The organism is Geodermatophilus sp. SYSU D01186 (genome assembly GCF_054050215.1).
On sequence record NZ_JBJGYW010000005.1, the window covers coordinates 113290 to 209305 of the forward strand.

Here is a 96016-nt window from a genome sequence, read left to right on the forward strand (position 1 = left end):
CGGCGTGCCGTAGATGAGGTCGAGGTTGACGTGCTCGAAGCCGGCGGCCCGGGCCTCGCGCGCCGCCTCCACGGCCCGGCCGGGGGTGTGCCGGCGATCGAGGACGGCGAGCACGTGCTCGGCCGCGGACTGCATGCCGAGGCTCACGCGCGTGAAGCCGGCCTCCCGCAGGCGGACCAGGCTCTCCGGCGACACGGTCTCCGGGTTGGCCTCGGTGGTCACCTCGACGTCGTCGGCCACCGGGAAGAGCTCCCGGACGGCGGCCAGGACGGCGGCGAGGTCGTCGGCGGCCAGCAGCGTGGGCGTGCCCCCACCGACGAAGACCGTGGAGACCGTCGGCAGGTCGGGGCCCAGGGTGGCGGCGGCCAGCCGCAGCTCGGCGATCGCGGTGCCGGCGTACTCGGCGCGGCTGGCGCCGGGGCCCAGCTCGTCGGCGGTGTAGGTGTTGAAGTCGCAGTAGCCGCACCGGGTCGCGCAGAACGGCACGTGCACGTAGAGCCCGAACGGCGTGGTGGCCAGGCCCTCGCGGGCGCTGTCGGGCAGGTGCCAGGAGCGCGGGGGCGACGCCGGCAGGGGCAGGACGGTGTTCATCTGCTCCCAGTGTGCCGCGCGGCCGCCACCGCCCGGCAGGATGCGGCACGTGACGTCGGACCGGGTGCTGCAGGTGTCGGTGTCGCGCGGGGTCGCCACCCTCGTGCTGGACTCCCCCGCCAACCGCAACGCGCTGTCGCGGGCGGTGCGGGCCCAGCTGCGGTCGGCGCTGGCCGGGGCACTCGCCGACGACGCGGTGCGGGTGGTGGTGCTCGACCACACCGGCCGCGTCTTCTGCTCGGGCATGGACCTCTCCGAGGCCGCCGGCGGAGCGTCGGAGGACCAGGGCGTGCGGGAGTTCCCGGAGATCCTCACCACGCTCTGGCACTCCCCCAAGCCGGTCGTCGCGGTGGTGCGCGGACCGGCGCGGGCCGGCGGCGTCGGTCTGCTCGCCGCCTGCGACGTGGTCGTCGCGGGGTCCTCGGCCACGTTCGCCTTCTCCGAGGTGCGCCTCGGCATCGTGCCGGCGGTCATCTCCGCCGTCGTCCTGCCGCGGGTGCTGCCGCACGTGGCGCACCGGCTGATGCTCACCGGGGAGGTCTTCGACGCCGCGACCGCGGCCGCCGGCGGGCTGGTCGACCTCGCGGTGCCCGACGACGAGGTGGACGCCGCGGTGGCCGCCCAGGTCACCGCGCTGGCCGCCGGGGCGCCGGCCGCCCTGGCCGAGACCAAGCGGCTGCTGCGCAGCGGCGGACTGCGCGGCTCCTTCGACGACCTGCTCGAGCTCTCCGCCCGGTTCTTCGCGAGCGAGGAGGGCCAGGAGGGGATCGCCGCCTTCCGCGAGAAGCGGCCCGCCCGCTGGGTGCCCGCCGCCGACTGAGCGGGGGCGAGCTCCCCGTTGCCGGGAGCTCGTGCTCTGCCCACGACGGTGGGCAGAGCACGAGCTGCCCCGAGGTGAGGGTCGACCCGGGGCTCGGAGCACGTCATCGCGCCCCCTTGCCCGGCGGCACCGGGCGCGGGCACCCTGCCCGCATGACCGACCCCGACGAGCGGGAGCGCTACCGGCGGCTGCCGGAGCCGGTGCGGCTCGAGGACACCGTCGAGACCGTCGACTCCTCACCGGACCCCGCGCCCGACGCGAGCGACGAGCGCGAGCGCTTCCTCCGCGAGGCCGGCGGCTGACCTACCGGAGCCGGCGGGTGTCGTCCGGCAGCCGCTCGGTGATCCCGCGGGCGTCGAGCCACTCCATGAGCGGGACGGCGACCCGGCGGGTGGTGCCCCACGCCGAGCGGGCCTGGCTGAGGGTGAACGGCGCCGGCACCCCCACCAGCCGCTCCCGCGCCACCCGCTCCACGCCGGGCGCGAGGTAGACGCCGTCGGCGATCCGGACCAGCTGGCCGTCCCGGACGGCCGCGGCCAGCTCCCGCGGTCCCAGCCCTGCGGCGGCGAGGTCGGGGGCCTCAGGCGCGGCGAAGGGATCGGCGGCCAGCCGGGTCCGGACGGCGTCGACGGCCTGCTGCACCCGCGGGGGCAGCCCGGCGGTGGCGACGGCGACCCGGCCCTCGCGCAGGGTCAGCGGCGGGCGCACGAGCGCGGGCACGAGCTCGTCGTCCGGCAGCTCCAGGGCCCGGCGGACGACGGCGACCGGGGGTCCGGCCTCCAGCGGACGCAGCTGCCGGTAGCGGCCGACCACCCCGGGCAGCGCGGCGGCGAGCTCGTCGACCAGGCCCGGCGCGAGCAGCCACGGGCCGACCGCGGTGGCGCCCTCGGGCACCGGCCAGCCCATCGCCGTGAAGTCGGCCGCGCGCACGATGCGGCGGCGGGCGAGGTCCGCGGCCGCACCGGCCGCGCCCGACGGCTGGGCGGCCAGCTCGGCGGCGCGCTGCCGGGCCGCACCCCGGCGGCGCAGCTCCGGCGGGTCGACGTCGCGGACGACGGCGCCGAGCACCCGGCGGGCCCCGGGGTCGCGCAGGAGCAGCCGGTCGCCGATCCGCAGGGGCAGCGGGGTGGCCAGCCGCAGCCGCACCGCCGTCCCCTCCAGCGGGCGCACGCGGGCGCCGACGGCCGCGGAGCCCACGTGCACGACCCCCTCCGCCGGCAGCCGGTCGTCCGGAACGGCGTCGAGGGTGACGTCCACGTCGACGGTGGAGCGGAACGCGCCCGGGGTGAGCAGTGCGTCCCCCCGCGCCAGCTCCTCCACCGCGACGCCGCGCAGGTTCAGCGCGACCCGCGCGGTGGCCTCGGCCCGCTCCACGGGCTGCCCGAGGGACTGCACGCCCCGGATGCCGACCTCCCGGTCGCCCAGCTGCAGGCGGTCCCCCGGCGCGATCGTCCCGGCGGCCAGGGTGCCGGTGACCACGGTGCCCGCGCCCTTGATCGGGAACGCGCGGTCGATCCACAGCCGCACGGGCGCGCTGCGGTCCGGCGCGGGCAGGCCCGCGAGGAGGGCCTCCAGCGCGGCGGCGACCTCGGGCACGCCGGCGCCGGTGGCGGCGCTGACCGCCACCCCGGGCACCCGGCCCATCGACGTCCCGGCCAGCCGCTCCCGGACGTCGGCCAGCACCGGCGCGGGGTCGGCGAGGTCGGCCTTGGTGACGGCGAGCAGCCCGTGCCGGACGCCGAGCGCGTCCAGGACGGCGACGTGCTCGGCGGTCTGCGCCGACCAGCCGTCGTCGGCGGCCACCACGACGAGGGCCGCGGGCACCGACCCGACGCCGGCCAGCATGTTCCCGATGAACCGCTCGTGACCGGGGACGTCGACGACCGCGAGGCGGCGGCCCGAGGGCAGCGTCGTCCAGGCGAAGCCGAGGTCGATGGTCAGCCCGCGGCGGCGCTCCTCCTCCCACCGGTCGGGCTCCATGCCGGTGAGCGCGCGGACCAGTGTCGACTTGCCGTGGTCGACGTGGCCGGCGGTGGCGATGACGTCCATGCCGGTCACCGGCCGCACCGCGCGGCCGCCAGCACCGCGCCGGCCACGGTCTCGTCCGCCGCGGGCGGCAGGCTGCGCAGGTCCAGCAGGGTGCGCTCGCCGGCCACGTGGCCGACCACCGGCGGCGTCCCGGCGCGCAGCGGCTCGGCCAGGTCGGCGGGCAGGGAGACCGCGGCGCTCGGCAGCGGGTGCTCCGGCGCCCCGCCCCCGCCGACGCGGGCCTCGGAGTCCACGGCCCGCGCGTCCAGCCCGGCGGCGGCCAGCCGGCCGGCGAGGGTCTCGGCCCGGCGGCGCAGCGTGGCGACGTCCGCGGCGAGCATCTCCTGCACCGGCGGCAGCGGGCCGCGCAGCGTCGCCTCCAGCCCGGCCAGGGTCGTCTTGTCGACCCGCAGGGCGCGGTAGAGCGGGTGCCGGCGCAGCCGCTCGACGAGGGCCGCCCGGCCGAGGACCAGCCCGGCCTGCGGCCCGCCCAGCAGCTTGTCGCCACTGGCCAGCACGAGGTCGGCGCCGTCGGCGAGGGTGGTCTGCAGGTCCGGCTCGTCGGGCAGCGCCGGGTGCGGACGCAGCAGCCCCGAGCCGACGTCGGCGACCAGCGGGACGCCGCTGCCCGACAGCGCGGCGGCGAGCTCGGCGACCGGCACCGCCCGGGTGAACCCGCGGACGACGAAGTTCGACGGGTGCACCTTGAGCACCGCGCCGGTCTCCTCGTGCAGGGCGTCGCGGTAGTCGTCGAGGGTCACCCGGTTCGTCGTCCCCACCTCGCGCAGCCGGGCGCCGGTGGCCACCAGCAGCTCGGGGATGCGGAACCCGTCGCCGATCTCCACCAGCTCGCCCCGCGCGATGACCAGCTCCCCGCCGAGCGCGGTGGCGACCAGTGCGAGGGCGGCGGCGCAGTTGTTGACCACGATCGCCGCCTCCGCCGCGGGGACCGCGGCCAGCAGCGCGGCGATCGCCGCCTCGCCGCGGGGGCCGCGGCGCCCGGTGCCGAGGTCGAGCTCGACGTCGGTGGTGCCGGCGGCCGCGGCGATCGCCGCGACGGCGGCCGGCGACAGCGGGGACCGGCCGAGGTTGGTGTGCACCAGCACCCCGGTGGCGTTGAGCACCGGCTGCAGGCTGCTCGCCGTCGCGGGGAGGCCGGCCAGGACGGCGGCCACGGCGTTCCCGGGTGCGACCGCGCCGTCCCGGATCCGCTGCTGCACCTGCTGGACGACGGACTTCACCAGCTCACGGCCGAGGCGGTCGACGGCGGGAGCCAGGTCGGGGTCGGCGAGCAGCGTGTCGGTGCGGGGCACCTGCCGCCGCGGGTCGGCGCTCATCGACTGCGGAGCGTAGGCGCCGACCCGCGCACGGGTGGATGGCGGAGGCGGACGGGAATCGAACCCGCCTGACCGAGCTGCTCGGCCACGTCGGCTTTAGAGGCCGCGGGGGCCACCAGGCGCCCTGACGCCTCCGCCGGGCAGCCTACGTGCCGGGACCCGGAACCGTCGGAGGTCCCTGCCAGCATCCGTCGCGTGACGCGCACCGAGCCCCGCTCACCCACGCTGCCGCCGCTCGCCCTCACCCCGGAGGAGGCGGCGGCGGTCGTCACCGCGCTCGCCGCCCGGCCCGACGGCCCGTACGCCGCCGCGGGCGCGACGGCGCTGCAGAAGGTCCTCGACGTCCTGGAGCCCGACCCGCGCCGGCGGGCCGGGCTGGCCGCCTCGGCGCGGTGGGTCAGCGCCGACTCGCGCCGCGCCGCAGGCGTCCGGTCGGCCGTCGAGGAGGCGGTGACCCGCCGCCGGGTCGTCGTGCTCCGCTACCGCGACCGGGAGGGTGTCGTCTCGCGGCGGGCGGTGGAGCCCCAGCTGCTCGCCCGGAGCGGCCGGCACTGGTTCCTCGTGGGCTGGTGCCGGGAGCGGGAGGCGCTGCGCTGGTTCCGGGAGGACCGCATCGAAGCGGTCCGGGCCACCGAGGAGGCCGCCCCGCGGCGCGACCTGACCGACCTCGGCTGGCCTCCGGCCGAGGGGCACCCGGCGGGCCGGCGGCTCGGCGGGTCGCCCGCGCCGGCGGCAGCGCCCCGGCTGCGGGTGCTGCCCGGCGGCCGGGCCTAGATTCGGGGCGTGACCACGACCTCGACCCGCGTCCGGCTCACCCAGTACGCGCACGGCGGCGGCTGCGCCTGCAAGATCCCGCCCGGCGAGCTCGAGCAGGTCGTCGCCGGGCTGACCGCCGCCGGCCCCCGCGACCCGGCCGCCGAGCTCGTCGTCGGTCTGGACGACGGCGACGACGCCGCCGTGGTGCGCATCGCCGGCGGCCAGGGGCTCGTGCTCACCACGGACTTCTTCACCCCCGTCGTCGACGACGCGTACACCTTCGGCCGGATCGCGGCGGCCAACGCGCTCTCCGACGTCTACGCGATGGGCGGCACCCCCGTCGTCGCGGTCAACCTGCTGGGCTGGCCGCGGGACGTGCTGCCGGCCGAGCTCGCCGCCGAGGTGCTGCGCGGCGGGCTGGAGGTCGCCCAGGAGGCCGGGTGCCACGTCGGTGGCGGGCACTCCATCGACGACCCCGAGCCCAAGTACGGGATGGCGGTGACCGGCGTGGTCGACGTCGACCGGCTCATCACCAACTCCGCAGCCGTCGCCGGCACCCCGCTGTCGCTGACCAAGCCGCTGGGCGTGGGCGTGCTCAACAGCCGGATGAAGGCGACCGGGGAGGTGTCGGAGGAGGCGGTCGCCTCGATGACGGCGCTCAACCGGGACGCCGGCCGCGCCGCGGTCGCCGCCGGCATCCGGGCCGGCACCGACGTCACCGGCTTCGGCCTGCTCGGCCACCTCTACAAGATGGCGCGGGCCAGCGGGGCGACCGCGGTGGTCGACGCCGCCGCGGTCCCCTACCTGGCCGGCGCCCGTCAGGCGCTGGCCGACGGGCACGTCTCCGGCGGCACCCGCCGCAACCTGGACTGGGTGCGCCCGCACGCCGACCTGTCCGCGGTCCCCGAGGACGAGGCGCTGCTGCTGGCCGACGCGCAGACCTCCGGCGGGCTGCTGCTGGGTGGTGAGGTCCCGGGCGCACCGGTGATCGGCGAGTTCGTGCCGCGCGGGGAGCACGTCGTCATCGTCCGCTGACAGCCTCGGGAGCATCGCAGCGAGCGCCAGCGAGCGAGGAGCGGATCGAGGCGCGGAAGCGGACCGGTGTGATCATCCGGTGAACCGGCGGTCGGGCGACCGCGTCGCAGCCGGTCGGTGACCTCCGTTACGGTCCGGGCATGCTCGCTGCCTTCGTCTCCAAGCCCGCCCCGAAGGACCCGCTCTCCGTGCTGGAGATCGATGAGCGCCCCGAACCCGAGGCGCCCGACGGCTGGACGACGGTGCAGGTGAAGGCGGCGTCGCTGAACCACCACGACCTGTTCAGCCTGCGCGGGGTCGGCCTGCCCGAGGAGCGGATGCCGATGATCCTGGGCACCGACGCAGCCGGCCTCGACGAGGACGGCAACGAGGTCATCGTGCACGGCGTCGTCGCGAGCCCGGGCTGGACCGGCGACGAGACGCTGGATCCCAAGCGCTCGCTGTTCTCCGAGCTGCACCAGGGCACGATGGCCGAGCGGGTGGCCGTCCCGCGGCGCAACCTGGTGCCCAAGCCGACCGAGCTGTCCTTCGCCGAGGCCGCGTGCCTGCCCACCGCCTGGCTGACGGCCTACCGGATGCTGTTCGTGAAGTCCGGGCTGCGGCCGGGGTCGACGGTGCTCGTGCAGGGCGCCAGCGGCGGCGTGGCCACGGCCCTGGTCGCGCTGGGGCGCGCGGCCGGCTACCGCATGTGGGTCACCGCCCGCAGCGAGGACAAGCGCCAGGCGGCGCTCGCCCTGGGCGCGGAGCAGGCGTTCGAGACCGGCGCGCGGCTGCCCGAGCGCGTGGACGGCGTCATGGAGAGCGTCGGCGAGGCGACCTGGAGCCACAGCGTCAAGTCGCTGCGCCCCGGTGGCGTCATCGTCACCTGCGGCGCGACGACCGGCTTCAACCCCGGCGCCGAGCTGAACCGGGTCTTCTTCACCCAGCTGTCGGTGATCGGCTCCACGATGGGCACCCGTGACGAGCTGGAGTCGCTGGTGCGGATGTGCGCGGTGACCGGCGTCCGCCCGGTCATCGACGTCGAGCTGCCGCTGGGTGAGGCGCGCGAGGGCTTCGAGCGGATGGAGCAGGGCCGGACCGCCGGGAAGATCGTCTTCACCCTGTGAGCTCGCCCGTCGACCGCGTGGTCGCCGCACTGCAGGCCGCGGGGGTCGAGGCGGAGGTGCGCCGCCTCGACGTCCCGGTGCCGACGGCGGCCGCTGCGGCGGAGGCGCTCGGCTGTGCGGTGGGGGCCATCGCCAACAGCCTGGTCTTCGACGCCGACGGCTCCCCGCTGCTGGTGCTGGCCAGCGGCGCGCACCGCGTGGACACCGGCAAGCTGGCGGCGCTGGTGGGCGCGGCGCGGGTGCGCCGGGCGAGCGGCGGGTTCGTCACCGCGGCCACCGGGCAGGAGGTCGGCGGGGTGGCCCCGACCGGTCACCCGGCGCCGCTGCGCACCGTGGTGGACGTCGACCTCGCGGCGTACCCGTTGCTCTGGGCCGGCGGCGGCAACCACCACACGATGTTCTCCGTGACCTACGCCGGCCTGCTGCGGCTGACCGGCGGCCAGGAGGCAGCCGTCGCGTGACGGAGGGAGCGCCGTGATCGCCCGCATCTGGCGGGGCTGGGTCCGCACCGAGGACCGCGCCGCCTACGCCGACTACATCGAGGCCACCGGCATCGCCCACTACCGCCGGACGCCGGGCAACCAGGGCGCGCACATGCTGCTGCGCGACCTGGACGACGGCCGGACCGAGGTCGTCACGCTCAGCTTCTGGACCTCCTACGACGCCGTCCGCGCGTTCGCCGGCGAGGACGTCTCGGTCGCCGTCTTCTACCCCGAGGACGACCGGTACCTGGTCGACCGCGAGGTCACCGTCACCCACTTCGACGTACACGGCGGCGCCTGACCCCGCACCGTTTCGTCAAAGTGGGTTGACACGCGGACGGAGCGTCAACCACAGTTGACGGCATGACGGACACGACGCAGGTGGCCTCCGCCGCCAGCAGCCGGGACCCCGCCGTCGGGCTGAAGGCGGTGCGGGCGCTGCGGGTGCTGGTGGAGCGCCTGGAGGCCCTCCAGGTGGACAACGCCCGCGACCAGGGGTGGACGTGGGAGCAGATCGCCGTGCTCCTCGGCGTCACCCGGCAGGCGGTGCACAAGAAGTACGCGCGCGGCCGCGGGCCGCTCCGGCGGAAGGACTGACGATGTTCGAACGGTTCACCTCCACCGCCCGGGAGGTCGTGGTCCGCGCCCAGTCGGAGGCGCGCGAGCTGGGGCACGGCACGATCGGCACCGAGCACCTGCTGCTCGCCCTGGTCGCCCGCCCCGGGACGCCGACCGCGCAGGTCTTGGCCCGCCACGGGATCACGCACGCGACCGTCGCCGGCGCCGTGACCGCCCTGGTCGGGGGCGACGACCTCGACGCCGAGGCGCTCACCGCGCTGGGTATCGACCTCGACGCCGTCCGCAGCAAGGTCGAGGCCACCTTCGGGCCGGGTGCACTCAGCCGCCGGCGGGGCCGCGGGGTGCCCTCCGGGCACATCCCGTTCAGCCCGCGGGCCAAGAAGGTGCTCGAGCTGTCGCTGCGCGAGGCCCTGGCCCTGCAGTCCAGGAGCATCACCGAGACCCACATCGCGCTGGGCCTGCTCCGCGAGGGCGAGGGGCTGGCGGTGCAGGTGCTGCACCACCGTGGGGTCGACCTCGCCGGCCTGCGCCGCGAGCTCACCGCGGAACGGGCCGCCTGACCGGCGTCCGCGGCATCGCCGATCAGACGGGAGCGCCGGTCCTTCTGGCGATCTTCGCGGCGACCTTGGCGCGGGTGCGCAGCGGCAGGTACGGCACGGCGGGGGCGATCTCGGGCAGCCGGTGCTTCTGGGTGGTGTAGGCCCGGAACACCGTCCCGACGGTGACGCCGTGGTCGGGGCGGTGGACGACGTCGATGTGGTCCCCGGCGCCGACGTCCCCGGTCTCCAGGACCCGCAGGTAGGCCCCGCTGGCGCCGTACGCGGTGAACCGCTCGACCAGCCGCGGCACGCCCCAGAACCGCTCGAAGTTGGCGCACGGGATGCGGCAGTCGGTCACCTCGAGCAGCGCCGTCCCGACCCGCCAGTGTTCGCCGAGGACGGCGCCGGTGAGGTCGAGGCCCGTCGTCCGCAGGTTCTCGCCGAACCGGCCCGCCGGGAGCTCGCGGTCCAGCTCGGCGGACCACCAGTCGGCGTCCTCCTGGGCGTAGGCGTAGACCGCCTGCCCCTCGCCGCCGTGGTACCGGCGGTTGACCTGGACGTCGCCGTCCAGGCCCAGCTCACCGACGGCGACCCGGCCGGCGACCGGCCGCTTGTCGATCCCGCTGCGGTTCGGCCGCCGGTCGGGCAGCGGGAGCAGGTCACTGCCGGACACGCAGACGGCGTCGAGCCGCCCGCTCACTTCTTGGATGCGGTGGACTCGTTGGTGGACAGCGCGGCGACGAACGCCTCCTGGGGGACCTCGACGCGGCCCACCATCTTCATCCGCTTCTTGCCCTCCTTCTGCTTCTCCAGCAGCTTCCGCTTGCGGGTGATGTCACCGCCGTAGCACTTGGCGAGGACGTCCTTGCGGATGGCGCGCACGGTCTCCCGGGCGATCACCCGGGAGCCGACGGCGGCCTGGATGGGCACCTCGAACTGCTGGCGCGGGATGAGCTCGCGCAGCTTGCCGGCCATCATCACGCCGTAGCTGTAGGCCTTGTCCTTGTGCACGATCGCGCTGAACGCGTCGACCGCCTCCCCCTGCAGCAGGATGTCCACCTTGACCAGCGAGGACTCCTGCTCGCCGGCCTCGGCGTAGTCCAGCGACGCGTAGCCGCGGGTGCGCGACTTCAGCGCGTCGAAGAAGTCGAAGATGATCTCACCGAGCGGCAGCGTGTAGCGCAGCTCGACCCGGGACTCGCTCAGGTAGTCCATGCCGCCCAGCTGACCCCGCCGGCTCTGGCAGAGCTCCATGATCGCGCCCGTGTAGTCGCTGGGCGCGATGATCGTGGCGCTGACGACCGGCTCGAAGACCGTGTCGATCTTGCCCTCGGGCCAGTCGCTGGGGTTGGTCACGGTGATCTCGGACCGGTCCTCCATGACCACCCGGTAGACGACGTTCGGCGCGGTGGAGATGAGGCTGATGCCGGCCTCGCGCTCCAGCCGCTCCCGGACGATCTCCAGGTGCAGCAGGCCGAGGAAGCCGACGCGGAAGCCGAAGCCGAGGGCCGCGGAGGTCTCCGGCTCGTAGGTGAGCGCGGCGTCGTTGAGAAGCAGCTTGTCCAGCGCCTCACGCAGCAGCGGGTACTCGCTGCCGTCGATCGGGTAGAGGCCGGAGTAGACCATCGGCTTCGGGTCGCTGTAGCCGCCGATCGGCTCCGCGGCGGGCTTGTGCTGGAGCGTGACGGTGTCGCCCACGCGGGACTGGCGGACGTCCTTCACCCCGGTGATGAAGTAGCCGACCTCGCCGACGCCGAGGCTGTCGACCGGCTTGGGCTCCGGCGAGATCACGCCGATCTCGAGCAGCTCGTGGGTCGCGCCGGTCGACATCATCTTGATCCGGTCGCGGGCGGAGATCCGGCCGTCGACGACCCGGACGTAGGTGATGACGCCGCGGTAGATGTCGTAGACCGAGTCGAAGATCATCGCGCGGGCGGGGGCGTCCGCCTCCCCCTCGGGCGCGGGGATCTGCGCGACGATCGCGTCGAGCAGCTCGGGCACGCCCTCACCGGTCTTGCCGCTGACCCGCAGGACGTCCTCAGGCTCGCAGCCGATGATGTGCGCGATCTCGGCGGCGTACTTCTCCGGCTGGGCGGCCGGCAGGTCGATCTTGTTGAGCACCGGGATGATCGTGAGGTCGTTCTCCATGGCCAGGTAGAGGTTGGCCAGGGTCTGCGCCTCGATGCCCTGCGCGGCGTCGACGAGGAGGACGGCGCCCTCGCACGCGGCCAGCGACCGCGAGACCTCGTAGGTGAAGTCGACGTGGCCGGGCGTGTCGATCATGTCGAGCACGAAGTCGGTGCCGGCGTGCTCGCCGGTCTTCGGCGTCCACGGCAGGCGCACGTTCTGCGCCTTGATGGTGATGCCGCGCTCGCGCTCGATGTCCATGCGGTCGAGGTACTGAGCACGCATCTGCCGCGCCTCGATGATCCCGGTGACCTCGAGCATCCGGTCGGCCAGCGTCGACTTGCCGTGGTCGATGTGGGCGATGATGCAGAAGTTCCGGATGCGGGCCGGGTCGGTGTAGGCGGGAGTCGTCACAGTGCTCCCATCGTCCCACGGGTGGGCGGCTCGTCCAGCCATTGCCCAGACCTGGGCCGGTGTACCCGCGAGTTGGGGTCGGGCGGGCGACGCTGGTATCTTTACAGGCCGGTCCGCTGGCGCCTGCCGTCCGGACGCACTGTCAGAAGTACTCCCTCCCGAGAGACACCCGAGGCTCACGCGTGGCGAACATCAAGTCCCAGATGAAGCGGATCAAGACCAACGAGAAGGCGCGTCAGCGCAACGTTGCCGTCAAGTCCGCCCTGAAGACGGCCGTCCGGCGTTTCCGTACCGCCGCTGACGCCGGGGACGCCGCGGCTGCGACCGCCGCTCTCCAGGTGGCCAGCAAGGCGCTGGACAAGGCCGCCAGCAAGGGCGTCATCCACAAGAACCAGGCCGCCAACCGCAAGTCGGGCATGGCCAAGCAGGCCGCCAAGATCGGCGCCTGACGCTCGTTCTTCTCCGCAGAGAGCCCCCTCCCGCACGGGACGGGGGCTCTTCGCGTTGTGGGACGCGCTGTGCGGCGGGGCGCCGTCGAGCCGTGTGGGGCGCCGCCAGGCGCCGCCGTGCGGCGGCGCCGTCGAGCGGTGTGGGGCGCCGTCGAGCCGTGTGGGGCGCGGTCGGGCGTGCTGCCGCCCCGTGTCAGGAGCGCCCGGTCAGCCGCGGACGCCGCGACCGGTGGCGGCGCGGATGGCGACGATGCGGCGCACCGCCCGCTCCAGCGCGTAGTCGGCGCTGGCCGCGGCGCCCTTGACGTCGGCGTTGAGCTCCGCGGCCACACCGACCGCCTGCTGCAGCCCCTCGATGCTCCAGCCGCGCGCCTGGCTCTGCGCCTTCTTCACCTTCCACGGCGGCAGCTTCAGCGTGCGGGCCAGCTCGCCGGGGTTGGTGCTGCGCAGTGACGTGACCCGCGCCGCGGTGCGCACCCCGTCGGCGATGGCGTCGGCGATGAGGACGTGCGCGACGCCGCGCTGCAGCGCCCAGCGGAGCATCTCCAGCGAACCCTGCCGGTCCCCGACCAGGACTCGCTCCGCGACGGTGAACCCGGTGACCTCGGCCTGCCCGCGGTGGAACCGGGCCACGGCGTCGGCGTCGATGGTGCCGCCGAAGTCCGACACCAGCTGCCCGGCCGCGGACGACAGCTGGCGCAGGTCGGCCCCGATCGCCTCGACCAGGGCGCTGGCCGCATCGGGGGCGATCCGCCCGCCGGCCGACCGGACCTCGTTGCGCACGAAGGCGATCCGGTCCCCCACCGAGCTGACCTTCGGGCAGTCGTCGACGGCCGCACCGGCCGCGGTGAACGCCTTGACCAGGGCCTCGTTGCGCTTGCCCCCGTGGTGCACCACCACCAGCGTGAGGTCGGGATCCGGGTCCTTCGCGTAGCTGGTGAGGGCGTCGACGAGCGCGCTCGCCGCCTCGTGCACGCCGGTGACCACGACCAGCCGGTGCCCGCCGAACAGCGAGGGCGCCAGGACGTCGGCGAGCTGGCCGACCGGCAGGCCCAGGGCTGCCATCTCGTGCAGCTCGGCATCGGGGTGGCGCTCGAGGACGGCTGCGCGGACGGCGGAGACGGCGCGGGCCCGCAGGAGCTCCTCCTCGCCGACCACGGCGCGCAGACGTGAGGTCGGTGCGGGAGGTGCTGCAGCCACACCGGCATGGTGCCACGCGCCGGAGACGGGACCGCCGGCCCGCGCCGGTGGCTCCGGCTCCTCGGAACAGCGAAGCGAGCACGAGGGCCGCCTCCGGCCGGTCGCCACCTCGAGGGGCTGCCGCGGCGTGGCTGGGATCGGCGCCCCGGCCGGCCACGCCCCACCCCTCCGCGTCCCCGGCCACGGCGAGGTCGCCCTCGCGGTCGGTGCGGTGCACCCGCATCCCCTCCCGCACCAACCAGGCGAGGACCCGCGCCGTCGGGTGGCCGTACGGGTTGCCCGCGCCCACCGACACCAGGGCCACCCGGGCACCGGTGGCGGCCAGGAACCCGCGGTCGGCGTCGGCGCTGCCGTGGTGCGGCACCTTGAGCACGTCGGCGCGCAGGTCGACGCCGCGGGCGACGATCCGCGCCTGCGCCTCGCCGCCGAGGTCGCCGGTCAGCAGGACCCGGACGCCGTTGCGGGTGACCCGGACGACGAGCGAGAGGTCGTTGGCCTCGGCGGCCCTCGTGGCCGCTCGCGGGGGCGGTGCGAGGACGTCCACGGTGGCGTCCCCGACCGCCCGGTGGTCGCCGGGGACCAGGACCGTCCGTTCCGCACCGGCTCTGCGCGTGAGCGTGTCCAGCCGGCCGGACCGGTCGTCGGCGGGTGAGAGGGTGCCGGTGGCGACGGTCCCGACGTCCCGCCCGGACAGCGCTCCCGCGAGCCCTCCGGCGTGGTCGGCGTCCAGGTGCGTGACGAGGACCAGCGGCAGCCGGTCGATGCCCAGGCGGTCCAGGCAGCGGTCGACCGCGCCGACGTCCGGGCCGGCGTCCACGAGGACCCCCTCCCCCGGCCCGGTCGGCACGACGAGCGCGTCGCCCTGTCCGACGTCGCAGGCGACCACCACCGTGTCGGCCGGCGGCCACCCACGGGTCACCTGGCGGATCGGCCAGCCCAGGACGACCACGCCGACGAGGGCGGCCAGCGCGAGGGCCCGTGACCGCGGGTACCGCCACAGCACCCAGCCGAGGGCGAGCAGGAGGACGGTCAGCAGCACCGCGCCCCGCGTGCCGGCCGGCCAGGCGGCCGCGCCGTCCGGGAGCGCCGCCGCCCGCTCGGCGACGACGACCAGCCAGCGGACCGGCCAGCCGGCCAGCCACACGCCGGCGTCGCCGAGTGGCGGCAGGACCGTCCCGACCAGCGCGGCGGCCAGCCCGAGCACGGTGGCGGCGGGTACGACGGGCGCGGCCAGCAGGTTCGCCGGCAGCGAGACGGGACTGACCAGGCCCGAGAGTCCGGCCACCAGCGGCGCGGTGGCGACACCGGCGGCCGCGGCGACCGCCACGGCGTCGGCGAGGATCTGCGGCCAGCCGTGTATCCGCAGGCGCCGCGACCAGCCGGGCGCGAGCAGCACGATGGCGGCGGTGGCCGCCACGGACAGCGCGAAGCCGGCATCCTGCGCCAGCCGGGGGTCGACCAGCAGCAGCACGACGACGGATGCCCCCAGCGCGGGCACGGCCACCCTCGACCGGCCGCCGGCCAGCGCCAGCAGGGTGACCGCCCCCATCGCCGCGGCCCGCACGACGCTGGCACTGGGCCGGGCGAGCAGGACGAACCCGACCAGGGCGACCGCGGCGACCAGCGCCTGCACGCGCCGGTCGACCGCCCGCCGCCGCAGCGGGACGAGCACGCCGGTGAGGACGATCGCGACGTTGGCCCCGCTGACGGCGGTGAGGTGCGCGAGCCCGGCCCGCCGGAAGTCCTCCTCGAGCACGGGGTCCATCGCCCGCGTGTCCCCGACCACGAGGCCGGGCAGCAGGCCGCCCGCCCGCGGCCCCAGCACGCGCACGGCCGCCTCGGAGAACCCGTCCCGGATCGCGCCGGCCACCCGCTGGCTCCACGGCGGATCGCCGAGGAGGACCGGCGGCGCACGCGCCGACACCCGGGCCACCAGCCCGTCCCCCGGATCGGCCGGGGTGACGGTGCCCCGGACGCGCAGCGGCTGACCCGGCAGGAGCCCCGTCCACTCCTCGGCGGGTGCGAAGACGACGACGTCATCGGCCAGCCGGGTCCGCACCGTGCCGTCGTCCAGGCCGGTGACCGTGGCCTCCACGACGACCCGGGCCGGGCCCACGCCGCCCACGGGCCGCGGGTCGCCGTCCACCTCGAGGTCCAGCAGCACCGTCCGGCGCGCCTCGGCGACCGTGGCCAGCGGGGAGGACTCCCGGGCCGCGGCCCGCACCGCCGCGGTGCCCGCCGTGACCGCCACCGCGGCCAGCACGCCGAGCAGCACCACGGCCGCCGCCGAGCGCCGATGGCGAGCGACCGGCACCGCCACGGCCGTCGCGACCAGGGCGGAGGCGGCCAGTGCGCCCGGCGACAGCAGCGAGGACACGAGGGTCGTGGTCCACACGGCCGCCGCCGCGGGTGCCAGGCGGAGGTCCACCCAGGCCCAGCGCCCGCGCGGTGCGCTCACACGGTCACCAGCTCGGCGACCTCGGCGTACGTGGCCGGCCCGATCCCGGGCACGTCGTCGAGCTGCTCGACGCTGGTGAACCGGCCCTGCTGCGCCCGGTGGTCGACGATCCGCTGGGCCAGCACGGGGCCGATGCCCGGCAGGGCGTCCAGATCGGCGGCGGTGGCCGTGTTCAGGTCGACCTGACCGGCAGCCGGCGCGACCCCGGGTGCAGCGGCTCCGCCCGAGACCGCGCCCGGCACACCGACCGCGATCTGCTGGCCGTCGGCGACCACCGCCGCGAGGTTGATCGAGGCCGGGTCGGCCTCCGGCAGCAGGCCACCGGCGGCCGCCACGGCGTCGGCGACGCGGGCGCCCTCCGGGACGACGACGAGGCCCGGCCGGGCCACGAGGCCGACCACGGCGACGACGGCGGTGGCGGAGCTGTCCGCCGCGACACCGACGGAGGGCGTCGCGGGTGCGGCCGGCGGCGTGCCCGGGGCCTCGGGTGCCGACGCGGCGGGGGTCTCCCCGGCCGGTTCCTCCGTGCCGGCCGGCTCGGCAGGGGCCGGCTGAACCTCGGGCCGGTCGAACCAGGTGCCCACCGCGACCAGCGCCGCCGCGAGCAGCCCGGCCACCCACAGCGCCCACACCCCGCGCCGTCCCGGGTCGAGCCGGACCGCACTGCCCGGTGCGCGGTGCCGGCCGATGCCGCCGGGGAGCTCGGCGTCCCTCCCCCACCCGCCCGGCTCGTCCGCCACCTCCGGCTCGTCGAGGCCGTCGAGGTCGGGCCCGGGACCGGAGCCGGCGGGCTCGACGTCGGGCACCCAGCCGCGCGGGTGCACGCGGTCGTCGAGCAAGGCACGCAACCGTGCGCGGATCAGGTCGGCGTCATCGCTGCGACGGGGTGAGAGGCGCACCGGGCGGACGCTAGGCAGCCCCGGCCCCTCGTGCGGCGGCTCGGGCCCGGCTGTGGATGGGGCCCCTGCCTGTGGACGACGGAGGGCGGGCGCGGGCGGCGGTGCGCGAGGCTGCGCCGGTGCCCGTGCTCCGCCGCTGCTCAGTCCGGCTGTCCGCCCTCGTCCCGCTGCGCCGCCGGGTCCAGCGGTGGCAGGGAGGACGCCGGCGCGACGACCAGCCCCACCGCGCCCGGTCCCACGTGCGCGCCGATCGCCGCGCCCAGCTCGCTCACGAGCAGCTCCCGCAGCAGCGGCACCTGCTCCCGGAGCTCGGCCGCCAGGCGCTCGGCCCGGTCGGGAGCGGCCAGGTGGTGCACGGCCACCGACACCGGCACCCCGTCGGCCGCCTCGACGCCCCGTTGCACCAGGCGGGCCAGCGCACGCGCCGAGGTGCGCACCTTCTCCAGCGGCACGACCCGCCCCTCGGAGACGTGCAGGACCGGCTTGACGGCGAGGGCGGTGCCGATCAGGGAGGCGGCCGAGCCGATCCGGCCACCTCGGCGCAGGTGCTCCAGGGTGTCGACGACGAACAGCGTCCGCGTGGCCGCGGCGGTCTCGCGCGCCGCAGCCGCGACGGCCTCGGCACCCCCGCCGGCGGCGGCCACGCGCGCGGCGGCGAGGACCGCGAAGCCGCTGCCCATGGCCGCGGACCGGGAGTCGACGACGGTCACCACGTGCTCGCCGACCTGCGCGGCGGCCAGGCGGGCGGCGTCGACGGTGCCGGACAGCTCGGCGGACAGGTGCACCGACACGATGCGGTCGGCACCCGCGGCCAGCCGCCGCCGGTAGGCGCTGACGAAGTCCCCCGGCGTGGGACGGGAGGTGGAGACCCGCTGGCCCCGGCCGGCCAGCGCGCGGGCGACGTCGGCGGGGCTGATCTCCTCCCCCTCGCGGCCGGAGTGCCCGGCCATCACCACGTAGAGCGGGACCACCTCGACCGCGTACTGCTCGACCAGCTCAGGAGGCAGGTATGCCGTGGAGTCGGTGACCACGGCGACGGACACCCGGCGAGGCTAGCTCCCGGCGGCGGACCGCAAGACACGGTGCGTCGCGATGCACCGCGGTCGGGTGACCTCAGAGGACGGCGTTGGCGTCCTGCACCGGTGCCGGTGCCTCCTCGGGCGTCGCCCCGGCCTCCAGCGGCGCGGACGCCCTCGCCGGCCCCGCGGACCCGGCCGGCGGCTGCGGAGCCGAGCTGTTGTGCCGCAGCAGCCGCCACCGGTCACCGTGCACCGCCAGCTCGCTCCAGGCGCAGTTGCCGAGGGGGCCGACGACCCGCCGGTGCTCAGGGCCGAGGCCCAGCAGCGCCTCGATCAGGCGCCCGCCGGTGCCACCGTGGGTCACCACGACGGCGGCCGGCGCCTCGGGCAGGTCCTGGAGTGCGGCGAGGGCACGGTCCGGCACGGTGGCGGGGTCCTCCCCGCCGCGGCCCCGCACCGGGCGGCCGGCCAGCCAGTCGGCGTACTGGTCGGGGTGCCGCTCGGCCACCTCGTCGCGGGTCAGGCCCTCCCAGCACCCCAGGCCGACCTCGCGCAGGCGCGGGTCCAGGCGCAGGGGCACCCCGAGCAGTCCGGTCAGGGTGGCCGCGGTCTCCGCGGCCCGGGTGAGGTCGCTGGACACCACCACGGTGCCCTGCGGCAGCGGACCGGTCGCGGCCAGCTGGGGTGCGGTGCGGGCGGCCTGGCCGCGACCCTCGGCGTCCAGCGGGGGGTCGAGCTGGCCCTGGAAACGCCCGGTGGCGTTCCACTCGGTCCGTCCGTGCCGCCAGATCAGCAGGCGGGTCACCGGCAGCGGCGGCACGGCGGCACTCACCGGCCGGCCGCCTCCGGGCCCTCGTCCCGGGGGCGCCCGCCGGGCGTCACGTCGTCGTCCTCGGCCGGCTCGGGAGCCAGCGGGGTGGGGTCGGCGCTGGCTGGGTCGACGTCGTCGGCCGACAGCGTCTGCCGGGTCGACGGGGCGGCGCCGTCACCGGCGGCGTTCCCGACCGACGCGGCGTCGTCCCCGGAGGCCGCGGCGCCGGGCGGCGCGGCCGGGTCGACGAAGGGGATGGTCGGGCAGTCCTTCCACAGCCGCTCGAGGGCGTAGTAGGCCCGCTCCTCGGCGTGCTGCACGTGGACGACGACGTCGATGAAGTCCAGCAGCACCCAGCGGGCCTCCGCGACGCCCTCGCGGCGCACCGGCTTGACCCCGTGCTGCCGCAGCCGCTCCTCCACCTCGTCGACGATCGCCTGCACCTGGCGCTCGTTGGGAGCCGAGGCCAGCACGAACGCGTCGGTGATGGCCAGCCGCTCGCTCACGTCGACGATCGACACGTTGGTGGCGAGCTTGTCCGCGGCGGCCTGGGCGGCGAGCAGTGCGGTCTCCCGCGCCTCGGTCGAGGCGGTCATCGGGGTACCTCCTGGAGATGGGGGGACGGTGGCTCGGTCGCGGGTCCACCGGGGTCTCCGGTGGCCGGCGGCCGGTCGTAGGTGGGGCGGTCGCCCGCCGGCGGGGTGGGACGGCCGCCGCGCGCGATCCCCTCCCGCGCGACGGGACGGGTCCCGCCGGGCACGCGGTAGAGGCCGCGCTTCTCGATGTACTGCACGACGCCGTCCGGGACGAGGTACCAGACCGGCATGCCCCGCCCCACCCGTTCCCGGCAGTCGCTGGAGCTGATGGCCAGGGCGGGCACCTCGACCAGGCTCACCGCGCCCTCGGGCAGGTGGGCGGCCCCCAGGTCGAAGCCGGGGCGGGTCACGCCGATGAAGTGCGCCAGGTCGAAGCACCGGTCGCTGTCGCGCCAGCTCAGGATCTGGGAGAGCGCGTCGGCGCCGGTGATGAAGAACAGCTCGTCGTCGGGGCGCTGGCGCTGCAGGTCGCTGAGCGTGTCGATGGTGAAGGTCTGACCGCCCCGGTCGATGTCCACCCGGCTCACCGAGAAGCGCGGGTTGGAGGCGGTGGCGATGACCGTCATGAGGTACCTGTCCTCGGCCGGGCTGACCTCGCGGTGGCTCTTCTGCCACGGCTGCCCGGTCGGCACGAAGACGACCTCGTCGAGCCCGAAGAGCACCGCCACCTCGCTGGCCGCCACCAGGTGCCCGTGGTGGATGGGGTCGAACGTCCCGCCCATCACACCGACTCGCCGTCCTGCCACCGATCGAGCCTATCCGGGCGGGCCGACACCGGCCCGCGAGGACCGATCGGCGCCCGGAGCGCGCAGGCCACCAGACCGCGCAGGGCCGCAGAGCGCTCAGCGCCTCAGAGCGTGGTCACGAAGTCGGCGAGCTGGGCGGCGGTGCGGCACTCGACCATGTCGACCACCTCGGCGTACCGGAGGGCCGCGGAGTCGCCGCTGCCCCACAGCCGCCGCGGCTCCGGGTTCAGCCAGTGCGCCGAGCGCGACCGTCGGACCAGGTCGGCGAGCACGGGCAGCCCGGGCTGGCGGTGGTTGGTCCGGCCGTCCCCGAGCACGAGCAGCGAGGTCTTCGGGCCCACGGCGCCCGGCCATCGCTCGGCGAAGACCTCCAGGGCGGTGCCGTAGTCGCTGTGCCCGTCGAAGCCCACGACGTCGGCCTCGCGGCCGATCCGCGCGACCGCGTCGCTGACGTCGGCGCCGGGCCGGAAGAACCGGGTCACCTCGTCGGTGGAGTCGACGAACGCGAACGCCCGCACGCCGGAGAAGTGCTCCCGCAGCGCCTGGGTCAGCATCAGCGTGAAGTGGCTGAACCCGGCCACCGAGCCGCTGACGTCGCACAGCACGACCAGCTCCGGCTTGTGCACCCTGCGCGGCCGGTGGTGGGTCACCACCGGGACCCCGCCCGTGCCCAGCGACGCGCGGACGGTCCTGCGGAAGTCCAGCCGTCCCTCCCGGCCCAGCCGCCGGCGCGCCGACAGCCGGACCGCCAGCCGCCGGGCCAGCGGCGCCACGGTCCGGCGCAGCTCGGCCAGGTCGGCCTGGTTGGCGCGGAGGAACTCCACCTGGTCGGCCAGCGGCCGGATGGCGTTCCTGGCCACCTTGTCCCGGCCCCGCTCGGCCGCCGCCCGCCGCCGCACCTCGGCCTCCACCGCCGCCTTGAACGCCGCCAGGCGCTCGCGCACCGTCTGCCGGGCCACCTGCTCGGCCAGCCCGCCGCGCTCGCCGTCGCCGAGCAGCCCGGCCAGCAGCTGCGCCACGAGGGTGTCCGGCGACAGCGCCCGCAGCACCCGGTAGCTGAAGAACGACTGACCGGACGGCGACGGGGTGGCCCGGCCCAGCCGGTCGACGGCCTCGCGGGCGAACCGGCGCAGTGCCTCCGGATCGCCGTCCAGCAGCAGCTGGGCCAGCCGGTCACGCAGCAGGCCGGCCAGGTCTGCGCCGTCCGGCACGTCGAGGGTGGACTCCGGGGCCTCGCCCGCCACGCCCGGGTCGTCGTCACTGCCGTCGACGTCCACCACCGGCCGGTCCGACAGCGGCCACCACAGGTCGAACAGCACGTCGTAGGCCGGGCGCTGCGCCGCGCGCTGCAGCAGCACCGCGGCCAGCCCGTGCCGCAGCTGCTCGCGGTCCAGCAGGTCGACGACGGTGAGGATCTCGGCGGCGTCCACGGCCTGGCTGATCCCGACCGGGATGCCGGCCTCCCGCACCGCCCGCACGAAGCCGTCGAGGTGGCCGGCGAGCCCGCCGGGCCCGGCGGCAGGCGCGGTCATCAGTTCAGCCGCAGCTCGGCCGCGGCCCGCTCCTGGTCGCTGGCGTGCTTGAGCACCACGCCGAGCGTCGAGCGCACCGCGGTCTCGTCGAGGGTGTCCATCCCGAGCTCCAGCAGGGTCTGCGCCCAGTCCAGCGTCTCGGAGATCGACGGCGACTTCTTCAGCTCCAGCGCCCGCAGCGCGCGGATGGTGCGCACCAGCTGCTCGGCCAGCCCCGGCGCGAGGTCGGGCACCCGGGAGAGCACGATCTCCCGCTCGCGCTCGGCCGACGGGTAGTCCAGCGCGAGGTAGAGGCAGCGCCGCTTGAGCGCCTCGGACAGCTCCCGGGTGGCGTTCGAGGTCAGCACCACCATCGGCCGACGGGTGGCCGTCACCGTGCCGAGCTCGGGGATGGTGACCTGGAAGTCGCTGAGCACCTCCAGCAGCAGGCCCTCCACCTCGACGTCGGCCTTGTCGGTCTCGTCGACGAGCAGCACGGTGGGGGTGGCGCGCCGGATGGCGGTGAGCAGCGGCCGGGAGAGCAGGAACTCCTCACCGAAGATGTCGTCGTGCACGGTGTCCCAGTCGGCGCCGCCGGTGCCCTGCGCCGCCTGGATGCGCAGCAGCTGCTTCTTGTAGTTCCACTCGTACAGCGCCCGCGCCTCGTCCAGGCCCTCGTAGCACTGCAGCCGGATCAGCTCCGAGCCGGTGGCCACCGCCAGGGCCTTGGCCAGCTCGGTCTTGCCGGTGCCGGCCGGCCCCTCGACCAGCAGCGGCTTGCCCAGCCGGTCGGCGAGGAACACCGTCGTGGCGATCTGCGCGTCGGGCAGGTAGCCAGCGGTCGCCAGCCGCTTGCTGACGTCCGCGACCGAGGAGAACTGCGGGGACTGCGACGGCGGGCGGGGCATGCGGCTCCAGTCAGCTCGAGCCGGTCAGCGGGTGTGGCCGCTGCCGGTGACGACGTACGTGGTGGAGGTCAGCTCCGGCAGGCCGAGCGGGCCGCGGGCGTGCAGCTTCTGCGTGGAGATGCCGATCTCGGCGCCGAAGCCGAACTCCCCGCCGTCGGTGAAGCGGGTGGAGGCGTTGACCAGCACCGCGGCGGCGTCCACCCCGGCGGTGAACGCCGCGATCGCCGAGGCGGAGTCGGCGACGATCGCCTCGGTGTGCCCGGTGCTCCACCGCTCGATGTGGTCCAGCGCCTGCGGGAGGTCGTCGACGACCCGCACCGCCATGTCCATCGACAGGTACTCGGTGGCCCAGTCCTCGTCGGTCGCGGGGACGACGGCGTCGTGGGCGGCCTGGGCCGCGGCGTCCCCGTGCAGGGTCACGCCGGCGTCGGCCAGCGCGGACAGCAGCCGCGGCAGGAACGGGACGTCGCGGTGCACCAGCAGCGTCTCGGCGGAGTTGCAGACGCTGACCCGGTGGGTCTTGGCGTTGAGCACGATCGCCTCGGCCATGGCCGGGTCGGCGGAGGCGTCGACGTAGACGTGGCAGTTGCCCTCGCCGGTCTCGATGACCGGCACGGTCGACTCGCGCACCACGCGCTGGATGAGCGACGCGCCGCCCCGCGGGATGACGACGTCGACCACGCCGCGGGCGTTCAGCAGCTCGCCCACCGAGGCGCGGTCGGCCGGCAGCAGCTCGATCGACCCGGCCGGCAGCCCGGCCTTCTCCGCGGCCTCGGTGAGGACGGCGACGAGCGCGGTGTTGGTGCCGAACGCCGACGCCGACCCCCGCAGCAGCGCCGCGTTGCCGCTCTTGAGGCACAGGCCCGCGGCATCGACGGTCACGTTAGGGCGGGCCTCGTAGACGATCCCGACCACGCCGAGGGGCACCCGGACCTGCCGCAGCTGCAGCCCGTTGGGCAGCGTCGACCCGCGGACGACGTCGCCCACCGGGTCCGGCAGGGCCACCAGCTGGCGCAGCGCGTCGGCGACCCCGGCCACCCGCCCCGCGTCCAGCCGCAGCCGGTCGAGGATCGCGGCGGGGGTGCCCGCGGCCGCGGCGGCCTCGACGTCGGCGGCGTTGGCGGCGAGCACCTCGTCGGTGCGCTCGACCAGCGCGTCGGCCATCGCCCGCAGCGCGGCGTCCTTGGTGTCGGTGGGCAGGGTGCGCAGCACCCGGGCGGCGCCGCGGGCCCGCTGGGCCGCGGCGCCGATCAGCGGCAGGCCGGAGACGTCGGACACGCCCGCGAGGGTACGCGGGCGGACGCCGCACCTCGCCGTCCCGACCACCGCAGCCCATGCGAGAATGATTCTCATGCACATCACGACGACGCGCACGACGGCGACCGCCGCGGCCTGCGCCGCTGCCCTCCTGCTGACCGCGTGCGGAGGCGACGACGCCACCAGCACCGGCACCGGGGAGGGGCTCACCGTCGTCGCCGGCTTCTACCCGCTGCAGTGGGCCGCCGAGCGCGTCGGCGGCGACCGCGTCGACGTCTCCTCGCTCACCCCGCCCGGCGCCGAGGCCCACGACCTGGAGCTGACCCCCCAGGACGTCGCCGCTGTCGGCGAGGCCGACGTGCTGGTCTACCTGGCGGGCTTCCAGCCGGCCCTGGACGAGGCCGCGGAGTCCGAGGCCGGCGACGCCGCCTGGGACGCCGGGCAGGCGGCCGACCTCTCACTCACCTCGGAGGAGCACTCGCACGACGGCGAGGAGGAGCACGCCGAGGAGGGGCACGCCGACGAGGGCGAGGAACCGGTCGACCCGCACTTCTGGCTGGACCCGACCCGGCTGGCCGCCGTCGGCGACGCCCTGGCCGCGGAGCTCGGCGAGCAGGACCCGGACGGCGCCGCCACCTACGAGGAGAACGCCGCCGCCCTGCGGGCCGACCTCGAGGCGCTCGACGCGGAGATGCAGGCCGGGCTCGCGAACTGCGCCGTCCCCACGCTGGTCACCAGCCACGACGCCTTCGGCTACCTCGCCGCCCGCTACGGCCTCGAGGTGGTCGGCATCAGCGGCCTCTCCCCCTCGCAGGAGCCGAGCCCGGCCCAGCTCGCCGAGATCTCCACACTGGTGCGCGAGCGCGGGGTGACGACCGTCTACACCGAGACCCTCGTCGACCCCGCCGTCGCCGAGACCGTCGCCGAGGAGGCCGGGGTGCGCACCGCCGTCCTGGACCCGCTGGAGGGCCTGACCGACGAGTCCGCCGGTGCGGACTACCTGTCGGTCATGCGCGAGGACCTGGCCACGCTACAGGAGGGGCAGGGCTGCTCATGACCGCCGCCATCCGGCTCCGGGACGCCAGCATCGGCTACGGCGACGTGCCGGTGGTCTGCGGCGTCGACCTCACCGTGCAGGCCGGCGAGGCGGTCGCCGTCCTCGGCTCCAACGGGTCGGGGAAGACGACGCTGTCGCGGGGGCTGCTCGGCCTGGCCGCCGTCCTCGGGGGCGAGGTCGAGGTGCTCGGGGCGCCGGTCGGGCGGCTGCGCGAGCGGGGGCGGATCGGCTACGTGCCGCAGCGGCACACGGTGAGCGGCGCCGTGCCGGCCACGGTCCGCGAGGTGGTCGGCGTCGGCCGGCTGGCCCGGCTCGGGCTGTTCCGGCGGCTGCGCCCCGCCGACCGCGCCGCGGTCGCCGACGCGGTGGCCGCCGTCGGGCTCAGCGACCGGATGAGCGACCCCGTGGCCTCGCTCTCCGGCGGCCAGCAGCGCCGGGTGCTGGTGGCCCGCGCGCTGGCCGCCCAGCCGGAGCTGCTGATCATGGACGAGCCGACCGCCGGCGTGGACGCCGCCAGCCAGGACGCGCTCGCCGCCGTCCTGGCCGGCGTGTCGGCGACCGGCACCACCCTGCTGGTCGTCACCCACGAGACCGGGCCGCTGCGCGGCGTCCTGACCCGCGCGGTCGTGGTCGACCACGGGCGGATCGGCTACGACGGCCCGCTGGCCGGCGCAGAGCCGCACGCCGACGGCGGCCACCACCACCCCGAGGACGCCGGCCGGCCCCCGGCCAGGGGCTACCGCATCGACCAGCCCCGGGTGACCAGCGACGGAGGCCGCTGACGTGGAGATCCTCGAGTACGGCTTCATGCAGCGGGCGCTGCTGGCCTCGCTGATGGTCGGCCTGGTCGCCCCGGCGGTCGGCGTCTTCCTGGTCCAGCGCCGGCTGTCCCTGCTGGGCGACGGCCTCGGCCACGTCGCCCTCACCGGCGTCGCGATCGGCGTCCTCACCTCGACCGCCCCCGTCGGGACGGCGCTGGTGGCAGCGGTCATCGGTGCGGTCGTCATCGAGCTGGTGCGGGCCCGCGGGCGCACCAGCGGCGACGTCGCCCTCGCCGTCCTGTTCTACGGCGGCATCGCCGGCGGTGTCGTGCTGCTGAGCCTGGCCCCGCGCGGTCAGGCGACCAACCTGGAGTCCTACCTGTTCGGTGCGATCACGACGACCAGCGCCTCGGACGTCGCCGTCTTCGCCGTCATCACGCTCGTCGTGCTCGCCGCGGTGTGGCTGCTGGGCCAGCGGCTGTACGCGGTCAGCGACGACGAGGAGTACGCGCGGGCGGTCGGCCTGCCCGTGCTCGCGCTCAACATCGTGCTCGCGGCGCTGGTCGCCTCGACCGTCGTGCTGTCGATGCGCGTGGTCGGGCTGCTGCTCATCAGCGCCCTGATGATCGTGCCGAGCGCGGTCGCCCAGCTGGTGGCCCGCAGCTTCCGGCAGGCCCTCTACCTGGCCTGCGCCATCGGCCTGGTGGTCAGCGTCTCGGGCACGACCGCGTCCTACTACGCGGGCACCCCGTCCGGCGGGACGATCGTGCTTCTGGCGATCGCCCTGTTCCTCGTCGTCACCAGCACGGTGGCCCTGCGCGAGGTCACCGCGCGGCGCCGGCACCGGCGGCGGGCGGAGGTGCACGCGGCGCACCCGCACGAGCACGGCGAGGGCTGCGGGCACCAGCCGGTGCCGCACGGCGACCACGTCGACTACGACCACGACGGCCACCTGCACGCCCCGCACCGCACCGGCGCCGGCACCCACTACGACGAGCACGGCCGGCACGCGACGCCGGCCCCTGGCCAGGGAGGCCGCCCGTGACCGCCCCGAACCCGGCCGAGGTGCCCGGCCGCCGGCAGACCCGGCAGCGCAGCGCCGTCCAGGGCCTGCTCGAGGAGCTCGACGGCTTCCGCACCGCCCAGGACCTGCACGCCCTGCTCCGCGAGCGCGGCGACGCGGTGGGGCTGGCGACGGTCTACCGGGCGCTGCAGGCCCTGGTGGACGACGGCCTGGTCGACGTGCTCCGCGGCAGCGACGGCGAGGCCGCCTACCGCCGGTGCTCGCCGGTGCACCACCACCACCTGGTGTGCCGATCGTGCGGCCGCACGGTGGAGGTGGCCGACCCGCCGGTCGAGCGCTGGGCCGCCCGGGTCGCCGCCGAGCACGGGTTCGCCGACGTCCAGCACCAGCTGGAGGTGTTCGGCACCTGCGCCACCTGCACCGCGGCCGGCTGAGGCTCACCGGTACGGGTCGGTGACCTCCCGGAGCCGGGTGAGCGCCGCCCGCAGGGCGGCGGCGGTCTCCTCGCCGAGGTACGCGGTCCACTCGGCCTCGACCTCGGCCTCGACCCGCCGGGCCAGCGCCACGACGCGCTCGCCGCGGTCGGCCATCTGCACCAGCCGGGCCCGGCCGTCGGTCGGGTCGGCCACCCGGCGGACGTAGCCGGCGGCCTCCAGCTGGTCGACGAGGTGCCCGGCGGTCTGCTTGGTGACCAGCGCCTGCTCGGCGAGGTCGGTCAGCCGCGTGCCGGTGCGGCCGATCCTCGCGGCGATGCGGCCCTGGGCGGCGGTGATGTCGTCGAAGCCGGCCGCGGCCAGCGCCGCCAGGATCCGCGCCTCCATGGCCCGGTGCGGGTAGAAGCACAGCAGCCCCAGGTTCTGCCGCTCCTCCGGTCCCTCGGTCACGGTGCCCCTTGACGACGGTCAGATCCTCTGACGAAACTTGTCAGAGGATCGTACCAACCGGGTGGAGGCGTCATGGACCTCGACGACGTGTGGCGGACCATCGACGCCGAGCGGCTGAGCCTCGCTGACCTGCTGGAGGACCTCTCCCCCACCGAGTGGGAGACCCCGTCGCTGTGCTCCGACTGGCGGGTCGGGGACGTCGCCGTGCACCTGACCCAGGCGCACATGGGGCTCGGCGCGGCGCTCGTCGCGGCGGTCCGTGCGCGCGGCAGCTTCGAACGGATGATCCGGGACTCGGCTCTGCGCGCGGCGCCGCTGCCGCCCGCGGAGTGCGCCCGGCGGTTGCGTGCGATGGCCGGCTCGCGGCGTACGGCACCGTTCCTCAGCCCGCTGGAGCCGCTCATGGACGTCCTCGTCCACGGGCAGGACATCGCACTCCCCCTGGGTCGCTGCCGGCCGATGCCCCCGGCCGCCGCGGCAGCGGCCGCACAGCGCGCGTGGGACATGGGGTTTCCCTTCCGGGCACAGCGGCGGCTGGCCGGCCTCCGGCTCTCGGCGACCGACACCGGCTGGACCGTCGGCGACGGCGCTCCCGTGGAGGGTCCCGTCGCGGCGCTCCTGCTGCTGGTCACCGGCCGCGGGGCCGCGCTCGGCCAGCTCGACGGGGAGGGTGCCCGGCTGCTCGCCGGCCGCCGGGACGGCGACGTCGCGGGCTCGGGGGCCGATCGAGCCTGACAGCCGGCGACGCCGGCGGGGCCGGACGTGGAGGCCCGCTCAGCTCGGGCGCTCCCCGACGAGCAGGAGGACGCCATGACATGGGCAGTGACCATGGACGTGCCCGCACCGGTGGAGGTGTACGACGCCGTCCACGCCGAGGTCCTGCGCAGGGCCGGCGACACGACCGAGGGGCTCCTGGTGCACCTCGCCCGGGCCACACCGACCGGGTTCCAGGTCATCGAGGTCTGGGAGTCCAGGGAGGCCGCCGAGCGCTTCGACCGTGAGCTGGTCCAGCCGATCGTCGCCGAGCTCTCTCCCGACGGCCCCCCGCCCGGCGATCCCGTGGTCACCGAGTTCGAGGTCCGCGGCCTGGTCGTGCCCGGGACCGCCGTCGTCGTCTGACCGCTGCCCGGCCGGCCGCGCGGGACCCTCGCCGTCCCGTCAGCCCCGCTCGCGCAGCGCGCGCAGGGCGGTCTTCCGGGCCTCGCCGGTCAGCCGGTCGAGGAAGACCTTCCCGTCGAGGTGGTCGACCTCGTGCTGCAGTGCGCGGGCCATCAGGCCGCTGCCCTCCAGGCGCAGCGGCTTGCCGGTGACGTCGAAGCCCTCGACGACGGCGTGCATGGCCCGCACCGTGGGCGCCCAGATGCCGGGGATGGACAGGCACCCCTCGTCGCCGTCCTGCGTCTCCTCGGACAGCTCGACGATGCGCGGGTTCACCATGTGCCCGATCACGCCGTCGACGTTGTAGGAGAACGCCCGCAGCCCCACCCCGATCTGCGGCGCGGCCACGCCGGCCCGTCCCGGGTCGGCCACGGTGTCCTCGAGGTCGCGGACCAGCGCGGCCAGTTCCCTGTCGAAGGCGCGCACCGCGTCGGCGGGGGTGCGGAGGACGGGGTCACCGAGCACGCGGATGGGGCGGATCGTCACGGCCGGCAGTCTCTCAGCCCAGGGACGGGCGCCGGACCAGCACCATCTCGTCGCGGTGCACCAGCTCCCGCTGGTACTCCGGGTCGAGCTCGCCGGTCTTGCGGCCGAGCAGCGGCGGCAGCTCGCGGGCGTCGAACGCGACGAGGCCGCGCGCGACCACGACGCCGTCCGGGCCGACCAGCTCCACGGGGTCGTCGGCGAGGAAGTCGCCGACCACGCCGGTGACGCCCGCCGCCAGCAGGGAGGCGTTGCGCTCGCGCACCGCCCGCACCGCGCCCTCGTCGAGGACCAGCCGCCCCCGGGGACGGGTGGCGAAGCGCAGCCAGAACTGCCGGGCGCGCGGGCGGGGGCCCATGACGGCGAACCGGGTGCCCACCGGCTCCCCGGCCAGCGCCGCGGCGGCCTGCACGGTGGAGGTGACGACGACCGGGACGCCGGCGTGCGCCGCGATCAGGGCGGCCTCCACCTTGGTCGCCATGCCGCCGGTGCCCACGCCGTTGCGCCGGGCCGTGCCCAGGGTGACGACGTCGAGGTCGGCGGGGTCGCGCACGGTGTCCAGCAGCCGGGCCGGCCCCTGCCGCGGGTCGCCGTCGTAGACGCCGTCGACGTCGGAGAGCAGCAGCAGCGCGTCGGCGTGCGCCACGTGGGCGACCAGGGCGGCGAGCCGGTCGTTGTCGCCGAAGCGGATCTCCTCGGTGGCCACCGTGTCGTTCTCGTTGACGATCGGCAGCACCCCGAGGGTGAGCAGCTTCTCCACCGTGCGCTGCGCGTTCCGGTAGTGGCTGCGCCGGGTGAGGTCGTCGGCGGTGAGCAGCACCTGGCCCACGGTGACGTCGTGGCGGGCGAACGCGTCGGCGTAGGTCTGCACCAGCCGCAGCTGCCCGACGCTGGCCGCGGCCTGCGCGGTCGCGAGGTCCCGCGGCCGGCCCTCGACGCCCAGGGGCGCCAGGCCGGCGGCGATCGCCCCGGAGGAGACGAGCACGACCTCCCGGCCGGCGGTGCGCGCGGCCCCGAGGACGTCGACCAGCGCCGCCAGCCGGCCCTCGTCGAGCCCGCCGGGCAGGGTGGTCAGCGACGACGAGCCGACCTTGACCACGACCCGCCGCGCGCCGGCGATCTCCGGCCGGGCGGTCACTCGTCGTCTCCGGTGGGGAGGTCCTCCTCGTCCCAGGTGTCGCTGAGCTCGAAGGGCACCCGGCGGGCCCGCTTGGCCGCCAGCCGCTCCTCGGCCCGCACCCGGTGCGGGGCGTCGATGCGCGCGTCGGTGCCGCGCCCGCCGAGCCCGGCGCTCTCCTCGACGGTGAGCGTGCCGGCCGGCAGGGTGGGCGCCCAGTCGAACGTGACCCCGCCGATGGTGACCGCGTCGCCCTCGCGGGCACCGGCCTTGGCCAGCTCCTCCTCGACACCGAGCCGGTTGAGCCGGTCGGCGAGGAAGCCCACGGCCTCGTCGTTGGTGAAGTCGGTCTGGCGCACCCAGCGCTCCGGCTTGACCCCGTGGACCACGAACGCCTCGTCGTCCTCCGGGTCGCGCTCGACGGTGAACCCGCTGTCGTCGACCGCGCGCGGGGTGAGGGTGATCCGGACCGCCTCGGGCTCCGGCAGGGCGGCCCGGTGCTCGTCGACGGCGGTGGCCAGGGCGAAGCCGAGCTCGCGCAGCCCCTCCCCCGTCGCCGCGCTGACCGGGAAGACCTGCAGCCCGCGCTCCTCGAGGCCGGCGCGGACCAGGTCGACCAGCTCGCGGGCGTCCGGGACGTCGATCTTGTTGAGGACGGCGATCCGCAGCCGGCTCACCAGGTCGATCTCCTCGCCGCTGTACTCGGCGAGCTCGTGCTCCAGCGCCTCGATGTCGCTCTCGGGGTCACGGCCGGGCTCCATCGTCGCCATGTCGACCACGTGCACCAGCACGGCGCACCGCTCGATGTGGCGGAGGAACTCCAGACCCAGGCCCCTGCCCTCGGACGCCCCCGGGATCAGCCCCGGGACGTCGGCCATCGTGAAGGCGACGTCGCCGGCACGGACCACGCCGAGGTTGGGCACGAGCGTGGTGAAGGGGTAGTCGGCGATCTTGGGCCGGGCCGCCGACATCGCCGCGATCAGCGAGGACTTGCCCGCCGAGGGGAACCCGACCAGGCCGACGTCGGCGATGCTCTTGAGCTCGATGACGGCGTCGAACGCCTCGCCCGGCTCGCCGAGCAGCGCGAAGCCGGGGGCCTTGCGCCGGGAGTTGGCCAGCGCGGCGTTGCCGAGGCCGCCCTTGCCGCCGTGCGCGAGCACGACGCGGGTGCCGGCACCGACGAGGTCGGCGACGACCCGGCCGTCGGGGGTGCTCACCACGGTGCCGGCGGGGACCCGCAGGACGCGGTCCTCACCCCGGGCGCCGTGGCGGTTGCTGCCCTCGCCCGGGCGGCCGTTGCCGGCCTTCTGGTGCGGGCGGTGGTGGAAGTCCAGCAGGGTGTGCACGCTGGGGTCGACCTCGAGGACGACGTTGCCGCCGTCCCCGCCGTTGCCCCCGTCGGGCCCGCCCAGCGGCTTGAACTTCTCGCGGTGGATGGACGCCACCCCGTGGCCGCCGTTGCCGGCCGCCACGTGGACGACCACGCGGTCGACGAAAGCGGCCATGTCCGCGCCGCCTCTCAGTTCTCGGGTGTCAAGCGCCACGAGCGCACGGGCCGCCGGCCCGTGCGCTCGTGTGCGGGGTGAGTGTGCCGTCGGCCCTTCGGCCCCGTCCCGGGGCCCGGCCTGAGCCTGCGGAGGCCGGGGAGGACGTGGTCCTCTCTCAGGCCTCGACGGCGGCGATGGAGACGGTCCGGCGACCGCGCCGCGTGCCGAAGGTCACCGAGCCCGCCTCCAGGGCGAACAGCGTGTCGTCGCTGCCGCGACCGACACCCAGGCCCGGGTGGAAGTGGGTGCCGCGCTGGCGCACGATGATCTCGCCGGCCTTCACGACCTGACCACCGAAGCGCTTGACGCCGAGGCGCTGCGCGTTCGAGTCGCGGCCGTTGCGGGAGGACGAGGCGCCCTTCTTGTGTGCCATGTCGTCGTCAGCCCTTCGTGATGTCGCGGACCACGACGTCGGTGAGGGGCTGACGGTGCCCCTGACGCTTGTGGTAGCCGGTCTTGTTCTTGAACTTGTGGATGCGGATCTTCGGGCCCTTGCCATGGCCGACGATCTCGCCGGTCACGGTCACGCCGGCCAGCGCCTGCGCGTCGCTGGTGACGGTGTCACCGTCGACCAGGAGCAGGGCCGGGAGGGTGACGGTGTCGCCCGCCTCGCCCGCGAGACGGTTGACCGTGAACCGGTCGCCCACGGCCACCTTGTGCTGCCGGCCACCGGCCTTCACGACTGCGTACACCACTGACTCCTCGATCGCTTCTACGTGTCCTGTGTGCACCCCGACGACGGGCGCCGGGTGCTGGACGGGCCGCACGCCTGCCAGGCGACACCCTGCGGTGCCCGGCCCGTGGCGGTGCAACCCGACCAGCGTACCCGAGGGATCGGGACCGGGTCGAACCGGTGCCCGATCCCCCGGGCGGGGTCAGGAGGCCGGCGGGCCGGCCGGCCGGCTGGCCGCGCGGCGGCGGCGCGGGCGGGTGGCCACCGCGGTGGCGGTCCCGTCGTCGGCCACCGGGGCCTCGGCCGCGGGCGCCTCGGTGGCGGGCTCGTCGACCGGCCCGGGGTCGTCGGGGCCGGCGCCCGCGGGCACCGCCTCCTCGTCGGCCGCGGCCGGCTCCCCGGTCAGCGAGGCCTCGGTCACCGGTGCCTCGGCCGCCGCCGGGACGCTGCCGGTGTCCTCGACTGCCGCCTCGGCCGGAGCCGGGGCCTCAGCCGGGACCGTCCCGGCCCGGGCGACCTCGGGAACGTCGGCCGGGGTGTCGGCGCCGTCCGGGGTCCCGGCCTCGCCGGGGGTGTCGGCCTCGCCGGGGGTGTCGGCCTCGTCCGGGGTGTCGGCCTCGTCCGGGGTGTCGGCCTCGCCGGCGACGTCGTCGGTCGGCGCGGTCAGCACCGCGGCGTCCTCGGCGGCCCGCTCCTCGCCGGCCTGGCTGCGACCGCGGCGACCGCGGCTGCGGCGTCCCCCGGAGCGCGGGCTCTCGCCCTCGCCGTCCGGGGTGCCGGCGGCCCGCGCCGCCACCTCGACGGCGACGGTCTCGACGACGGCGACGGTCTCGACGACCTCGGCCGGGACGGCGTCCTTGGTCTGCTGGCCGTTGTCCCTGCCGCGGTCGGACCGGCCCTGGTCACGGCGGCCGTTGCCGCCGCCCGAGCCGCCGGGGCCGTTGCCGCCGCTGCGGCGCCGCTCGTCCACCGGATCGGTGGTCACCAGGACGCCGCGGCCCCGGCAGTGCTCGCACGGCTCGGAGAAGACCTCGAGCAGCCCCTGGCCGACCCGCTTGCGGGTCATCTGGACCAGGCCCAGCGAGGTGACCTCGGCGACCTGGTGCTTGGTGCGGTCGCGGCCCAGGCACTCGGTCAGCCGCCGCAGCACCAGGTCCCGGTTGCTCTCGAGCACCATGTCGATGAAGTCGATGACGATGATGCCGCCGATGTCGCGCAGCCGGAGCTGGCGGACGATCTCCTCGGCGGCCTCCATGTTGTTGCGCGTGACGGTCTGCTCGAGGTTGCCGCCGGAGCCGGTGAACTTGCCGGTGTTGACGTCGACGACGGTCATCGCCTCGGTGCGGTCGATGACCAGGGAGCCGCCCGAGGGCAGCCACACCTTGCGGTCCAGCGCCTTGGCCAGCTGCTCGTCGATGCGCAGGTCGCGGAAGACGTCGCCCTCGCCGGTGAACCGGGACAGCCGGCCGGTCAGCTCCGGGGAGACGTGCGCGACGTAGGCCTCGACGGTGTCCCAGGCGTCGTCGCCCTGGACGACGAGCTCCTTGAAGTCCTCGTTGAACACGTCGCGGATGACGCGGATCGCGAGGTCCGGCTCGCCGTACAGCAGCGTCGGCGCGCTGGAGGTGGAGTCCGCCTTCTTCGAGATGACCTCCCACTGCGCCTGCAGCCGGGCGACGTCGCGGGTCAGCTCCTCCTCCGAGGCGCCCTCCGCGGCGGTGCGGATGATGACGCCGGCGTCCTCGGGGACGATCTTCTTGAGGACGTCCTTGAGCCGCTGCCGCTCGGTGTCGGGCAGCTTGCGGCTGATGCCGGTCATCGAGCCGCCGGGCACGTAGACCAGGAACCGGCCGGGCAGGTTGATCTGCTGGGTCAGCCGGGCGCCCTTGTGGCCGATCGGGTCCTTGGTGACCTGCACCAGCACCTTGTCGCCGGACTTCATCGCCTGCTCGATCGAGCGCTGCTTGCCCGACAGGCCGGCGGCGTCCCAGTTGACCTCACCGGCGTACAGGACGGCGTTGCGCCCCTTGCCGATGTCGATGAAGGCCGCCTCCATGCTGGGCAGCACGTTCTGCACCCGGCCGAGGTAGACGTTGCCGGCGAAGGACGTCGCCTGCGCCTGGGTCACGTAGTGCTCCACCAGCACGTCGTCCTCGAGGACGGCGATCTGGGTGCGCTCGCCCCGCTGGCGGATGACCATCTTGCGGTCGACGGCCTCACGGCGGGCGAGGAACTCGGCCTCGGTGAGGATCGGCGCGCGGCGGCGGCCACTGTCGCGGCCGTCGCGGCGGCGCTGGCGCTTGGCCTCGAGCCGGGTCGACCCGGTGACGCCCTTGACGTCGTCGTCGCTGGTGGTGCGGCCGTTGCGGCCGGCCCGCTCCGGGCGGTCGTCGTCGGCCTCGGCGGCGGCCTCGCCTTCGCCGCTGCTCCCCCGGCGGCGGCGCCGGCGCCGGCGGCGGGTGCTGGAGCCGCCCTCGGCCTCCTCGCCCTCGGCGGCGTCCTCGCCGCCGTCGGTGTCGCCCTCGGTGTCGTCCTCGTCGGGCTCCTCGGCGCCCTGCTCGTCGCCGGAGTCCTCGTCCTGGTCCACCTCGGAGTCCTCGGCGTCGCCGGCCTCGTCGCCGCTGCGACCCCGGCCGCGGCCGCGGCGCCCGCGACGGCGGCGACGGCTGCCGGCCGAACCGGTGTCGTCGCGGTCCTCCGCCTCGGCGTCGGCGTCGGTGTCCGCGTCGGCCTCGGTGTCGGCGGCCTCGTCCACCTCGGTCTCGACCGCCTCGACGGTGGCCGGCTCGTCATCGGTGGCCCGGCGGCGGGAGCGCCCGCGGCGGGACCGGGGGGCCGGCGTCTCCTCCTCGTCGCGGTCCTCCGCCGGCTGGGCGCCGGCCTCCTCGACCACCGGGGACTCGGCGGGACGGCGGCTGCGCCGGCGCGGTGCGGGCGGCGCCTCGGGCTCGGCCGGGGCGACGAAGCTGACGAAGGCCGGCATCGGGGGCGCGGCTGCCGCCGGGGCGGCGTAGGCCCCGGGGTCGGCGGCACCGGCCGGCCGGGTGGCGCGGCGGCGCGGCCGCGCGATGACCGCGGTGGGCTCCGGGGAGCTGAACTGGGCGCCGAACCGGGAGGCGGGGTGCTCCTCGGGCTCCGGCTCGGCCTCGGCCCCGGCCGGGGGCACTGCCTCGGTCCGGGGCCCTGCCTGGTCCTGGGGCGCCGCCTCGGTCTCCGCGGCTGCCGGCTCGGCCTGGGGCGCCGGCTCGTCCTGGGGCGCCGCCTCGGCCTCCGCGGCTGCCGGCTCCGGCGCGTCCACGGGTGCGGTCTCGGGCGCCGGCTCGGTGGTGGCCTCCGCTGCCGGGGTCGGCTCCGGGGCCTCCCCGGTGTCCGCGATGTCGGTCTCCTCGGCCTCCTCGGGCAGGACTGCGGGGTCCAGTCCCTCGTCGGCCGGCTGGGCGGTGGCGGGGGTGGTGTCGTCGTTCTGGTCGGCCACGAGGGCTCGCCTCCTGTGTGGTGCTCCCGGGCGCCGATCACGAGGACTGGCGGCCGCGCAGGAGCACGGGTTGGGCGGGTCGGGCCGCCGCGCGGGTACGGCGGCGAGCTCGACTCGCGAAGTCTGTGGGCCGGCGCCCGCGCGGTGGTGCCGCGGCCGGTGCCGGGTGGAGCTGGTCTTCGGTCCTGCGAGATCTCGGGGTCGCGTCACGCCTGGCAGCCGTGCCGCTCGACGTCGCGAGGCTCCGGCCCCACCGGTCAGACCGCCGCGTGCTCCCCCTGGCAGCGGGTGCGCGCCGCGCGGTCCGGACCGAGCGGGTCGGCCACGATCCCGTTGTCGTCGAGCCGGCCCTGCGCCTCACGCACGGCCCGAGGGGGCGACGGCGGGCGCAGGTCGGCGACGGCAGCGAGAGCGGCCAACACGTCGTCGGGTCGAACGGCGGGCGTCACCTGCCGGACGACCATGGTCAGTATGGCACAACCTGCTGTGCCGGCCGCCGCAGCGGAGGCCACCGGCTCGCGCGCGTCGACGTCCCGCAGGCCGTTCTTGGTGCGCTTGGCGACGGTCACCACGTCGCTGGCCAGGAAGGTCGCGACGGCGGCCGCGAGCTCCTCCGGCTCCACGCCCGGCAGCTCCACGCGCCAGCGCGCGGCGTCGATCCGGTCGGCGAGCGAGCCGCCGCCCTCGGCGGCCTCGACGCACTCGAGGACGTCGACCCCCGGGGGCAGCGACGCGTCCAGCGCGGCCCGCACCGCCTCGGGGTCGCGGGCCTCGGCGAGGCCGATCTCGACGTACTCGGCCTCGCTGGCCGCACCGGTCGGGGCCGCGCCGACGTAGGAGATCTTCGGGTGCGGGCTGAACCCGGCCGAGAACGCCATGGGGACGCCGGCCCGGCGCAGCGCGCGCTCCAGCGCCCGCGCGAGGTCGCGGTGCGAGGCGAAGCGCAGGGGGCCGCGCTTGGCGTAGCGCAGCCGCAGCTTCTGGACCGTCGGCGGCGGGGGCGGGCCCTCCGGCTGGCGTGCCACTACCGGCCGACGACCGTGAGCGGGAGCAGGCTGCGCCCGGTCGGCCCGATCTGGATCTCGGTGCCGTTGGTCGGGCAGACGCCGCAGTCGTAGCAGGGGGTCCACCGGCAGTCGGCGACCTCCTCCTCGCTCAGGGCCTCCTGCCAGTCGTCCCAGAGCCACTCCTTGTCGAGCCCGGAGTCCAGGTGGTCCCAGGGCAGGATCTCCTCCTGGGTCCGCTCGCGGGTGGTGAACCAGTCCAGGTCGACCCCGAAGGCGCCGAGCTCCTCGGCCGCGGCCGCCGTCCAGCGCTCGTAGGAGAAGTGCTCGCTCCAGCCGTCGAACTTCCCGCCCTCGCGCCACACCCGCTCGATGACCCGGCCGACGCGGCGGTCGCCGCGGGACAGCAGGCCCTCGACCACGCCCGGCTTGCCGTCGTGGTAGCGCAGGCCGATGGAGCGGCCGATCCGGCGGTCGGCGTTGATCGCCTGGCGGAGCACCCGCAGCCGGTGGTCGATGGTCTCGGCGCTGGCCTGCCCGGCCCACTGGAACGGGGTGTGCGGCTTGGGCACGAACCCGCCGATGGAGACGGTGCAGCGGACGTCCTTGGAGCCGCTGGCCTCGCGCCCGGCGCGGATGACCTCCACCGCCAGGTCGGCGATCTCCAGCACGTCCTCGTCGGTCTCGGTGGGCAGACCGCACATGAAGTAGAGCTTCACCTGCCGCCAGCCGTTGGCGTAGGCGGTGGTGACGGTGCGGACGAGGTCCTCCTTGGACACCGTCTTGTTGATCACCCGGCGGATCCGCTCGCTGCCGCCCTCGGGAGCGAAGGTGAGACCGCTCCGCCTGCCGTTGCGGGAGAGCTCGTTGGCGAGGGTCACGTTGAAGGCGTCCACGCGGGTGGACGGCAGCGACAGGCCGGTGTTGGTGCCCTCGTAGCGGTCGGCGAGCTCCTTGGCCAGCTGGCCGATCTCGGAGTGGTCGGCGCTGGACAGCGACAGCAGCCCGACCTCCTCGTAGCCGGTGGCCCGCAGCCCCTGGTCGACCATCGAGCCGATGCCGGTGATCGTCCGCTCGCGCACCGGCCGGGTGATCATCCCGGCCTGGCAGAACCGGCAGCCGCGGGTGCAGCCGCGGAAGATCTCCACGCTCATCCGCTCGTGCACCGACTCGGCCAGCGGCACCAGCGGGGTCTTCGGGTACGGCCACTCGTCGAGGTCCATGACGGTGCGCTTGCCGACTCGCGCCGGGACGTCGTCCCGCGTCCGGGTCACGGCCGCGATCGCGCCGTCCGGACCGTACGAGACCGCGTAGAACCGCGGCACGTACACGCCGTCCACCCGCGCGAGGCGGGCCAGCAGCTCGACCCGGCCACCGGGCCGGCCCTGCTCCTTCCACGCCGCGACGACGTCGGTGATGTCGCCGACGACCTGCTCGCCGTCACCGAGGACGGCGCAGTCGACGAAGTCCGCGATGGGCTCGGGGTTGAACGCGGCGTGCCCGCCGGCCACCACCACGGGGTGGTCCTCGTCGCGGTCGAGGGCGTGCAGCGGGATGCGGGCGAGGTCGAGGGCCTCGAGCAGGTTCGTGTAGCCCAGCTCGGTGGCGAAGCTGACCCCGAGCAGGTCGAAGTCGCGGACGGCGCGGTGCGCGTCGACGGTGAACTGCGGGACGCCGTGCTCGCGCATCAGGCCGGCGAGGTCGGGCCAGACGGCGTAGGTGCGCTCGGCGAGGGCGTCGGGGCGCTCGTTGAGCACCTCGTAGAGGATCATCAGGCCCTGGTTGGGCAGCCCGACCTCGTAGGCGTCGGGGTACATCAGGGCCCAGTGGACGGCGACGTCGTCCCAGGCCTTCACCTGCGCGTTCAGCTCACCGCCGACGTACTGGATCGGCTTCTGCACCTGCGCGAGGAGCGGTTCGAGGCGGGGGTAGAGAGTCTCCCCCGAGGCATGGCGCGTGGTCCCAGTCATGACCCGTCCAGGGTAGACGCGCCTCTCCCGGGACGAGATCGGCGATCTCGTGGCCATCAGCAGCGGATCGCCACGAGACCGCCGATCTCGCGGGGTGGGTCAGCCCAGGTCGGGGAAGAACAGCTTGATCTCGCGCGCGGCGGACTCGGGCGAGTCGGAGCCGTGCACGATGTTGTTCTGCACCTCGAGGGCGAAGTCGCCGCGGATGGTGCCCGGGCCGGCCTGCACCGGGTCGGTGGCGCCGGCCAGCGCCCGGAAGGCCTCGATCGCCCGCGGGCCCTCGACGACCAGGGCCATGAGCGGGCCGCTGGTGATGAACTCGACCAGCGACGGGAAGAACGGCCGCTCCCGGTGCTCGGCGTAGTGCGTCTCGGCGACCTCGGCGGTCAGGGTGCGCAGCTCGGCGGCGACCAGGCGCAGGCCCTTGGCCTCCAGGCGCGAGATCACCTCGCCGACCAGGCCGCGGGCGACGCCGTCGGGCTTGACGAGGACCAGGGTGCGAGGAGTGGCTTCAGACACGAGCGCGGAGCCTACGCGGCGGGATCGCCGCCGTTCCGGGGCGCGGGTTCGCGGAACGGGGAGCCGAGCAGCTCCTTGCGGATCTGCAGCAGGTACAGCCAGATGAGCACGAACGCGCCGGCGACGAACCACATCACGCTGTTGAGGAAGCCGGTGGCCAGCAGCGGCACCTGCAGCGCGGTGGCCGCGACCAGCCCCCAGGCCCGGCGCTGCACGCCCGCGGCGAGGATCAGCAGCACCGCCAGCACGAGCAGCGCCGTGAGCCGGCCCCCGGTCAGCCCGGGCCCGCTCTGGGCGATGCCCCGCGGCACGAAGAGCACCGCGATGCCCTCCAGCACGAGCACGCCCGCGGCCGCGCCCCGCAGCGCCCGGGCCGCGCGCACCGGGTCGGGCGCCGTCACGGCGTCGTCCCGCCCATGAGGGTGCGGGCCTCCCCCGCCGTGACCACGCTGCCGGTGACCAGCACGCCGGAGCCGCCGAGGGCGTCGTCCGGTCCGGCCTCGGCCAGCTCGATGGCCTCGGTGAGGGCCTCGGGCAGCCGCGGCGAGACGCTCACCCGGTCGGCCCCGAAGACGTCGACGGCCAGCGCGCCCAGCTCGTCGGCCGGCATCGCCCGCGGGGAGCTGTTCTGGGTGACGACGAGCTCGGCGCAGATCTCCTCGAGTGCGGCCAGCATCCCGGCGACGTCCTTGCCGTGCACCGCCCCGACCACGCCGACCAGCCGGGTGAAGTCGAAGGACTCGCGGATCGCCTCCACGGTCGCGGCCATGCCGGCGGGGTTGTGCGCGGCGTCGACCAGCACCGTCGGGCTGGTGCGCACCCGCTCCAGCCGGCCGGGCGAGCGGACCGCGGCGAACGCGGCCCGCACCGTGTCGAGGTCGACGGTGCCGGTGGTGGCGCCGGCCCCGAGGAACGCCTCGACGGCGGCCAGCGCGGTGGCGGCGTTCTGCGCCTGGTGGGCGCCGAACAGCGGGATGAAGACCTCGTCGTACTCGCCGCCGAGACCCTGCAGCCGCAGCTGCTGCCCGCCGACGGCGACCTTCCGCTCGAGGACGCCGAACTCGGTGCCCTCGCGGGCGACGACGGCCTCCACCTCGACCGCGCGGCGCACCAGCGTGTCGAGGGCGCCGGGCTGCTGCCGGGCGAGGACGGCGATCGAGTCGGGCTTGATGATCCCGGCCTTCTCCCCGGCGATCGTGGGGACGTCGGGCCCGAGGTATTCGGCGTGGTCGAGCGCGACGGGCGTGACGACGGCGACGCGGGCGTCCACGACGTTGGTGGCGTCCCAGGTGCCGCCCATCCCGACCTCGATGACGGCGACGTCGACCGGGGCGTCGGCGAAGGTCGCGTAGGCCATGCCGACCATGACCTCGAAGAAGCTCATCGGGTGCTCGCCGGCGGTGTCGACCATCTGCACGTAGGGCGCGATGTCGTCGAAGGTCTCCACGAACCGCTCGGCGCTGACCGGCTCGCCGTCGAGGACGATCCGCTCGCGCACCGACTGCAGGTGCGGGCTGGTGAAGCGGCCCACCCGCAGCCCGAAGCCGCGCAGCAGCTCGTCGATCATGCGGGCGGTCGTCGTCTTGCCGTTGGTGCCGGCGACCTGGATGACGGGGTAGGCACGGTGCGGGCTGCCCAGCAGGTCCACGAGGGCGGAGATGCGGCCCAGCGACGGCTGGAGGCGGCTCTCCGGCCAGCGGCCGAGCAGCTCTGCCTCCACCCGGGCGAGGTCACCGGTGCTGCTGCTGCTCATCCTCCCCAGGATGCCAGCCGCCCACTTCCTAGGATGAGGTACATGGTTCCCGACAACGCGACCCCCGCCACCCCTGCGCCGGGAGCCTCCGTCGGCGTACCGGAGAAGCCGTCGCTGGACGGGCTCGAGGAGAAGTGGACCGGCCGCTGGGCGGCCGAGGACACCTACGCCTTCGACCGGGCGGCCGCGCTGGCCGGCCCGCGCGAGCAGATCTGGTCGATCGACACTCCCCCGCCGACGGCCAGCGGCTCCCTGCACGTGGGGCACGTGTTCAGCTACACCCACACCGACATCGTCGCCCGCTACCAGCGGATGCGCGGCAAGCACGTCTTCTACCCGATGGGCTGGGACGACAACGGCCTGCCCACCGAGCGCCGGGTGCAGAACTACTACGGCGTCCGCTGCGACCCGTCGCTGCACTACGACGAGGGCTTCCAGCCGCCGGCCAAGCCGGGCAAGGACCAGCTGCCGATCTCCCGGCGCAACTTCGTCGAGCTGTGCGAACGGCTGACCGCGGTCGACGAGGCCGCCTTCGAGGAGCTGTGGCGCCGCGTCGGGCTGTCGGTGGACTGGTCGAACGTCTACCGGACGATCTCGGCGTCCTCCCGCGCCACGGCGCAGCGGATGTTCCTGCACAACCTCGCCCGCGGCGAGGCCTACGCGCAGGAGGCACCGACCCTCTGGGACGTCACCTTCCGGACGGCGGTCGCGCAGGCCGAGCTCGAGGACCGCGAGCGGCCCGGCGCCTACCACCGGATCTCCTTCTCCGGCCCGTCCGGCCCGGTCTTCATCGAGACCACCCGCCCCGAGCTCCTCCCCGCCTGCGTCGCGCTGGTCGCCCACCCCGACGACGAGCGCTACCAGCCGCTGTTCGGCTCCTCCGTGCGCACGCCGGTGTTCGACGTCGAGGTCCCGGTGGTGGCCCACCGCCTCGCCGAGCCGGACAAGGGCTCCGGCATCGCGATGATCTGCACCTTCGGCGACCTCAACGACGTCACCTGGTGGCGGGAGCTGCAGCTGCCCACCCGCGCGGTCATCGGCTGGGACGGCCGGCTGGTGCCCGACCCGCCGGCGGGGCTGTCCTCCGACGGCGCGGCGTCGGCCTACGACGAGCTGGCCGGCAAGACGGCGCACGCGGCCCGCGAGCGCATGGTCGAGCTGCTGCGCGAGTCCGGCGACCTGCACGGCGACCCGAAGCCGATCACCCACCCGGTCAAGTTCTTCGAGAAGGGCGACCGGCCGCTGGAGATCGTCACCACGCGGCAGTGGTACATCCGCAACGGCGGCCGGGACGCCGAGCTGCGCGACGCCCTGATCGCCCGCGGCCGCGAGATCCAGTGGGTGCCCGAGCACATGCGGCACCGCTACGACAACTGGGTCGAGGGCCTCAACGGCGACTGGCTGATCAGCCGGCAGCGGTTCTTCGGCGTCCCCTTCCCGGTCTGGTACCGGCTGGACTCCGAGGGCGAGCCGGACTACACCGACCCGATCCTCGCGCCCGAGTCGGCGCTGCCGGTCGACCCGTCGTCCGACGTGCCGGAGGGCTTCACCGAGGAGCAGCGCGGCGTGCCCGGCGGGTTCATGGCCGACCCCGACGTCATGGACACCTGGGCGACGTCCTCGCTGTCCCCGCAGGTGGCCTCGGGCTGGGACACCGACCCCGACCTGTTCGCCAAGGTCTTCCCGATGGACCAGCGGCCGCAGGCGCACGACATCATCCGCACCTGGCTGTTCTCCACCGTCGTCCGGTCGCACTTCGAGTTCGACACCGTGCCGTGGACGCACGCGACGATCTCCGGCTTCGTCGTCGACCCCGACCGCAAGAAGATGTCGAAGTCGAAGGGCAACGTCGTCACCCCGATCGACGTGCTGGAGCGCTTCGGCACCGACGCCGTCCGGTGGCGGGCCGCCGGTGCGCGCCCGGGGGCGGACTCGCCGTTCGACGAGGCGCAGATGAAGGTCGGCCGCCGGCTGGCCATCAAGATCCTCAACGTCGGCAAGTTCGTGCTGGGGCTGGGGGCGTCGGCCGACCTGTCGGCCTCGGCCGTGACCGAGCCGATGGACCTCGGTCTGCTGGCCGGGCTGGCGGCCGTGGTCGACGAGGCGACGGCGGCGATGGAGGCCTACAACTACACCCGCGCCCTCGAGGTCACCGAGGCCTTCTTCTGGACCTTCTGCGACGACTACGTGGAGCTGGTGAAGTCCCGCGCCTACGGGTCGGACGACGCCGCCCGCTCCGCCCAGGCCACGCTGGCGATCGCGCTGTCGGTGCAGCTGCGCCTGTTCGCCCCGGTGCTGCCTTTCGTCACCGAGGAGGTCTGGTCCTGGTGGCAGGCCGGCTCGGTGCACCGCGCCCCGTGGCCGGCGGCCGGGGAGCTGCCGACCGGGGGGGACCCGACGGTGGTGACGGTCGTGGCCGCGGCGCTGGCCGGGGTGCGCAAGGCGAAGTCCGACGCCAAGCAGTCGATGCGGGCCGACGTCGAGTCGGCGACCGTCACCGCGCCGGCCGAGCAGGTGCCGCTGGTGGAGGCAGGTCGCCGTGACCTCGCCGAGGCCGGGCGGATCGCGGCGCTGTCGGTGGTCGCCGGGGAGGGCCCGCTCACGGTGGACGTCGTCCTCGCCCCCACCCCGGAGGCCTGACCGGCTGCTTGCTCGAGCGTGTGCACTGAGGCCCGGTTCCGCCGCTCGGAACCGGGCCTCAGCGCACACGCGGGGAGCCGATCACCACGCGCCGCCCTGAGAACGGGACGAGCCCGCCCCCGGTGACCGGGGACGGGCTCGTCGTGGCTGAGCGGTCGAGGCTCAGGCGCTCTTCTCGCGGGGGGCGCGGGTGGGCTTGCGGGGCACGATCGTCGGGTTGACGTGCTCCAGCACGACCTCCTTGGTGATCACCACGGACGCGACGTCGTCCCGGCTGGGGACGTCGTACATGACCGACTGGAGGACCTCCTCCATGATCGCCCGCAGGCCACGCGCACCGGTGCCACGCAGGATGGCCTGGTCGGCGATGGCCTCGAGGGCGTCCTCGGTGAACTCCAGTTCCACCCCGTCGAGCTCGAACAGCCGGCGGTACTGGCGCACCAGGGCGTTCTTCGGCTCGGTGAGGATGTTGATCAGCGCCTCGCGGTCCAGCTTCTGCACGCTGGTGATCACGGGGAGACGGCCGATGAACTCGGGGATCATCCCGAACTTCAGCAGGTCCTCCGGCATGACCTCGGCGAAGGCGTTGGCCTCCTCGATCTCCTTCTTGCCGCGGATCTCCGAGCCGAAGCCGATGCCCTGCTTGCCGGCCCGCTGCTCGATGATCTTCTCCAGCCCGGCGAAGGCGCCGCCCACGATGAACAGCACGTTCGTCGTGTCGATCTGGATGAACTCCTGGTGCGGGTGCTTGCGGCCACCCTGCGGCGGCACCGACGCCGTCGTCCCCTCGAGGATCTTCAGCAGCGCCTGCTGCACGCCCTCGCCGGACACGTCGCGGGTGATCGACGGGTTCTCGCTCTTGCGGGCGATCTTGTCGACCTCGTCGATGTAGATGATGCCGGTCTCGGCGCGCTTGACGTCGTAGTCGGCGGCCTGGATCAGCTTGAGCAGGATGTTCTCGACGTCCTCACCGACGTAGCCGGCCTCGGTGAGGGCGGTCGCGTCGGCGATGGCGAAGGGGACGTTGAGCATCCGCGCCAGCGTCTGGGCGAGGTGCGTCTTGCCGCAGCCGGTCGGACCCATGAGCAGGATGTTGGACTTGGCCAGCTCGACCGAGTCGTCCCGCCCGCCGACGCCGCCGGCCTGCACCCGCTTGTAGTGGTTGTAGACCGCCACCGAGAGCGTGCGCTTGGCCTTGTCCTGGCCGATCACGTACTGCTCGAGGAAGTCGTGGATCTCCTTGGGCTTCGGCAGCTCGTCGAACTTCAGGTCCGACGACTCCGAGAGCTCTTCCTCGATGATCTCGTTGCAGAGGTCGATGCACTCGTCGCAGATGTAGACCCCGGGGCCAGCGATGAGCTTCTTGACCTGCTTCTGGCTCTTGCCGCAGAACGAGCACTTGAGCAGGTCACCGCTCTCACCGATTCGTGCCACCTGCTGACCTCCACCTCGGGGAATCAGGCCCTGGTCTCAGGTACCTGCGTGTGAACTGGTGCTTGTCCCGTACACGGCCCCGCACTCCGCGAGGCTCTCCTCCCGGCTTTCCTGCCGGGGATCGGGCGCTCGCCGACGGTACCTGCCGGCACCGATCCGGCCGGGTGATGACTCGCCCGGCCGGGACGATGCTGACCTCATGCGTCCCGCGTCCCCCGACGGTACGGGTCGAGGGCGCGACACGCGCACCCTCGACCCGCACCGATCGGGTTCAGCCGGGAAGTGCGTTGAGCTTCCGGCTCTGGATCACCTGGTCGACGATGCCGTAGGCCTTGGCCTCGTCGGCGGTCAGGATCTTGTCGCGCTCGATGTCGGTGCGGACCTGCTCGACGGTCTGCCCAGTGTGGCGGGCGAGGATCTCCTCCATCTGCGACCGCACCCGCTGGATCTCCGCGGCGTGGATCTCGAGGTCGGAGACCTGGCCACCGGACTCACCGGAGGGCTGGTGGATGAGCACCCGCGAGTACGGCAGCGCCAGCCGCTTGCCCGGCGTCCCGGCGGCCAGCAGGACGGCGGCGGCGGAGGCGGCCTGGCCCATGCAGACGGTCTGGATGTCGGGGCGGACGAACATCATCGTGTCGTAGATCGCCATCAGCGAGGTGAACGAGCCACCGGGCGAGTTGATGTAGATCGTGATGTCGCGGTCGGGGTCGGCCGACTCGAGCGTGATGAGCTGGGCCATCACGTCGTTGGCCGAGGCGTCGTCGATCTGCACCCCGAGGAAGATGATCCGTTCCTCGAAGAGCTTGTTGTAGGGGTTGGACTCCTTCATGCCGTAGCTGGTCCGCTCCACGAAGGAGGGGAGCACGTAACGGCTGGAGGGCATCTGGAAGCTCATTGCTCGTTCTCCTCGGACCCTCAGTTGTCGGTGACCGGGTTGGCGCTGTCGGTCATGGTGGCCCGGCTGACGACGTGGTCGACGAAGCCGTACTCGAGGGCTTCCTGCGCGGTGAACCAGCGGTCGCGGTCGGAGTCCTTCTCGATCTGCTCGATCGGCTGCCCGGTGTGCAGCGACTGCAGCTCGTTGAGCTCCCGCTTGGTGCGGCGGAACAGGTCGGCCTGGATGGCGATGTCGGACGCGGTGCCGCCGACGCCGGCCGAGGGCTGGTGCATCATGATCCGCGCGTGCGGCAGGGCGTAGCGCTTGCCCTTGGTGCCGGCGGTCAGCAGGAACTGGCCCATCGAGGCGGCCAGGCCCATGCCGTAGGTGGCGACGTCGCAGTCGATGAACTGCATCGTGTCGTAGATGGCCATGCCCGCCGTGACCGAGCCGCCGGGCGAGTTGATGTAGAGGTGGATGTCCTGCTTCGGGTCCTCGGCGGACAGCAGGAGCATCTGGGCGGCGAGCTGGTTGGCGATCACGTCGTCCACCTGGCTGCCCAGGAAGATGATGCGCTCGCGCAGCAGACGCTCGTAGACCGAGTCGTTGAGGTTCATCCCCCCGGCGGCGGCACGCAGCAGCGGCGCGCTCGCCAGGTTCGGGTTGGTGCTCACGGGTGTGGTGACCTCCGTAGGACTGTCGGGCAGTCGGTCTCGGTGGGTGGGGCTGGGTGGTGCGGGCCCGGGGGCCGCTGCGCCTGGTCTGCGTCGACCCTAACGCGCAGGCGGTGGGGAGCAGTCCCGACGCGGGCGGTGTTCGCCGTGGGCGCAGCGGCCCGGCCGGGACGGTCCGCAGAACGAGCGACGCCGCCCCTCCCCTGGTTCGGGGCGGGACGGCGTCGGTCGTCGGTGCGGGTGCGGGTCAGGCCTTGGCGGCGTCCCCGGTCTCCTCGGTGCCGGCCTCGGCCGGCGCCTCGGTGACCTCGTCCTCGGCGGCCTCGTCCTCGGTGGACTCGTCCTCGGTGGACTCGGCGGCCTGGACGGTGCGCGGGCGGAGCGCCTCGAGGTCGACGACGTTGCCCGAGGCGTCGGTGATCGTCGTCTGCTCCAGCAGCTGGGCCAGGGCCTTGGTGCGGCGGACGTCGGCGACGAACTCGGCGATGTTGCCGCCCTGCTGCAGCTGCTGCGCGTACTGCTCGGGGCTCATCCGGTTGCGCTGGGCCTGGGCCATGATCTGCGCGGAGAGGTCCTCGTTGTCGACGGTGACCTCACGGGCGTCGGCGACGGCGTCCAGGATGAACTGGGTCCGCACCGCCTCCTCGATGTTCTTGCGCTGGTCGGCGTCGTAGGCCTCGCGGTCGGTGACGCCCGACATCTGCAGGAAGGCGTCCCAGTCCATGCCGGCCTGCTGGAGCTGGGCCTGCATCGACTGGTTGCGCCACTCGACCTCGCGCGCGACCAGGTTCTCCGGGACGGGCACCTCGACGGACTCGATCAGGTGCTCGATCAGCTTGTCGCGGGCCTGCGCGCCCTGCTGGAGGACCTTGGTGCGGGACAGCCGCGTGCGGACGTCGTCGCGCAGCTCCTCGAGGGTGTCGAACTCGCTGGCGGTGGAGGCGAACTCGTCGTCCAGCTCCGGCAGCTCCTTGGTCTTCACCGAGCGCACGGTGACGGTGACGTCGGCCTCCCGGCCGGCGTCGGGGCCGTTGAGCAGCGCGGTCCGGAAGGTCTTCGACTCGTCGACGGACAGCCCGCGGACCGCGTCGTCGAGGCCCTCCATCAGGTTGCCGGATCCCACCTCGTAGGACATGCCGGTGGTCGAGCCGTCCTCGAGCACCTCGCCGTCGAGCTTGGCCTCGAGGTCGATGGAGACGAAGTCGCCCTCCTCGACGGCGCGGTCGACGCCGGTCAGCATGGCGAACCGCTCGCGCATGACGGAGATCTGCTCGTCGATCTCCTCGTCGGTGACCTCGACGTCGTCGACGGTCACGGACAGCTCGTCCAGCGAGGGCAGCTCGACCTTGGGGGCGACGTCGACCTCGGCGGTGAAGGCCAGGGTGTCGTTGTCGTCGAGGCGGGTCACCTCGATGTCGGGCTGGCCCAGCACGCGGACCTGGTTCTCGCGGACGACCTCGGAGTAGACCTCCGGGATGGCGTGCTGGACGACCTGCTCCAGGACGACCGGCCGGCCGATGCGCTGGTCGAGCACCCGGTTGGGCACCTTGCCGGGGCGGAAGCCGGGCACGCGCACCTGGCGGCCGAGCTCCTTGTAGACCTCACCGAAGGCGTGGTCCAGGTCCCCCCACGGCACCTCGATCGCCATCCGGACCCGCGTGGGGCCCAGTTCCTCGATGGTGCTCTTCACAGCGGCAGTGCTCCTCGATCGAAAGACAGGGACGGTCGCCGGGCCGGTTCGACGGCGCCGGGTGTCGACCCACGAGCATAGAGACGTCGCGGGAACGGCCGGGGCGGCGGTGGGGATACCCAGACGGCGCCCCTGGTCGGGGTGGCGGGATTTGAACCCACGGCCCCCCGCTCCCAAAGCGGGTGCGCTACCAAACTGCGCCACACCCCGTGGCGGACCGAGTCTAGGTGGCGGCACACCCGACGTGCCGGGCGCCTGGCAGACGGGCAGCGCGGGGCGGTTACGCTGTGCGGGCACCTCTGCGGGTGTAGCTCAATGGTAGAGCCCCAGCCTTCCAAGCTGGCCATGCCGGTTCGATCCCGGTCACCCGCTCCATGCGATGTCGCGGAACAGCGTTCACATGGTGTGCCGCGACACCGTTCACGGCCGGGCGGTCCGCGGCGGCGCCATGACTCTCGTCCTTCCGGCGGATGGGAGCCTCCATCAGACCCGGCGCAGGACAGTGCCCCAAGCGCCGGTGAACCCTCTCGTTTGCGACGGCGCCACCGCTCGCGTCAGAGCTGCTGCGCCGACGGTGACCGCGCGGACCTCGTGTCGCTCCCGGTGCGAGTAGTCCGAGCGGGCGCCCGTGGTTGCTGGAGCCAGCAGGTCGATCGCGGCGTCGTGCGTACCGCCTGGCTGACCGACGAGGTAGGCGCCACGACGAGGCAACAGGTCGACGAAGCGGACGTTCGGACTCGCGCTCCGCCGAAGACGCACGGGACGGGTCCCCTCACGCTTGCTCGGCGCGCTCCACGTCCGTGAAGTGCTCCAGCGCGTAGACGCTGGAGGAGGCGACGTGCTCGCGCATGAGCTCCTCCGCGCGGCCGGCATCCCCGTCGCGGAGCGCGTCGAGGATGGCCCGGTGCTGCTCGTTGACGGTGGTCGAGCGGTCCGACGGGTAGGCGTAGTTCGAGCGGTAGCTGACCGTGAACGCCAGGACCTGACCCATGATGGTCTGCAGCAGCGGGTTGCCGGTCGCCTCGCTGACCAGCATGTGGAACGCGAGGTCGGCGAGCGCCTGCTCCGAGGCGTTGCCCCGGGTGCCGATCCGCTCCAGCCGGGCGTGCGCGTCCTCGAGGGCATCGAGGTGGTGCTGCTCCCGGGCGGTCGCCGCCTCCCGGGCGGCATAGGACTCCAGCACTCCGCGCAGCGAGTAGATGCGCACGATGTCCTGCGCGGTGATCATCCGGACGGTCGCCCCGCGGTTGGGCGTCAGCTCGACGAGCCCCTCGCTCTGCAGCGTGAACAACGCCTCGCGGACGGGGGTGCGGCTCACCCCGAGCTGCTCGGCCAGCAGACGTTCCGGCATGGGCTCGCCGGGCTTCAGGCGCCCCGAGAAGATCTCTGTGCGCAAGATGCGCGCCACGCCTTCGCTCGTCCGCTGGGACATGGACACGACGCCCCGCCCCAAGGGCTCCATCTGCACTCCGTCCTCGCAGGTATCGGGGAAGGATACGGCGTCGGCCGGTCCCCGTTGGCTCCCCCGCGGTTCGGAGGCCTCCGGACGCGCAGGGGCGACCCGGGGGGATCCCGGGCCGCCCCTGCGGTCGGAGCCGTCAGACGGTCAGTCCGGCAGCCCGCCCGTGGTGGAGTCCGTGCGGGTCGCGGCCGCCATGGGGTCGGTGACCGACTCCGACGGGAGCACCGGCCCGACTCCCGGCTCCAGGTCGTCGCCGAAGTTGGTCACGCCCCACTGGTCGACGTCCAGGCCGATGATCTCGGCCTGCTCGGTCCTGCGCAGGCCACCGAGCTTCTCGAAGACCAGGCACATGAGCAGGGCGGGCACCCCGGAGACGAGCATCGTGGTGACGACGCCGGCCAGCTGCCACCACGGGGTGATCTCGGCGACCCCGGGGGCGTACTCACCCTCCAGGCCGAGGTAGCCACCGGTGCGGGTGCCCCACTCGAGGAAGCCGCACAGGAGTGCGCCGACGACGCCGGGACCGAGGGCCAGCGGGACGACCTTGGGGTCGTCGATCCGGGCCTTGCGCAGCAGGGCCGCGGTGCCCAGGGAGACCAGCGGGCCGAGAGCACCCACCAGGAGGCAGACCCACGAGGTGCTGATGTCGAAGAGCGTCCCGCCCATCACCACGCCGGCGATCGGGCCCATGAGCGCCCACGAGGCCTCCCGCCGCCGGTAGGCGACGATCAGCCCCATCACGGCACCGCCGAGGATGCCCGAGAACAGGTTGATGATGACCAGGCCGATGCCGCTCTCGGTGAACGAGATCCCGAAGAAGCCGACGTCGGCGAAGATGAACCCGCTGCCGATGGTGATGAAGGGCAGCGCGAACAGGATCAGCAGCACGCCGATGCCGACGAACGCGACGTTGTGCGAGGCGGGCTTGATGCCACTGGGGTGCGGCCGGAAGACGCCGAGCCGGGGGCCGACCCGCCAGGCCAGCACCAACGCGAACGTGCCCGCGGTGACGTACAGCGGGAAGATGCCGTCGAAGTCGTGGGTGCCCCGCAGCGTCAGGGGAGACAGCGAGCCCCAGCACAGGTAGCCCACCAGCGGCGAGATGATCGCGCCCATCACGAAGGACATCGCGTAGAGCGGAACCGGCTTGATCCGCTCGACGACGCCGGTGTGCACCAGCGCCATCGTCGCCATCGTGAACGTCACGAAGAAGACGAGGAAGATCTGCAGGACGTCGGCCTCGGGCAGGACCGTCGGGTCGATGTAGCGCGAGGCGGTGGTGGTGAACGTGCCGCCGAGCCACCAGTCCTTCACCGCCTGCCAGAGCGGCTGCGGGGCGCCGAAGGCCGAGTTGAACTGCCACATCCAGATCGGGTAGCCGATCAGCAGCGTGCCCAGCCCGCCCACCATCGCGGCGCCGATCTTCTGCACCGTGGTGTCGAGGACGTTGCGGCGGCGGACGAGGCCCATGTCGACGATGACGAGGCCGACGACCACGAGCAGCACGGCGACGGCGCCGACCGTGAAGATGAACGTCGACATCAACCAGTTGGTCGATGCCTGTTCCGGGAACTGTTCCATGCTTCCTCCTGTGTGGCGCGGAGCGCCGGGCGCGGGCGGGTCCGGGGCGTGGAGCGGTGGTGCCGGCCCAGCCGCGGGTATGGAGCGACACGAGGCGAGACCGGCCTCGGTGTGAGGTCGAACACTTCCAAGGCGGCGCGGACGGTATACACGTATGCCAATCGCCGACAAGGGGGGCGGTCGCGGTGCGTCGAGCGGAAACACGGCCGTTACCCAGCGCCGCCAGCCGCCGGCCGCGATCACGAGGTCGGAAACGTCGTGGCCACATCCCGGCAGGCGGAGCAGGACCGGCGGTCCGCGCGGCCGCGGCTGCGCGTGGAGGCGGCGGCATCCCAGCGAACAAGGGGGCTGGACGACGGCCCCAAACTTGGTATACATGTATGCCACGTCATAGACGTAGCTCACATCCGGCCGCGGGACGTCGCCCGGCCAGCAGTGGAAGGAGCGGCAGTGACAGGGTCCGCAGAGCGGAGTTCCACGACCGCCGAGGTCTACGACCGCGCGGGTTTCGGTCGCCGCGTCGAGCGGGGCACCCGACCCGCTGTGGTCGTCGTCGACTTCACCTACGGCTTCACCGACCCGCAGTACCCCACCGGCGCGGACATGTCCAGCGCCGTGCTGGCGACCGCTCGGGTGGTCGAGGCCGCCCGGTCCGCGGGGCTTCCGGTCGTGTTCACGACGATCGCCTACGACGCGGCGCAGGTCACCGGCCTCGCCTGGCTGAAGAAGGCGACCGGGATGGCCGCTCTGGAGGCCGGCAGCCGGCTGGTCGACATCGACGATCGCCTGGCCCGGCGCCCCGACGAGCACCTGGTCACCAAGACCGGCGCATCGGCCTTCTTCGGCACCGCGCTGGCCACCTATCTGGCGTCGGTCGGCGCGGACACCGTCGTCGTGACCGGCGCGACGACCAGCGGGTGCGTGCGCGCGACCGTCGTGGACGCCGTCCAGCACGGCTACCCGACGCTCGTCCCCGCCGACTGCGTGGCCGACCGCGCGCAGGGCCCGCACGACGCGAGCCTGTTCGACATCAACGAGAAGTACGGCGACGTCGTCGACTCCGACGACGTGCTGGCCTACCTGTCCACCCTGTCCGAGGCGGAGGCGCCCGCATGACGCTCACCAGTTCGAACCCCTCGACCGAAGGTGTTCCCAGCTCCGAGGGCGCCGCGCAGGCCGTCCCGGGCAAGCGGTTCGCCAGCCCGTTCGCCGTCCAGACCCCAGCCGGGGCCGAGGGCTGGCAGAGCATGTACCCGTACTACGCGCTACTCAGCGAGGAACGCCGCGAGTTCGAGGACGGCAAGTTCTGGTTCTTCGACGGGATGCACAACCCCGAGCCGCTGTACCCGTTCGACACGATCATGACCGAGAACTGGTGGGTGGCGGCCAGCCAGATGTCGACCCGCGTCTGGCCGGTGCCGCCGGCGGGCGGGATCGACCACCGGATCATCAACGGCTACCTCTACATCAGCCCGAACGCCGTCACCGACCCCGCCGAGGTCGCCCAGCGCGCGCAGGAGTTCGCCGTCCGCGCCGGGCACTACTACGAGAACTGGGACGAGATCTACGAGCAGTGGGTCGCCAAGGCCACCGACTGCATCGAGCGGCTCAAGGCCATCCGGTTCGCCCCGCTGCCGGAGATGGAGCCGGAGGGCAGTGTCTTCCAGCACCGAGGCGTCTACTCGACCTACGACCTGCTGACCAAGTACGGCGCGCTCATCGAGAACCTCTTCGAGATGGGCTCCTACCACTTCGAGATGCTCAACCTCGGGTACGGCGCCTACCTCACCTTCCGCGAGTTCTGCCAGGCCGCGTTCCCCGGGATCAGCGACCAGACGATCGCCAGCATGGTGTCGGGCATCGACATCCTGCTGTTCCGCCCGGACGACGAGGTCCGGGGGCTGGCCAAGCTGGCCGTCGAGCTGGAGCTGACCGACATCGTCCTCGCCGACGAGGACCCGGACACCACCCTCGCGGCGATCGCGGCGCACGCCAACGGGTCGCAGTGGATCTCGGCGTTCGAGAAGGCCAAGGACCCGTGGTTCTGGTTCTCCACCGGCGCCGGGTACACCCACAGCGACCGCGCGTGGATCGACGACCTGCGGCTGCCGTTCAGCGCGATGCGCGGCTACGTGCAGGCCCTGCTCGCCGGGGAGGACATCCGCCGGCCGCTCGACGAGATCCTCGCCGAGCGGGTCCGGGTGACCGCGGAGTACCGCAGCTACCTGCCGACCGACGCCGACCGGGAGTCCTTCGACGGGCTGGTCGAGCTGGCCCGCCAGGTGTTCCCGTTCGTCGAGAACCACAACTTCTACGTCGAGCACTGGCACCACTCGCTGTTCTGGTCCAAGGTGCGCGAGCTCGGTGACGTCTTCGTCGCCCACGACTTCCTCGACGACCGCGAGGACGTCTTCTACCTGCACCGCAACGAGATCTACTCGGCGCTGTACGACCTCAACATCGGCTGGGCCACCGGCACCGAGGCCCGCGGCGTCACCTACTGGCGCCCGGAGGTCGAGCGGCGCAAGCGGATCCGCGAGGTGCTCAAGGCCAACCCGCCGCTGCCGGCCCTCGGCGTCCCGCCGGAGTTCATCACCGAGCCGCTCACCGTGATGCTCTGGGGCATCACCCAGGAGTCGGTGCAGGAGTGGCTCGGGGTCGACGGCCAGGACAGCGGCGAGCTCCGCGGCGTCGCGGCCTCCGCCGGGAAGGCCACCGGACGCGCCCGCGTGATCATCGACCCCGAGCAGCTGCACGAGGTCGAGGACGGCGACATCCTGGTCTGCCGGATCACCGCCCCCAGCTGGGCGCCGGTCTTCTCGCGGCTCTCGGCCGCGGTCTCCGACGTCGGCGGCATCATGGCCCACACCGCCATCGTCTGCCGCGAGTACGGCCTGCCGGCGGTCGTCGGCACCGGCTTCGCGACCACCTCCATCCGCACTGGCCAGCTCATCGAGGTCGACGGCAACACTGGCGTCGTCCGTGTTCTCGAGGACGTGTCCGCATGACCACCACCCGCACCGCGCCCCTCGTCCTCTGGATCGACCAGCCCGAGGCCGTCGGCAGCAAACTGCTCGGCGGGAAGTTCGCCAGCCTCGCGGAGATGACCGCGGGCGGGTTCGCCGTCCCCGGCGGGTTCGGCATCACCACCATCGCCTACCGGTACTTCTTGGACTCCGCCGGCCTGGCCGAGCGGGCCCGCCAGGTGCGTGCCGAGGCGGTGGGCGCCGACCTCGCCCGCGTGCAGGAGATCAGCGCGGAGTTCACCGCCGCCATCGAGGCCGCGCCGCTGCCGGCCGACCTGGAGGCCGCGATCCGCGAGGCCTACGCCGAGCTCGAGCGGCGCACCGGTCGCGAGGGCCTGCCGGTCGCGGTGCGCTCCAGCGGCGAGTCCGAGGACCTGGCCGGGGCCAGCTTCGCCGGGCAGTACGACACCTTCCTGTGGATCCGTGGCATCGACGACGTGCTGAAGCACGTGCGCAGCTGCTGGGCGGGCATGTTCGGCGCCGCGGTGCTCACCTACCGACCCGACGCCGACCCCGCCGCGGTCGCCGTCGACCACGGGATCTGCGTGGGCGTGCAGCAGATGGTGGAGGCCCGGTCGGCCGGCGTCATGTTCACCCTCGACCCGGTGACCGGCGACCGGTCCAAGGTCGTCATCGAGGGCTGCTGGGGCCTGGGCGAGGGTGTGGTCAGCGGCGGGGTGACTCCGAGCCGCTACGTCGTCGACAAGGTCACGTTCGAGGTCCTCAAGCGCGACGTCGCCCACCAGGAGGAGCAGTACAGCTTCGACCCCGCGATCGCCGGGGTCGGCCTGGTGCCGGTGGCCGCCGAACTCTGCGAGTCCTCCTGCCTGGAGGACGACCAGATCCGCACCCTGGCCGAGCTGGCCAAGCGGATCGAGCGGCACCGGGGGGCACCGCAGGACATCGAGTGGGCCGTCAGCGCCTCCGGTGACGTGCACGTGCTGCAGGTCCGCCCGGAGACGGTGTGGAGCAACCGGCAGGGCGAGCAGCTGGTCACCGAGAAGAAGTCCGCGGTCAGCCACGTGCTGGCCCGCTTCGCCGGCGTCGGTGTGGCGCAGGGCGGGAACCGCGCCTCGTGAAGCCCGCAGTCTTCACCTACCACCGGCCGACGTCGGTCGTCGAGGCCGTCGCCCATCTCGGCGAGCACGCGGGCGGTGCCCGGGTGCTCGCCGGCGGACAGAGCCTCGTCCCGATGCTCAACATGCGGCTGTGGCGGCCGGCGGCGCTGGTCGACATCAACGACATCGACGAGCTCGACGACGTCACCGTCGACGGCGACCGCACGGTGCTGGGCGCCCTGGTCCGCTACTCCACGGTGGAGCGCTCGCCGCTGGTGGCCGAGCGGCTGCCGCTGCTCTCTCGCGTCGTCCGGCACATCGGCGACCGGCAGGTGCGCAACCGCGGCACCGTCGGCGGCGCGCTGGTGCAGGGCGACCCGACCGGGGAGATGCCGCTGGCCTGCCTGGTGCTCGGCGCGGTGGTCACCGCCGTCGGGCCCCGCGGCACCCGGCGGATCCCGCTGGCGGAGTTCTACACCGGCTCCTACGCCACGGCGCTGGAGCTCGACGAGCTGGTCACCGCGGTCGAGTTCCCGCGCCACCCGCAGCACGTGGCGTTCGGCGAGATGTGCCGCAAGCACAACGACTTCGCCGTCCTCAGCGTCGTCGCCACCGGCGACCGGGACGACGACGGCCGCTGGCGCGACGTGCGGATCGCCCTGGGCGGGGTGGCCGACACCCCGGTCCTGGCCGCGGCGGCCGGCGACGCGCTGGCCGGCACCGAGCTGACCGACACCGACCTCGAGGTGGCCGCCCGGGCCGCGCTCGAGGTGATCGACCCGCCCACGGACGTGCGCGCCACCGCCGAGTACCGCCGGCACCTGGTGCCCGTCTACGTCCGCCGGGTGCTGACCGAGCTGCGCGCCGCCGGCGCGCGGTGACCCCGGGGCGGCCGCCCGCCCCTGCGAACACGAGCCCACGGGCCGGCGTCGCCCGACGCGCCCGTCCCGCGGTGAGGAGAGACAGTCATGAAGTTGCGCGAGGAGTTCGAGGTCGCCCAGCCCGCGGCCTCCGTGTGGTCGTTCTTCGAGCAGCCGGAGCGCGTCGCCGAGTGCGTGCCCGGCGTCGAGCAGCTCACCGTGGTCACCCCCGACGACATCGACGTCCGGCTGACCCAGAGCATCGGCCCGATGACGGCGACGTTCGCCGCCAAGGTGACCATCGTCGAGCGGGTGCCCGAGAAGCAGATCAGCTTCACCGCCACCGGCAAGACCGTTCGCGGCGCGATGGGCAACGTGCGGGCCGGCGTCAGCGTCCAGCTCGAGCCGGTGGGTGACCGCACCGTCGTCATGGTGGAGGGCGACGTCGCGCTCGCGGGTGCTCTGGGCAGCGTGGGGCAGAAGGTCGTGGCGAAGCAGGCCGGCAAGGTGACCGCCCAGTTCGCCCGCAACCTGGAGCAGGCCCTCGGCGGCGGCTCCTCGCCGGTGACCGCCACCGCTCCGGCCACCGCCACCGCGCCGGCGGTGCGGACGACCGGCAGCTCGCTGCCGCCGGTGAGCGACGCGCCGGCGCGGGATCCGTGGTCGAAGGTGGCCGCCGCGCTGAGCGCGGTGTCGGTGGCGCTGAGCATCGTCGCCCTGCGGCGCGGCCGGCGGCGGTCCCGCCGATGACCGCCGCCCTGCCCTGGGCCGCACCGGTGGTCCCCCTCGACACCGAGATCGAGGTCCTCGCCGCGGAATGGGTCAAGCCCTACGACCAGGCGCTGCACCTGATGCGCGCCCGGGACTGGCTGGTCCACCTCAACCCGGCCGCGACCGTGGAGATGCGCCTGGCGGCGATGACCCACGACATCGAGCGGATGTTCCCCGGCGGTCCCCGGCTCGACCACGCCACCATGGAGTGGGACAGCCCCTTCTACCTCTACCCGCACTCGCTGCGCTCCGCGGAGTCGGTCGGGGTGTGGCTGGGGAGCATCGGGCCGGCCGGGGCGCAGGTGAGCCTCGCCGACGTGCGCCGGCTGGTCGGCCTGCACGAGGTGGGCGGCCTGCGCGGCGCCGACGACGTCCAGGCCGGCGACTCGCTGTCGTTCCTGGAGACGCTGGCCGGGCTGACCCGGGACTGGGTGGCCAGCGGAGCCTGCTCCCGGGACAAGGCCGCCGAGAAGCTGGTCTACATGGCGGAGCGGATCCGGGTGCCCGCGGCGCAGGAGATCGCCGGCCCGTGGCTCGAGTGGGCGCTGGACCAGCTGCCCACCGCCGACTCGCCCGGGGACGTCGACCGGTGACCGACGTGGAGATCCAGGGGCAGCGGGGCGAGGTCCGGGCCAACGGGCTGCGGCACTCGGTGCTGCGCTACGGCGAGCCCGGTGCCCCGGACCTGCTGGTGCTCCCTGGCATCACCAGCCCGGCGGCCACCGCCGACTTCCTCGCCGTGCTGCTCGCCGACCTCGGCTACCGGGTGACCGTGCCCGACGTGCGCGGCCGCGGGGAGAGCGACCGGGCGCCCTCGGGCGGGTACCGGCTCGTCGACTACGCCGCGGACGTCGCCGGCCTGGTCGGCGCGCTGGACCTGCGCCGCCCGGTCGTGCTCGGCCACTCGATGGGCGCGCGGATCGCCGCGGCGTACGCGGTGCTGCACGCCCCCGACGACCACGGCCTGCTGCTGCTGGTCGACCCGCCGGTGTCCGGCCCGGGCCGCGGCCCGTACCCGACCTCCCGCGAGGCGTTCCTGCAGCAGCTGCACGAGGCGCAGGCGGGCACCGATGCCGACGCCGTCCGCCGCTTCTACCCGAACTGGCCGGAGCGAGAGCTGCGGCTGCGCGCGGAGGTGCTGGCCTCCTGCGACGAGACGGCGGTGATGGAGACCCACGAGGGCTTCGAGACCGAGGACTTCTTCGACTACTGGGCGCGGCTCACCCAGCCGGTCGTGCTGGTCCGCGGCGGCGACAGCCCCGTGGTGCCGCTGGCCGCCGTGGCCGACCTGCGGCGCGCCCAGCCCGGCATCGAGATCCACACCGTCCCGGGAGCAGGCCACATGGTGCCGTGGGACAACCTGCCCGGCTTCCTCGACGTCGTCCGACCGCACCTGCTCGCGCACGTCCCGCAGCACTGATCCCGTTACCGACAGGAGAAAGCTCATGGACCAGAACCTGTTCAACTCCATCTGCCTGGAGCAGCTGCGGCTGTCCGGCGTGCACGAGGGCGAGACCGTCGCGGTGCTCTCCCGGGGCGGCGAGCGGCCGGAGTACGCCGACGCCTTCCTGTGGGCCGCCCAGCAGCTGGGCGCGGCGACCTACCACATGCGGCTGCCCGCGCCGGGCGACGCGAAGGGCGCGTGGGCGGTCGGGGAGTCCGGGCTGGCGGAGAACCCGCTGGCCGTCGAGGCGCTCAAGGCCGCAGACATGGTCGTCGACCTGACCTTCCTGCTGTTCAGCAAGGAGCAGTTCGCCATCCAGGCCGCCGGCACCCGCATCCTCACCTGCGTCGAGCCGGCGCCGCTGCTGGCCCGGCTGATGCCCACCCGGGAGATCCGGGAGCGGGTCGAGGTCGCCTACGAGCTGCTGGCCAAGGCCAAGGTCATGCGGATCACCAGCCCCGGCGGCACCGACGTCACCTACCGGCTCGGCGTCTACCCGACGATGAGCGAGTACGGGTTCACCGACACCCCCGGGCGCTGGGACCACTGGCCGGCCGCGTTCGTGTTCACCGGCGGCGCGGACGACGGCGTGGACGGGCAGATCGTGCTCTCCCCGGGTGACGTGCTGCTGCCGTTCAACACGTACGTGCAGACCCCGGTGACGCTCACCATCGAGCAGGGCTTCATCCGCGACATCCGCGGCGGCCTGGACGCCGACCTGCTGAAGTCCTACATCGAGTCCTTCGACGACCCGCGCGGCTACGGCATGAGCCACGTCGGCTGGGGCCTCGACGAGCGCGCCCACTGGCACGGGCTCACCCAGTTCCCCGGCGGGATGGGCATGGAGCTGCGCTCCTTCTACGGCAACGTGATGTTCTCCATCGGCCCGAACAACGAGCTCGGTGGCCCGAACGACACCCCGTGCCACTTCGACATCCCGATGCGCGGCAACAGCCTCTACCTCGACGACGAGCTGATCGTCGACCGCGGCGAGCTGACCGTCCCGGCGATGCGCCCGGTCAACCGCCGGTGACCCCTGCCCCCCGCTCGGCCAGCCCTTCGACCTCCTTGGACATCCTGTGACGAGAACCGACCGCACCACCCGCCACCTCGGTGCCGAGAGCCGGAGCACGGCCGGTCGAGCGGGGGGACGGCGATGACCGCCCCCGAGCCGCTCGTCGAGCTGACCACGACCGTCAACGGCGAGGTGGTGACCGCGACCGTGCCGGCGCGGCTGCACGTCGCCGACTTCCTGCGCCAGCAGCTCGGCCTGACCGGCACGCACGTCGGCTGCGAGCAGGGCTCCTGCGGCATGTGCACGGTCGTGGTCGACGGCGAGGCGGTGAAGTCCTGCCTCATGCTGGCCTGCCAGCTCGACGGCCGCGCCGTGCAGACCGTCGAGTCCCTCGCCGTGGACGACGTGCTCAGCCCGCTGCAGCAGTGCTTCAAGGAGGAGCACGCCCTTCAGTGCGGGTTCTGCACCCCCGGCTTCCTGATGACGACGACCGCGCTGGCGCACCAGGGCGGCGACGCCCCCTCCCGCGAGCAGATCCGCGAGGAGATCGCCGGGGTGCTGTGCCGCTGCACCGGCTACGAGAACATCGTGACCGCGATCGAGCGGTACTTCGCCGAGTCCGTCGAGCGCCCGGTGGACCCGGCGGACGTCCCCGCGGGAGGTGCGCGATGACCACCGTCGAGCGCCCGGCCGCGGCCGACCGGTCCGGCCCCGTCACTCGCGGCGTCGTCGGCTCCTGGCAGCTGCGCAAGGAGGACGACCGGCTGCTGCGCGGCGACGGCCGGTTCACCGACGACGTCGAGCCGGCGCGCGTGCTGCACATGGCCGTTGGCCGGTGCCCCTACCCCCACGCCCGGATCGTGCGGGTGGACACCTCGGCCGCCGAGCGCCTCGAGGGCGTCAAGCACGTGCTCGTCGGCGCCGACGTGCGGGCCGCGACCGAGCCGCTGGGTGTCCTGCGCCCCGTGCCCGGCGCCCCGCGGCTGCCGTACTACGCGCTGGCCCAGGACGTGGCCACGCACGAGGGCCAGCCCGTGGTCAGCGTCGTCGCGACCAGCCGGCACCTCGCCGAGGACGCCCTCGAGCTGGTCGACGTCGAGTACGAGCCGCTGCCGCACGTCGTCGACGTGCTCGCCGCGCTCGAGCCGGGGGCGCCCGTCCTGCACCCCGACGTCCTGGACTCCAACCTGCTGGCGGCCAACTCCGATGGCAGCGGCGACCCCGAGGCGCGGATGCGCGAGGCGGACGTCGTCGTCGAGGGCCGTTTCCGGATCAACCGGGTGACCGCACTGCCGATGGAGACCCGTGCCGTCGTCGCGGAGTGGCGCCCCGGCGCCCGGGAGCTGACGGTGCACACCTCCACCCAGGTGCCGCACCTGATCCGCAAGCAGCTCGCCGAGTCGCTGCGGCTGCAGGAGAGCGACATCCGCGCGGTCGCCTCCGACGTCGGCGGCGGTTTCGGCCTCAAGCTCGGCGTCTTCCCCGAGGACGTGCTGGCCTGCCTGCACGCCATGGCGCTGCGCCGGCCGGTGAAGTGGACCGAGGACCGCGCCGAGCACTTCCGGAACTCCACGCACGCCCGCGAGTCGGTGCACGACTACCGGATCGCGGCCGACGCCGAGGGCCGGATCCTGGCCATGACCGACGTCTACGCCACCGACATCGGCGGCTGGAACTCCCCGTTCGGCTCGGCGCAGCTGTCCAGCGTCGTGCTCAACGGCCCCTACCGGGTCACCGACGGGTACGCCGAGCGGCGGGTCACGCTCACCAACAAGACGCCGATCGGCGCCTACCGGGGGTACGGCCAGCCGGAGGTCAACTTCGCCTACGAGCGGCTGATGGACACCCTCGCCCGCCGGCTGGACCTCGACCCGGTGGAGCTGCGCGCCAAGAACATGCTCACGCCCGCCGAGCTGCCGTGGAAGAACCCCACCGGCGCGGTCTACGACAGCGGTGACTACGAGAAGTGCCTGCGGATGGCGGCCGAGGCGATCGGCTGGGACGCCCACCGGGGCACCCCGCGCACCCCGCGGGCCGACGGCCGGATCCGCGGCATCGGCTTCTCCTCCTTCGTCGAGCGCACCGGCTACGCCAGCTCCCGCTTCCTCGCCCGCCGCGGCTCGCAGTTCGGGGCGCACGAGAGTGTGACCCTGCGGGCCAACCGCTCCGGCGGCATCGACGTCTGGACCGGTGTCTCGACCATGGGGCAGAGCGCCGAGACGGCGTTCGCCCAGGTGGTCGCCGAGGTGTTCGGCATCGGGTACGACGCCGTCAAGGTGCACGCCGGTGACACCTCGGCCTCGCCGCTCAACACGGGCGCCTTCGCCTCGCGGACGATGATCGCGGCGTCCGGGGCGCTCAAGGAGGCGGCCGAGGCGTTGGCCGCCAAGACCCTGCGGCTGGCCGCCTGGCGGCTGGAGAGCGACCCGGAACTGCTCGAGATCGCCGGGCCGGTGGTCCGCCGCTGGGACGACGCCTCGGTGTCGGTGACGCTGGCCGAGGTCTTCGGCACGGCCATCACGGGGCAGGGGATCCCGCCGGGGGAAGAGCCCGGTCTGGAGGCGACCAGCCACTTCGAGCCCGCCGACGCTGCGTACTCCTTCGGCACGGCGGCGGCGCAGGTCGCCGTGGACCCGGGGACCGGGGAGTTCGAGATCGAGCGGTTCGTGATGGTGCACGACGCCGGCACCGTCGTGAACCCCGTGGTCGTCGACGGTCAGGTCCGCGGGGCACTCGCGCAGGGCTTCGGCGCGGCGCTGACCGAGGAGTTGCGCTACGACGCGGAGACCGGGCAGCTGGTCAACGGCTCGATGGTCGACTACTTCCCGCCGACGGCGGCGGACCTGCCGCCCATCGAGCTGCTGCACACGGAGGTTCCCTCCCCGGTCACGCCGTTCGGCATCCGCGGCGTCGGCGAGGTCGGCACCATTCCGCCGGGTGCAGCCGTAGCCAACGCGATCTGCGACGCGCTGACCGAGTTCGGCGTCGAGCTGGACACGCTCCCCATCACCCCGGAGGCCGTGTGGCGTGCGCTCTCCGGACGCTCCGACGGCCAGGGCTTCGTCGAGGAGCTCACCCCCACCCGAGAAGACCTTCCTGACGGAGGAGTTGGCTACTGATGACCATCGATCCCACCACCGCGGCAGCCTGCGAGAACAGCCCGGCTCCACAGGCTCCCGGCTCCTCCCGGGTCGGCCTCATCGTGCCGAGCTCGAACACCACGATGGAGACCGAGCTGCCCGAACTCTTCCGCCGGCAGTCGGAGGCCACCGGGCACCGCTACACGTTCCACTCGGCCCGCGCGGCGATGAAGCAGGTCAACAGGGAGGAACTGCTCGCGATGGTCGGAAAGGCGGCCGAGTGCGCGACCGCCGTGTCCGACGCCGACGTGGACGTCATCGCCTACGCCTGCCTGGTCGCCGTCATGGCCCAGGGCCCCGGCGCGCACAAGGAGTCCGAGCAGGTCATCGGCGAGGCCGCCCGAGACAACGGGCACCCCGCCGACGTGGTGAGCAGCGCCGGCGCCCTGGTGCGCACCCTGCAGACCATCGGCGCCCACCGGGTGGCCATCGTGACCCCGTACATGGCGCCGCTGACCCAGATGGTCCGGGAGTACATCGAGGGTGAGGGCATCGAGGTCCTCGACGCGGTCGCCCTCGAGGTGCCGGACAACCTCGCCGTCGGCCGGCTGGACCCGGAGAACCTGCCGGACATCGCCCGAGGCCTGAAGCGAGAGGGCGCCGAGGCGATCGTCCTGTCGGCCTGCGTGCAGATGCCCTCCCTCGCCGCCGTCCAGCGGGTCGAGGACGAACTGGGGCTGCCGGTGGTCACCGCTGCGACGGCGACCACCTTCGAGGTGCTCCGAGCGCTGGGCCACCGGCCGGCCATCGGCGGAGCCGGACGTCTGCTCACGGGCGAGCTGGGCTGACTGGCAGGTTCTCGGCACCACGGTCGAGGACCGATCGGAGATGACCGACGGCGCCGTCGATGCCATGCAGGTCCTCCGTCCCTGCTCCGTCCCTGACGGAGCAGGGACGGTTGCGTGTGCTCCGAGGCGCCGGCCACAGTGGCCCCGATCCAGGCGCGGGTGAACGCGTGCACTGGCATGCAGGAGAGCTCCAGCTCGGTCGCTGCACCCTTCCACGAGTGGGGTCTCGGGGCTGGACCCGAGAACGGATCCGACCTTCGTCGAGCCCTGGCCGTCGGCCGCCGATCCGGGACCGTTCGCCGTCGTGCGTCCACCGCATCTGAGCCAGACAGGAGCCCGCGCGCAAGGGGGATCGGAAGGCGCGAGTGGAGTCCGTCGAGCCGCTGAGCAGCCAAGGCGCCGCAGAGGACCTGGCCTTCCACGCTGGCCGTGCCGGTTCGATCCCGGTCACCCGCTCCACGACGGGCGCCGTCCCTCACCCCTGCGGTGGTCCCGGTGGATCCGCCGCCAACGGCCGAGCCGGCGCCTTCACCGCGGAGCGCCGCCGCACCCGGCGAACCGGCACCAGGACCCCCGCGGCCACCACCCCGGCGACCGCCAGCCACGGCAGGGCGACGCCCAGGACGACGAGGGTCGCGCCCAGGGCCGCGACCAGGGACCGCCATCCGGTCCCCAGCCCGTCGAGGAAGCCGTCCGGTCCACCGGCCGGCGCCACGCCGACGGGCTCCAGGTGCACGTCGAGCGTCGACAGCTCCACCTGGTCGGCCAGCAGCGCGCGCCGGGACTGCAGCGACTCCAGCTGCTCCTGTCGGTCGGAGAGGGCGTTCTCGGCGGCCAGCAGGGCCTCGGTGGTGGCCGCGTTGTCCATCAGGGCCTGCAGCCGGGCCACCGAGGTCTGCAGCGCCGAGATCCGCGCGTCGAGGTCGACCGCCGTGGCGGTCACGTCGGAGCGGGAGACCGACACGCTCGCGACGTCGCCGAGGTCCTCCAGGTCGGCCAGGAGGTCGGTCAGCGCGTCCGCCGGCACCCGGACCACGAGATCGGCGGTCGCACCCCCGCCCTCGGACGCCGCCTGCTCGGTGCGCTCGTCGACCCGGCCGCCGGCGGTCTCCACCAGCTCGCTGACCTGCTGGGCCGCCTCGGCCGGGTCCTCGACGACGAGGAAGGCGGTGGCGGTCGTGACCACCTGCCGGTCGGGGTCGGTGTCTGCCGGGGCGGCCGGCGCACCCTCGGGCACCCCCGGGGAGGCGGGCTCGGGCACGACCGCGCCGCCGTCGGCACCGCTGTCGCCGCCGCCCGACTCCGCGCCGGGGCCCGTGCACCCGACGACCAGCGCCACGGTCAAGGCCGCGAAGGTGGTGCCCAGGGAGCGCCGCACGGACCGACGCTAGGCCCGCGATCCGACCCCCGACCAGCGTCGAGGCCCGATCGTGACACGGGACGCCGGCGGCCCGGACCGGGCGATCCGCCCGCCCGTCAGCCGACCGGGTCCGGCGCGTCGAGGAACTCGGTCGACATCGGGCGCAGCCACTCCAGCGGTCCAGCGCGCCGCTGCCCTCGGGCCTGAGGCGGTCGCGCCCGGCACCACCACCAGCCGCGCCTGCTGAGCAGCACGGACGAGCGCGTGCGCGCGCTAGGACGACGCGCCGGGCCCGGGGCGTCCGGTCCCGTTCCGGGTCCCGTCTCCGGGCGATTGCTCGCGGGCTTCCTTGAGCGCGTTGAGCGCGCCGACCATCGCTGCGGCCGCCATCGCGATGACGACCAGGAAGGCGCCGATGAGGACCCAGCGCTCGATGTCGAGCCGGAACCCCGACGCCGACATGCTGACGGCGATGACGACCAAGACGAGTGCCACGAGAGCACCGACGACCAGGGACCAGATGACGGTCGTTCTCATCATGTGCCTCTTCCAGGGGAACGGGTGAGGGATCCGCGGTCAGGCTCTCGCAGCAGCCGCCCGGTCGGGACGGCGGCGGAGGAACGACGACCGAGTGGCGAGTCGGTCGTGGCAGCCGGAACCGGCAACCCGACGCCGCGTCACGACGGCCACGGCTGACCCGCCCGGACGCGACGGCACAGACACCGCCCTACGCACCTCGATCCGACCACCGCAGGTCAGCCGCGACTCGTCACCTCGTACGGGGTGCCGCTGGCGTCGTACGTCGTCCACTCGCCCACGGGTTCGCCGCCGTCGAAGGAGCCGGACCGCAGCCGGGTGCCGTCGAGCCGGAACCACTCCCAGTAGCCGTGCGGCCGGCCGTCGACGACGGGACCGCGGGCCCGCAGCGAGCCGTCGCGGTGCCGCTCCTCGTGCAGGCCCTCGGTGAACTCGGTGTGCGGCACGGGGATCAGGCCGGCTCGACGGGCAGGCCGAGCCGCCGGAACAGGTCGTTGTCCAGGTCGAGGAAGCTCGAGACGTGCGCGATCCGGCCGTCGCGCACCTCGAGCACGTGCAGCGCCCACGGCTCGTGACCACCGCCTTCCCGGGGGCGGTACTGGGCGAAGGCGGGTGCGCCGTTGGCCCGGGTGGGCAGCACGCGCGAGCCCCGGCAGCCCGACCCCGGCCCGAGCATCCAGGTGCCGATGTCGGTGGCACCGCGCAGCCACATCTCGAACGGCGGCATGTGCTGGGTGGCGTCCTCGTGCAGCAGCGCCACGAAGGCCTCGATGTCGTAGCGCTCGAAGGCGTCGACGTAGCGCTCCAGCAGCTCGCGCTCGTCCACCTCCAGCGGCTGCGGGTCGACCTCGTCGCCGACGGCGGCCAGGGTGGCCCGGGCCCGCTGCAGCGCGCTGTTCACCGACGCCACCGTCGTGTCGAGCAGCTGGGCCACCTCGTCGGCCTTCCAGCGCAGCACCTCGCGCAGCAGCAGGACGGCGCGCTGCCGCGGCGGCAGGTGCTGCAGCGCGGCGACGAAGGCCAGCCGGATCGACTCCCGCTGCACCGCCTGCTCGGCGGGGTCGGCGTCGTCGGAGACGACCTGGCGGTCGAGCACCGGCTCCACCCACGCCGTCGAGGGGCGGCGGGCCGACAGCGACGCCTCCACCGGCTGCCACGGGGAGCCGGTGAGGTCCATCGGCAGGGCCCGCCGCTGCCGGCCGGACAGCTGGTCGAGGCAGACGTTGGTGGCGATCCGGTACAGCCACGAGCGCAGCGCGGAGCGGCCCTCGAAGTCGGCGAGGCCCCGCCAGGCGCGGACCATCGTCTCCTGCACCGCGTCGTCGGCGTCGAACGCCGACCCGAGCATGCGGTAGCAGTAGCCGGTCAGCTCCCGGCGGTGCTCGAGCAGCCGGGGGTCGAACTCGGTGTCGACGACGGTCACGAAGGCCTCCTCCTGCGACGGTCGCGCCAGCTCACCACAGGGGGCCGACAGAACGGGAGGGGTCAGCGCCTACTGGTAGCTGATCAGGTGTGGCCGGGGGTTGACCTGCGCGATCGTCTGCTCGGGGGTGAGCATCGGGGCGTCCTCGTCGTAGAAGTTCTTCCAGCCCCAGGACACCGCGTCGGGGTTCGTCTGCCGCAGCGCGGCCCAGGTCGCCTGCTTGTCCCCCTGCCCGCCCTGACCGTCGGCGTGGACCATGACCGCCAGCTCGTCGCGGGAGGTGTCCAGCCGCTCCCGCTCGGGGATCATCCGCACCTGGAACTGGTGCAGCACGAGCAGCTTCTGCGGGAGCTCGGCGGCGCGGGTGAGGTCGGCCAGCCAGGTGACCAGCCGGTTGACCTCGTCGACCGACACCGTCCCGATCTGGGTCAGGTGCACCTCCCCCGGCCCCAGCCGCCACTCCGGGTCCAGCGCCAGGCCCACGTGCGGCAGCTCCAGCAACGAGCGGTACTGCTCGGCCTGGGTCACGAAGTCGGTGCGGCCGGGCTGGAGGTCCAGGACGACGTAGAGGCCGGCCTCCCCCGCCGCCTCCACCCAGGGCCGCAGCTGCTCGACCGGCAGCTCGGTGGAGTAGTTGCCGTCCGGCCCGGCGACCGCCGAGGCCACGGTGGCGATCACCTCGAACGCCGGGACGACGGTGGCGTCGGGCACCAGGGGCTCGTAGGGCGCCGCGTGCGCGCGGGCCCGCTCGATCGATGCCGTCACGTCCTGCTCGCCGAGGACGCCGAGGGCGCCGGTGCCCGGGGAGCCGTACAGCGCGACGAGGAAGTGCCCCGGGAACAGCAGCTGGCCGCCGCCCGGCAGCTGCTCGCCGGTGGCCGCGGTCGCGAGCTTCCAGTCCAGGCCGTCCTCGGCCGCGTAGCCCGCTCCGAGGGCCACCACCGCCTCCGGCCGGCGCTGCGCGAGCAGGTCGACCAGGGCGGCGTCCCCGCGCGGATCGGTCGCGGCGGTGACGTGCACCGTCGCCCCGGCGGCCCGGGCGGTCGCGATGCCGGCCACCGTGGCCCCGGAGTCCGTGGCGACGACCAGCGTGTCCTCCAGCGGCGCGGCGCGCTCCACCGGGGGCAGCCGGTCGACGTCCTCGGCGGGGGTGCCGTCGTCGCCGGCGAGGAGGGCGACCGGCTGCTCGCCGTCGAGCCCGGCCACCGCCGCGGCCGCGGCGCCGTCGTCCACCTCGCGTGTCTGGCCGAGGTCCAGACCGGTGGCCGCGGCGACCGACTCCGCCGCGGCCGGGACGGCGACCACCTCGGCGGCGCCGGCGCCCTCGGCCTCCCCGACCGCGAGCACGGTGGTGGTGCCCAGGCGCTCCAGCTCGGCGGTGACGGCGTCGGCCGGCGCCCCGTCGGCGGGCTCCACCAGCAGCGGGACGCCGAGCCCGACGGCCGCCGACGCGGCCAGCAGCGTGCCGGCCTCGTCGCCGTCGCGGGCCACGACGGCGACCTCCGCGGTGTCGAACAGGGCGCGGCTGGACGAGGCCGCGGAGGCGACCGCGTCCTCGTCGGCGACGAGGGTGAGCCGGGCGTCGGGCGTCGAGGCGGCCGCCCCCACCGGCGACTCGGCCTCGGCCTCCCCCGAGGAGGTGGCACCGCTGCAGCCGGCGGCCAGCAGGACGGCGGTCAGGGCGATCGGCACTGCTGGAGCGCGCACGGGCTCCCTCCCCCGCCGGGCAGCCGCTCGCGCGGTGGCGCGACGTCATCGGCGCGCCCGGCTGTCCCCGACCCTAACGAGCGGCGGGTGCTGGACACCCGCGCCGCCACGCCAGAGCATCGACCCCGAGATGACGACCGCATCCCTGTCGGGCCAGCCCGACACCCGATCGACCGGCTGGCGGGATGGGTCCGAGCCCCGCCCGCGACCAGGCTCGACAGCATGACCGACACCGCCGTCCTGCCCACCGTGTCACCCTCGCCCGCCACCCGGACGCGCAGCGTGCTGCGGCAGCTGGGTGTGGACACCGCCTACTCGCTGGTCGCGTTCCCCGTCGCGATCGCCGCGTTCGTCGTGGTGGTCACGGGCCTGTCGGTCGGCGCCGGGCTGCTCGTCGTCTGGGTCGGCGTCGCGGTGCTGGCCGCCACGCTGGTGGCCGCCCGGGGGCTCGCGGCCGTCGAGCGGGCGTGGCTGCCCGGCGTGCTCGACCGGCCGCTGCCGAGCCCGGCCTACCGGACCGCCGAGGGCCGGGCCGTGCGCCGGCTGACCACCCCGCTGCGCGATCCGCAGTGCTGGCTGGACGCGCTGCACGCCGTCCTCCGATTCCCCTTCGCGATCCTGTCCTTCGTCGTCACCGTGACCCTCTGGGCCGGCGCGCTCGGCGGCCTCACCTACGGCCTGTGGGACTGGTCGCTGCCCAACGACCCGGACGACACCGACCTGCTGGAGCTGCTCGGCCTCGAGAGCACGGCCGGGCGGCGGATCCTGATCCACACGACCATCGGCCTGCTGTTCGCCGTCGTCCTGCCGTTCGCCGTCCGCGGGGCGGCGTTGCTGCAGGCCCAGCTCGGCCGGGCCCTGCTGACCTCCCGCGCGGCCACGCAGGCCGAGCTCGGCCGGCTGGCCGAGGGCCGCGACGCCGCGGTCGCCGCCGAGGCGGTGGCGCTGCGCCGGCTGGAGCGCGACATCCACGACGGCCCGCAGCAGCACCTCGTGCGCCTGGGCATGGACCTCTCCCGCGCCCAGCGGCAGCTCGACCGCGACCCGGCTGCCGCCCGCGAGACGATCGGCGAGGCCGCGGTCCTCGCGAAGGAGGCGCTGGAGGAGCTGCGGGCGCTGTCCCGGGGCATCGCGCCGCCGGTGCTCGCCGACCGCGGCCTGGCCGCCGCGCTGGCCGCCGTCGCGGCCCGCTCCCCGGTGCCGGTGGAGCTCGCCGTCGACCTGCCCGAGCAGCGGCTGGCGCCGGTCGTGGAGAACACCGCCTACTTCGTCGTGAGCGAGGCGCTGGCCAACGTGGCCAAGCACAGCGGGGCCACCACCTGCCAGGTCGTCGTCGTGGCCGCCGGGCCCGCGCTGCGGGTCACGGTCGAGGACGACGGCACCGGCGGCGCCGTCCTCGCCCCCGGGCACGGCCTGGCCGGTCTGGCCGACCGGCTGCGCGCGGTGGACGGCGTCCTGACCGTCGACAGCCCGCGGGGCGGGCCCACCCGGCTGGTCGCGGAGCTGCCGTGCGGGTCGTGATCGCCGACGACTCGGTGCTGCTCCGGGAGGGCCTGGTCCGGCTGCTGGAGGAGGAGGGCTGCGAGGTGGTCGCCGCCGTCGGCGACGGCCCGTCGCTGGTCCGGGCGGTGGCCGAGCACCGCCCGGACGTCGCCGTGGTCGACGTCCGGATGCCCCCGACGCACACCGACGAGGGACTGCGGGCCGCGGTCGAGGCCCGCGCCACCGTGCCCGGGACGGCGGTGCTCGTGCTCTCCCAGTACGTGGAGGTGGCCTACGCCGACGAGCTGCTCGCCGACGGCCGGGGCGGCGCCGGCTACCTGCTCAAGGACCGCGTCACCGACCTCGACTCGTTCCTCACCGCGCTCACCGACGTGGTCGGCGGTGGCACCGTGCTCGACCCGCAGGTGGTGGCGCAGCTGTTCGCCCGCCGCCGCGCCGACGACCCGGTCCGCCGGCTCACCCCCCGCGAGCGGGAGGTGCTCGGGCTGATCGCCGAGGGGCACTCCAACAGCGCGATCGCGCGGCGGCTGGTGGTCACCGAGGGCGCCGTGGAGAAGCACACCCAGCGGATCTTCGCCAAACTCGACCTCGCCCAGGACGAGGACCAGCACCGCCGGGTGATGGCGACCCTGGCCTACCTGCGCAGCTGAGCGTCGCGGGTCAGCGGTTGGCGGCGTGCGCCTCCGCGAGCAGGGCCACGACCTCGTCGTCGACGTCCGCGGGCGTGGTGAGCGCCACGCGGACCGAGCAGGCGCCGTTGCCGATGCTGCGGGCGGCCAGCAGCCGGCCCGCGGGCGCGCGGTCGGGCAGCCGCAGCCCTAGGTCGACCCGGGTGCGCGTCGACGCCTGGACGACGGCGTAGGTGCGGCGCGGGCCCACGAGGCTGACGTAGCCCTTGCGCGCCTGCACGTGCCCCTCCCCCACACCCGACGCCGCGACGAGGACCGCGTCGAGCACCGGGCGCAGCTGTGGCCGGCCGGCGTACTGGGCGTCGACCAGCTCGTCGGCGGTCGCGGTGAGGAACGCCGGGTACCCGAACCGCTCCATGACCAGCACCATCTGGCCGTACCCGGTGACGCCCCGCCCGGCCAGCCAGGCCCGCACCTCCGGCTCGGTGTCGAGCCCGGTCTCGCGGACCCGCCGCGACCACGTGGCGACGTCGTCGCCGGTGGTGGCGAGCAGCCGCTGCTCGATCCCGGTCAGCATCTCCGCCCAGCTCCGTGTGCCCGCCATGCCGCCATCATCCGGAACCCGTTCGCGCACCGTCGGCAGGGACGGGTAGACAGCTCCGGTGACCGATCCCGCCGACGGCCTGCGCCCCGCCACGCCCGCGGAGTGGCCGGCGTTCAGCCGCGCCATGCTGCACGTCTTCGGTGAGGAGGCCACCGGAGCGTTCGTCGAGTCGGTGCCGCCGCACGCCGAGCTCGACCGCTCGCTGGCGATGTGGGACGGCGACCGGGTCGTGGCCACGGCCGGCATCTACAGCCGGGAGCTCACCGTGCCCGGCGCCGTCGTCCCGTGTGCCGGGGTCACCTGGGTGACCGTCTCCCCCACCCACCGCCGGCGCGGCATCCTGGCCGCGATCATGCGCCGCCAGCTCACCGAGCTGCACGAGCAGGGCCGCGAGGCGGTGGCCGCGCTGTGGGCCGCGGAGGCGCCGATCTACGGCCGGTTCGGGTACGCCCCGGCCACCTGGAAGGGCAACCTGTCCGGCGCCGTCCGACAGCTGCAGCTGCGCCCGGACGTGGACGCGGGCGACGGCCGGGTCGACCTGGTGCCGGTCGAGGAGTACCGCCGGGCCGCCGTCGCCGTGTACGAGCGGGTGCGGCGCGCCGTGCCGGGCAACCTGGCGCGCGGCGACGTGTGGTGGGACCGCGCCCTGCGGGACGACCCCGACCAGCGGAAGGGCGCGACCGAGCGGCGGCACCTCGTGCACACCGACGTCGACGGCACCGTCACCGGCTACGCGGCCTACCGGGTCAGGAACGCGTGGACCGACGGCGGCGAACCCGACGGCACCCTCACCGTCGAGGAGGTCCGGGCCACCGGCACCCCGGCGTACGCCGCGCTCTGGCGGTTCCTGCTGGGCATCGACCTCGTCCGCACGGTCACGGCCCCCACGGCCTCGGACGACGACCCGCTGCGGTGGCTGCTCACCGACAGCCGCGCGCTGCACTCCCGGCCGGTCGACGCGCTGTGGGTGCGCCTGGTCGACGTCGGCCGCGCGCTGTCCGCCCGCCGCTACCCCACCCCGATCAACCTGGTGTTCGAGGTCCGCGACCCGTTCTGCCCGTGGAACGACGGGCGCTGGGCACTGACCGCCGGCCCGTCCGGGGGCTTCTGCGCGCGGACCGACAGCGACCCCGACCTGGTCGTGGACGTCGAGGCGCTGGCCGCGGCCTACCTGGGCGGCGTCTCGCTGGCCACCCTGCAGGCCGCCGGCCGGGTGACCGAGGTCAGTCCGGGCGCGGTCACGCTGGCGGCGACGGCGTTCCGGTGGCCGGTCAGCCCGTGGTGCCCCGACGACTTCTGAAGGGCCCTGCTGCGGGGTCCCCTCAGACGGGCTCCTCGCGGGTGGGCAGGCCCCCGGCGGGGCGGTGCCGGTTCTGCTCGTAGTCGGTGACCAGGCCGATCCGGCGGGCGTGCCGCTCGTCGCCGCTGAACGGCGTCGCGAGGAAGGTCAGCACCAGCTCGGTGGCCTCCTCGACGCTGTGCTGCCGGGCGCCGATGGAGACCACGTTGGCGTCGTTGTGCTGGCGGGCGAGCTCGGCGGTCGCGGTGTTCCACACCAGCGCGGCGCGCACGCCCGGCACCTTGTTGGCCGCGATCTGCTCGCCGTTGCCCGAGCCCCCGATGACCACACCGAGGCTGTCGGGCTCGGTGACCGTGCGCTCGCCGACCTCGAAGCAGAACGGCGGGTAGTCGTCCTGGGCGTCGTACTCGAACGCCCCGCAGTCGACGGGCTCGTGCCCGGCCTCGGTGAGCGCCTGCTTGAGGTGCTCCTTGAACTCCAGCCCGGCGTGGTCGGTGCCGACGAAGACGCGCATGGCGGCGAGTCTGTCAGGCTGCCGGGGTGGCGGTGCTGGGGGTCGACGGCTGGCGCGGCCAGTGGGTCGGCGCCCGCCTCGACGGCCGGACCGTGCAGCTGACCGTGCTCCGGACCGCCGCCGACGTCCTCGCCGTGGCGGACGTCGAGGTGGTCGGCATCGACATGCCGATCGGGCTGTCGGACGACGGCGTGCGGGCGTGCGACGTGGCGGCCCGCGAACGACTCCGCCCGTACGGCGCCACGAGCTCGGTCTTCCCCGCCCCGGTCCGCGCGGTGCTCGCCGCCCGCGGCTACGCCGACGCCCGGCGGCTGTCGGTCGAGGCGACCGGGGGCCGCTCCCTGTCGGCGCAGTCCTTCCAGCTCGTGGCGGCGATCCGCTCACTGGACGACGCGCTGGGCGAGCCGCCCGCCGACTCCGTCGTCGAGGTGCACCCCGAGCTGGCGTTCCGCGCCCTGGACGACCGGGTGCGCGACCCCAAGTCGGGTGCGCGCGGGCAGGCGCAGCGGATCCGCGCGCTGGAGCCGGTCATGGACGTGCTGGACGGGCTCTCCGACGCCCCCGCCGGCGTCCCGGTCGTCGACGCGCTGGACGCCTGCGCCGCGGCGTGGTCGGCCCGGCGGATGGCCGACGGCTCCGCGACGTGCGTGGGCGACGGCTCGCTCGACGCGCGGCACCGGCCGATGCGGATCTGCTGGTGACCTTCCGGGAGGTCGCCGACGGCGTCTTCGTCCGGCGGCACGCGTCGCTGGACCTCAACTGCGGGCTGGTCGTCGGCGACGGCGCCTGCCTGGTCGTCGACACCCGCTCCGACCTGGGCGAGGCCGCGGACCTGGCCGCCGCCGTCCGGAGGGTCACGGCGGCCCCGTGGACGGTGGTCAACACCCACGCCCACCACGATCACTGCTTCGGCAACGCGGCATTCCGCCCGGCGACGGTGTGGGGCTCGCGGGGCTGCGCCGCGGACCTCCTGGCCACCGGCGAGGCCCAGCGCGCCGCCCGGGTGGCCGAGCTGCTGGCCGACGGCGACCCGGCGGGCGCGGAGCGGGTGCGGAGCGCCCCGCTGGACCCGCCCGATGCCCTGGTCGACGACGTGGCGCACCTCGACGTCGGGGGCCGGGAGGTGGTCCTGCGCTTCCTCGGCCGCGGGCACACCGGGCACGACCTGGTGGTGGAGGTCGAGGGCGGGACCGTCTTCGCCGGTGACCTCGTGGAGGAGGGTGCCCCACCGGCGTTCGACGACGCCTTCCCCGCCGAGTGGCCGGCCACGCTGGGCCGGCTGCACGCGCTGGCCCGCGGCCCGGTGGTGCCCGGGCACGGCGCCGTCGTCGACGCCGGCTTCGTGGGCGCGCAGCGGGAGGAGCTGCTGGCGGTGCTCGCCGCCGTCCGCGCCGGCCGACTGGACGACGGCCCCTACGACGCGGCGACGATGCGGACGGCCTCGTCCCGGCCTAGGTGACCCGGCGGACGACGGACAGCGGCAGCACCCGCAACGCTGCTGCGACCGGGCGCCACGGCCACTCGGGGACGTAGGCGCGTGCCGGCTCCCGCTCGATCGCCGCGGTGAGCGCGTCGACACCGGTGTCGAGGTCGACGGTGAACGGCCCCCGGCGGCCGACGTTGATGTCGGTGGCGATGAACCCGGGCAGGAGCGTCGTCACCCGGACGCCGGTGCCCAGCAGGTCGGAGCGGATGCCCTCGGCGAGGGCGTTGAGCGCGGCCTTGCTGGCGCCGTACGCCGTCCGGGTGCCGCGCATGCCGCGGATCGAGGCGACCGAGGAGACCACCACGAGGTGGCCGCGGCCCTGCGCCCGGAACAGCTCCACCGCCGCCTCGCACTGGGCGTGGGTGCCGAGCACGTTGGTGAACAGCGTGGCCCGGTTCGCCCAGGCGGTGCCGGTGCCGACCGAGGCGCCCTTGCCGATGCCGGCGTTGGCGATGAACCGGTCGATGCCGCCGAGCTCCGCGGCCAGTTCCGGGACCACCTTCTCGACCGCGACGGCGTCGTCGACGTCGAGGGCGGCGGTGACCACGCGGATGCCGGGGTGGGCGGCGAGCAGCTCGTCGCGGAGGGCGTCGAGCCGGTCGGTGCGGCGGGCGGCGAGGGCCAGGTCGCGGCCCATCGCGGCGAACCGGCGGGCCATGCCCTCGCCGAGCCCGGAGCTCGCGCCGGTGATGAGGATGCGCTGGCGGACGGGACGCGACACGCGGTCATCCTGTCCGACGACCCGCCGTACCGGCCAAAGTGGCCACAAAGGCCGCCGTCCGGGCGGCCATCGTGGCCACTCTGGCCCGTCGGGCTTCAGCGGCGGGTGACCTCGAGGGCGTCGGCCGGGACGGAGTCCATGTCGGGCCCGGACAGGCGGGTGCGCTTGAGCTCCCAGAAGTCCGGCAGGTTGGCCAGCAGGACCGCGCCGTCGAACGCCTTGCCGGCGTCCTCCCCGGTCGGCACCTTGCTGATCACCGGGCCGAAGAAGGCCACGCCGTCGATGTGCATGACCGGCGTGCCGACGTCGTCGCCGACCGGGTCCATGCCCTCGTGGTGGCTCTTCTCCAGGGCCTCGTCGTACTCGGTGGAGGTGGCGGCCTCGGCCAGCGACGCCGGCAGCCCGACCCGCTCCAGCGCCGGGGCGATCAGCTCGTCGAGCTCGACGCCCTCGTGGTGGCGCAGCGTGCCCATCGCCGTGTAGAGGTCGCCGAGGACCTCGTCGCCGTGCTGCTGGGCCGCGGCGATGGCGACCCGGACCGGGCCGATCGCCTTCTTCATCATCTCCTGGTACTGCTCCGGCAGGTCACGGCCGCGGTTGAGCACGGCCAGGGACATGACGTGCCAGTGCAGGTCGATGTCGCGGACCTTCGCCGCCTCGAGGACCCAGCGGCTGGTGAGCCAGGCCCACGGGCACAGGGGGTCGAACCAGAAGTCGACGCGGGCCTTCACGGGCGAGCTCTGCACTGCCTCGGTCATGTCTCACTCCTCGCTGGCGAACGGTGCGCCGGATGTCTGTCCTGCCCGTCCCCAAGTCGGACGGGGTGGTGGTTGTTCCCTCAACCGGATGGCGGTCCGCCGTCGACCGGGGAGGGCCGTCGTCCCTCCGTGGGAAGCTGCCGTGCGTGGCCGTACCCAACCTGACCCGCGATGACGCCGCCCGCCGTGCCCAGCTGCTGGCGGTGGACGGCTACGACGTCCAGTTCGACCTCACCGACGGCGCCGGGCGCCCCGGCGAGCACACCTTCGGGTCGACCACCACGGTGCGGTTCACCTGCCGCGAGCCCGGCGCCGGCACCTTCATCGACCTGGTCGCCGAGCGGGTGCGCTCGGCCACCCTCAACGGGGTCGAGCTCGACGTCGCCACCTACACCGAGGAGGGCGGCCTGCCGCTGCCCGGGCTGGCCGCGGAGAACACCCTCGTCGTCGAGGCCGACTGCCGGTACTCCAACTCCGGGGAGGGGCTGCACCGCTTCGTCGACCCGGAGGACGGTCAGGTCTACCTGTACACGCACTTCGAGCCGGCCGAGGCCAAGCGCGTGTTCGCCTGCTTCGACCAGCCCGACCTCAAGGGCACCTACACGGTGCACGTGACCGCGCCGTTCGACTGGCAGGTCGTCTCCAACACCGGCGGGCGCACGGTCGACGCCGGGCCGGGCGGCTCGCAGCTGCTGCACTTCGAGCCGACCAAGCGGCTGTCGACCTACCTGCTGGCCCTCATCGCCGGGCCGTACGCGAAGGTCACCGACTCCCACGGCGGCATCCCGCTCGGGCTGTACTGCCGCGCCTCGCTGGCGAAGTACCTCGACCCGGAGGAGCTGTTCCGGGTCACCAAGCAGGGCTTCGACTTCTACCACCGGGTGTTCGACTACCCGTATCCGTTCGACAAGTACGACCAGCTGTTCGTGCCGGAGTTCAACGCCGGGGCGATGGAGAACGCCGGCGCCGTCACCATCCTCGAGGACTACGTCTTCCGGTCCAGGGCCACCCGGGCCCGCTACGAGCGGCGCGCGGAGACGGTGCTGCACGAGCTGGCCCACATGTGGTTCGGCGACCTCGTGACCATGCGCTGGTGGGACGACCTGTGGCTCAACGAGTCCTTCGCCACCTACATCTCCACCCTGTGCCAGGCCGAGGCGACCGAGTACACGACCGCGTGGACGACGTTCGCCAACACCGAGAAGGCGTGGGCCTACGCGCAGGACCAGCTGCCCTCCACCCACCCCATCGCCGCCGACATGGTCGACGTCGCGGCGGTCGAGGTGAACTTCGACGGCATCACGTACGCCAAGGGCGCCTCGGTGCTCAAGCAGCTGGTCGCCTACGTCGGCCGGGAGGAGTTCCTCCGCGGCGTGCAGCGCTACTTCCGCACGCACGAGTACGGCAACACGACCCTCGCCGACCTCCTCGACCCGCTGTCGGAGGCCACCGGCCGTGACCTGTCGGCGTGGGCCGAGCAGTGGCTGCAGACCAGCCAGGTCAACACCCTGCGGCCGGTCCTGGAGCTCACCGACGACGGCCGGTACGCCTCCTTCGCCATCGAGCAGACCGCGGTGCCCGAGCACCCGGTGCTGCGCCGGCACCGGCTCGCCGTGGGCCTCTACGACACCGGCCCGGACGGGCTGACCCGCACCACCCGGGTGGAGCTCGACGTCGACGGCGAGCGCACCGAGGTGCCGGAGCTGGTCGGGCACCCGGCCGCGGACCTCGTGCTGGTCAACGACGACGACCTCACCTACGCCAAGCTGCGGCTGGACGACCGCTCCCTGACCACGCTCAAGACGGGCATCGGCACCCTCCCCGACCCGCTGGCCCGTGCGCTGTGCTGGTCGGCGGCCTGGGACATGACCCGGGACGCCGAGCTGCCCGCCCGCGACTGGGTGGCGCTGGTGCTGGCCGGGGTCGACGCCGAGACCGAGATCAGCGTCGTCCAGTCACTGCTGGCGCGGGTGCAGACCGCCCTGGCCAGCTACGCCGACCCGCGCTGGGCCGAGACCGGCTGGCGCGCGCTGGCCGACAAGGCGCTGGCCGCGCTGGAGGCGGCCGAGCCGGGCAGCGACACCCAGCTGCAGTGGTCGCGGACCCTCGCCGGCGCGGCCCGCACCGAGGCGCACGCGGCCTACCTGCGCCGCCTGCTCGACGGCTCGCACGTCGTCGAGGGGCTGCCGGTGGACGCCGACGCCCGCTGGGCGTTCCTGAACGGGCTGGTCGCCATCGGCGCGGCCGGGGACGCCGAGATCGAGGCCGAGGAGCTCCGCGACGCGACCGCCACCGGCGCGCGCCGAGCGGCGACGGCGCGGGCGCTGCGGCCGACGGCGGAGTCGAAGGAGGAGACCTGGCAGCGGGCCTTCACCGAGGACACGATCCCGAACGCGGTGCACGAGGCGATGCTGCAGGGGTTCTGGCACCCCGCCCAGCGGGAGCTGACCGCCGGTTTCGTGGAGCGCTACTTCACCGACATCCGCCCGCTGTGGGACCGCCGTCCCGGCGAGATCGCCAAGAACGCGGTGCAGTACCTGTTCCCGCCGGTGGTCGAACTGCGCACGGTCCAGGCCGCGGACGCCTGGCTGGCCGGCGAGGACCACCCCGCCCCGCTGCGGCGGCTGGTCGCCGAGGGCCGGGACGGCATCGCCCGGGCGCTGCGGGCCCGCGAGCGGGACGCCGCCGCGAACGGCTGAGGGAGGACCGCACACGAGAGGCCCAGGACCCGGTGGGTCCTGGGCCTCTGTCGGCTGGAGTGGTCGGCCCCCTGCAGGGTCCGGCCCCGTCCCGGGCCCCACCCTGAGCTCGCGAAGGGTGGGGAGGACGGGGTCCTTCTCCGAGCGGTGGGGGGAAGGGGGTCCTCTCTCAGTGGGCGCGCAGGTACCGCGGGTGGCCGGCCTGGTCCGAGAGCTGGCGCAGCCCGTTGACGATCCCGCCGACCAGGTCGCCGGAGGCGAAGGCGTTGGTCATCGACAGCACCGCGAGCGCGCAGGCGCGGTCGGGCAGCCGGCGGGACGCGGCCGCGCCGACGACGACCTCCACGACCCGCTGCCCGGGCGAGATCGCCAGCAGCACCGACTCGGGGAGGGTGCCGCCGGAGTGCTCGAAGAGCTCCTCGGCGCGGCGCCGGGTCTGCGACCCGAGCTCGCCGACGTAGAGGGTGAACCGCAGGCCGGTCTCCCGGGAGGACATCGTCAGCGCCTCGTCCAGGCGCAGCAGCTCCCGGTAGCTGAAGATCGAGTTGGGGGACTCGGCCTCGTCGGTGCGCGTCGCCGCCGTCCCGGCGGACGTCGCCGTGTCGTGCGACGTGGCTTCCAGCGCGCGGGTCATCTCCGGCCTCCCGGGGCGTTCTCGGTGGAGGTGCAGGTGCTCATGCCGTCACCAGGTCCCGCGGGCGCCGCCGTAGGGGCGGCCGGAGGCCGACGTCCCGGCGGTCAGGGCGTGCGAGCCGTGGTGGCCGTCGCCGTGCCCGCCGGAGGCGGTGTGCGGCTCGAACCAGACGGGCTCGTGCTCCCACGGCTGCCCCGGCTTGTAGCGCGCCTTGCGGTTGCGCGCTCCGGGCAGGAACGTCAGCAGCGCCAGGACGGCGATCACGGCCAGCGGGGCCACCACGTAGACGAGGAGGGTCTCGGCGACGGTCACGGGCCACAACCTACCGTCAGCCGCCCCGCGCCTCCTGGTCAGTCCCACCCTGCGGGGTGGCGTCCCGCCCAGGGCCGTGCCGCCTCCAGCTGGGCCGAGAGCGCGATCAGCGTCGCCTCGTCGGCGGGCCGGCCCACGAGCATGCTGCCGACCGGCAGACCGCCGTCCGTCCAGTGCAGCGGGACGCTCACCGCGGGCTGGCCGGTCACGTTGAAGACGGCGGTGAACGCCGCGTAGCGCTTCTGCCGTTCGAAGTCGGCAGCGCCGTCCCCGTCGGCGTCGAACCAGCCCAGCGGGCGCGGCGTCATGGTGGTGACCGGCGCCAGCAGGACGTCGAACCGCGCGGTCGCCTGGATGAAGCGGCGGGAGAACAGCCGCAGCGCGGTGAGCGCCTCCATCGCCGACTGCGCCGACTGCGCCAGCCCGCGGGCGCGCAGCTCCCGGGTGAGCGGGCGCAGCTCCCCCGCCCGCTCGGGGGGCACCGGCAGCAGCGTCCCGGAGAGGGTCCAGGCCCGCTCGAAGGCCGCCAGCACGTCCGGCCCGAGCAGGCCGCCCGGCACGTCCTCGACGTCGTGCCCCAGCTCCTCGAGCAGGCGGGAGGCGTCGTCGAAGGCCGCCTGCACCTCCGGGTCGAGCGTGACGTCGGGCATCGGCGAGCTCAGGTGCCGGCCGATCCGCAGCCGCCCGACCGGCCGGTCGGCGTAGCCGAGGAACGTCTCCCCCGGCGGGGGCGGCGGCGCCCACGTGGCGTCCCCGGGCACCGGGCCGGCCATCGCGTCGAGCATGGCCGCGGCGTCCCGCACGGTGCGCGCGAGCGGCCCGTTGGTGCCCAGACCGGTGACGTCGCCGCCGAGGGGGGCGTTGCTGACCCGGCCCCGGCTGGGCTTGATGCCGTACAGCCCGTTGATGCTGGCCGGGATGCGGATCGACCCGCCGCCGTCGCTGCCCTGCGCGAACGGCAGCATCCCCGCGGCCACCGCCACCGCCGCACCGCCGCTGGACCCGCCGGCCAGCCGGGTGCGGTCCCAGGGACAGCGCGCCGGACCCGCCAGGACGTTGTCGGTGTAGCAGGGGAACCCGAACTCAGGTGTGTTCGTCTTGCCGACGCTGATCGTCCCGGCGGCGGCCAGGGCGGTGACCACGTGGTCGTCGACGGTCGCGACGTTGTCGGCGAAGAGCGCCGAACCGAACGTCGTCCGGACGCCGGCGGTGTTGTTGAGGTCCTTGATCGCGGTGGGGACGCCGAGCAGTGGGGGCAGCTCGCCGCCCCGGCGCAGGCGCTGCTCGGCGCGGCCGGCCGCGGCCAGCGCCCGCTCGGGGGTCACGGTGAGGAACGCCCCCAGGCCGGGGTCGAGGGCCTCGATCCGGCGCAGCGCGTGCTCGACGAGCTCGGTGGGGGTCACCTCCCCCGCCCGGACGGCGGCGGCCTGCTCGAGCGCGGTCAGGTCGTGCAGCTGCGTTCCCGGCGTCACGCCCGGCGACGCTAGCCCGGTAGACAGGACGGCGTGGACCTCTCCCGCACCGCTGCCGCGCACCTGGACGCCACGGACCCCCTGGCCGGCTTCCGCTCCCGGTTCGCCGGCGCCGGGGACGACGGCGTGCTGTACCTCGACGGCAACTCCCTCGGGCGGATGCCCCGGGAGACCCCGGCCGCCCTGGCCCGGGTCGTGGAGGATGAGTGGGCGCGGGGGCTGGTGGGCTCGTGGTCGTCGTGGATCGGCACCGCCACCCGCATCGGCGACCTCCTCGCCGAGGGGGTGCTGGGCGCTCGCCCGGGGGAGGTGCTGGTCAGCGACTCGACGTCGGTGGACCTCTACAAGCTGCTGGTCGCCGCGGCCGACGCCCGCCCGGGCCGCGACGTGCTCGTCTGCTGCGCCGACGACTTCCCCACCGACCGCTACATCGTCGCCGGGGTCGCCGCGGCGCGCGGGATGACGGTGCGCGAGGTGCCGGCCGACGTCGACGAGGGGCTGGACCCGGCCGTGCTGGCCGGGGCGCTCGACGAGCGGGTCGCCGTCGTCGTCCTCTCCGCCGTCGCCTACCGCTCCGGAGCGCTGGCCGACGTCCCCGCGGTCACCGCCGCCGCCCGGGAGGTGGGCGCGCTGGTGCTGTGGGACCTCTCCCACGCCGCCGGTGCGGTGCCGGTCGACCTCGCCGCCAACGGCGCCGACCTGGCCGTCGGCTGCACCTACAAGTACCTCAACGGCGGGCCCGGCGCCCCGGCGTTCCTGTACGTGCGGCGCGAGCTGCAGGAGCAGCTGCGCCAGCCGATCTGGGGCTGGTTCGGCCAGCGCGACCAGTTCGAGATGGGCCCGGCCTACGACCCCGTGCCCGGCATCGAGCGGTTCGGCGTCGGGACGCCGCCGGTGGTCGCCATGGCCGCGGTCGAGGTGGGGGCGCGGCTGGTCGCCGAGGCCGGGGTGGAGCGGCTGGCCGCCAAGGGCCGGGCTCTGGGCGAGCTGACCCTGGCCCTGGCCGACGCCTGGCTGGTCCCGCGCGGGATGGCGCTGGCCTCCCCCCGCGACCCGGCCCGGCGCGGCTCGCACGTCACCCTCGCCCACCCGCAGGCCTGGCAGCTCACCCAGGCCCTCGTCGACCGCGGCGTCGTGCCCGACTTCCGGGCGCCGGACCGCGTGCGGCTGGGTCCGGCGCCGCTCTACACCCGCTTCGTCGACGTGTGGGACGCGATGGACCGCCTCCGCGAGGTGCTGGCCACCGGCGCCCACGAGGGCTACCCCGTGGAGCGCGCCCGCGTCACCTGATCAGGCCTGTGCGACCACGACGAAGTTCTCCGTCGCGGCGCGCCCGTCGGCCCGCTGGAAGCAGGTGATGAGCACCAGCCGGCCCGGCACCGCCCGCCAGACCTCGTCGGCCGCGGCGAGCTCTCCCTTCGCGTAGCGGGCGGTGCTCTGCACGGTGTAGCTGACCGTGCCGTCCGGTGTCCGGACGTCGACGACGTCGCCCGGACCGACCGCGCCCCGCCGGTGGTCGGCGGTCAGCAGCGGGCCGAAGCCGTCGTCCCCGCGGCCGGCCGAGTGGGCCGCGATGTAGAGGGTGTTGTCGGCCTGCTCGGCGCTGGCCACCGGCGCGCCGTAGGGCTCGATCCAGTAGGCGGCGGTCAGCGTCGGTGGGTCGATCACCCCGCGCTCCGGCGTGAGGGGCAGCAGCGGGAGGTCCAGGCCCACGGAGTCGATCGCCACGTGCACCGACGACGACGGCGTGGCCCGCGCGGTCGGCGTCGGGCTCGGCGAGGGGCTCTCCGATGGTGCCGCCGCCGTCGCTACGGCCGTCGCGGACGCCGACGGCGTGGTCGATCCGGTCGCCGGGCCCGAGTGCAGCCCGACGCCCAGGACCAGCACCCCGGTGACGCCGAGCGCGGCGGCCCCCGAGAGAGCCGCCGCGCGCCGGGTCGGTCGGGTCAGCCGCGGCACGTCACTCCCCGGCGGCGCGGCGCCCGGGGCGCAGGACGGCCGCGGTGGCCAGGCCGGCGGCGACGACCATGCCGCCACCGAGGACGACCACCGGGGAGACGTCGGTGCCGGCGGCGGGCTCGACCCAGCCGGTCTCCGAGCGCAGGCCCTGGTTCTGCGACGGGGTCACCGGAGCCGCCGTCACCGGAGCGGCCGTGACCTCGATGTCGAAGCTGGTGACCGACAGCTCGGAGGGATTGGTCGTGCCTGCGCCCGGGAGCCGGCTGGGCACGCCGAGCAGCACCTCCAGGTGGTAGCGACCGGCCGCGAGGCCCGCCGGGAGCGTGACGGTCAGCCCCTCCGGGCCGAGCTGCGTCCGGTGCTCGAACTCGGCAGACACGCCGCCGTGGGCGTCCCGGGTCTGCAGGGAGGTCCACACGAACGGGGACTGCGGGTCCCCGAGTCCGAGGGCCCGCAGACGCGAGCCGGACGGAACGGGCAGCGACAGGTCCGAGCCGGCGACCACGGTGGCCGTCACGCACGGGGTGGACGCGCCGGCCGGGCACCCGAGCGCCGCGGTGGCGACCAGCTGCGGGACGGCGTACTGGAGGAAGCCGGGGACCGTGCCCGTGAACCGGTACTGATAGCTCAGCGGGTCGATGAACGTGATCCCGGCGCCTACGCCCGTGGCCGGCGTGATGCCGGCGAAGGACAACCTCGCGTAGGGGCCGTTGACACCGTCATCGGCCGGCATCACGACGTCGTACCAGCCGTCGCCGAGGGCGGTCACGACCAGCTGGTCTGCCGGCAGCGCGGCGCCGGTGGAGTAGCTCCGCGTGGGGACGGCACCCGGTGCCGGCATGAGGTCGAGCGAGGCCACCATGGCACTGGCGTCGACCTGCTGGGGCAGGTGCAGGCGCGCCGACCCGGTGTAGGCCATGTCGACGAACCGGGTCTCGGGGTCGGCGTACGGGACGAAACCGGGGTGCTCGCCCACGTTCTCCTTGGGGCGGAGGCTCAGCTCCACCTCTGCCGGGTCCAGGGACACGGTCACGGGGGCGGGGGGGGGGGGGGGGGGGGGGGGGGGGGGGGGGGGGGGGGGGGGGGCCCCGGCCCCGCCCGCCCCCCCCCCGCCCACACCCCCCCCCCCCCCCCCCCCCCCCCCGCCCCCCCCCCCCCCCCCCCCGCCCCCCCCCCCCCCCCCCCCCCCCCCCCCCCCCCCCCCCGGAGCGGCCAAGCCGAGGAACGTGAGACCGACCAGGCCGAGCACCCCGAGCCGCGCGGCGGTGCGACGCCGGGGAGTGGTGCGGAGGGACATGCGCGGCAGCGCCTTCCGGGTCAGTGGCGCTCACCGCGCCGGTGATCCGGAACGTATCGGTCCTCGTGTGCGCTCTGGCGAAGAAGCACGCCAATGTCACGCGTGTGGGCAATGAGGCTGTGGAGCACTGCCGAGGCAGCGACGATCCGCCCGCTGCCAGACATCGACAGTTGCCAACTGTGGGCGCCTGCGGCGGCATACACCACCAAGCCGGTCAGTCGGGGTCGGGGACGCCGATCGGGTTGCGCTCCGGCCACAACCCGGCCGCCAGGACGGCGCGGCGGACCGGCCCCAGCAGCTCGGCCAGCCGGTCGCAGTGCGGGTCGCCCAGTTCCCGCCAGGGGCCCAGGGCCAGCCGGTCGGTGTCGGCCTCGACCGTGGCGACGATCGCGGCCCCCTCGGCGGTGAGCTCCTCCCCCGCCAGCCAGCCGCGGCCGGCCAGGTGGTCCGCGGCGGCGTCCCACGCCTCGGCGTCCCAGCCGCGGGCGCGCATGAGCCACTCCTTCTCCGTCCGACCCGCCGCGGCCGCCAGGACGTGTGCCCCCACCCCGGAGATCTCCCGCTGCAGCAGCGCGGCGTTGTGCCCGTCGCCCCGGTGCTCCCGCAGCGTGGTGAGCGCCTGCCACACCGCCAGGTGCGGCTCCTCCGGCAGCGGCAGGCCCGCGTTGGCCGCGGCCAGCGGGCGACCGGGCAGGTCGACGGCCCGCGCGGCGGCGGTGAGCAGACCCGCCGCCTCGAGGGCCTCCGCCGAGCCCGGCCAGTCGGCGCCGAGCACCCGCCGGACGGCGGCGTCCACCCCCGCCAGCCGGGCCTCCAGCGCCCGCGCCGGGGTCACCGACCGCCAGACGGCCGGCACCCGGCGGGCCACGAACGACGGCGCGAAGTTGTAGAAGGTCGCCGTCACGACCTCGGGTCCGGCCGGGCCCAGCGGGGCGGCGCGCAGCGCGAAGTAGGTCGACCAGAACCCGTCCAGTCCGGCGGCCTCGGCGGCCGACCGGCACTCGTCGGCGAAGTAGGTGAGCGCGTGGTACGGCTCGCCGAGCGCCCACAACCGCCGCGCCGTCGCCGGCGAGGTCATGCACTGACGCTCTCGGGCACGCCCAGCCACTCCCGCCAGCGCGGGTCGACGGTGCGGGCGCCGAGCAGCCGCCAGGCCGCGCCGCTGGGCGTCCGCGGCGGGTGGGGCAGCTTCCACCCCAGCTCCGCCAGCGACCGGTCGGCCTTGGTGTGGTTGCAGCGTCGGCACGCCGCGACCACGTTGTCCCAGGTGTGGGTACCGCCGCGGCTGCGGGGGACGACGTGGTCGATGCTCGTCGCCGAGGACCCGCAGTACACGCAGGTGGAGCCGTCGCGGGTGAACACCGCCCGCCGGGACAGCGGCACCTGCGCCGGGTAGGGCACCCGCACGTAGCGGGTCAGCCGCACCACCACGGGTACCGGGAGGGTCACCGACTCCGAGTGCACCTCCTCCGGCGAGCAGTCGACGGAGACGGCCTTGTCGGCGAGCACGAGCACGATGGCGCGGCGGCTGGAGACGACGCACAGCGGCTCGTACGTGGCGTTGAGCAACAGCGTCGCGGCGCTGGTCGCCCGCGCGGGGGCAGGCGGCGCCGGTGGGGAGTGGGGGTCGCGCCGCGGACCTGGATGGCCTGCGGACGACCCGTGGTGAGGACGCGGCACGGGGCACCTCCGAGCGCCCGGGGCCGCGCGCCGGGTGCAGTGCGACCCGTGGGCTCCCCCATTCTGGCCTGGACCGGGGCCTGCGCGCCTTCGGGGAGCGACGGCGGCCTCGTTACCGTGGCGCGGGTGCGCTATCCCGAAGCCCCCCGGCTCGACCTCGTCGAGCACCTGCACGGACACGCCGTCGCCGATCCGTACCGCTGGCTCGAGGACCCGGCCGACCCGCGGACGGTCGAGTGGACCCGCGCCCAGGACGCGCTGACCGCGGAGGCCCTGGCCGCACTGCCGCTGCGCGACCGGTTCGCCGCGCGCCTGGAGGAGCTGGTCCACGCCGGCGCCGTCGGCGTCCCGGTGTGGCGCGCGGGCCGCGCCTTCTCCACCCGGCGCGACCCCGGGCAGGAGCACGCCGTCCTGCGCATGCGCGAGCCCGACGGCACCGAGCGGGTGCTCGTCGACCCGATGGCCGTCGACCCGTCCGGCACCACCACCCTCGACGCGTGGTCACCCTCGTGGGAGGGCGACCGGCTGGCCTACCAGCTGTCCACCGGCGGCGACGAGGAGTCGCGGCTGTACGTGCTCGACGTCGCCACGGGCGAGCAGCTCGACGGGCCGGTCGACCGCTGCCGGTACTCCCCCGTGGCCTGGCTGCCCGGCGGCGAGGAGCTGTTCTACGTCCGCCGGCTCGCGCCCGATCTCGTGCCCGCCGGCGAGGAGCAGTTCCACCGCCGGGTGTGGCGCCACCGCGTCGGCACCGACCCGGACGGCGACGTCCTGGTGCACGGCGAGGGCAGCGACCCCTCGACCTACTTCGGGGCGCGCACCAGCCGCGACGGCCGGTGGCTGGTCGTCTCCGCCTCCGTCGGCACCGCCCCGCGGGACGACGTGTGGCTGGCCGACCTCACCGCGGACGGCGTCCTGCGCGAGCTCCAGGTCGGCGTCGACGCCCAGACCGCGGCCTGGGTGGCGCGCGACGGCCGGCTGTGGCTGATGAGCGACCGCGGCACCCCGCGCTGGCGCCTGGCGGTCGCCGACCCGGCCGATCCGTCCACCTGGGCACCGGAGGCGTGGCGGGACGTCGTCCCGCAGCAGGCGGACGGCGTCCTCACCGACGTGGCCCTCGTCGACGGCCCGGACGGCGGCCTGCAGGTGCTCGCCGTGCACTCGGTCGACGCCACGGACCGGCTGTCGGTGTGGGCCGGGGACGGCTCCGGCCGGGTGGCCGAGGTGTCCGACCTGGCCCCGGGCAGCGTGTCCGGGGTGAGCGCGCCGCCGGAGGGCGGCACCACCGCGTGGGTGGGCTTCACCGACCACGCCACCCCGCCGTCGGTGCTGCGCTGGGACGCCGCCGAGCCGACCGCCCTGACCGGGTGGGAGCAGGCGCCGGTGGCCGGCGAGGTGCCGCAGGTGCGGGTGGTGGAGACCCACGCGACCTCCGCCGACGGGACGCCGGTCCACCTGTTCGTGCTGTCCGGGAGCGGCGCCCCCGACACCCCGCGCCCGGCGGTGCTCTACGGCTACGGCGGCTTCAACGTCGCCCTCACCCCCTCCTACACGGCGCAGGCGCTGGCCTGGGTGGCGGCCGGGGGCGTGTGGGCGGTGGCCAACCTGCGCGGCGGCTCCGAGCACGGCGAGGAGTGGCACCGCGCCGGCATGCGCGAGCGCAAGCAGAACGTCTTCGACGACTTCGCCGCGGCCGGGGAGCACCTGGTGGCCCAGGGGTGGACGTCGCACGCACAGCTCGCGGTGATGGGCGGCTCCAACGGCGGCCTGCTGGTCGGGGCGACCCTCACCCAGCGGCCCGACCTCGCGGCGGCCGTCGTCTGCAGCGCGCCGCTGCTGGACATGGTCCGCTACGAGCGCTTCGGCCTGGGCCGCACCTGGAACGACGAGTACGGCTCCGCCGAGGACCCGACCGAGCTGGGCTGGCTGCTGGGCTACTCGCCCTACCACCGGGTGGTGGAGGGCACCGCCTACCCGGCGGTGCTGTTCACGACGTTCGAGTCCGACACCCGGGTCGACCCACTGCACGCCCGCAAGCTCGCGGCGGCGCTGCAGCACGCGACCACCGCGCCGGCGCCGGTGCTGCTGCGCCGGGAGACCGAGGTGGGCCACGGCGCCCGCGCGGTCAGCCGCACCGTGGGGCTGGCCGCCGACCAGCTGGCGTTCCTCGCCGCGCACACCGGGCTGGGCTCCGCGGCGGGGTGAGCCCGGAGGCGGGCAACGACATCCGGGGCGCCTCGGACGCGCACCGGGCCGGGAGTCTTGCGGTGTCGTGCCTGCTCTCGCGGTCGCGCAGTGCCGCACGAGCACGGAGAACGCCGCGAGAGCCGGCCTGACCGGCTGAACGGGACCGGGCCCCGCCCCCCTCCTGAGCGGAGAGGGACGGGGCCCGGCGTCCCCTGCGGGGTTCAGTTCTCGAAGTAGAGCTCGTCCAGCTCGACGTCGCCCTCGATGATGCCGTCCTGCTCACCGAGCTGGAGCAGCAGCTCGACCGACTCCCGGTTGATCTCGCTCTGGAACGTCGGCAGCGTCAGTTCCTGGGCGACCTCCGGCGCGATCTGGGTGTACTCGCCGAGCACCTCGCGGACCTGGTCGGGGTTGGCCTGGGCGTACTCCTGCGCCTCGACCATCGCCTCGGCGAAGGACTCGACGACGTCGGGGTTCTCCGCCGCGTACTGGTCGGAGGTGAAGTACCCGGCCACCGTCAGGTCGTCGTCGGTCTCGACGTACGGGAAGGAGACCCGGCGCAGGCCCGCGGCCTCACCGGCGGTCGCGGTCGGCTCGACGGCGAACGCGGCGTCGACCTGGCCGGTGGTCACCGCGGCCACCATGTCGGGGAAGGGGATCTCGACGAACTCGATGGTCGTCGGGTCGCCGCCGGCCTGCCGCACGCTCTCGCGGACGACGGTGTCGCTGATGTTGTTGATCGAGTTGATCGCCACCCGCAGGCCCGGCAGGTCCGCCGCGCTCTGGACGGGGCTGTCGGCCGGGACGACGACGGCGGCGAAGTCGTCCTCGAGGTTGCCGGTCGCGCCCGGGCCTGGGGCGACCAGGGCCAGCGGGACTCCGCGCCCGGTCGCCTGCAGGAGGCTGGTGATGTTGGAGAAGCCGAACTGGGCCTCCCCGTTGACGACGGCCGGCACGATCGCCGCGCCACCCTGCGCGAGGAAGGGCTCGACCTCCAGGCCGGCCTCCTCGAAGATCCCCTGCTGGATGCCGAGGTAGAGCGGGGCCACGTCGACGATCGGGATGGCACCCACGCGGATCGAGGTCAGGCCGCCACCCTCGCCCCCACCCCCGCCGGCGGACTCCTCGTCGCCGCCTCCACACGCGGCCAGCACCACGGTGCTGGCGAGGGTGAGGCTGATCAAGGTACGACGCACTGGTCCTCCAGGAACTGGCTGTTGCAGGTCGGGGCGCGTGTTCTCCGCGTCCCCGACGGATGGTCGGCGGCGGACGCTAGGTGGTCGTCCAGAGCACGTCAACACGCGCGCCGGGGCCTTTACCGCTTCGTGCCCGCTCCGGTACCGGACCGTGGCCGCAGGGGCAGGGACGGGGCGATCGGCGGCGTGGGAGGCTCGGGAGTGATCCCCTTTCGGGCGGGGAACCTGAGAGTATTTCCGTGATGACTGCTTCACCCTCCGTACTCGCTGCTGCCGACGACGGCCTGACCGGGTCCGTCCCCGACTGCGCCGACTACTGGCTCTGCCAGCAGGTCTACGACTGGTTCGGGATGGACTGGCTGGCGGAGAACGCGCAGGCCCTGATCGCCAAGCCGACGAAGATCCTGCTGATCGTCGTCCTCGCCACGCTGGTCCGGTACCTGGCCCACCGCGCGATCCGCCGGCTGACCGAGCGAACCGCGACCGGCGCCGTCCCCTCGATCCTGCGAGGACGGCGTGCCCGCGCCACGGCGCAGGGCGACGCCGTCCTCGACCAGCTCGCCGCCCGCCGCACACAGCGGGCCGAGGCCATCGGCTCGGCGCTGCGCTCGTTCGCCTCGATCGTGGTGCTCGGCATCGCCGTGGTGCTCGTGCTCGGCGAGCTCGGCATCAACCTGGCGCCGATCCTCGCCAGCGCCGGCGTGGTCGGCGTCGCGCTGGGGTTCGGTGCGCAGAACCTGGTGAAGGACTTCATCGCCGGGATCGGCATCATCCTGGAGGACCAGTACGGCGTCGGCGACGTCGTCGACCTGGGTGAGGCCAGCGGCACCGTCGAGGCGGTCGGGCTGCGCATCACCCGGTTGCGCGACGTGAACGGCGTGGTCTGGTACGCCCGCAACGGCGAGATCCTTCGGGTGGGCAACAAGAGCCAGGGTTACGCACAGGTGGTCATCGACATGCCGGTCGCCCACGACACCGACCTGGAGCGGTGCCGGACGATCATGCAGGAGGTGGCCGACGAGATGTACGCCGAGGAGGAGTGGGCCCCCGCGCTGCTGGCGGCGCCGGAGTCCCTCGGCGTCGAGCAGATCACCTCGGAGGGCGTCTTCATGCGGCTGCAGGTGCGCAGCACCAACGCCGACCAGTGGCGGGTCGGGCGCGAGCTGCGCATGCGGCTCAAGGAGCGCTTCGTCGCCGAGGGCATCCGCACCCCGCTGCCGCTGCTCAGCGCGGCGTCCGGCGCCGGGGCAGGAGCCCGCTGAGCGGGGGTGCGCCGGCGGGCCCGAGCCCGGCCGGCGCGACGCGCACGCGCCCGGCGACCTTCCGTGAGGTCTTCGCCGTGCGGGAGTTCCGGCCGCTCGCCGGCAGCTACCTGCTGTCCACGATCGGCGACGAGCTCGCCCGCGTCGCGCTGACCGTCCTGGTCTACCAGCGCACCTCCTCCCCGCTGCTCTCGGCGATCACCTTCGGCATCAGCTACCTGCCGTGGCTGGTCGGCGGCCCGCTGCTGTCGACGCTGGCCGACCGGCTGCCCCGCCACCGGGTCCTGATCACCGCCGACGTCGCCCGCGCCCTGCTCGTCACCGGCATGGCGGTCCCCGGCACGCCGCTCGGGGTGCTGCTGGCCCTCCTGCTGCTGGTCGCGCTGTGCGCGCCCCCGTTCGAGTCGGCCCGCTCGGCCCTGATGGCCGACGTGCTCGACGGCGACCGGTACGCGGTCGCCACCTCGCTGACCAACATCGGTTCCCAGGTCGCCCAGATGGCCGGGTTCCTGCTCGGCGGGGTCCTGGTGGCGCTGCTGAGCCCCTCGGCGGTGCTGCTGCTCGACGCCGCCACCTTCGTGCTGTCGGCGTGCTGGCTGAAGGCCCGCCTGCGGCCCCGCCCCGCCCCGGACGACGGGCGGGCGGGCGAGCCGCGATCGGTGTGGCGGGGCACGGGTGAGGGGCTGCGGCTGATCGCGCGCACCCCGCGGCTGCGGGCGATCATCGCCCTCACCTGGGTGGGCACCCTGTTCGCCAACGCGCCCGAGGGCATCGCCACCCCGCTGGCCGACGAGCTCGGGCAGGGCGCCACGCAGGTGGGTCTGCTGCTCGCGGCCAACCCGCTGGGCGTCACCGTCGGCGGGCTGCTGGTCGCCCGGGCCCTCACCCAGGAGCGCCGCGAACGGCTGGTGCCGACCCTGGTGCTGCTGTCCCTGGTGCCGGTGCTGCTGGCCGGGCTGGTCGCCGTCTGGGCCGGCCCGGGCCGCGGGGCCTACGCGGTCGTGGTCGCGCTGACGTTCGTGGCCGGCCTCGGCGCGGCCTGGGTGATCCCGCTCAACGTCGCGTTCGTGCAGGCCGTGCCCGCGGCCTACCGCGGCCGCGCCTTCGGGGTGGCGGCCAGCGGGCTGTACGGCGTCCAGGGGCTCGGGGTGCTGGTCGCCGGCCTCGCGGCCGAGGGGCTGCCGGCCGGTGGCGTGTGGGCGCTGCTCGGCGCGGTCGGCCTGCTCGCCGTCGTCCCGCCGCTGGTCGCCTACCGACGTACGCAGGGTCACGTGGCAGCAGGCGCCGAGCCTGCGGGACGATCGGTGGCATGAGCCAGTCCAGCCGGTCCCTGCCCTCGGCACGGACGTTCTACGACGAGGTCGGCGGCGAGCCGACCTTCCGGCGGCTGGTGGCCCGCTTCTACGCCGGGGTGCGCACCGACCCGGTGCTGGCGCCGCTCTACCCGCAGGACGACTGGGAGGGCGCCGAGACCCGGCTGCGCGGGTTCCTCGAGCAGTACTGGGGCGGGCCGACGACGTACTCCGAGCAGCGCGGGCACCCGCGGCTGCGCATGCGCCACGCGCCGTTCGCGATCGGCCCCGCCGAGCGCGACGCCTGGCTGGCACACATGCGCGACGCCGTCGACTCCCTGGAGCTGTCCGCCGAGCACGACGCCACGCTGTGGGGCTACCTGGAGATGGCTGCCCGCAGCATGCAGAACCGCTGGCCCGACGACGCGCCCGGCACCCTCTCCACCGTCTGAACAAGGGCCCCGTCCTCACGCCTCGCAGGCTCGGCGCGAGCCTCTGGACGGGGCCGAACGCCCGCACACCCCGAGGAGCCCGGTGCTGTCCCCTTCCGCTGCCCGCACGACCGGCGCCGACTGGTGGCGCGACGCGGTCTTCTACCAGGTCTACATCCGCAGCTTCGCCGACGGGAACGGCGACGGCGTGGGTGACCTCGCCGGCATCCGCGCCCGGCTGCCGCACCTGGTGGAGCTCGGCGTCGACGCGCTGTGGATCACGCCGTTCTACCCCTCCCCCATGGCCGACCACGGGTACGACGTGGCCGACCCCCGCGACGTCGAGCCGGTCTTCGGCGACCTCACCGAGTTCGACGCGCTCCTGGCCGAGGCCCACGCCGCCGGCATCCGGGTGACCGTCGACCTGGTGCCCAACCACAGCTCGCACCAGCACGAGTGGTTCCGGGCGGCCCTGGCCGCGGCGCCCGGCTCTCCCGAGCGGGCGCGGTACCTCTTCCGCGACGGCCGCGGCCCGGACGGCGCCGAGCCCCCCAACAACTGGCCCTCGGTGTTCGGCGGGCCGTCGTGGACGCGGGTGCCCGGCGGCCAGTGGTACCTGCACCTGTTCGCCCCGGAGCAGCCGGACCTGGACTTCACCAACCCCGAGGTCGTGGCCGACCTCGAGGCGACGATGCGCTTCTGGCTGGCCCGCGGCGTCGACGGCTTCCGGATCGACGTCGCGCACGGCATGGCCAAGCCCGCCGGGCTGCCGGACATGGAGCCGATGGAGGACACCGGCCTGCTCGACGACCACGGCCCCGGCGACCGCCGCTTCGACGACGACGGCGTCCACGAGGTGCACCGTCGGATCCGGGCGGTGCTCGACGAGCACCCCGGCACGATGGCCGTCGGCGAGGTGTGGGTCTCCGACGACGACCGGCTGGCGCAGTACCTGCGCCCCGACGAGCTGCAGCTGGCCTTCAACTTCAAGCTGCTCACCGCCGACTGGGACGTCGACGAGCTGCGCGACGCCGTCGTCCACTCGCTGGCCACCGTGGCGGGCACCCCCGCGCCGGCCTGCTGGGTGCTGTCCAACCACGACCGGCCGCGGCACGTCACCCGCTACGGCGGCGGGGAGGTGGGCACCCGGCGGGCCCGGGCGGCGGCGCTGCTGCAGCTGGCCCTGCCGGGCGCGGCCTACGTCTACAACGGCGACGAGCTCGGCATGCCCGACGTCGACCTGCCCGACGAGGCGCTGCAGGACCCGATCTGGGAGCGCTCCGGCCACGCCGAGCGCGGCCGCGACGCCTGCCGCATCCCGGTGCCGTGGTCGGGCACCGAGCCCGCGTACGGGTTCTCCTCCCGCCGCGAGACCTGGCTGCCCATGCCGGAGGGCTGGGGCCCGCTCACCGCGGAGGCGCAGGCCGCCGACCCGGGCTCGATGCTGTCGCTGTACCGGTCCGCGCTCGCGCTGCGGCGGACGTCGCCGGCGCTGCGCGGCGAGTCCCTGGAGTGGCTGCCCGCACCGGCGGGCTGCCTGGCGTTCCGCCGTCCCGGTGGGCTGGTGTGCCTGGTCAACGTCTCCGGGGAGGCCGTGCCGCTGCCCGAGGGCGAGGTGCTGCTGGCCAGCGCCGACGTGACCGGCGGCGTCGTCCCCGCCGACACCGCGGTGTGGCTGCGGGCCTGAGCCGGACGCGCCCGGAGGGCCTCCCGGACGCCGCGGTTCGGGAGGCGCCACCCCCGTGCGCGGGTAGCATCGGACCCGTGACGGGGCGTCGCGGGGGACGCTGAGACGACGATCGACCGACCCCGTGGTCGGGGACCACTGCGGGGGGAGGCCGCCCGTCCATGACGCTGCTCGAGGTCGAGGGCCTGACCAAGTCCTTCGGCGGCAGGCGGGTCCTGCGGGAGGTCTCCTTCCGCATCGCCGAGGGCGAGATCGTCGGGCTCGTCGGCACCAACGGCGCGGGCAAGTCCACCCTCGGTGACATCGTCTCCGGGATCACCGCGGCCGACGCCGGGACGATGACGCTGGACGGCTCCCCCTACGCCCCCCTGTCGGCGGACGACGCCCGCCACGTCGGGGTCGGGGTCGTCGAGCAGCTGGTGCGGATCGACCCGGGGCTCACCCTCGCCCAGGCCGTGTTCCGGGGTACGTCGCACGCCGGGCGCCCGCAGGCCGAGCTGCGCGAGCAGGCACGGGTGCTGCTCGCCGAGGTCGACCTCGACGCCGACCCGGACACCCTCGTCGGGGACCTGCCCCACTTCGTGCACCCCCTGGTGGAGACCGCCCGCGTGCTCGCCGAGGACACCCGGCTGGTCGTGCTCGACGAGGTGTCGGCGGTCCTGCTGCCCTCGGAGGTCACCCGGCTGCACGCGGTCGCCGGCCGGCTGAGCCGACAGGGCCGGGGCGTGCTCTACATCAGCCACCGGCTGCCCGAGATGCTCGAGGTGGTCGACCGGGTGCTGGTGCTGCGCGAGGGCCGGATCGCGCTGGACTGCCCGAGCGCTTCCCTCGACCCCGTGCGGCTGGCCGCCGAGACGGTGGGCGGGCCGGTGTCCCTGCCGGTGCGCCGTGAGCCGGCGGTCGTCCCACTCTCCCCGCTCTCCCCGCCCGAGGAGGCCCCGGCCCCGCGGCCGGCCCGCCCGGCGCCCTCCGAGGAGGTGGCCCTGTCGGTCCGCAACCTGCGGGTTCCGGGACGGGTCGAGGGGGTGGACCTCCTGCTGCGCCGGGGCGAGGTCGTCGGCCTGACGGGACACCGCACGTCCGGCGTCCGGGAGATCGCCGGCGCCCTCACCGGCGAGCTGCCCGCGCTCAGCGACGAGGCCGTGCTGCACGGGGAGCCGCGCTCGCTGGACCCCTCGGCGGAGGACGCCGCCCTGCGGCTGCCCGCGTACCGGCCGGACGACGACGCCTACGGGGTCGATCCCGGCGAGACGATCGCCCGCACCCTCACCGACGAGCCGTGGGGCGCGCTCACCGACCTGCGCAAGGAGATCGCGTCGCTGCGGAGGGTCATCAGGACCGTCCACCGGCTCGACGTCAAGACGCTGAGCATCCGGACGTCCGTCGGCGCGCTGTCCGGCGGCGACCAGCACAAGCTCGCGCTGGCCCGCTGGATGGCCTCGGCCCGGGACGTCGTCGTGCTGCACGAGCCGGCCCGCGGTCTGGACGTCCGGGCCCGCCAGCAGGTGCGCCAACTGATCGACGAGGCGACCGCGCACGGCACCTCGGTCGTCGTGGTGTCGGTGGACCCCGACGAGCTGGCCGACTTCTGCGACCGGGTCGGCATCGTGGCCGACGGCCGCGTCGCCCGCTGGATCGACACCGGCGAGCTCGCCGTCGACGCCGTGCGGGAGCGGATCGTCGAGGCCGCCACCGCCGCCGCCTGAGGCGCGGCGGGGGGGGGGGGGGGGGGGGGGGGGGGGGGGGGGGGGGGGGGGGGGGGGGGGGGGGGGGGGGGGGGGGGGGGGGGGGGGGGGGGGGGGCGGGGGGG

Annotated in this window: 91 protein-coding genes, 3 tRNA genes and 2 pseudogenes (1 of these 96 cut by a window edge); 43 read left to right on the forward strand and 53 right to left on the reverse strand. The window is 74.7% G+C overall.

Annotation, left to right across the window (positions count from 1 at the left end; genetic code table 11):
* Window positions 1-591, reverse strand: partial view of a radical SAM family heme chaperone HemW gene (gene hemW, locus ACI784_RS05735; protein WP_457012777.1) — the start only. Its footprint begins 630 nt before the window's first position; the window shows 591 of its 1221 coding nt (coding positions 1-591); the start codon lies at window positions 589-591; its stop codon lies beyond the left edge, outside the window.
* Between the two features lie 40 nt (window positions 592-631).
* Between hemW and ACI784_RS05740 the strand changes: the two genes are divergently transcribed.
* Both ACI784_RS05740 and ACI784_RS05745 read left to right on the forward strand, forming a co-directional pair.
* The gene (locus tag ACI784_RS05740; RefSeq protein ID WP_457012778.1) at window positions 632-1411 is read left to right on the forward strand and encodes an enoyl-CoA hydratase-related protein; all 780 of its coding nucleotides are present in this window, start codon (window positions 632-634) and stop codon (window positions 1409-1411) included.
* Window positions 1412-1563: 152 nt separating this feature from the next.
* Window positions 1564-1713 carry a hypothetical protein gene (locus ACI784_RS05745; RefSeq protein WP_456922608.1) on the forward strand — a complete coding sequence of 50 codons (150 nt, stop codon included), beginning with the start codon at window positions 1564-1566 and terminating at the stop codon, window positions 1711-1713.
* Between the two features lies 1 nt (window position 1714).
* On the opposite strand, the gene selB is transcribed toward ACI784_RS05745, so the two are convergent.
* The 3 genes from selB to ACI784_RS05760 all read right to left on the reverse strand — a co-directional run bounded on the left by selB (window position 1715) and on the right by ACI784_RS05760 (window position 4911).
* Window positions 1715-3460 carry a selenocysteine-specific translation elongation factor gene (gene selB / locus ACI784_RS05750; protein WP_457012839.1) on the reverse strand — a complete coding sequence of 582 codons (1746 nt, stop codon included), beginning with the start codon at window positions 3458-3460 and terminating at the stop codon, window positions 1715-1717.
* A 5-nt stretch (window positions 3461-3465) separates the two neighbouring features.
* On the reverse strand, window positions 3466-4776 hold the full coding sequence (gene selA, locus ACI784_RS05755) for an L-seryl-tRNA(Sec) selenium transferase (RefSeq protein WP_457012779.1): 1311 nt from the start codon (window positions 4774-4776) through the stop codon (window positions 3466-3468).
* A gap of 39 nt (window positions 4777-4815) precedes the next feature.
* Window positions 4816-4911: transfer RNA gene (locus ACI784_RS05760), tRNA-OTHER, on the reverse strand.
* Between the two features lie 60 nt (window positions 4912-4971).
* Between ACI784_RS05760 and ACI784_RS05765 the strand changes: the two genes are divergently transcribed.
* The 7 genes from ACI784_RS05765 (at window position 4972) to ACI784_RS05795 (ending at window position 9294) form a co-directional block, all read left to right on the forward strand.
* Entirely contained in the window at window positions 4972-5550 is a 579-nt protein-coding gene (locus ACI784_RS05765) for a helix-turn-helix transcriptional regulator (RefSeq protein WP_457012780.1), read from the forward strand.
* A gap of 9 nt (window positions 5551-5559) precedes the next feature.
* Window positions 5560-6567, forward strand: a complete 1008-nt coding sequence (gene selD, locus ACI784_RS05770; RefSeq protein ID WP_457012781.1) for a selenide, water dikinase SelD — start codon at window positions 5560-5562, stop codon at window positions 6565-6567.
* Window positions 6568-6707: 140 nt separating this feature from the next.
* A complete protein-coding gene (locus ACI784_RS05775; RefSeq protein WP_457012782.1) occupies window positions 6708-7673 on the forward strand; it encodes a zinc-binding dehydrogenase in 966 nt (321 codons plus the stop codon).
* Window positions 7670-8134 carry a YbaK/EbsC family protein gene (locus ACI784_RS05780; protein WP_457012783.1) on the forward strand — a complete coding sequence of 155 codons (465 nt, stop codon included), beginning with the start codon at window positions 7670-7672 and terminating at the stop codon, window positions 8132-8134. Before ACI784_RS05775 ends, ACI784_RS05780 begins: the two co-directional genes overlap by 4 nt.
* A 13-nt stretch (window positions 8135-8147) precedes the next feature.
* Entirely contained in the window at window positions 8148-8456 is a 309-nt protein-coding gene (locus ACI784_RS05785) for a hypothetical protein (RefSeq protein ID WP_457012784.1), read from the forward strand.
* 62 nt (window positions 8457-8518) lie between these two features.
* Window positions 8519-8752, forward strand: a complete 234-nt coding sequence (locus tag ACI784_RS05790) for an RNA polymerase subunit sigma-70 (protein ID WP_457012785.1) — start codon at window positions 8519-8521, stop codon at window positions 8750-8752.
* A 2-nt stretch (window positions 8753-8754) separates the two neighbouring features.
* Window positions 8755-9294: a Clp protease N-terminal domain-containing protein gene (locus ACI784_RS05795; RefSeq protein ID WP_457012786.1), complete on the forward strand. Its 540-nt coding sequence runs from the start codon at window positions 8755-8757 to the stop codon at window positions 9292-9294.
* A 22-nt stretch (window positions 9295-9316) separates the two neighbouring features.
* Here the strand turns inward: ACI784_RS05795 and ACI784_RS05800 are convergent, their stop codons facing one another.
* Both ACI784_RS05800 and lepA read right to left on the reverse strand, forming a co-directional pair.
* Window positions 9317-9973, reverse strand: a complete 657-nt coding sequence (locus ACI784_RS05800) for an MOSC domain-containing protein (protein WP_457012787.1) — start codon at window positions 9971-9973, stop codon at window positions 9317-9319.
* On the reverse strand, window positions 9970-11814 hold the full coding sequence (gene lepA / locus ACI784_RS05805; protein ID WP_456922619.1) for a translation elongation factor 4: 1845 nt from the start codon (window positions 11812-11814) through the stop codon (window positions 9970-9972). The genes ACI784_RS05800 and lepA overlap by 4 nt, the downstream gene beginning before the upstream one ends.
* A 182-nt stretch (window positions 11815-11996) precedes the next feature.
* Here lepA and rpsT point away from each other — a divergent pair, with 182 nt between their 5' ends.
* Window positions 11997-12263 (forward strand): 30S ribosomal protein S20, encoded by a 267-nt coding sequence (gene rpsT, locus ACI784_RS05810; protein ID WP_456922620.1) that lies wholly within the window; start codon window positions 11997-11999, stop codon window positions 12261-12263.
* A 207-nt stretch (window positions 12264-12470) separates the two neighbouring features.
* Here the strand turns inward: rpsT and holA are convergent, their stop codons facing one another.
* Window positions 12471-13463, reverse strand: a complete 993-nt coding sequence (gene holA / locus ACI784_RS05815) for a DNA polymerase III subunit delta (protein ID WP_457012788.1) — start codon at window positions 13461-13463, stop codon at window positions 12471-12473.
* Between the two features lie 391 nt (window positions 13464-13854).
* A pseudogene (locus ACI784_RS05820) lies at window positions 13855-14280 on the reverse strand (ComEC/Rec2 family competence protein); the annotation flags it as partial.
* On the opposite strand from ACI784_RS05820, the gene ACI784_RS05825 reads away from it, so the two are divergent.
* Window positions 14179-14445: a hypothetical protein gene (locus ACI784_RS05825; protein ID WP_456922622.1), complete on the forward strand. Its 267-nt coding sequence runs from the start codon at window positions 14179-14181 to the stop codon at window positions 14443-14445. The pseudogene ACI784_RS05820 and the gene ACI784_RS05825 overlap by 102 nt on opposite strands.
* 21 nt (window positions 14446-14466) lie before the next feature.
* On the opposite strand, the pseudogene ACI784_RS05830 reads toward ACI784_RS05825, so the two are convergent.
* The 9 genes and pseudogenes from ACI784_RS05830 to ACI784_RS05870 all read right to left on the reverse strand — a co-directional run.
* A pseudogene (locus tag ACI784_RS05830) lies at window positions 14467-15921 on the reverse strand (ComEC/Rec2 family competence protein); the annotation flags it as partial.
* Window positions 15918-16820, reverse strand: a complete 903-nt coding sequence (locus tag ACI784_RS05835) for a ComEA family DNA-binding protein (protein ID WP_457012789.1) — start codon at window positions 16818-16820, stop codon at window positions 15918-15920. The gene ACI784_RS05835 and the pseudogene ACI784_RS05830, both read right to left, overlap by 4 nt.
* 140 nt (window positions 16821-16960) lie before the next feature.
* Entirely contained in the window at window positions 16961-17863 is a 903-nt protein-coding gene (locus ACI784_RS05840; protein WP_456922624.1) for a DegV family protein, read from the reverse strand.
* Window positions 17864-17933: 70 nt separating this feature from the next.
* Window positions 17934-18671: a histidine phosphatase family protein gene (locus ACI784_RS05845; RefSeq protein ID WP_457012790.1), complete on the reverse strand. Its 738-nt coding sequence runs from the start codon at window positions 18669-18671 to the stop codon at window positions 17934-17936.
* Complete coding sequence (gene rsfS, locus ACI784_RS05850; protein WP_457012791.1) at window positions 18668-19246, reverse strand: ribosome silencing factor; 579 nt, start codon at window positions 19244-19246, stop codon at window positions 18668-18670. The genes ACI784_RS05845 and rsfS overlap by 4 nt, the downstream gene beginning before the upstream one ends.
* The gene (nadD, locus tag ACI784_RS05855) at window positions 19243-19992 is read right to left on the reverse strand and encodes a nicotinate-nucleotide adenylyltransferase (protein ID WP_456922627.1); all 750 of its coding nucleotides are present in this window, start codon (window positions 19990-19992) and stop codon (window positions 19243-19245) included. Before nadD ends, rsfS begins: the two co-directional genes overlap by 4 nt.
* 104 nt (window positions 19993-20096) lie before the next feature.
* Entirely contained in the window at window positions 20097-21524 is a 1428-nt protein-coding gene (locus ACI784_RS05860) for a vWA domain-containing protein (RefSeq protein ID WP_457012792.1), read from the reverse strand.
* The gene (locus ACI784_RS05865; RefSeq protein WP_456922629.1) at window positions 21524-22411 is read right to left on the reverse strand and encodes an AAA family ATPase; all 888 of its coding nucleotides are present in this window, start codon (window positions 22409-22411) and stop codon (window positions 21524-21526) included. Before ACI784_RS05865 ends, ACI784_RS05860 begins: the two co-directional genes overlap by 1 nt.
* Before the next feature lie 24 nt (window positions 22412-22435).
* Complete coding sequence (locus ACI784_RS05870; RefSeq protein WP_457012793.1) at window positions 22436-23689, reverse strand: glutamate-5-semialdehyde dehydrogenase; 1254 nt, start codon at window positions 23687-23689, stop codon at window positions 22436-22438.
* Between the two features lie 73 nt (window positions 23690-23762).
* Here ACI784_RS05870 and ACI784_RS05875 point away from each other — a divergent pair, with 73 nt between their 5' ends.
* From ACI784_RS05875 to ACI784_RS05890, 4 genes are read left to right on the forward strand one after another with little or no spacing between them, the layout of a single operon-like run.
* On the forward strand, window positions 23763-24725 hold the full coding sequence (locus ACI784_RS05875) for a metal ABC transporter substrate-binding protein (RefSeq protein ID WP_457012794.1): 963 nt from the start codon (window positions 23763-23765) through the stop codon (window positions 24723-24725).
* A complete protein-coding gene (locus ACI784_RS05880; RefSeq protein WP_456922632.1) occupies window positions 24722-25507 on the forward strand; it encodes a metal ABC transporter ATP-binding protein in 786 nt (261 codons plus the stop codon). The genes ACI784_RS05875 and ACI784_RS05880 overlap by 4 nt, the downstream gene beginning before the upstream one ends.
* Before the next feature lies 1 nt (window position 25508).
* A complete protein-coding gene (locus tag ACI784_RS05885; protein WP_456922634.1) occupies window positions 25509-26531 on the forward strand; it encodes a metal ABC transporter permease in 1023 nt (340 codons plus the stop codon).
* Window positions 26528-26944: a Fur family transcriptional regulator gene (locus ACI784_RS05890; protein WP_457012795.1), complete on the forward strand. Its 417-nt coding sequence runs from the start codon at window positions 26528-26530 to the stop codon at window positions 26942-26944. The genes ACI784_RS05885 and ACI784_RS05890 overlap by 4 nt, the downstream gene beginning before the upstream one ends.
* Window positions 26945-26947: 3 nt before the next feature.
* On the opposite strand, the gene ACI784_RS05895 is transcribed toward ACI784_RS05890, so the two are convergent.
* A complete protein-coding gene (locus ACI784_RS05895) occupies window positions 26948-27394 on the reverse strand; it encodes a MarR family winged helix-turn-helix transcriptional regulator (RefSeq protein WP_456922636.1) in 447 nt (148 codons plus the stop codon).
* A 72-nt stretch (window positions 27395-27466) separates the two neighbouring features.
* On the opposite strand from ACI784_RS05895, the gene ACI784_RS05900 reads away from it, so the two are divergent.
* Both ACI784_RS05900 and ACI784_RS05905 read left to right on the forward strand, forming a co-directional pair.
* On the forward strand, window positions 27467-28129 hold the full coding sequence (locus ACI784_RS05900) for a maleylpyruvate isomerase family mycothiol-dependent enzyme (protein WP_457012796.1): 663 nt from the start codon (window positions 27467-27469) through the stop codon (window positions 28127-28129).
* Between the two features lie 75 nt (window positions 28130-28204).
* The gene (locus tag ACI784_RS05905) at window positions 28205-28513 is read left to right on the forward strand and encodes a hypothetical protein (RefSeq protein WP_457012797.1); all 309 of its coding nucleotides are present in this window, start codon (window positions 28205-28207) and stop codon (window positions 28511-28513) included.
* A gap of 39 nt (window positions 28514-28552) precedes the next feature.
* Here ACI784_RS05905 and def read toward each other — a convergent pair whose 3' ends face one another.
* From def to folC, 11 genes are all read right to left on the reverse strand, one after another.
* Window positions 28553-29038 (reverse strand): peptide deformylase, encoded by a 486-nt coding sequence (gene def / locus ACI784_RS05910; RefSeq protein ID WP_457012798.1) that lies wholly within the window; start codon window positions 29036-29038, stop codon window positions 28553-28555.
* Window positions 29039-29051: 13 nt separating this feature from the next.
* Complete coding sequence (gene proB, locus ACI784_RS05915) at window positions 29052-30173, reverse strand: glutamate 5-kinase (protein WP_456922641.1); 1122 nt, start codon at window positions 30171-30173, stop codon at window positions 29052-29054.
* Entirely contained in the window at window positions 30170-31657 is a 1488-nt protein-coding gene (gene obgE / locus ACI784_RS05920) for a GTPase ObgE (protein ID WP_456922642.1), read from the reverse strand. The genes proB and obgE overlap by 4 nt, the downstream gene beginning before the upstream one ends.
* A 157-nt stretch (window positions 31658-31814) precedes the next feature.
* Window positions 31815-32072 (reverse strand): 50S ribosomal protein L27, encoded by a 258-nt coding sequence (gene rpmA, locus ACI784_RS05925; protein ID WP_456922643.1) that lies wholly within the window; start codon window positions 32070-32072, stop codon window positions 31815-31817.
* Between the two features lie 7 nt (window positions 32073-32079).
* Window positions 32080-32391, reverse strand: coding sequence for a 50S ribosomal protein L21 (rplU, locus tag ACI784_RS05930; protein WP_089405053.1), 312 nt, complete (start codon window positions 32389-32391; stop codon window positions 32080-32082).
* Between the two features lie 183 nt (window positions 32392-32574).
* A complete protein-coding gene (locus ACI784_RS05935; protein WP_457012799.1) occupies window positions 32575-35847 on the reverse strand; it encodes an Rne/Rng family ribonuclease in 3273 nt (1090 codons plus the stop codon).
* Between the two features lie 257 nt (window positions 35848-36104).
* The gene (locus tag ACI784_RS05940; protein WP_456922645.1) at window positions 36105-36872 is read right to left on the reverse strand and encodes a TIGR03936 family radical SAM-associated protein; all 768 of its coding nucleotides are present in this window, start codon (window positions 36870-36872) and stop codon (window positions 36105-36107) included.
* Window positions 36872-38821, reverse strand: a complete 1950-nt coding sequence (locus ACI784_RS05945; RefSeq protein WP_456922646.1) for a TIGR03960 family B12-binding radical SAM protein — start codon at window positions 38819-38821, stop codon at window positions 36872-36874. Before ACI784_RS05945 ends, ACI784_RS05940 begins: the two co-directional genes overlap by 1 nt.
* A 99-nt stretch (window positions 38822-38920) precedes the next feature.
* A complete protein-coding gene (gene ndk, locus ACI784_RS05950; RefSeq protein ID WP_456922647.1) occupies window positions 38921-39340 on the reverse strand; it encodes a nucleoside-diphosphate kinase in 420 nt (139 codons plus the stop codon).
* Window positions 39341-39351: 11 nt separating this feature from the next.
* Window positions 39352-39741, reverse strand: a complete 390-nt coding sequence (locus ACI784_RS05955; protein ID WP_456922648.1) for a DUF4233 domain-containing protein — start codon at window positions 39739-39741, stop codon at window positions 39352-39354.
* Window positions 39738-41093, reverse strand: coding sequence for a bifunctional tetrahydrofolate synthase/dihydrofolate synthase (gene folC, locus ACI784_RS05960; RefSeq protein WP_457012800.1), 1356 nt, complete (start codon window positions 41091-41093; stop codon window positions 39738-39740). The genes ACI784_RS05955 and folC overlap by 4 nt, the downstream gene beginning before the upstream one ends.
* Before the next feature lie 42 nt (window positions 41094-41135).
* Between folC and valS the strand changes: the two genes are divergently transcribed.
* The gene (gene valS, locus ACI784_RS05965; RefSeq protein ID WP_457012801.1) at window positions 41136-43733 is read left to right on the forward strand and encodes a valine--tRNA ligase; all 2598 of its coding nucleotides are present in this window, start codon (window positions 41136-41138) and stop codon (window positions 43731-43733) included.
* 162 nt (window positions 43734-43895) lie between these two features.
* Here the strand turns inward: valS and clpX are convergent, their stop codons facing one another.
* From clpX to ACI784_RS05990, 5 genes are all read right to left on the reverse strand, one after another.
* Complete coding sequence (gene clpX, locus ACI784_RS05970; protein WP_456922651.1) at window positions 43896-45167, reverse strand: ATP-dependent Clp protease ATP-binding subunit ClpX; 1272 nt, start codon at window positions 45165-45167, stop codon at window positions 43896-43898.
* 271 nt (window positions 45168-45438) lie between these two features.
* Window positions 45439-46065 carry an ATP-dependent Clp protease proteolytic subunit gene (locus ACI784_RS05975; protein ID WP_456922652.1) on the reverse strand — a complete coding sequence of 209 codons (627 nt, stop codon included), beginning with the start codon at window positions 46063-46065 and terminating at the stop codon, window positions 45439-45441.
* Window positions 46066-46085: 20 nt separating this feature from the next.
* Window positions 46086-46721: an ATP-dependent Clp protease proteolytic subunit gene (locus tag ACI784_RS05980; RefSeq protein ID WP_456922653.1), complete on the reverse strand. Its 636-nt coding sequence runs from the start codon at window positions 46719-46721 to the stop codon at window positions 46086-46088.
* A gap of 247 nt (window positions 46722-46968) precedes the next feature.
* Entirely contained in the window at window positions 46969-48411 is a 1443-nt protein-coding gene (gene tig, locus ACI784_RS05985; RefSeq protein ID WP_457012802.1) for a trigger factor, read from the reverse strand.
* 133 nt (window positions 48412-48544) lie between these two features.
* Window positions 48545-48621, reverse strand: a tRNA-Pro gene (locus ACI784_RS05990).
* A 91-nt stretch (window positions 48622-48712) separates the two neighbouring features.
* Between ACI784_RS05990 and ACI784_RS05995 the strand changes: the two genes are divergently transcribed.
* A tRNA-Gly gene (locus ACI784_RS05995) sits at window positions 48713-48786 on the forward strand.
* Window positions 48787-49183: 397 nt separating this feature from the next.
* On the opposite strand, the gene ACI784_RS06000 is transcribed toward ACI784_RS05995, so the two are convergent.
* Together ACI784_RS06000 and ACI784_RS06005 are read right to left on the reverse strand one after the other, a co-directional pair.
* A complete protein-coding gene (locus tag ACI784_RS06000; RefSeq protein WP_457012803.1) occupies window positions 49184-49819 on the reverse strand; it encodes a GntR family transcriptional regulator in 636 nt (211 codons plus the stop codon).
* 198 nt (window positions 49820-50017) lie between these two features.
* A complete protein-coding gene (locus ACI784_RS06005; RefSeq protein ID WP_457012804.1) occupies window positions 50018-51454 on the reverse strand; it encodes a hypothetical protein in 1437 nt (478 codons plus the stop codon).
* 450 nt (window positions 51455-51904) lie between these two features.
* Here ACI784_RS06005 and ACI784_RS06010 point away from each other — a divergent pair, with 450 nt between their 5' ends.
* The 11 genes from ACI784_RS06010 (at window position 51905) to ACI784_RS06060 (ending at window position 63556) form a co-directional block, all read left to right on the forward strand.
* On the forward strand, window positions 51905-52570 hold the full coding sequence (locus ACI784_RS06010; protein WP_457012805.1) for an isochorismatase family protein: 666 nt from the start codon (window positions 51905-51907) through the stop codon (window positions 52568-52570).
* On the forward strand, window positions 52567-54462 hold the full coding sequence (locus ACI784_RS06015; RefSeq protein WP_457012806.1) for a PEP-utilizing enzyme: 1896 nt from the start codon (window positions 52567-52569) through the stop codon (window positions 54460-54462). The genes ACI784_RS06010 and ACI784_RS06015 overlap by 4 nt, the downstream gene beginning before the upstream one ends.
* Window positions 54459-55559 carry a PEP/pyruvate-binding domain-containing protein gene (locus ACI784_RS06020; protein ID WP_457012807.1) on the forward strand — a complete coding sequence of 367 codons (1101 nt, stop codon included), beginning with the start codon at window positions 54459-54461 and terminating at the stop codon, window positions 55557-55559. Before ACI784_RS06015 ends, ACI784_RS06020 begins: the two co-directional genes overlap by 4 nt.
* Complete coding sequence (locus ACI784_RS06025) at window positions 55556-56419, forward strand: FAD binding domain-containing protein (protein ID WP_457012808.1); 864 nt, start codon at window positions 55556-55558, stop codon at window positions 56417-56419. Before ACI784_RS06020 ends, ACI784_RS06025 begins: the two co-directional genes overlap by 4 nt.
* 87 nt (window positions 56420-56506) lie before the next feature.
* Window positions 56507-57148, forward strand: a complete 642-nt coding sequence (locus ACI784_RS06030; protein ID WP_457012809.1) for a CoxG family protein — start codon at window positions 56507-56509, stop codon at window positions 57146-57148.
* Window positions 57145-57762, forward strand: coding sequence for a hypothetical protein (locus tag ACI784_RS06035; RefSeq protein WP_456922664.1), 618 nt, complete (start codon window positions 57145-57147; stop codon window positions 57760-57762). Before ACI784_RS06030 ends, ACI784_RS06035 begins: the two co-directional genes overlap by 4 nt.
* A complete protein-coding gene (locus ACI784_RS06040; RefSeq protein WP_457012810.1) occupies window positions 57759-58589 on the forward strand; it encodes an alpha/beta fold hydrolase in 831 nt (276 codons plus the stop codon). The genes ACI784_RS06035 and ACI784_RS06040 overlap by 4 nt, the downstream gene beginning before the upstream one ends.
* 25 nt (window positions 58590-58614) lie before the next feature.
* Window positions 58615-59646: a 2,5-dihydroxypyridine 5,6-dioxygenase gene (locus tag ACI784_RS06045; protein WP_457012811.1), complete on the forward strand. Its 1032-nt coding sequence runs from the start codon at window positions 58615-58617 to the stop codon at window positions 59644-59646.
* A 123-nt stretch (window positions 59647-59769) separates the two neighbouring features.
* On the forward strand, window positions 59770-60300 hold the full coding sequence (locus tag ACI784_RS06050) for a (2Fe-2S)-binding protein (RefSeq protein WP_457012812.1): 531 nt from the start codon (window positions 59770-59772) through the stop codon (window positions 60298-60300).
* A complete protein-coding gene (locus ACI784_RS06055; protein WP_457012813.1) occupies window positions 60297-62747 on the forward strand; it encodes a xanthine dehydrogenase family protein molybdopterin-binding subunit in 2451 nt (816 codons plus the stop codon). The genes ACI784_RS06050 and ACI784_RS06055 overlap by 4 nt, the downstream gene beginning before the upstream one ends.
* Window positions 62747-63556: a maleate cis-trans isomerase family protein gene (locus ACI784_RS06060; protein WP_457012814.1), complete on the forward strand. Its 810-nt coding sequence runs from the start codon at window positions 62747-62749 to the stop codon at window positions 63554-63556. Before ACI784_RS06055 ends, ACI784_RS06060 begins: the two co-directional genes overlap by 1 nt.
* 475 nt (window positions 63557-64031) lie before the next feature.
* Here ACI784_RS06060 and ACI784_RS06065 read toward each other — a convergent pair whose 3' ends face one another.
* The 5 genes from ACI784_RS06065 to ACI784_RS06085 all read right to left on the reverse strand — a co-directional run bounded on the left by ACI784_RS06065 (window position 64032) and on the right by ACI784_RS06085 (window position 68583).
* Window positions 64032-64934 (reverse strand): DUF4349 domain-containing protein, encoded by a 903-nt coding sequence (locus ACI784_RS06065; RefSeq protein ID WP_457012815.1) that lies wholly within the window; start codon window positions 64932-64934, stop codon window positions 64032-64034.
* 255 nt (window positions 64935-65189) lie between these two features.
* Complete coding sequence (locus tag ACI784_RS06070) at window positions 65190-65453, reverse strand: hypothetical protein (protein ID WP_456922671.1); 264 nt, start codon at window positions 65451-65453, stop codon at window positions 65190-65192.
* Window positions 65454-65671: 218 nt separating this feature from the next.
* Entirely contained in the window at window positions 65672-65899 is a 228-nt protein-coding gene (locus ACI784_RS06075) for a toxin-antitoxin system YwqK family antitoxin (RefSeq protein WP_457012816.1), read from the reverse strand.
* Window positions 65900-65904: 5 nt separating this feature from the next.
* The gene (locus ACI784_RS06080) at window positions 65905-66876 is read right to left on the reverse strand and encodes a sigma-70 family RNA polymerase sigma factor (protein ID WP_457012817.1); all 972 of its coding nucleotides are present in this window, start codon (window positions 66874-66876) and stop codon (window positions 65905-65907) included.
* A 69-nt stretch (window positions 66877-66945) separates the two neighbouring features.
* Window positions 66946-68583 carry a hypothetical protein gene (locus ACI784_RS06085; RefSeq protein WP_457012818.1) on the reverse strand — a complete coding sequence of 546 codons (1638 nt, stop codon included), beginning with the start codon at window positions 68581-68583 and terminating at the stop codon, window positions 66946-66948.
* 222 nt (window positions 68584-68805) lie between these two features.
* Between ACI784_RS06085 and ACI784_RS06090 the strand changes: the two genes are divergently transcribed.
* A complete protein-coding gene (locus ACI784_RS06090; RefSeq protein WP_457012819.1) occupies window positions 68806-70104 on the forward strand; it encodes a sensor histidine kinase in 1299 nt (432 codons plus the stop codon).
* Window positions 70092-70736: a response regulator gene (locus ACI784_RS06095; RefSeq protein ID WP_456922676.1), complete on the forward strand. Its 645-nt coding sequence runs from the start codon at window positions 70092-70094 to the stop codon at window positions 70734-70736. Before ACI784_RS06090 ends, ACI784_RS06095 begins: the two co-directional genes overlap by 13 nt.
* Window positions 70737-70746: 10 nt before the next feature.
* Here the strand turns inward: ACI784_RS06095 and ACI784_RS06100 are convergent, their stop codons facing one another.
* The gene (locus ACI784_RS06100) at window positions 70747-71319 is read right to left on the reverse strand and encodes a DUF5655 domain-containing protein (protein WP_457012820.1); all 573 of its coding nucleotides are present in this window, start codon (window positions 71317-71319) and stop codon (window positions 70747-70749) included.
* A 58-nt stretch (window positions 71320-71377) separates the two neighbouring features.
* Between ACI784_RS06100 and ACI784_RS06105 the strand changes: the two genes are divergently transcribed.
* Window positions 71378-72619, forward strand: coding sequence for a GNAT family N-acetyltransferase (locus tag ACI784_RS06105; protein WP_457012821.1), 1242 nt, complete (start codon window positions 71378-71380; stop codon window positions 72617-72619).
* A 22-nt stretch (window positions 72620-72641) separates the two neighbouring features.
* On the opposite strand, the gene ACI784_RS06110 is transcribed toward ACI784_RS06105, so the two are convergent.
* Window positions 72642-73133, reverse strand: coding sequence for a ribose-5-phosphate isomerase (locus tag ACI784_RS06110; RefSeq protein ID WP_457012822.1), 492 nt, complete (start codon window positions 73131-73133; stop codon window positions 72642-72644).
* A gap of 26 nt (window positions 73134-73159) precedes the next feature.
* Here ACI784_RS06110 and ACI784_RS06115 point away from each other — a divergent pair, with 26 nt between their 5' ends.
* Window positions 73160-73834: a DUF429 domain-containing protein gene (locus ACI784_RS06115; RefSeq protein WP_457012823.1), complete on the forward strand. Its 675-nt coding sequence runs from the start codon at window positions 73160-73162 to the stop codon at window positions 73832-73834.
* On the forward strand, window positions 73831-74592 hold the full coding sequence (locus ACI784_RS06120) for an MBL fold metallo-hydrolase (RefSeq protein WP_456922681.1): 762 nt from the start codon (window positions 73831-73833) through the stop codon (window positions 74590-74592). Before ACI784_RS06115 ends, ACI784_RS06120 begins: the two co-directional genes overlap by 4 nt.
* Here the strand turns inward: ACI784_RS06120 and ACI784_RS06125 are convergent.
* Complete coding sequence (locus ACI784_RS06125; protein ID WP_457012824.1) at window positions 74585-75340, reverse strand: SDR family oxidoreductase; 756 nt, start codon at window positions 75338-75340, stop codon at window positions 74585-74587. The two genes, ACI784_RS06120 and ACI784_RS06125, sit on opposite strands and share 8 nt — an antisense overlap.
* A gap of 95 nt (window positions 75341-75435) precedes the next feature.
* Window positions 75436-76098, reverse strand: a complete 663-nt coding sequence (locus tag ACI784_RS06130) for a mycothiol-dependent nitroreductase Rv2466c family protein (protein ID WP_457012825.1) — start codon at window positions 76096-76098, stop codon at window positions 75436-75438.
* A 146-nt stretch (window positions 76099-76244) separates the two neighbouring features.
* On the opposite strand from ACI784_RS06130, the gene pepN reads away from it, so the two are divergent.
* A complete protein-coding gene (gene pepN, locus ACI784_RS06135) occupies window positions 76245-78797 on the forward strand; it encodes an aminopeptidase N (RefSeq protein ID WP_457012826.1) in 2553 nt (850 codons plus the stop codon).
* Between the two features lie 169 nt (window positions 78798-78966).
* Here pepN and ACI784_RS06140 read toward each other — a convergent pair whose 3' ends face one another.
* Genes ACI784_RS06140 through ACI784_RS06150 form a run of 3 tightly spaced genes read right to left on the reverse strand, consistent with a single transcriptional unit; the run spans window position 78967 to window position 81215 of the window.
* Window positions 78967-79431, reverse strand: a complete 465-nt coding sequence (locus ACI784_RS06140) for a DUF5130 family protein (RefSeq protein WP_457012827.1) — start codon at window positions 79429-79431, stop codon at window positions 78967-78969.
* Between the two features lie 48 nt (window positions 79432-79479).
* Entirely contained in the window at window positions 79480-79743 is a 264-nt protein-coding gene (gene ctaJ / locus ACI784_RS06145; RefSeq protein WP_456922686.1) for an aa3-type cytochrome oxidase subunit CtaJ, read from the reverse strand.
* 38 nt (window positions 79744-79781) lie between these two features.
* Window positions 79782-81215, reverse strand: coding sequence for an amidase (locus tag ACI784_RS06150; RefSeq protein ID WP_457012828.1), 1434 nt, complete (start codon window positions 81213-81215; stop codon window positions 79782-79784).
* A gap of 33 nt (window positions 81216-81248) precedes the next feature.
* On the opposite strand from ACI784_RS06150, the gene kynU reads away from it, so the two are divergent.
* Window positions 81249-82505 (forward strand): kynureninase, encoded by a 1257-nt coding sequence (kynU, locus tag ACI784_RS06155; RefSeq protein WP_456922688.1) that lies wholly within the window; start codon window positions 81249-81251, stop codon window positions 82503-82505.
* Here the strand turns inward: kynU and ACI784_RS06160 are convergent, their stop codons facing one another.
* The 4 genes from ACI784_RS06160 to ACI784_RS06175 all read right to left on the reverse strand — a co-directional run bounded on the left by ACI784_RS06160 (window position 82506) and on the right by ACI784_RS06175 (window position 86040).
* Window positions 82506-83174, reverse strand: a complete 669-nt coding sequence (locus ACI784_RS06160; protein ID WP_457012829.1) for a class F sortase — start codon at window positions 83172-83174, stop codon at window positions 82506-82508.
* A 1-nt stretch (window position 83175) separates the two neighbouring features.
* The gene (locus ACI784_RS06165) at window positions 83176-84207 is read right to left on the reverse strand and encodes a hypothetical protein (protein ID WP_457012830.1); all 1032 of its coding nucleotides are present in this window, start codon (window positions 84205-84207) and stop codon (window positions 83176-83178) included.
* A gap of 478 nt (window positions 84208-84685) precedes the next feature.
* On the reverse strand, window positions 84686-85549 hold the full coding sequence (locus ACI784_RS06170; RefSeq protein ID WP_456922691.1) for an SCO6745 family protein: 864 nt from the start codon (window positions 85547-85549) through the stop codon (window positions 84686-84688).
* Entirely contained in the window at window positions 85546-86040 is a 495-nt protein-coding gene (locus ACI784_RS06175) for an HNH endonuclease (RefSeq protein ID WP_457012831.1), read from the reverse strand. Before ACI784_RS06175 ends, ACI784_RS06170 begins: the two co-directional genes overlap by 4 nt.
* A gap of 237 nt (window positions 86041-86277) precedes the next feature.
* Between ACI784_RS06175 and ACI784_RS06180 the strand changes: the two genes are divergently transcribed.
* Complete coding sequence (locus tag ACI784_RS06180; RefSeq protein ID WP_457012832.1) at window positions 86278-88356, forward strand: prolyl oligopeptidase family serine peptidase; 2079 nt, start codon at window positions 86278-86280, stop codon at window positions 88354-88356.
* A gap of 203 nt (window positions 88357-88559) precedes the next feature.
* Here the strand turns inward: ACI784_RS06180 and ACI784_RS06185 are convergent, their stop codons facing one another.
* Window positions 88560-89534: an ABC transporter substrate-binding protein gene (locus ACI784_RS06185; protein ID WP_457012833.1), complete on the reverse strand. Its 975-nt coding sequence runs from the start codon at window positions 89532-89534 to the stop codon at window positions 88560-88562.
* A 242-nt stretch (window positions 89535-89776) separates the two neighbouring features.
* Here ACI784_RS06185 and ACI784_RS06190 point away from each other — a divergent pair, with 242 nt between their 5' ends.
* The 5 genes from ACI784_RS06190 to ACI784_RS06210 all read left to right on the forward strand — a co-directional run bounded on the left by ACI784_RS06190 (window position 89777) and on the right by ACI784_RS06210 (window position 95912).
* Window positions 89777-90796, forward strand: coding sequence for a mechanosensitive ion channel family protein (locus ACI784_RS06190; protein ID WP_457012834.1), 1020 nt, complete (start codon window positions 89777-89779; stop codon window positions 90794-90796).
* Window positions 90797-90873: 77 nt separating this feature from the next.
* Complete coding sequence (locus ACI784_RS06195) at window positions 90874-92109, forward strand: MFS transporter (RefSeq protein ID WP_457012835.1); 1236 nt, start codon at window positions 90874-90876, stop codon at window positions 92107-92109.
* Window positions 92106-92540 (forward strand): globin, encoded by a 435-nt coding sequence (locus tag ACI784_RS06200; protein ID WP_456922697.1) that lies wholly within the window; start codon window positions 92106-92108, stop codon window positions 92538-92540. Before ACI784_RS06195 ends, ACI784_RS06200 begins: the two co-directional genes overlap by 4 nt.
* 82 nt (window positions 92541-92622) lie before the next feature.
* Window positions 92623-94206 carry a glycoside hydrolase family 13 protein gene (locus tag ACI784_RS06205; RefSeq protein ID WP_457012836.1) on the forward strand — a complete coding sequence of 528 codons (1584 nt, stop codon included), beginning with the start codon at window positions 92623-92625 and terminating at the stop codon, window positions 94204-94206.
* A gap of 161 nt (window positions 94207-94367) precedes the next feature.
* Window positions 94368-95912 carry an ATP-binding cassette domain-containing protein gene (locus tag ACI784_RS06210; RefSeq protein ID WP_457012837.1) on the forward strand — a complete coding sequence of 515 codons (1545 nt, stop codon included), beginning with the start codon at window positions 94368-94370 and terminating at the stop codon, window positions 95910-95912.
* Window positions 95913-96016: the final 104 nt, after the last annotated feature.

Bases quoted from the DNA above. Each gene is read 5' to 3' on its own strand.
- ACI784_RS06020 (WP_457012807.1), top strand. From the start codon at position 54,459: ATGACCACCACCCGCACCGCGCCCCTCGTCCTCTGGATCGACCAGCCC.
- ACI784_RS05740 (WP_457012778.1), top strand. From the start codon at position 632: ATGCGGCACGTGACGTCGGACCGGGTGCTGCAGGTGTCGGTGTCGCGC.
- ACI784_RS06200 (WP_456922697.1), top strand. From the start codon at position 92,106: ATGAGCCAGTCCAGCCGGTCCCTGCCCTCGGCACGGACGTTCTACGAC.
- ACI784_RS05775 (WP_457012782.1), top strand. From the start codon at position 6,708: ATGCTCGCTGCCTTCGTCTCCAAGCCCGCCCCGAAGGACCCGCTCTCC.
- ACI784_RS05975 (WP_456922652.1), bottom strand. From the start codon at position 46,065: ATGAGCTTCCAGATGCCCTCCAGCCGTTACGTGCTCCCCTCCTTCGTG.
- ACI784_RS06045 (WP_457012811.1), top strand. From the start codon at position 58,615: ATGGACCAGAACCTGTTCAACTCCATCTGCCTGGAGCAGCTGCGGCTG.
- ACI784_RS06170 (WP_456922691.1), bottom strand. From the start codon at position 85,549: ATGACCTCGCCGGCGACGGCGCGGCGGTTGTGGGCGCTCGGCGAGCCG.
- ACI784_RS06210 (WP_457012837.1), top strand. From the start codon at position 94,368: ATGACGCTGCTCGAGGTCGAGGGCCTGACCAAGTCCTTCGGCGGCAGG.
- ACI784_RS05875 (WP_457012794.1), top strand. From the start codon at position 23,763: ATGCACATCACGACGACGCGCACGACGGCGACCGCCGCGGCCTGCGCC.
- rpmA (WP_456922643.1), bottom strand. From the start codon at position 32,072: ATGGCACACAAGAAGGGCGCCTCGTCCTCCCGCAACGGCCGCGACTCG.
- ACI784_RS06090 (WP_457012819.1), top strand. From the start codon at position 68,806: ATGACCGACACCGCCGTCCTGCCCACCGTGTCACCCTCGCCCGCCACC.
- ACI784_RS06035 (WP_456922664.1), top strand. From the start codon at position 57,145: ATGACCGCCGCCCTGCCCTGGGCCGCACCGGTGGTCCCCCTCGACACC.
- selB (WP_457012839.1), bottom strand. From the start codon at position 3,460: ATGGACGTCATCGCCACCGCCGGCCACGTCGACCACGGCAAGTCGACA.
- rsfS (WP_457012791.1), bottom strand. From the start codon at position 19,246: ATGACCGCCTCGACCGAGGCGCGGGAGACCGCACTGCTCGCCGCCCAG.
- ACI784_RS06130 (WP_457012825.1), bottom strand. From the start codon at position 76,098: ATGACCGAGGCAGTGCAGAGCTCGCCCGTGAAGGCCCGCGTCGACTTC.
- folC (WP_457012800.1), bottom strand. From the start codon at position 41,093: ATGAGCAGCAGCAGCACCGGTGACCTCGCCCGGGTGGAGGCAGAGCTG.
- ACI784_RS06055 (WP_457012813.1), top strand. From the start codon at position 60,297: ATGACCACCGTCGAGCGCCCGGCCGCGGCCGACCGGTCCGGCCCCGTC.
- ACI784_RS06070 (WP_456922671.1), bottom strand. From the start codon at position 65,453: ATGAGAACGACCGTCATCTGGTCCCTGGTCGTCGGTGCTCTCGTGGCA.
- ACI784_RS05880 (WP_456922632.1), top strand. From the start codon at position 24,722: ATGACCGCCGCCATCCGGCTCCGGGACGCCAGCATCGGCTACGGCGAC.
- obgE (WP_456922642.1), bottom strand. From the start codon at position 31,657: ATGGCCGCTTTCGTCGACCGCGTGGTCGTCCACGTGGCGGCCGGCAAC.
- valS (WP_457012801.1), top strand. From the start codon at position 41,136: ATGGTTCCCGACAACGCGACCCCCGCCACCCCTGCGCCGGGAGCCTCC.
- ACI784_RS06050 (WP_457012812.1), top strand. From the start codon at position 59,770: ATGACCGCCCCCGAGCCGCTCGTCGAGCTGACCACGACCGTCAACGGC.
- ACI784_RS06015 (WP_457012806.1), top strand. From the start codon at position 52,567: ATGACGCTCACCAGTTCGAACCCCTCGACCGAAGGTGTTCCCAGCTCC.
- ACI784_RS06030 (WP_457012809.1), top strand. From the start codon at position 56,507: ATGAAGTTGCGCGAGGAGTTCGAGGTCGCCCAGCCCGCGGCCTCCGTG.
- ACI784_RS06060 (WP_457012814.1), top strand. From the start codon at position 62,747: ATGACCATCGATCCCACCACCGCGGCAGCCTGCGAGAACAGCCCGGCT.
- ACI784_RS05860 (WP_457012792.1), bottom strand. From the start codon at position 21,524: ATGACCGCGCCTGCCGCCGGGCCCGGCGGGCTCGCCGGCCACCTCGAC.
- ACI784_RS05905 (WP_457012797.1), top strand. From the start codon at position 28,205: ATGACATGGGCAGTGACCATGGACGTGCCCGCACCGGTGGAGGTGTAC.
- ACI784_RS05900 (WP_457012796.1), top strand. From the start codon at position 27,467: ATGGACCTCGACGACGTGTGGCGGACCATCGACGCCGAGCGGCTGAGC.
- ACI784_RS06140 (WP_457012827.1), bottom strand. From the start codon at position 79,431: ATGACCCGCGCGCTGGAAGCCACGTCGCACGACACGGCGACGTCCGCC.
- ACI784_RS05865 (WP_456922629.1), bottom strand. From the start codon at position 22,411: ATGCCCCGCCCGCCGTCGCAGTCCCCGCAGTTCTCCTCGGTCGCGGAC.
- ACI784_RS06005 (WP_457012804.1), bottom strand. From the start codon at position 51,454: ATGGAACAGTTCCCGGAACAGGCATCGACCAACTGGTTGATGTCGACG.
- ACI784_RS05790 (WP_457012785.1), top strand. From the start codon at position 8,519: ATGACGGACACGACGCAGGTGGCCTCCGCCGCCAGCAGCCGGGACCCC.
- ACI784_RS05745 (WP_456922608.1), top strand. From the start codon at position 1,564: ATGACCGACCCCGACGAGCGGGAGCGCTACCGGCGGCTGCCGGAGCCG.
- ACI784_RS06110 (WP_457012822.1), bottom strand. From the start codon at position 73,133: ATGCGCGTCTTCGTCGGCACCGACCACGCCGGGCTGGAGTTCAAGGAG.
- ACI784_RS05945 (WP_456922646.1), bottom strand. From the start codon at position 38,821: ATGACTGGGACCACGCGCCATGCCTCGGGGGAGACTCTCTACCCCCGC.
- selA (WP_457012779.1), bottom strand. From the start codon at position 4,776: ATGAGCGCCGACCCGCGGCGGCAGGTGCCCCGCACCGACACGCTGCTC.
- ACI784_RS05795 (WP_457012786.1), top strand. From the start codon at position 8,755: ATGTTCGAACGGTTCACCTCCACCGCCCGGGAGGTCGTGGTCCGCGCC.
- ACI784_RS06100 (WP_457012820.1), bottom strand. From the start codon at position 71,319: ATGGCGGGCACACGGAGCTGGGCGGAGATGCTGACCGGGATCGAGCAG.
- ACI784_RS06190 (WP_457012834.1), top strand. From the start codon at position 89,777: ATGACTGCTTCACCCTCCGTACTCGCTGCTGCCGACGACGGCCTGACC.